This window comes from Paludibaculum fermentans, assembly GCF_051172195.1.
GTDB classification, from domain to species: Bacteria; Acidobacteriota; Terriglobia; order Bryobacterales; family Bryobacteraceae; genus Paludibaculum; species Paludibaculum fermentans_A.
Genome location: NZ_JBPJAQ010000001.1, coordinates 5,923,778 through 6,039,120 on the forward strand (window position 1 = coordinate 5,923,778; position 115,343 = coordinate 6,039,120).

A 115,343-nucleotide genomic window follows, 5' to 3' on the forward strand; every position below is an offset into this window, starting at 1 on the left:
TGTGCGAGACATAGCCGCCCAGCAAAGTCACCAGGAACAGGGAAACCCCCAGCGTGATCAGGCTGGCCAGGCCAATCCACCGCAGCCCCGGCTGCAGCGCGTCCCGGATCAGGACAGTCGAAACCAGCACCTGGATCGTGAAAATAGTGCCGGGCTCGTTCAGCAGCCCGATGGGGATCCGCAACTCGTAATCCGGTCCACGATCGAAGACTCGATCCAGGCGGTCAATTGGACCCAACGCGAGCAACTCACGCAGCGTGGGCCGTCGCGGCAGGATCCTGCCGGCGTCCGAGTGGATCGAGGAAATCAGGATGTGGTCGTCGGCGCCGGCGATCGAAATCTCCACCAGCGCTGGCGCCTGGGCCACACTGTTCTTCAGGAAAGCAGCCAGGCGCGGGTCCGTCGCAATGGCGTTGCTCCACAACGCGCGGTCCGACGCCCCGGCCTTCCACGACTCCTCCAGCCGCAGCAGCAACAGCTCTTTCGTCTGCTGCGCCGCCATCTCGGTCAGCCGCAGCGAATTCTGGAGATTCGATTCGATCAGGTTGTTCAGCAGCAGGATGGACAGCGCCGCGACCAGGGCGGAAACCAGCGCGGTGGTGAGGATCAGGATCTTGGCCTTCAGCGAGATCATTCGCCAGGCTCCTCGCCGTACTCCTTTAACTTGTTGTAAAGCGTCTTCTGATTGATGCCGAGAATCTCCGCGGCCCGTGTCCGGTTGTTCTTGGTGTGCATCAGCGTCAGTTCGATGATGTCGCGTTCGGCTCGTTCCAGGGTCGCACCCACTTGGAACGTCACCGACGGAATGGGGCCCAGCGAACGGCGTGCGACCTCGCCGCTGGAGCCCGCGATCTGGGCTGGCAGGTGCTCCAGCCGGATGTCGCCTTCGGCCGCCAGCACGCACGCCCGCTCAATCACGTTGCGGAGCTCGCGTACGTTGCCCGGCCAGTTGTAGCGCATCAGAGCCTGCATCGCGGCCGGCTGGATTCCGGCAATACGCGTCCCATGCTTCGGGTTCAGGTCGCCCAGCATCGCTTCGCTGATGTCGGGGATGTCTTCCAGGCGGTCGCGCAGGGGGGGCAGGGGAACAGGCAGCACCGTGAGGCGGTAGTAGAGATCCTCGCGGAACTTGCCTTCCTTGGCCATCGCGCCGAGGTCCCGGTTTGTGGCCGCCAGCACTCGCACGTCCAATTGGATTTCGCGCTCGGCGCCCACCCGGCGGATGCGGTGGTCTTCCAGCACGCGCAGCAGCTTCGATTGCAGCGCCAGCGGCATCTCGCCGATCTCGTCCAGCAGCAGCGTGCCGTGATTGGCCAGTTCGAAACAGCCCTGGCGGGCGGTCAGCGCTCCGGTGAACGAGCCCTTCTCGTGGCCGAACAGTTCGCTCTCAATCAGAGTCTCCGGCAGCGCGGCGCAGTTCATCGCCACAAACGGAGCGCCGGCGCGCGGGCTCAGGTCGTGCACCAGCCGCGCGACCAGCTCCTTGCCGGTGCCGCTTTCTCCTTGGATCAGGATATTGGCGCTCGAAGGGGCGGCCTGCCGCAGCAGGAAGAACACCTGCTGCATGGCGGCGCTGGACCCGATCAGCTTGCCGAAGACGCCGCGATTGCTCAACTGGCGTTCCAGCCGCTCCTTGTCCTCATACAGGCGGTGGTGCGAGACGGCCCGGTCCAGCAGGACATGGAAGGCGCGCGGGCGGATGGGCTTCTCCACGAACCAGAACGCCCCCAGTTCGTGCACCGTGGTCACCGCGGCGTCCATGCTGCCAAAGGCCGTCAACACAATCACCGGCGGAGCACCGCCGGCGTCGTTCAACCGCTTAAGGAGTTCCATCCCGTCCATGCCCGGCATCATGATGTCCGTGACAATGGTGTGCGGCTGGAACACCGGAATCTTGTCCAGTGCCTCCTGGCCGTCGGCGGCGGTCTCAATCGCGAAACCCCACCGCTCCACCATGCGGGAGACGGCGGATCGCTGATTGGCCTCGTCATCGACGATCAGGACGCGTTTGCGGCGCTCTTCATCCATAGGCTTTCTAATTATCGGGGAAGGACGGGCGATGGGGAAGCACGAATTCACAGTCGTAGGCGGCAGTGTGGCCCCGCTGGGTAGACTAAGCCTGGAGGGCTTCAATGATCGAGACGGGATTGCAGGGCAAAGTGGTGATTGTGACGGGCGCCGCCGCCGGCATTGGGCGTGCGACGGCGGAGCGCTTCACGCAGGAAGGCTGCCGCGTCGCCTGGTGGGACGTGACGGATGCGGTGCCCTCCGGGGACGGCCTCTTCCAGAAGGTGAACGTCACCGACGCCGCCGCGGTCGAACAAGCGGTGAAGATCATCGTGGAAAAGTGGGGCGGCATTCATGTACTGGTCAACAACGCAGGAATCCTGCGCGATGCCCAGTTGGTGAAATATAAGGATGGCGCGCTCACCGGCCTCATGTCGGAAGAGAGCTTCGACGCGGTGGTCGGCGTCAACCTGAAAGGCGTGTTCCTCTGCACCCGGGCCGTCGCCCCGCACATGATCGCCGGCGGCGGAGGAGTGGTGTTGAACGCCTCCTCGGTGGTCGGCCTGTATGGGAACTTCGGCCAGACCAACTACGTCGCCACGAAGGCCGGCGTCATCGGCATGACGAAGACCTGGGCCCGCGAACTCGGGAAGTACCAGATCCGTGTCAACGCCGTAGCGCCGGGCTTCATCGCCACCGAGATGGTGAAGCAGATGCCGGAGAAGATCCTGCAGGGCATGGTCGGGCGCACGCCCATCGGGCGCATGGGCCGGCCTGAAGACATCGCGAACGCCTATGTCTGGCTGGCGTCGGAGGCCGCGTCCTTTGTGACGGGGACGGTGCTTTCGGTGGATGGCGGCGTGGTGGTGGGCACGTAGCTCGTGTGTAAGTGATGGCACGGCCGGCCGTGGGCTACAATCAGGCCGGTGCCGGAATGTTCCGGCATGGGGAATGAGCCGTGATTCAGTTTCTTTCGACAGTTCTTTCATTCATCGGATTGGTGGTGGTCATCGGCGCGCTGATCATGCGCCGACAGCCTTCGAAGTATGCGCGGATCATGAGCCGCTGGACGCTGGGCCAGGCGGGCCTCCAGAAGCGGAGCGTTGACTCCGAGGCCGGCGCCCAGGTGGTCTGGCAGGCCGGCCGGGGCCAGGTGGTGGTCCTGCTGCATGGCGAAGGCGATCAGGCCGGCATCTGGGCCAAGACCCTGACGGAGTTTCCGCGGTCGCAATATCACCTGTTGGTGCCGGATCTGGCGGGGCATGGCGAAAGTGAGCCGGCAGCGGGCCCGCTGCCGATGACCACCATGCTGGCCGGGTTGAAAGCCGTGTTGGCGCCCTACAGTAGCGTGATCCTGGTGGGCCACTCGATGAGCGCCTGGATGGCGATGCTCTATGCGGGCGAGAATCCGGGGCAGGTGTCGCGCGTAGTGGCCGTGAACGGCGGACCGTTGCGCGGCCTGCGGACCGATGTCCGCCTGCTGCCGCAGGATCGCGTCGAGGCGCGCAAGCTCGTGGACGCCATGCGCGATCCAGGCAGTGAACGGATGGCCGACTACCTCCTCGACGACATGGTTCGGGCCGGCGTGAGCGGGCCGCTGGCGCGGGTGCTCACCGCGCAGCGCGATGCAAAGGAAGTGGTGCTCGAGAACCACCTGGGCGCGTTCCCGGTGGAAGTGGACCTGGTCTGGGGCGAGTCGGACCAGCTCATGCCCGTGGAGTTTGCTGAGCAACTCAAGGCCGAGCTGCCGCAGGCCCGTTTGACCCGCATCCCCAAGTGCGGCCATGTCCCGCACCAGGAGCGGCCGGAGGAGTTCGCCCGGGTGCTGGCCAAGGTGCTCGACCGCACAGCCTGAGTGCAAACCAGGCCTTCCTGGCGGGACAATGAAGGTACGCCATGAAGAAGATCTATATTGCCGCCTTTCATACATCCAAGTTCGGGAAGCTGCTGGGGCAGTCGGTCCCTGAGATCCTCACCCATGCGGTGACCGGCGCCTGCCAGTCCATCAGGATCGAGGCCGCGGCCCTGGATGTCGCCTCCGTCGGCGCGGCCTGCAACTTCTCCCTGAATGAGCAGGGTCTGCTCTCGGGATTGCTGGCGATGGTGCCCGGCCTGGAGAGCAAGCCCATGGAAGCCGTCGAGAACGCCTGCGCCTCCGGCGGCCAGGCGGTGCTCTCCGTCATCCAGAAGCTGCAACTCGGCATGGGCGAGACCGGCATCGCCGTCGGCTACGAGAAGATGCGCGACGCCGAGGGCAAGATGGACGGCAAGCTCATCGGCAAGGTGCTGGGCTACTTCTCCCACCCGGATGAGCGGGCTGGCAAGACCTTCGTCTTTCCACACATCTTCGCCGAGGTCATGCAGAGCTACATGGCCGAGCACGGCGTGGCCGAGGAGCACCTGGCCCAGATCGCCGTCGAAGAGTACGCCAACGCCAAGTACAACCCCTACGCGCAGATGAGCAAGGTCCAGATCACCTTGGCGCAGGCCATGGCGATCGAGGGCATCAACCGTTACGTGGTGGACGGCCTGCCGCTGAAGACCTATGACTGTTCGCAGATCACCGACGGCTACGCCGCGCTGATCCTCGCCACCGAGGAAGGGCTCGCCCGGTTGGGCGTGGCCAAGGCCGATTGCGTCGAGATCGCCGGCTGGGGCCAGGCGACGGATCCTCTCAAGAAAGAGGGGCGGGATGTGCTGCGGCCGGCCGGAGCCCGCCGGGCCATGAGCACGGCCTATGCCATGTCGGGCCTGACTCCAGCCGATGTGAACGTGGCTGAGGTGCACGACTGCTTCACGGTGATGGGCGCGCTGGGGACGGAAGTGATCGGCAAGGCGGAGCCGGGCAAAGGCGCTCAGTATTGGGTGGACGGCAAGGCGCGTCCGGACGGCGATTGCGGCATCAACACCTCCGGCGGGCTGATCGCCAAGGGGCACCCGATTGGGGCCACGGGCATCGCCATGATCGGTTGGAGTGCCTGGCAGTTGCTGGGGAAGGTCCCTGCGGAGTTGCAGGTGAGGAATGCGCGGGCGGCGGCCACGTTCAACATCGGCGGGCCCATCTGTGCTTCAGTCTGTACCGTCCTGAAGCCTGTCTAGGATCGATGCGGCCCCGGGGAGCAGGCTCTCCGGGGCCGCGCTGCGTTTAGAAGTTCAGCTTGAGGCCGAACTGGATCAGGCGCTGATCGAGAGCGGAAGTCCAGGCTTGGTTGGGCAGGGCCGTGATGATGCCGGCCGTATCCACCGTGGCGTTGCTGTTGATGCCGGTGACGTTGGTGTGGTTGAAGATGTTGGTCGTCTCGGCGAAGAACTCGGGCTTCCAGTGCTCGCGAATGGCGAAGGTGCGGGAGTAGCGAAGGTTGAATTCATAGGTCGCGGGCGCGTTCAGCGTGTTGCGGCCGATGAACAGCGGGCGCTGGTAAGTACCGGCGGTGGACGTGTCGCCGTTCAGCGAGCGGTTGCTGCCCATGTTGAACAGCTCGCCCTTCTGCATGACCACGGCCAGCGCAATGCGGTTGTTGTTCGCCAGGTAGTTCAGTGCCTTGTTGCTGACGCTGGTGGTGGGGGACCACAGCGCGTTCGCATTGAAGGCGTGGCGGCGATCGGTGAGCGAATTGCCGCGGTCGCGGCGGCGGTTGGTGGGATCCGACAGCAGGAAGGCGCCGCTGTCGATGTTGTTCTGCTCGGGCGCGTCGTCGATGGCATGGGACCAGGTATAGGTCCCGAAGACTTCGAGGCCGTGCGTCAGGCGGCGGTTCAGGGTGAGGTTCAGGCCGTTATAGCTGGACTGGCCCACCGACTCGGCCGAGAGGACGTTGCCATAGGCGGCATTGGGCCGGGCTCCGCCGAAGATCGGGCGGCCGTCGGCCAGGGTCTGGCCAGTGAGGCCGAGATTGATGTTGCGCCACACGGGCAGGCGGTTGCCGCGGGTGTAGAGATAGGTGGCGGTGAAGCCCAGGTTGCTGGCCAGCTCGCGGCTGATGCTCACATTGGCATTGGCCGAGTAGAGCGTGGAGAAGTCGGACGCCACAGTGGTGATGTCCTGCAGGGACAGGGTGAAGCCGGCCGGAATGCCGCTGAAGACCGTGGGGAACGACGGCGCGTAGGCGGTGCCGGGGCCGGTACTGAGGTTGAAGAAGATGGGCGTGCCGTTGTTCAGGATCGACTTGCGGTAGGTGTCGGTCTGGAAGGGGTCGTAGAAGATGCCGCCGCTGGCGCGCACCACGGTCTTGCCGAGACCCCAGGCGATGCCCAGGCGCGGCGCGAAGTTGTTGCGGTCGGTCTTGAACTTCTGCGAGGTGGGGTAAGGCGAGCTGCTGTTGGCCGAAGGCGGCGAATACACGTCGTAGCGCAGGCCGTAAATGATGGTGACATTGGCGCGCGGCTTCCAGCTGTCCTGGCCATAGACGCTGGTGAAGCTGGAGTTGTACTTGATGGACGGCTCGCCGAGGGTCTGGACGAAGGTCGTGTAGCCTTTGGGCGTGGTGCCGGCCTTGGCGGCGAGATAGGCGGCAATGTTGGGGAAGGTGTAGTTGGCGCTGGTGCTCTGCACCTGCGTGTCGCGGATGCCGCGGTAGCTGGCGCCGAACTTCAGAGAGTGGGAGCCCAGGTTGAGGCTGAAGTTGTCTGAGAACTCGGGCGTCGTCTCCTCGTAGTTGAAGCCGACGTCCAGCGAGTTACCGAAGCTGGCGACACCGGGGATGGTGATGGCGGGACCGGTGCCGGTGGCCTCGAAGCGGTTCTGCTGCTGGGCGCGGTAGGGGATCTGCATGCGGAACTCGTTCACCATCCGCGGGGAGATGATGGAGATCAACTGGACGGCGCCGCCGTGCGAGCGGTCGACGAAGTTGTAGGTGCGGTCGACCAGCACCAGCCCGCCGCCGTTGTTATACGGCGAGTCGTTGCGGTGGCCGTTGTAGCGGATAGACAGGCGATTGGAGGCGTTGAGCTGGTAGTCGACCTTGGCCATAAAGAAGGTCACGTTCTGGTTGAACGGGATGGCGTCGGCGAAGGTAGCGGGCAGGCCCAGGGCCGCGATGTCGGTGGGTGTGGCGGACACGGTGTTGGGCAGATCGCGCTTCACCTTCTCATAGGAGCCGAACCAGAAGACCTTGTCGCGCACCAGGCGGCCGCCGGCGTCGGCGAAGCCCGCGTCGACATTCACGTCGGGGGTGGGGCGGTTGTAGGCGAGCAGGGCGGGGCGGGCGCTGAAGGGCGTGCGGCGGAAGATGTAGCCGGCTTCGCCGTGCAGGTCGTTGGCTCCGGACTTGGTGATCGTATTGAAGACCGTCCCGACGGTGTTGCCGAACTCAGGCGAGAAGCCGTTGTTCACCTGTTGGATCTCCTGCACCCAGGTGTCTGAGATGGGCAACAGGCGGATGCCGGCGCGGTCGCTCTGGACGTTGTTGCTGCCGTCGAGCTGGTAGTTGATGCGGCCGGTGAAGCCGTTGGCGTTCACCTTGCGCGGGACGCCGAACTCGGTATTGCCGCGGCCGCTGACGTTGGGCTGCTGGAGGATGAAGTTGTAAGGATTGCGGGAGAGCAGCGGCAGGTTGGTGATGGCGTTGCTGCTGAGGGTGCTGCCCTGGTCGGTGCGGCTGGGGTCAACTACCGGAGCGGCATCGGTAACGACGACCTCCGAGGTGACGCCTTTAACCGCCAAGGAGACGTCGGCGGTGACCGTGGCGCCGGCGTTCAGCTCGATGCCGGTGCGCTTGACGGTGGAGAAGCCGGCGGAGTCGACCGTGACCTCGTAGAGCCCGAGCGGCAGGATGTTGAAGCGGTAGAGGCCGCTGCTGGTGGTGGTAGTGGACTGGCTGAAGCCCGTCCCGGTGTTGACCGCCTTAACGGTGGCGTTGGGGACGACGGAGCCGCCGGGGTCAGTGACCGTGCCGACGATCTGGCCGTTCATGGCGGCGGCCTGGCCGAAGCAGGAGTTGGCGCCCAATGCCAGGAGTAGAGACAATGCGAGCCAATGAAGCATCTTCATGAAGGCTTAGATGCACGAGGGGAAGAAACGATTGCACTATTTCCTATCGAGATAGTGTAAATAGTCAGGCGACCGTACGCGCGGGTCCAATAGCCTGATAAATTAGATGACTATCGGGTCAGATTCGCCAGGCAGTGTAGTGCTCCTCTGGGAAGGCAGCACGCAGCCCTGGCCGTTTCGCTGGGAGCCGCCCCGTCACGCGGCAGCAACGTCAGGCTAGTGTTCTACGACATATTGAGAGGCATTTGGATGCAACGGAAACTAACCGCTTGCGGCCCTGGGGCCGGACTCTATCTGATTTTGGGAGCAGCCGGATTGGCGCTGGCCGGGTGCTCGGCGAAGAGTGCGACACCGGTGGCGGCGGCCTCGGCTCCGGCGGCGCCGGTGCGGGTGTCGGCGGCTGTGGTGCAGAGCATGCCGGTGGAGCTGCGGACGATTGGCAGCGTGGAGGCCTTCAGCACCATCATGGTGAAGTCGCAGGTGGGCGGGGTGTTGGACAAAGTCCACTTCACTGAGGGCGATGCGGTGAGGACTGGACAGTTGCTGTTCCAGATCGACACCCGTCCCTTTGAACAGGCGATGCGGCAGGCGGAAGCGAGCCTGGCGCGGGACCGGGCCATCCTGAAGCAGACCGAGGCCACGCTGGCCAAGGACCAGGCGCAACAGAAGTACTACGAGGCGCAGGCCAAGCGTTATGAAGAGCTGGCCAAGGAAGGCGTGTTCTCGAAGGAGCAGGCGGAGCAGACGCGGACCGAAGCGTCGGCGCGGATGGAGGCGGTGCGGGCGGACGTCGCGACGCTGGAGAGCGTGAGTGCGACGCTGCGGGCGGACCAGGCGGCGCTGGAGCGCACGAAGCTCGACCTGGCGTACTGCAACATCAAGTCGCCGATTGACGGGCGGACAGGCAGCATTCTGGTCAAGCAGGGGAACCTGGTGAAGGCGACGGATGTGGAACTGGTGACGATCCGGCAGATTCAGCCGGTGTATGTGACGTTCTCCATCGCCGAGAAGCATGTGAGCAACCTGCGGTCGAAGATGGGCGCGGGCCAACTGCTGGTGAGGGTGGCGGAGCAGGGTTCGAAGGAGACTCCGGTGGAAGGCGCGCTGGCGTTCATCGAGAACACGGTCGATGAAACCACGGGCACTCTCAAGCTAAAGGCCAAGTTTGCGAACAGCGCGGCGAAGTTCTGGCCGGGGCAGATCCTGGACGTGACGCTGCGGCTGGCCGAGAAGCCGAACGCGATTGTGGTGCCTTCGAAGAGCCTGCAGACGGGGCAGTCCGGCGACTTCGTGTACGTCATGAAGGACGACGGTACGGTGGAGATGCGGACAGTGAAAGTGGGCGCGCGCAGCGGGGACCTGGTGGCGCTGGACAGCGGCGTGGAAGCTGGCGAAAAGGTGGTGACGGAAGGGCAGTTGCGGTTGACCTCGGGCTCGAAAGTGAGGCTGCTGTCATGAACTTCTCAGAGATCTTCATCCGCCGGCCTGTCGCCACGACGCTGCTGATGCTGGCCATTGCGCTGTTCGGTTCCGTGGCTTACCAGGCGCTGCCGGTGAGCGACCTGCCGAACGTGGATTTTCCCACCCTGATGGTGGGCGCCAGTTTGCCGGGTGCGAATCCGGAGACGATGGCGTCGGCCGTGGCGACTCCGCTGGAGCGGCAGTTCTCGACCATTGCCGGTTTGGATTCGATGACGTCGTCGAACTCGCTGGGCGTGACCAGCGTGACGCTGCAGTTCGACCTGAGCCGCGAATTGGACGGAGCGGCGCAGGACGTGCAGGCGGCGATTGCGCAGGCGGCTCCGCTGCTGCCGGCGGGCATGCCGACTCCGCCGACGTTCCGCAAAGTGAATCCGGCGGACCAGCCGGTGATTTTCCTGGCCTTGAGCTCGAAGTCGATGCCGTTGTACCAGATGAACGAGTTCGCCGATACGATGATGGCGCAGCGCATCTCGATGGTGAGCGGCGTGGCGCAGGTGCAGGTGTTCGGGTCGCAGAAGTACGCCGTCCGGGTGCAGGTGAGTCCGCGGGAGATGAACTCGCGCGGCATCGGGATCGACGAAGTGGAAGCCGCCATCCGGAAGCACAACGTGAACCTGCCGACGGGCACGCTGTACGGGCCGGACCGCATGTTGACGGTGCAGGCGACGGGCCAATTGACGTCGGCCGAGGCGTACAAGCCGCTGGTGGTGGCGTATAAGAATGGCGCTCCGGTGCGGCTGGAAGAGCTGGCGACGGTCTTCGACAGTGTGGAAGAGGACAAGATCGCCTCATGGTTCAACACGCACGAGAAGAGCAACCGGGCGATTGTGCTGGCGGTGCAGAGGCAGCCGGGCACGAACGCGATGGAGGTGGCGAACTCCGTGCGGGAGTTGCTGCCGTCGTTCCGTGCGCAGTTGCCGCCGGCGGCGATGCTGGACGTGCTCTACGACCGGTCCGACACGATTCGCGAGTCGTTTGTGGACATTCAGTTCACCATGGCGCTGACGCTGGCGCTGGTGGTGATGGTGATCTTCCTGTTCCTGAGAAAGCTGTCGGCCACGGTGATTCCGAGCCTGGCACTGCCGTTTTCGCTGATCGGCACGTTCTCGGTGATGTATCTGTGCGGGTATAGCCTGGACAACCTGTCGCTGATGGCCCTGATCCTGGCGATCGGGTTCGTGGTGGACGATGCGATTGTGATGCTCGAGAACATCGTGCGGCACATGGAAGAGGGTGAGGGTCCGATGGAGGCGGCGTTGAAAGGGTCGCGCGAGGTGGGCTTCACCATCGTGTCGATGACCATTTCGCTGGCGGCCGTGTTCATCCCGCTACTGTTTATGGGCGGCATCCTGGGCCGGTTGTTCCGTGAGTTCTCGGTGACGATCGTGGTGGCGATCCTGATCTCGGGCGTGGTGTCGGTGACGCTGACGCCGATGCTGTGCAGCCGTTTCCTGCGGGCGCACGGGCGGGGGGAAGAGGGCTGGTTCTACCGGACGACCGAGCGGTTTTTCGACTGGATTCTGCATGTCTATGACGTGACGCTGCAGTGGACGCTGCGGCGGCGGGCGCTGACGCTGGCGTTCTCGTTCGTGATCCTGATCGCGACGGGCTGGCTGTTCCTGCAGGTGCCGAAGGGCTTCATTCCGAGTGAAGACACGAGCCAGATTCTGGCGATCACCGAGGCGGCGCAGGGCGCTTCGCATCTGGAGATGATGGAGACGCAGAAGAAGCTGGCCGAGATCGTGCGGAACGATCCCAATGTGGAATCGTTCATGTCGAGCGTGGGCGGCGGCAGCGCCAACATCAGCCTGGGCGGACCGAACTTCGGGCGTATGTTCATGCACCTGAAGCCGCGGCACGAGCGTCCGCTGAGCGCGGATGAACTGATCGAATCGTTCCGGCCGAGGTTGAACAACATGACAGGCATGCGGGTGTTCCTGCAGAATCCGCCGGTGATCCGGGTGGGCGGCACGTTGTCGAAGAGCCTGTATCAGTTCACGCTGCTGGGCACGAATATCGATGAGCTATATAAGAGCAGCCAGGCGTTCGAGAAGGAAGTGGCGAAGCTGCCGGCGCTGATGGATGTGACGAGCGACCTGCAGATTCGCAGTCCGCAGATGACGGTGCGGATTGAGCGGGACCGGGCGGCGAAGTTTGATGTGACTCCGGAGCAGATTGAGACCGCGCTGTTCAATGCGTACGGGCCGCGGTGGATCTCGACGATCTATGCTCCGAACAATCAGTACCGGGTGCTGATGGAGGTGGACCGGGCGTATCAGTCGGATCCGTCGTTTATGTCGCGGCTGTATGTGAAGTCGGGCAAGGGCGAGTTGGTGCCGCTGGATTCGCTGGCCAGGCTGGAGCCTTCGGCGGGTCCGCAGACGATCAATCACTACGGGCAGTTGCCGGCGGTGACGGTGTCGTTCAACCTGCGGCCCGGGATGGCTTTGGGCAATGCGGTGGACCAGATTGAAGAGCTGTCGCGGACACATCTGCCGGCCACGATCACGACGGTATTCCAGGGGACGGCGCAGGCGTTTCAGAAGTCGATGAAGAACCTGGGGATCCTGTTGCTGCTGGCGGTGGTGGTGGTGTACATCGTGCTGGGCGTGCTGTATGAGAGCTTCATCCATCCGCTGACGATTCTGTCGGGGTTGCCCTCGGCGGGCTTTGGGGCGCTGCTGACGCTGTGGTTGTTCAAGCTGGACTTGAACATTTACTCGTATGTGGGGCTGATCCTGCTGATTGGCATTGTGAAGAAGAACGCGATTATGCAGATCGACTTCGCGTTGGAGGCGGAGCGGCAGCACGGGAAGGCTCCGCTGGAGGCGATTTACGAGGGCTGCCTGGTGCGGTTCCGGCCGATCATGATGACGACGATGGCGGCATTGCTGGGGGCCCTGCCGATTGCGTTTGGGTATGGGGCGGGCGGAGAGGCCCGGCGGCCGTTGGGGTTGTGCGTGGTGGGCGGCCTGGTGTTCTCGCAGGTGGTGACGTTGTATCTGACCCCGGTGGTGTATACGTACCTGGCCGGGTTGCAGACGAGGTTCCAGCGGCGGGGGTCGGTGGCTACGGGGAGTTTGGCTGGGGCGGCGGCGGACTAAATATCGCCGTTGTAGCTGAGGTCCTGGGCTCGCAGGTCCGTGAGGAGGTTCCACTGGCGGGCTTCGGTGGAGCGGGCTTCGCGGATCCACTGCCTTTCGCCTTGCGGGAGGTTGCGGCAGAGCGTGTCCTCTTTGTCGAGGCGGTATTCGAAGAGGTCCTCTTCGATGGCGGAGAGCTTCAGGAGCTTTTCGGTGTTGCCGTAGGTGGAGGCGCCCACTCGCAGGGCGAGGCTGACGATGAAGCCCAGGCGGTTCTGGGCCTGGCGCTGGCGGGCTTCGCGTTTGATCCACTCCCAATCGAGATCGTTGTAACGGAGGATGAGCCAGGGCAGCGCCTCGACCACGCGATCGTCGAGATTTTCACAGGAAAGCGCGGCAATTAGGACTACGGCCGGATCGTGTTCGAACTCGGCTTCCATTTCGGTGAAGAGGTTGACGAAGCCGGGATAGCCGAGCGCTCCGAGGGAATCCCGGAGGACTCGGGAGCGGGCCAGATCCTTCTTTGTCGCGCGAATCACTCCTCAACAATGTACAACGACTGACGGGGTGCGCTGGAGTCCTATAATAGAAAATCCCGCATGGCGATCGACTGGTTTCCTCTGTGGTTGAGTTTGCGCGTTGCCGCGTTGTCCACGATTGTCGCCCTTCTGGCTGGATTGTGGCTGGGCTGGCTGCAAACGACGAAGAATTACCGGGGGAAGGACATTCTGGACGCGATCGTGACGCTGCCCCTGGTGCTGCCTCCGACCGTATTGGGCTACTACCTTTTGATCGTGCTGGGGCGGCAGAGTCCGCTGGGCCGGTTGTACGAGTGGGTCTTCGGGCAGTCGCTCGTATTCACTTGGCAGGCGGCAGTGGTGGCGGCGCTGCTGCATTCGGCTCCGCTGCTCATTAAATTCTCTACAGCTGCGTTGGAGAGTGTGCCGCGGCGGTATGGCAAAGCTGCGCGGTCGCTGGGGGCTACGGAGTGGATGGTGTTCTGGCGGGTGTCGCTGCCTCTGGCGTGGAATCAGATTCTAGCTGCGACGGCGCTGGCCTTTGCACGGTCTCTGGGCGACTTCGGCATCACGATGATGGTGGCGGGCAATATTCCGGGCCGGACGCAGACGATCTCCGTCGCGATTTATGACGCAGTGGAGGGCGGGCGCGGCGATGTAGCGCGGGTGCTGGTGCTGGTGATCTCGGCGGCTGCGCTGGTGAGCCTGACGCTGGCGAACCGGCTGGGCAGGGTGTCGGTGGGGAAGGCGGCGCATTGATCGACGCACGGATTCGCAAGGAGTTCGCGGGCTCGGCTGAGACGGCTCCGTTCACGTTGGATGTACACGTGAAGACGCAGTCGGGGCTGGCGGTGCTGTTTGGCCCCAGCGGGGCGGGGAAGTCCCTCACCCTGGATTCGATCGCCGGGTTTGCGCGGCCGGATGAAGGCCGGATCCTGGTGGACGATGTGCTGCTGTTCGATGCGGCGGCCGGCCTGTCGTTGACTCCACAGAGACGGCGCTGCGGATATGTGATCCAGAATTCGGCTTTGTTTCCGCACATGACGCTGCGGGAGAACCTGGCGTTTGCGGCGGAGCGGTTGGACCGGTTGGAGCGGCGGCGGCAGGTGAGCGAGATGCTGGAGCGGTTCCGGCTGACGGAAGTGGCGGGCAGCCGGCCGGCGGCGTTGTCGGGTGGACAGAGGCAGCGGGGTGCGATTGCGCGGGTGCTGTTGTCGCAGCCGCGGCTGCTGTTGCTGGACGAGCCTTCGAGCGGCCTGGACTTTGTGCTGCGGGAAGAGTTCTACGGGGTGCTGGAAGAGGTGCGGAAGTCGTTCCGGATCCCGATGCTGCTGGTGACGCACGATCTGGACGAAGCGCTCCAGTTAGGCGATGAGATGTTCGTGTTCCAGGGTGGACGGGTGGTGCAGGCAGGTGCTCCGTCGGCGATTCTGGACCATCCGGCTACGGAAGAAGTGGCGGGGCTGCTGGGGCGATTCAACGTGTTTGACGCCGAGATTGTGGCGATGGATCCGGCGGCGAAGAGCAGCCGGCTGCGGTGCGGGCCGGGGTTCGAGATCGCGGGTCCTTACTTCCCCGGACACTTGCTGGGCGCGCATTTGCGGCTGGGGGTGCGGGCCGAGATGCTGCGGGTGAAGCCCTTTGGCGGAGCCGGCGTCCTGATGAAGCTGTTGCGGCAGAGCCGGCGGACGCAGACGGTGCGGCTGGAGTTTGCGGGCGGGATTGTGGCGGAGATGCCGGAACGGGCGTTCGACGGTGAGTCGCATAATGGCGAATGGGTGGTAGAGTTTCCGCCCAGTGCGCTGCGCCAACTGAAATCATGAAGACCCTAGCGGAATACGAAGAACTGGCCGCCGTGGCTCACGGCCATTTGTGCGCGGGGCAGATCCTGGGCTTGCGGATGGCGGTGCACGGGCTGGCGCTGCTGGGCATCGACGATCCGACGGGGACGCAGCGGAAGCGGCTGGTGACGTTTGTCGAGATCGACCGTTGCGCTACGGATGCCATCAGTGTGGTGACGGGTTGCCGGCTGGGCAAACGGGCGTTGAAGTTCCTGGATTTCGGCAAGATGGCGGCGACCTTCTGCGATTTGGAGACGGGACGCGCGGTGCGGCTGGCGGCGAAGGAATCGAGCAAGCAGCGGGCGGCCGAGCTTTATCCGGAGATTACTGAGAAGAATAAACAGCAGATGAAGGCCTATCGCGAGCTGAGCGAGGCGGAGCTGTTCGATGTGCAATGGGTGAAGGTGCGCGTCGGGCCGGAGGATCTGCCGGGCTTCAAGGGGCCGCCGGTTGCGTGCGCCGAGTGCGGAGAAGGCATCAGCTTCCAGAGGGAAGTATTGGTGGATGGGCGCACCTTGTGCCGGGGCTGCGCGGGGCAGCGCTACTATGAACCGCTATCAGATCACGGACCGGAAGAGCGCGGGTAGTCTCGACGCGCTGCTGGCTTCGATTGCGCGAAGTGACGCAGCGGGCGTCGGGATGATCCAGGTGCGGGAGAAAGACCTGGACACGCGGGCCTTGTGCGCACTGGTCGCGCAGGTTCTGTCGATCTGCCGGAACGCACGAGTGCTGGTGAATTCGCGGGTGGATGTGGCCTTGGCCTGTGGAGCGCACGGGGTGCATCTGCCGGGCGGATCGATGGAGCCTGCGGTGTGGCGGCCGATTCTGCCGGCCGGATTCCTGATGGGCGTATCCTGTCACGATTTGGACGAATTGGCGGCGGCGGAGGCGGGCGGCGCGGATTTCGCGGTGTTTGGCCCGGTGTTCCGGCCGCTGTCGAAGCAGGACGACCGGGCGTGCCTGGGGCTGGACGGGCTGCGGAAGGCGGCCGGTGCAGTGAAGATTCCGGTGTACGCGCTGGGTGGGATTACGTGGGAGAATGCTGCCTCGTGTGTGGAGGCGGGCGCCGCCGGCGTGGCGGGCATCACGCTATTCCAATAACTATGCAACCTACTGAGCGGTTTTCCAACAGAGTCGACAACTATGTGAAGTACCGGCCGGGGTATCCGGACGCGCTGGTGCGGAAGTTGGAGAGCGAGGGCCTGGCGGCGGGCGCGCAGGTGGTGGATGTGGCTTGCGGGACCGGGATCTCCACGGAGTTGTTCGTCCGGAATGGCTACCAGGTGATCGGGATTGAGCCGAACGAGGCGATGCGAGACGCGGCGCTGCGGCAGGGGTTCGACGTGCGGGCGGGTACGGGAGAGGCTACCGGTTTGCCCGATGCCAGTGCGGATCTGGTGGTGTGCGCGCAGGCGTTCCACTGGGTGGACCTGCCGGCGGCTCGGGCGGAGTTCCTGAGGATTGTGAAGCCGGGCGGGTTGATTGCGATTGTGTGGAACATCCGGCAGCGGACGGCCAGTGAGTTTCTGGTGGAGCTGGAGCGGCTGCTGGTGGAGAGCAGCGCGGAGTATGCGGCGAAGTTTTCGGCGGATAAGGAAGAGACGGTGAATGTGGCGGCCGTATTCGCACCGCTGCCGGTGGAGCGCTGGATGGCGCCGAACGAGCAGGTGCTGGACTGGGCGGGGTTGAAGGGGCGGTTGTTGTCGGCGTCGTATGTGCCTGTGGGCGACGAAGCCTTTGTGGAGCGGCTGCGGGCGGTGTACGACCGGCACCAGGTAGACGGACTGGTGCGGATAGTTTACGAGTGCCGGCTGTACTGGCTGCGGGCGGATTAGAGGCTGCGGTAGTAGGCGATGAGATCGAGAACCGGCGGCTTCTGGCCTAAGGTGCGCAGGAAGCCGGAGACCTGGCCGCGGTGGTGGGTGCCGTGGTTCACGAGGTGGAGGACGATCTGGTAGACGGGGGTGGACCAGGCGTTGCCCTTGAGGTCGAGGTAACTGATTGATTCCAGGATCTGTTCGTCGCTGAGGCCGGCGAGGCAATGGTTCCAGCCGTTGTAGATGGCGGGCCAGTCGTCGCGCAGGACGCTGAGTTGGAAGTCGGCGTCGCTGAGGACGAGTTTGTCGGCTGCCTGGTGCATGCGGGAAAGCCAGATTCTGTCGGCGCGGTAGAGGTGGGTGAGGGTGCCGAGGACGCTTTTATCGGCGGTACCGAAGTCGTGGTGGAGCTGGTCTTCCGGAAGCTCGGCGACGGCCGAGACGAGGCGGCGGGAGGCCCAGGCGGCGTAGTCGATGTGAGCGATCAGGGTGTCTTTGGAAACCAAGTGTCCAGCCTCCTATCGGAATGAAGGTAAAACACCTTGATAGCACGGCGGGCAGGGCCTTGCGGCATAGTGGAGGATCGGGTCCCAATTCCTCTATTTCAATTGTGATACGATTCCGCTCAGACGGACGCCTGTCCTGTTAATCGGCGCCCAATCCACTCTTGGAGTGTGCCAAGTGAAGGTATACGAAAGCACTGAAGTCCGAAACGTGGCCCTCGTCGGTCACGGGCATAGCGGCAAGACGACGTTGGCGGCTGGCATGTTGTTTGCCACCGGCGCAACGAACCGCTTGACTCGGGTTGACGAGGGCAACACGATCACAGATTTCGACGATGAGGAGATCAACAGGAAGCTGACGATTTCCACCTCTCTCGCGGTCGTGGAATGGAAGAAGAAGAAGCTGAACGTGTTCGACACGCCAGGCTTCAACCTCTTCATGTACGACACGAAGATTTCGATGGCCGCCGCGGATGCCGCACTGATTTTAGTGGATGGCGTCGCCGGCGTCGAAGTGATGACGGAGAAGGTATGGGAGTACGCGGAGCAGTATGCGCTGCCGCGCGCTTTTTTGATTAACAAGCTGGATCGCGAACGCAGCGACTTTGACCGGGCGCTGGCGAACATCCAGGAGATTTTTGGACGGTATTGCGTCCCGATCTATCTGCCGATTGGCAAGGAGCGGGATTTCAATGGCGTAGTGGATGTGATCTCGATGAAGGCCTGGACCTACACGCCGGACGGCGACGGGCAGGGCAAGGAGATCCCGATTCCGGCGTCGATGGCCGATGAGGCGAAGGCCGCGCACGATGCCCTGATCGAAATGATCGCTGAGGGCAAGGACGAGCTGATGGAGAAGTTCTTCGAGAACGGCACGCTGCCGGTCGAAGACATCATGGCCGGCCTGCACGACGCGGTGAAGGACGACAAGATTTTCCCGGTGATGTGCGGCTCGGCGCTGCGCAACATTGGGACGGACCTGGTGATGGAGTTCCTGCAGGAGTTCTGCCCGAATCCGACGGAGCATCCGGCGTTGAAGGCGATGGTGGGCGACCACGAAGAGTTCAAAGCGATCACGGACAAGGATCACGTGACGGCCTATGTGTTCAAGACAGTGGCCGATCCGTTCTCGGGCCGGTTGAGCTTCTTCAAGGTCTGCACGGGTGTGCTGAAGAACGACATGACGCTGGTGGATATGCGCAGCAAGAGCCAGGAGCGGCTGGCGCATATCAGTGTGCCGATGGGCAAGACGCTGCAGCCGGTGAACGAGCTGCATGCGGGCGACATTGGTGTGGTGGCGAAGCTGAAGGAAGTGCTGACGGCCGATACGCTGTGTGAGAAGGGCGATTCGGTGGAGTATCCGAAGGTAGAGATTCCGGAGCCATCGATTGCGTATGCGATTGCGGCGAAGTCGAGGAACGACGAAGACCGCATGGGCAACTCGGTGTCGAAGATCCTGGAAGAAGACCAGGGGCTGCGATTCTACCGGGATCCTCAGACGAAGGACTTTCTGCTGGCGGGCAGCGGCGGGCAGCACATTGAAGTGATCGTGAGCCGGTTGAAGAAGCGCTACAACGTGGAAGTGGAGTTGCGGCAGCCGAAGATTCCGTACCGCGAGACGATTCGCGGGTTTGCGGATGTGCATGGGCGGCATAAGAAGCAGACGGGCGGCCATGGCCAGTTCGGCGACTGCCGGATCAAGATGGAGCCGATGGAGCGCGGCGGCGGCTTCGAGTATGTCAACAGCATCTTTGGCGGCGCTGTGCCGAGGCAGTTCATTCCAGCGATTGAAAAGGGCATTCTGGAAGCAGCGGCGCGCGGCTACCTGGCCGGGTTCCCGGTGGTGGATTTCCGGGTGACGCTGTACGACGGGTCGTACCACGATGTGGACTCGTCGGAAATGGCGTTCAAGATTGCCGGGAGAAAGGCTTTCAAGCTGGCGATGGAGGCGGCCAAGCCGACGTTGCTGGAACCGATCATGAAGGTGGAAGTGGCCGGACCGGTGGAGTATGCCGGCGACCTGATGAGCGACATGAACGGACGGCGGGGCCGCATCAGTGGCATGGACACCAAGGGCGGGACGCAGATTATTCGCGCCGTGGTGCCGATGTCGGAGATGCTGACGTACCAGAACGACCTGACGTCGATGACGCAGGGCCGGGCGTCGTTCTCGATGGAGTTTTCGCACTACGACTACGTGCCTGCCTTGAACGCCGATAAGATTATCGCGGCGTACAAGGCTTCGGCGACGGGCGAAGTGGACGAAGACGAATAGTCCGAATTGGTTTGGTGGGACGGGCCGGACGGGCATGGGCGCCTCTCCGGCCCGTTCTGTTTTGTGGCGGCCGGGGGGATGCGCCTATCCTGTTAAAAGAATGTTGAATTCCATTGGGCGCTGGATGCGGCAATGGTCTGAGCGAACACCGGGCAAATCCGGGCAGACCCAGTTGGTGCTGAGCTTCGTGATTGGTGCGGTGGTGGGGCTGGTTGTTGTTGCCTTCATCCTGTTGACGGGGCGGTTGGCGGCGCGGATGTACCCACCGGGGGGCGCAGCCTGGCGGCGGGTGCTGGTGCCGGTGCTGGGCGCGCTGAGCACGGGCTGGCTGCTGGCGAAGTACTTCCCGGGCGCACGGGGCAGCGGCATTCCGCAGACGAAGTTCGCGATATTCATTCACGACGGCTACATCTCGCTGAAGACGGTGCTGGGCAAGTTTGTGTGCTGTTCCACGTCGCTGGCGAGTGGCATTGCGCTGGGGCGCGAGGGGCCTTCGGTCCAGATTGGGGCCGGTATTGCGTCTGTGCTGGGGCGGCGTTGCGGGCTGCAGGGCGACGATGTGAAAGCGCTGATTCCGGTGGGGTGTTCGGCTGCCTTGGCGGCGGCGTTCAATACACCGATTGCGGCGGTGCTGTTCTCGCTGGAGGAGATCCTGGGGGATTTGCACGCGCCGGTGCTGGGGTCGGTGGTGATCAGTTCGGCGACGTCGTGGATGGTGCTGCACATGATTCTGGGCGACGAGCCTTTGTTTCATGTGCCGGCGTACCAGTTGGTGAGCCCGATCGAATTCGTGGTGTACGCGGTGCTGGGTGTGGTGGGCGGGTTGGCGTCTGTGGCCTTTGTGAAGCTGCTGCTGGGTTTGCGGATCTGGTTCCGCGGCCTGCCGGCGAAGACGGTGTGGCTGCAGCCGGCGGTGGGCGGTTTGCTGGTGGGGCTGTTGGGCTGGTACTGGCCCGAAGTATTGGGTGTCGGTTACGACTATGTGGAGCGCGTATTGAACGGCGACATGGCGCTGCGGACGATTGCGCTGCTGGTGGTGCTGAAGATTGTCGCGACGGCGGTGTGTTACTCGTCGGGCAATGCGGGCGGCATCTTCGGGCCAAGCTTATTCATCGGGGCGATGGTGGGCGGGACGGTGGGGAGCGTGGCGCATGTGCTGCTGCCGGGGGTGACGGCGAATCCGGGCGCGTATGCGCTGATTGGGATGGGGACGGCGTTTGCGGGCATTGTGCGGACTCCGCTGACGTCGGTGATCATGATCTTCGAGATGACCCGGGATTACTCGATCATCGTGCCGCTGATGATTTCGAACCTGATCAGTTTCTTCGTATCGTACAGGCTGCAGCGGCAGCCCATTTACGAGGCGCTGGCGCACCAGGAGGGCGTATCGCTGCCGAGCGGCGAGGAGCGGGTGCACCAGGCGCGGTTGAGTGTGGACGATGTGATGGAGGCCGCGGCGGGGTTGACGGCTGAGGAGTTGCTGGCAGTTGGGCAGTCGCGGCTGGAGGATACGGCGGGTGGTGGTGAGTATCCGTTTGTGCATCCCGACCATCCATTGAGCCTGGCCCTGGAGAAGATGGGCGACCATCATCGGAACATGCTGCCGGTGGTGAGCCGGGCGAATATTTCGCAGTTGTTGGGGGTGGTGCGGCTGCCGGCGATCCTGAAGGCGTTCGGGGTGGCGCAGGAGGGATCGCGATGAAGCCGGGGTTCATCCTGTCTGTACTGGCGATTGTGCTGGGGCTGATCGTGGTGGATCAGTTTCTGGCGCGATTGGAGCGGAATGAAATCCTGAGCGAGGCTGGGGCTCACTACCAGGAGGGGGTGCGGCTGCTGAGCCGGGGGGATGCGGCCGGGGCGGTGAAGCTGCTGGAGCGCGCGCATGTGCTGCAGCGAGGGAATCGCGGGTATCAGTTAGCCCTGGCCGAAGCGCTGCTGGCGGCGGGCCGGCTGGTGGATGCGGAAGAGGAGCTGCGGCCGGTGCTGAGCGCCGATTCGAATGCGGGTGATGCCAACCTGACGATGGCGCGGCTGCAGGTGAAGCTGGGGAATGACCCGGAGGCGGAGGCTTATTACCATCGGGCGGTGTACGGGAAGTGGGCGAATGCGGGTCCGGCGGATGAGGTGCGGATGGAACTGGCGCAGTTCCTGGCCGAGGCCGGGCAGCCGCAGAAGCTGCTGGCGGAGGTGCTGCTGATCCAGAGTGACGCGAAGGACGATGTGGACCGGCAGAGGAAGATTGCGCATCTGCTGCTGGTGGCGGGGTCGCCGGCGCGGGCGGCGGAAGGATACCGGAAGGTGCTGCGCGGGCGGGCGGACGACGTAGAGGCGTTGTCGGGTTTGGCGGAAGCGGAGATGGCGCTGGGCGAGTACTCGAGTGCGCAGGCGAGTCTGCGGCGGGCGCAGGGGCTGCGGACAGGGGATTCGCAGATTGAGGCGCGGCTGGCGTTTGTGTCCGAATTGAGCGCTTTGGACCCGACGCCGCGGCGGCTGGCGTCGAAAGAGAAGTTCGAGCGCAGCCGGAAAGTGTTGGAACTGGCCAAGACGGATCTGAGGATTTGCGGGCAGTTGAAGGGGGCGATGGGGCAGTTGCAGCAGGCGCTGGACGATGTCGAGTTGAAAGAGAAGCAGATGCGCTCCATGGACAATGAGTCGGCTGAGGTTTTGCTGGACTTCGCGCAATCGTTATGGCGCAGCCGGCAGCAGACGTGCACGACGCCGGTGCCGGAGAACGATCCGCTGCCGCTGCTGATGAATAAAATCGGTCAATAGCGCTTGGGCGCGCGGCACGGGTGCGGTAGAGTAGCTCTCGATGAGATCCACGATTGCAGCCGCCTTGTTGTGCGCGTGCGCCTGTGTGGCGCAGGGCGGGGAATTGATGGCCAGTGCGGCCAAGCGCAGTATCACTCCTGATTTGAAGAGCGGACGGCCTGTGTACATGGCCGGGTTCGGGACGGGCCGGGCGGCGACGGGCGTCCACGACGAACTTTGGGTGCGCTGTGTCGCGCTGTCGACGGGCGAGAAGCCGCTGGCGATCTGTGCGGCGGACTCGATTGGGCTGCTGTGGGAGGACGTGCAAAAGATTCGCGCGGGGGTACCGCAGGCCACGGTGATCGTGGCGGCTACGCATGTGCACGAAGGGCCGGACACGATGGGGCTGTGGGGGCCGAAGCAGGGTGTGAGCGGGATCGATGAGGAGTATAACGCGCTGCTGGTGGCGCGTGCGGTGGAGGCCATCAAGGATTGCATTTCCACGCTGCGCCCGGCGACGGCGATGCTGGCGGGGGTGACTCCGAAGGACGTCGATGGGTACTTCGACGACAGCCGGCCGCCGGTGGTACACGATCCGCAGATTCTGGCGCTGGCGGTGAACGACATGCGGCGGGAGCGGATTGCCACGTTGGTGAACTGGACGAACCATCCGGAGACGCTGGGCAGCAAGAATACGTTGATCACGGCGGATTGGCCGGCCGGGTTGACGGCGCGCCTGGAGGGCCTGGAGGGCGGGTTGGTGGTGTATGTGAATGGCGCGGTGGGCGGGATGCAGTCGCCGCTGGGGGCGAAGGTGATGGATCCGGTGACGAAGCAACTGGCCCCGGCGGAGACGTTCCGGTTTGCCGAGGCGGTGGGTGAGTATGTGGCGGAGCACGCACATGCGGCGCTGCACGAGGCGCCGGCGGTGACGGTGGACACGATCACCTATCGGGAGAAGTTAGTACAGATTCCGGTGGCGAATGCCGGGTTCCTGATGGCTGCGCAGGCGGGTTTGTTCAAGGGACGGCAGTCGATGGAGGGCGGGAAGACGAGCGCTCCGGTGGGGTATTTGCGGTTGAGCGGGCAAGGGGCTCCGCAGTTGGAAGTGGCCCTGATTCCGGGGGAGATGTATCCGGAGTTGAGTGTAGGTGGGGTGGTGAAGGATGCGGGGGCGGATTTCCCGGACGCGGCGGTGGAGCGGCCGATGAAGAGTTTGCTGACTGCTAAGTATAAGATGTTGTTTGGGCTGGCGAATGACGAGATTGGCTACATCATCCCGAAGGTGCAGTGGGATGAGAAGGCGCCGTTCACCTTTGGAGCGTCGAAACGCTGGTATGGTGAGGTGAATTCGGTGGGGCCGGAGGCGGCTCCGATGATTGCGCAGGCCGTGGAAGAGCTGGTGAAAGCGGGCGGCAAACCCTAAAGCAGACCAGCTATACTGAAATTGGACTCATCCATCCCATTCTTTTAGATCTTTAAGACCCAGGAGAGAGAATGCCCAAGCGTATTGTGATCCTTACAGGCGGCGGCGACGTCCCCGGTTTGAATGCTGTTATTAAGCAAGTGACCTACCGTGGCGTCGGCATGGACTATGAAGTGGTTGGTGTTCGTCGCGGCTGGGAGGGTCTGACCCACCTGAACCTGGACGATGCCGACAGCAAGTCGCGCTACATCCTGCCGCTCACCCCGTTAAATACCCGTACCATTGACCGCACCGGCGGAACGTTCCTGCACTCATCGCGCACGAATCCGGCCAAGATGAAGTCGTTGCCGGAGCATTTGAAGGGCCTGACCTTCCCGACGAAGGACATTGAGAAGGCCGGCAAGGTTTCGACCGTTTTCGACGTCACGACGCAGGTTCTGAAGAACCTGGAAGGTTTGGGCGCCGACACGGTGATTGCCATTGGCGGCGACGACACGTTGAGCTATGCGCGGCGTCTGCACGACGAAGGCGTAAAGGTCATCGCGATTCCGAAAACGATGGACAACGACGTGCAGCACACCGAGTACTGCATCGGCTTTTCGACGGCGATCACGCGCGCCGAGAGCGCCATCCAGCGCCAGCGCACGACGGTGGGCTCGCACGAGCGCATCGGTATCTTTCGCATCTTCGGCCGCGATGCCGGCTACACGGCGCTCTACACCGCGTATGTGACGAACATCCGCTGCGTCATCCCCGAGTTCAAGGTGGATCTGGACAACCTGATCAACCTACTGGTGCAGGACAAGCGGAGCAACCCGTCGAACTACTCGCTGGTGCTGCTGTCGGAAGGCGCCGAGTGGGAAGGCTACCAGGTGAAGCATTACGGCGAGGCCGACGCCTACGGCCACCAGAAGAAGGCCAATGTCGGTGACGACCTGGCGGCGGAGATCAAGGCGAAGACGAAGGAAGAGACCATCGTCAGCGACCTGACCTACGACCTGCGCTCGGGCGATCCGGACTTCACGGACAAGCTGGTGGCGTGCACCTACGGCAACATGGCGATGGACGCCCTGGCCGAAGGCAACAGCGGCCTGATGACGGGTATCGTCAACGGCTGTTTCGACATGGTGGAGATCCCCGATCCCAAGCTGGGACCGCGCAAGGTGGAACTGGGCTCGATGTACAACACCGAGCGGTACCGCCCGAACTACTCCAACAAGCGGGGCCTGCCGATCTTCCTGTGCCGCGCCTAATGGGCCTCTTCGACAAGCTGTTTTCGAAAAAGAAGCCAAGTGAACTGACGCCGGATCTCGCAAACGAGATCCGGCGTTCGTTTGAGGAGTCGGCGGGCGATGAAGAGCATTTCCCGTCTACGATCGATCCGCGCATTTACCACGTGAAGCTGATCGTCGACTACTTTGGCGACCTGGGGACGGGCCGGGCGCTGGACATCGGCTGCGGCAAGGGGCGGTTCGCGCGGATCCTGAAAGAGCGCAATCCGGAGGCGGAAGTGGCAGCCATGGACTTGGCCGTGGCGATGCTGCGTTTCGCGGATACGAATCTGGAGCGCGTCGCCGGATCGATGTTGGACCTGCCTTTTCGGAGCGCGAGCTTCGACGCGGCGTATGCCACCGAGTCGCTGGAGCATGCGGTGGACATCGAACGCGCGGTGGCGGAGATGTGCCGGGTGTTGAAGCCGGGCGCTAAGCTGGTGATTATCGACAAGAACGCCGCGCACTGGGGGCGGCTGGAGACCCCGCAGTGGGAGAAGTGGTTCCACGACGAGGAGCTGAAGAAGCTGCTGCGGCGGCATTGCCGCCAGGTGGAGTCGAAGCCGATCTCCTATTGGGAAGACGTCGAGCCGGACGGCATGTTCCTGGCATGGCTGGCTGTTAAATAAGCAGGCCGGAAGGGGTGCGATGGACGGTTCGCCGATTGTCGCGGAGTATCAGAAAAAGCTTGAGGATGCGGAACGGGCACTGATGACGGTGCGCGAGCGCCAGGGTACGGCGCTGACGGCGCTGCTGGCGGTGTGTGTGCTCACGCTGGGGTTGGGCTGGATGGCCTGGCGGGAGAAGGCATTTCCAGCCTGGTATCCGCTGTTGCCGCTGCCGGTGGTGGCGTATTTCGTGCGGCGCTATACGCGCGGGCACGGCGAGGCTTCGCAGGCGGTGCGGCTGCTGGACTGGCGGGCGTGCGGTTTGTCGCGGCTGATTGGCGAGTGGGCGGGCAAGGGGTATGACGGGGCGGAGTTCGACAACGCGGAGCATGTGTTCCAACGCGATCTCGACCTGTTCGGTGAGGGTAGCCTGTTCGAACTGCTGGCCACGGCTCGCACGGCCATTGGGCGGCGGCGCCTGGCTGAGTATCTGACAGAGCATGTCCCCCTGGAAGAATCTGTAGAGCGGCAGAATGCCGTGCGCGAGCTGCGTCCGTTGGCGGAGTTGCGCGAAAAGATCGGACTGCTGGGCCGGTTTGAGGCGCAGGAGTCGAAGCGCGAGACATTTGACCGCTGGTTTGCGATGCCGGTGATGAAGGCTCCGGCGGTGGTGCGGATTGTGGCCCTGGTGTCGACCGCGGTGTGCGTGATCTCAGCCCTGCTGGGTTTGGCGATGGTGCTGCCGTGGTCGCTGGTGGTGTTGATCGTGTTGATCTGCGTGCCGGTGAACTGCGGCCTGGGATTGGCGTACCAGCCGGACGTGCGGCGCGTGGTGGATGCGCTGCAGCCGGTGGGTGTCGAGATCAGTGTGTTCCGGGAAGGACTGGAACTGCTGCAGGGGTCAGAGTTTGAGAGCGCGAAGCTGCGGCGGGTGGTGGAGACGCTGCGGCAGGCGCGTGCGGCTGGTTCGATTCACCGGATTGAGCGAATGATCCGGTGGCTGAACGAGCGCAACAAGGACTGGTTCTACGGGCCGTCGATGTTCCTGTTGTATGCGACGCAGATGACGATGGCGATTGAGGCGTGGCGTGCGAATCATCAGGAAGAGATGCGCGCCTGGCTGGACGATTGGGCGGAGTTCGAAGTGTTGAACGCGCTGGCGGGCTATGCCTATGAACATCCTGGCGATCCTTTCCCGGAGTTGGCGGGCGACGGGCCGGTGTTTGAGGGCGAGGGCCTGGGGCATCCGTTATTGGCCGAAGGCATTTGTGTCCGCAACGATGTTTCGCTGCCCGGGCCGGGTTCGTTCTACGTCGTGAGTGGCTCGAACATGGCGGGGAAGAGCACGTTTCTGCGGACGGTGGGGATCAATAGTGTGTTGGCGATGGCAGGGGCTCCGGTACGGGCGCGGCGGTTGAAGGTGTCCGGATTGCGGGTCTGCGCGTCCATTTCTGTGGGCGATTCGCTGTTGAACCGGCGGTCGAAATTCCTGGCGGAGGTCGAGCGGCTGAAGCTGACGCTGGAGCATGCGCGGGCGGGCGAGCCGGTGTTGTTCCTGATCGATGAGATCTTCAGTGGGACGAATTCGCACGATCGCGGCATCGCGGCGGCGGCGGTGGTGAAGGCGCTCACTGGGTATGGGGCGATTGGGGCATTGTCGACGCACGACCTGGCGTTGACGGCGATGGCGGACGAGACGCTGGGCAGAAATGTCCATATGGGCAGCCGCGACGGTACTGATCCGATGGACTTCGATTACCTGGTGAAGCCTGGGGTGACACAGGAGTCAAATGCGCTGGCGATTGCGCGAATGGCTGGTGTGCCGATATAGGCGACGGGCAAATTGCCGGCTTTCGGCGTGGCCGGAAATGTGAAATACTCTACGGCCAAGAGGGACTTCCTGGCCATGGTTAAGCAATCAAAGCCGCTGTGGTTGTTTTTATTCGCGGCGATTCAATTTTTGACGCCTCTCCGCGCGCAGACTCAGACGGTCTCTCTGTTGTTCGGTCCTACCAGCGGAGCCAACACGGAGAAAGCTGCGTCCAGCGCCGCAGAGCGGGTGACCACCTGGCTGGCTCAACGGGGCCAGGCGGTGGAGGTGCGCCGGGCAGGCAGCCGGGACGGCCAGGAATTATTGAAGTTCATGAAGCCGCCGGATTTGGAGAAGACGCTGCTCGCGGCCGCGAAAGAGGCGCAGGCGAACACCCAGAATGAGTATCTGAACGCGCTGGAAGTAGCCTCGTACTCACTTGCGCGGGCGCGCGGAACACGGGTCCTGGTGACCATGCTCGAACCCCCGAAGTTCAATCAGGATGGCGAGGCCAGGCTGCAGCAGATTCTCGATCAGTGCAAATCGAAGTCGATTACTGTAATTGCGGTGAACCTTGGCGGCCAGGCCGCGGGCGAAGGCGGACAGGCGCTGGAGGCACTGGCCACGGGCAGCGGCGGGTCCTGGGCGCGTAGTTTCGAGGATCTTGACAGGGCGTTGAGTGCGGTGGTGCCCACCAAGGACGAAGCGGCCAGTGTAGTGGCCAAGTCCGCGGCGGCGGCGACGCCCCGGCCGTCGGACGAACTACAGATCTTCGCCCGGCTGGTGAAGACAGCCCCGATCCAGATGGCCAAAGTCAGTGCGAAGCTTGGTCCCATGACCGGCTTGCTCATCCTCGAGGTGCCCATGCGCACCCTGGCGTTCAAAACGAATGGCGGGAGTTACGAGGCAAAAGCACGCCTTTCGGCCAGCATCAAGGACACGAATGGAACGGTTGTCTGGAATGGCACGAAGGACTATTCCGTCAAAGGCTCTGCCTCCAAATTGGAATCGCGGAAAGCAGGCGCGATGTATTTTGTCAGGGAGCTCCAATTACCGGCTGCCAAGTACGCGCTGGAGGCCAAAGTCGAAGACCTGAGCGCGGAAAAGTCGGCGGTGGCCAATGGGGAGGCGGAGGGCGCCAACAGCCTGCCCGGGCTCGGAGCCAGTGATTTGATGTTCGTCCGCAAATTTGACCGCTCGATTGATGTCATGCAGGGGGATTCGGTCATCAGCTATGACGGCGAGGGACTGGCCCCGATGTTGAGCCCGGCGTTTGCCGCGAACGAGCCGTTTCAACTGGAGCTCTTCTTTACGTTCTACCCAGACATGAACGGGAAGCAGCCTGTGCTGACACTGGACATCCTGAGCAAGGGCCAGTCCAACGGGATTACCACGCTGGCCTTTACCGACAAGCTGAGGGACGACTCGCGCTCGGGTTCTGGCTCGGCCTTCGCCGGTGAGCAGAAGGGCAGGTTTCCCTACCTGGCGAGGATCGGCAATGCCTCGTTCAACGAAGGTGAATACGAGGCTGTGGTTGAAGTGCGGCAGGACTCGGTTTCGCAGAAGCGCGCCGCCCATTTCCGGGTCTTCAAGAAGTAGGCCGGGCGTGCCGCTGATTGTCATATAGTAGACAGTCATGCAAATCAAGGGCTTCGACTTTGCCGTAGTCGGCGGGGCCTCGGTGTTCGCGCTGATTGGGATCGCGATGCTGGTGCCTGGGATCCGCAATCTCTCGCGTAGCGTGGCGAGCAGTCACTGGCCGAAGGCGCCGGCCCGGGTGGTGAAGTCCGATACGAGCGCATCGGTTTCGACCAGGCGGAATTCCAGGGACCGGAGCACGATGTACTCGGCCAGCATTCAACTGCGGTATGCGGTGGCCGGGCAGGAGTACGCGACGGATACGCTGCATTTTGGGGAGACGTTGGGCTCGGGCGACTCGTCGGAGGCGGAGCTGCGGCGGCTGCGATTTCCGATGGGCTATGAGACGACGGTGGTCTATGATCCGAAGCAGCCGTGGGTGGCGGCGGCGCGGCCGGGCTTCCACAGTGAGGCGCTGCTGTTGCCGGGCGGCGCGCTGGCCTTCATCATTCCAGCGATTATGTTCGTGGTGCTGTATTACGGGATGGACCGCGGCAACAGCATGTTCGGAGTCGGGCTGGGGCTTTTCGCGGCGATCTTCATGACGATCGGCGCGGCGCTGCTGACGCCGGGGCTGATGAATCTGTGGAACGCGCGGGAGAGTTTGAAGTGGCCTGTGGTGCCGGGCCGGATTCTGTATCACGAGGAGGGTTCGAGCACCTCTACGGAGAAGGACGAGAAGGGTTTCACCAGGACATCGACCACGTACTCGACGCGTGTGATTTACCGCTATGAGGTGAATGGCCAGACTTGGTTCAACAACGTGCGGAGGTTTGGGCAGTTAGCGGGGTCGAGTGAGGAGTGGGCCTCAGAGATCGCGGGACAGTACCCGAAGGGGAAGGACGTCGAGGTGGCGTACAAGCCGGGGGATCCGGAGACGGCGGCGCTGGAGCCGGGGATTGACAAGGAAGCGTACTACTTGCCGGGTGCGGGCGCCGCCCTCCTGTTATTCGGGATTGCCGTGATCCGTTGGGGGATTCCGGCGTTGACGGGCTTTTAGGAGCCGCGTTTGGCTGTCCACTCAATCGACTGGCCGCCATCGCCGCCGGCCCGTTCGGCCGTGAGCTTCAGGGTGTCGCCGGACAGCTTCCCTTTGTAGTTCATTTTCATCTCGTTGTCCTGGAACTTCATGGTGATGGTGAACGAGATTGCATCGCCCTCCACCTTGCCGTTCTCGATGACGGATTTGCCCATCATGGAACTGACGGTTTCGCCGGTGAGTTTGGCGCCGTCGACTTTGAATGCGAAAGTGCGCTCCATTGCGCCGTTGGGGCCTTCGGCCGTCGCTTTCCAATTGCCGCTGACATCGGCAGCGAAGGCAGCGAGCGACGTCAGGATGAGTGCTAGCACGAACCGCTTCATGGGGGATCACCTCTCTCGACAGGGATGGGCCCGGACGCGGGCCGCTGCTCCAATTTGCTGGATTTTTGGAATGGCGTCAAGCACGCAACAAGAGAATGTGACGTGGGGCTGCCGCTGGATTGTATGCTGGATGAACGAATCGCGCATTTCATCCTCGGAGGTCAGAAGTTCATGAATATTTTCCGCTTGGCATCGCTGCTGATGGTGGCGGCCGCGCCCTGGTTGGCGGCTCAATCGGCCGCTCCGCAATGGCGCGACCTGATCGGCAAGGACCTCACCGGCTGGGTGAATGTAAATACCGAGAAGGACACCTGGCGGGTGGAGAATGGCGAACTGATCTGTACCGGCCATCCGATTGGCGTGATGCGCAGCGACCGGCAGTATGAGAATTTCATCCTGGAAGTGGACTGGATGCATGTCGAGCCCGGTGGGAATTCGGGTATCTTTGCGTGGAGCAACGCCACGCCGGGGTCCAACCGGCTGCCGGATGGCGTGGAGATCCAGATGCTGGAACTCGACTGGGTGAAGATCAACAAGAAGCCGGACTTCGATCCGCCGATCGCGTATGTTCATGGCGAGTTGTTTGGTGTGGGCGGGGTGAAGACGGTGCCGGACAATCCTCGGGGTGAGCGCAGCAAGTCGATTCTGAATCTCTGCAAGCCGCGCGGGCAATGGAATCACTACACGGTGGTGGCCGTGGATGGGGTGATCAAGCTGGCGGTGAATGGCACCTTTGTGAACGGCATTGCGAAGTCGACGCACAAGAAGGGCTATCTGTGCATGGAGTCGGAAGGGGCGGAGATCCACTTTAAGAACCTGCGGATTATGGAACTGGCTCCGGGCGTGACGGATGCGAGCCAGACGGCGCCGCTGTTGCAGTAGGGGGCTAGCTGCTAGGAGCTAGCAGCTAGCTGCTGTCAGCTCTCAGCTATCGGCTTTCAGCTCTTGAGTTAGTCGATGGCCAGTTGATCGGGGATGATCGCTGACCGCTGATCGCTGATCGCTGACCGCTGAAAACTACCACGGTCAGCCCCTCGCTGAGGTGGGTGTACGGGTTATACTCTTGGAATCCACAAGGGGACACACGATGCTCACCAGGCGTACGTTTCTGGAATCCTCCGCTGCCACGGCTCTGGCTAGTCGCCTGTTTGCCGCTCCGGCGGGATCCAAGCAACCGAATGCGGAACTTGAGGCGTTGGGCGCGGTGGCGCTGAACGAAGCAAAGAAGCAGAAGGCCACCTATTGCGACATTCGCATCATCCGCTACCGGCGGCAGTTCGTGACGGTGCGGCTGAATCCAGAGCGCGGCACCGGCAAAACCCTGGAAGTCCCGAATGTCGCCGATACGGGTTCGTTCGGGTTTGGCGTCCGGGTGATCGCCGATGGCGCGTGGGGTTTTGCGGCTTCGCCGTTTGTCACCAAAGACGAGATTGCGCGGATCACGCGAGAGGCGATTACGGTGGCCCGCGCCAACGCGGTGCTGCAGTCGCGGCCGCTGGTGCTGGCGCCCGTAGGCGCTTATCGCGACCGCTGGCAGACTCCGCACGAGAGCGATCCGTTCGCCGTGCCGCTGGAACAGAAGCTGGAGCTGATCCGCTCTGCCGCGGCCGAAGTGAAGAAGGGCAAGGGTGTGTTTGCGGCGGGCTGCAACCTGTCGTTCCGCAGTGAGGACAAGTATTTCGCCTCGTCCGAAGGCTCTTCGATCCAGCAGTTGAATCTGCAGACCTATGGCCAGGTGAACGGTACGGCTGTGGACATGAAGCGCGGTATCTCGCGCACACGCCGCTTCCAACCCCCGCAGGTGACGGCCGGTTATGAGTACATCCCGATCATGAACCTGGTGGAGAACGCCCAGCGGGTGCGGGAAGAGGTGATTGAGCACCTGAACGCTCCGGCTGTGACGGCCGGAAAGAAGGACCTGGTGCTGCTGCCGAGCCACCTGTGGTTGACGATTCACGAAAGCCTGGGCCACTCGACGGAGTTGGATCGCGCGCTGGGCTACGAGGCGAACTATGCGGGCACCAGTTTCCTGACTCCGGACAAGCTGGGCAAAGAGCGTGTGGGCAGCGACATCATCAACGTGTGGGGCGACCGCACGAACGAGCGCGGCTTGGCGACCACCGCCTATGACGACGACGGTGTGAAGACGACGAAGTTCCCGATTATCGAGAAGGGTGTCTTCAAGCACTACCAGACGATTCGCGACCAGGCTGCGTTGATCGGCGAGAAGGAGTCGCGGGGGTGTTGCTATGCCGACAGCTGGTCGAGCGTGCCATTCCAGCGCATGCCCAACGTCTGGCTGGAGCCGGGCAAGCAGGGTACCTCGCTGGACGATCTCATCAGTGGCGTGGAAGACGGAATCCTGATTGACGGCGACGGCAGTTTTTCCATCGACCAGCAGCGCTACAACTTCCAGTTCGGCGGCGATGCGTTCTGGGCGATCAAGGGTGGCAAGAAGCAGGGCATGGTTTCGCAGGTGGCGTACCAGTCGCGCACGACGGATTTCTGGCAGGCGTGTGACCTGATTGCGGGGCCGAGCTACTGGCAGCAGTGGGGGGCGGCCAACGACGGCAAGGGCGAGCCGGGCCAGATCAACTCAGTGAGCCACGGCTGCTCGCCGGCGCGATTCCGGCAGATCAATGTGATTGTGACGGACTAGGGGCGAGGAGACAGGCACCATGCTGACAAAGGAACAAGCGAAGAAGCTGATCGACAAGGCACTGTCGTTCTCCACGTTTCCGGAATGCAATATCAACATCAACAGCTCAGAGAGCGCGTCGATCCGGTTTGCATTGAACGGCATTACGACCTCGGGCTACACGATTGAGCAGTCAATGACGATCTCGTCGGCGAAGGACGGCCAGACCGGCAACACGTCCATCGACGAGTTCGACGACAACTCGATTCGCGAGGCGGTGAAGCGGACCGAGGCGCTGGCGCTGATTTCACCTCCAAATCCGGAGCGCGTGCCGCCGCTGGGTCCGCAGAAGTATGCGGCTTACGAGAATTTTGCGGAGTCGACGGCGAAGGCCCGGAACGATGTGATGATTCCGCATGTGCGGGCCATCGTTGAAGGTGCCAAGGCGCAGGGGTTGGTCGCGGCGGGCTTTTTCGAGCGGGAAGCCAGCGCCGTTGCCACGGCCACCAAGCAGGGGAACTTCGGCTTTGGCCGCCAGACAGATGCCCGGCTATCGACGACGATCCGGACGGCGGACGGGTCGAGTTCAGGTTGGGCTTCGCAGCCGGCGGTGCGCATCGAGCAGATCGACGGCGCGGCTATCGGCAAGACGGCGATTGAGAAGTGTATGCGCTGGAAGGGCCCGAAGAGGCTGGATCCGGGCAAGTACACGGTGGTGCTGGAGCCGACGGCCGTGGGCGACCTGATTCAGCTGCTGGGGTTCAACTTCCAGGCACGTTCGGCGGAAGAAGGTCGCAGTTTTTTGAGCAAGCCGGGAGGCGGCACACTGGTAGGCGAGAAGCTGTTTCCCGAGTCGATCACGCTGCATTCTGATCCATTCAACAGCTTGTACTCCGGGCTGCCGTGGAGTGGCGGCGGACTGCCGGCCGCGCCGATGCCCTGGATTGAAAAGGGCGTGGTGAAGAATCTCTTCTACGACCGCTACTGGGCCGCGAAGGCGGGCAAGGCTCCCACGCCATTTCCGTTCCAGATGGTGCTGGATGGGGGCGACAAGTCGCTGGCGGAGTTGATCGCTTCGGTGGAGCGCGGGCTGCTGGTGACGCGCTTCTGGTACATCCGCAACCTGAATCCGAAGACGGTGCAGTACACGGGGTTGACGCGCGATGGGCTGTTTCTGATTGAGAACGGCAAAGTGACGTCGCCGGTGGTGAACTTCCGGTTCAATGAAAGCCCGGTGCGGTTATTGCAGAACATCATTGCGATGGGCAAGCCGGTGCGCGTGCGCGGCGGCGAAGGGCAGGGCATGATTGCGCCCGCGGTGGTGGTGAAGGAGTTCCCGTTCAACAGCATCAGCGACGCAGTGTGAAGTCTTTTGGGGTTGAATGAACCGGGCCCGGACACTTGGTTGGTGTGCGGGCCCGGTTTGTCGTTGGTTGCGGGGGTGAAGGGTTAGGGAGTCACCGCAGCCGCGGCGGGACAGCAGCGGTACTCCTGCGATTTTTCGAGCAGTTCGATCTGGCGGGCCAGCAGCTTGTTCCGCAGCTCCTGCTCTTCCAGGTCCAACTGGATCTTGCGCTGCACTTCGGGTTCGCAGATGTCGCAGTCGTCGATGCAGCCCTTGACGATGAGACCCGGGGTGGGCAGGCAGGATTCGACGACCACTTCGAACAGTTTCTTTGCTTCCGGCGAAACCTCTCCGCCTGGTGCCGCGATGAGGCCATTGGAGGCCAGATCCTTGTCCACCTGTTCCAGCGCCGCCTTGCGTGTGGCCGCCGAGAGCGGCGCCGCAGAGTTCAGCACGGCCGAGTTGACGGCCAGCGAGACTCGACTGGTGCTGAGCGTGTTGCCGGAGGCGCCGGCATCCTGGAGAGCGACACTCTGGCGTCCGATGGCTTCGACAGCCAGACGGTCCGACTGGGTGGCCAGGACGCTGGTGGGCACCACTGAGACCTGCCCGCGGGACACGGGTGGATTCAGCGAGGCGCGTGTGGGGGCGGCCGGGTCGTCTATTCTCCGTTCGATCCGCTCCAGCGTCAGTTTGACGATCTGTTTGCGGTTCAGGCGGTAGAAGAAGAAGGTGATGGCGTGGCAGTGATTGGGGTTGGAGAACGTACGCGACGACGATTCGAAGTGGTCCTCCGACTCCCCCTCGGTGTGCGTGCGCGAGTTGACTTCTCCAATCGAAAGCGACGCCGAAGCGTGGGTAGCCTGGACGGACTGGTTAGCCGAGGCCGTGGCGTGGGTGGAGAGCTGCCGCAGGAAGTCCGACGTGGACGACGCGCTGTGAGAACCATTGGCATTCGTATCCGCGCTGGCGGAGAAGAAGCCGATGGAGCCGCTGGCATCTCCATGGAAGTCCCACTTGCCGCTCTCCGAGTTCGAGGCGTGGCTCGAATCGGTTACGGACAGGTCGGACATGGAGTTCTGCATCGCCGCCATGAAATACCGGTCTTCCGATAATTGTTCATTCCGGTAACTCACTTTGGTGGTGCTGTCGAAGGTGAAACGCGACCGCCGGTCGGAGGTGAATAGTTTCACCTGCTCGCCGGGCAGCAGCGTCATGGTGTGAACGGGATCGCCCAGGAAGAGAGGTCCGGGGCAGCGCGTGAGGCGGACATGGAGGGTGACCTCCACGGTGACCGTAGCCGGCCGGCCGCCCGCTTCGTTGACTGTCACGCGGTGTGGCAGCCTGTAGCGGAAGTCCAGTACGTCACAGCAAGGATCTTTGGACAACGTAGGGCAACAATCGCTTTCCGCGGCGGGGTTGCTGACGTCTTTTACTTTGGATGCGTCTTTCATCGGTCCACTCCTCGTCTAGTACAAGCAATACGCAATAGTGCAGTCAGGAGCGGACTCGTTTCAGAGGAATTCAGACTGGCTGGGCCTGATTCCTGCCTTCGACCAGAATATGGAGGTCGGCTGCCATTTCCTGGAGTGTTTTTGCCTGGGCGGCCAATTCGTGCGCGGCAGCGGCGCTTTCTTCGGCCGCGGCACCGGTAGTGTGGCTGATGCGCTCAATCTCGCCCAACGAAACGGTTGCCTGCTGGATGGCCTTCGTCTGTTGCTGCCCGCCCTGGCTGACTTGGTCGACCAGCGGTTTGATGCGGGCGATGAAGGTCACCAGGGACCCCATCGCAGTGGAGACGTGGGCGGCTTCCTTCTGGCTGGCGTTGGATTGCTGGACGGAATCGCCGATGAGACCGGAGATTTCGCTCGCCGCGCCGGCGCAACGTTGGGCGAGGCTGCGGACTTCGTTAGCGACCACGGCAAAGCCCAGGCCGGATTCGCCCGCGCGGGCCGCTTCGACGGCGGCGTTGAGTGAGAGGATGTTGGTTTGGAAGGCAATCTCGTCGATCACTTTGATGATCTTTGAGCTCTTTTCACTGGCGGCGCGCAACTCGTGCATCACCTGCATCATGCGCCCGATGGACGCTTCGGCCTGCGTGCAGGTCTGGTCCGTGTGCTCAACGATCTCGTAGGCGGACCGGGCGTTGCCGGTGTTGGTCTCGATCATCGAACCGATGGAGCGGCAGGAAATGGAGGTCTCCTGCAAAGAGGCAACCGTGGAGACGGCACCTTCCGACAAGGACTGCGCCGAAGCGGCCAATTGGGATGACGCCTGGGTGACTTGTGCCGCGCCGCCCGCCAGATTGCCCGCTACCTCCCTGAGTGATCGGTTCATGTGGCGCAACGCCAGGAAGCAGATGACGAAGCCTAATAGGAATGAGAAGCCGATACCAGCGGACGTCCGGGTGATGACTCGGTTGACCAGGGCTTCGATCTCAAAGGTCCACGTGTGCACACCGTCAATATTGGCCTTGCTGAATTGGCCTGCATCCTGCACCATCTGCGCGCCGATCGAGGCCCAGCGCTCGAGATCCTCGCTGAATTCCTGATCTTTGTGTTTGCCTGCCTCCACCTTCGCGAGCATCGGACGCAGGCATGCGATGTACTTGGCATACCCCTCCGCCAGACGGTCTACCTTCGCGAGGTCAGCCGGACCTCCGCTTTCCATGGCGACGGAGCGCAACTGCCGCAACTCCTTCTCTGCCATGGCGAGCCGCCCCCAGGCCTTCTCCATGGCCCCCTGTTTCTGGATGGTCATGTAGTAGATCAGGTGTACACGGGCGTTCAGGATATGGCGTTCAAACTCCAGGGAGATCTTCGCCTCCGGAAGAACGCGTTCGGATAACCGCGAGAGTTGCCGGGAAGTCTCCACCATCTGCCAGATCGCCATGGCTCCAAATGGCAGTCCCAGGATCAGCGCCGCCAGGAAGGCTGTCCAGATGCGTGCTTGAATACTCCAACGTGCCGTCATGAGTTGAGCTCCCTGGTTGGTCTCTTCGACCGCCGGAGTGGATCTCATACTCTTATTCCGTCAGCAGCCGCAACCGGAGGTCCTGATAGACTGGGAAACATAACCCTTAAGATTTCTTCAGGGGGCGTAGTGTCCTTAGGGCCGGGCTGTTCCGGCGGCCACTCCATGTTCCAGTGTCTGAGGAGGCATCCATTCACGAAACAGAGCTGATTCTCACCATCACCGGAGGACTTTCCGCCGCTCTGTTGCTGGGGTATCTCACACATAAGATGGGTCTTTCGCCCATAGTGGGCTACCTGTTAGCGGGCCTCATCGTAGGGCCGCACACGCCGGGCTTCGTGGCCGACCGCCGCCTGGCCGACCAGTTGGCCGAAATCGGTGTGATCCTGCTGATGTTCGGCGTCGGCTTGCACTTTCATTTGAAAGACTTACTGGCCGTGCGCAGCGTGGCCCTGACCGGCGCGTTGTGCCAGAGCATCGCCGCTACGGCGCTGGGGTCATTCACCGCCCATGCCTTTGGTTGGAGCTGGCCTTCCGGCATCGTTTTCGGTTTGGCGCTTTCCGTAGCCAGCACGGTCGTTTTGACACGAGTGCTTTCCGACAACGGCGACCTGCACAGCCGCACTGGCCGCATTGCCGTGGGCTGGCTGGTGGTGGAGGATCTGTTCACCGTCCTGGTTCTAGTCCTTCTGCCGGCCTTGTTCGGTTCCGGAGCGAAGGAAGTTTCGGCTCTCCCCCTGGCTCTGGGGCTGGCGGTGCTGAAAATAGCCGTGCTGGGGGCTTTTACGTTTGTCGTGGGCGGACGGTTGATTCCGCGCCTGTTGTCCGGCATCGCGGCTACGCATTCTCGGGAACTCTTCACCCTGGCTGTACTGGCGATTGCGCTGGGGATTGCGGTGGCTTCCGCTTACTGGTTTGGAGCATCCATGGCGCTGGGCGCCTTCCTGGCCGGGATGGTGGTGGGCCAATCCGAGTTCAGCCAGCGGGCCGCCTCCGAGGCGTTGCCGATGCGGGACGCGTTTGCTGTCCTGTTCTTCGTTTCGGTGGGTATGTTGTTCGATCCAAGGCAGTTGCTGCATTCTCCTGGCGTGGCGGCGGCGGCTTTGGGGATCGTATTGGTGGGCAAGCCGCTGGCCGCATTTCTGATTGTGACGCTGATGCATCACGGGTCGAAGGTCGCGCTGGGGGTGGCCGTGGCTCTGGCGCAGATCGGCGAGTTTTCGTTCATCCTGGCGGCGGTGGGCAAGAGCCTCAAGATCCTTTCGGAGGACGCAGCCAACATCCTGGTGGCCGCTTCGATTGCCTCCATCGCTTTGAATCCAGTGCTTTACCGGCTGGTGGGGCCGGCCGAGGCTTACCTGCGGCGGCATCCCTCGCTGTGGCGCCTGCTGAACCGCGAGAACCTGCCCATGGAGGATCACCTGGGCAGGAAGGCGGGCCCGGCACACCGCGCGGTGGTGGTTGGTTACGGGCCGATCGGCCAGACGGTGACCAGGCTGCTGGCGCAGCGCGGGATCGAACCCACCGTGATCGAACTGAATGTGGATACGGCTCGGCGGCTGCGGCAGGAGGGTGTCCACGCGATCTATGGCGACGCCAGCCAGCGGGAGATCCTGGAAAGCGCGGGGTTGGAGCGGGCATTCAGCCTGATTCTGACGGCGCCGGCAACAGCAGAGTCGACCGAGATGATCCGGCTGGCGCGTGAGATCAACCCGACAATCCAGGTCCTGGCGCGGTCGGCCTTCCATGGCGAGACGGCGGGCATCCGCTCGGCTGGGGCAACGCATGTCTTCTCGGGCGAAGGCGAGGTCGCATTGGCGATGACAGAGTATATTTTGCAACAGCTTGGAGCTACTCCGGAGCAGTTGGACGGTGAGCGCGAGCGGGTTCGCGCGTTCCTGGCGACATAGAGCAACGGCTGTTACAGGCAGGTGTTGCTATCCTGAGAGAATTCCCCGAATTGATCCATAGACAATGACCAAGAAACACGTGAAGCCTTCGCTCCAGGAGGTTGTGGAGGCCGAAGGCCACCTGATCGACTCCCACATCATGGAGCAGATCTTCGACACCGTCGTCGAATACCACGGCCGGTTCGAAGTGGAGCATTTCCACATTGGCCGTACCAACTCCGATCCGTCGCGGCTGCGGCTGCGGGTGGAGGCGCCCACTCCGGACGATCTCGAAAAGATGCTGGGCCAGTTGATTGGCCTGGGCTGCACTCCGGCGGATGGCAGTGATGCGGACTTTGAGAGCGTGGAGCGGGACCGGTGCGCTCCGGAGGATTTCTACTCGACAACCAACCACCGCACGCTGGTGCGCCGCAATGGCGAGTGGCTGGCGGTGGAGAACCAGCGCATGGATGCGCTGATCGTCTGGTCGGAGGGCAAGCCGTGGGCGCGGCGGTTGCGCGACATCAAGGCCGGCGACGAGGTTGTGGTGGGGATGCGCGGGATCCGCGTGATCCCTGAGTCGAAGGAACGCGACCGGCTGGCGTTCGCATTCATGTCAAACGGCATCTCCAGCGAGCGGCAGGTGGATACGGCCGTGCGGCAGACCGCGGCCATGATGCGCATCGCGAAAGAGGCGGGCCAGAAGATTGTCATCGTGGCCGGGCCGGTGGTGGTCCACACGGGTGGAGCGAAGTCGATTGCCGGGTTGATCCGCAAGGGCTATGTGGGCGCGGTGCTGGCGGGCAATGCCCTGGGCGTCCATGATGCCGAGGCGGCCATGATCGGCACTTCGCTGGGTGTCCGGCTGAGTGACGGGCGGCAGGAAGAGCACGGCCACCGCAATCACATGCGGGCAATCAATGCGATTTACCATGCCGGTTCGATCGCGGGCGCGGTGCACGGCGGGCAACTGACGAAGGGCATTCTGTACGAGTGCGTAACTGGCAATGTGCCGTTTGTGCTGGCGGGCAGCTTGCGCGACGACGGTCCTTTGCCCGACACGATTACGGACATGAATGCCGCGCAGGACGCCTATGCGACCCATCTCCGCGGAGCCGGACTGGTGCTGTGCCTGGGTTCGATGTTGCATTCCATCGCGGTGGGCAATATGCTTCCGAGTTGGGTGAAGACGGTGTGTGTCGACATCAATCCTGCGGTTGCGACGAAGTTGAGCGACCGCGGTACGGGGCAGGCGCTGGGTGTGGTGACGGACGTAGGGATGTTTCTGGAACTGCTGGATAAGAATCTGGGGGAAGGGAAGTAGACGTGGCAGACAAAAAGAAGAAGGCCGCAAAGGCCGGGGCGGAGCGGGTTTACACCGACGAGCATGCCAGCAGCGGCTTGGACGCCCAACTGCCGGCCATTGAGTGCTGGCCCAACCAGTATTCTTCCAACGACTATTGGATCGAAGTGACGACGCCGGAGTTCACCAGCGTCTGCCCGCGGACCGGCCTGCCGGACCAGGGCACCATTACGATCCGCTACATCCCAGACAAGCTGTGCCTGGAACTGAAGTCGCTGAAGATGTACTGGCTTGCTTACCGCAACCTGGGGATTTTCCAGGAGAACGCGGTGAACCGGATCCTGGCGGACTGTATCAAGGCATGCGCACCCCGGGAGATGGTGGTGTCGGGCGAGTTTACGCCGCGCGGCGGCGTGTATTCGACGATCACGGCCAACTACACGCCGCGGCGGAAGTAGCGCGCGCTCCCGTTAATCCATACATTTAATTCCATTCTGGGGCTTCTAAAATAGGATTTCGACATCCTTTTTAGGAGCCTCTATGTTTTCCAAGTCTTTCTGGGCCGTCTCTCTCCTGGCGGCTGCCGGTTTGAGCTGTGGCTGCGGATCGAAAGCGCCGGTTGCGGCCAAGGAGACGGCTGTGCCCGTGCGCGTGCGCAAGCCGGCGAGCGTTGACCGCCAGACGGCCATTCGGGCAGGTGGCACGGTGGAAGCGCGCGAGTCGGCTGAAGTCGGGTTCCAGGTGGCCGGGCGCGTGACGCGCGTCTTTGTGGAAGAGGGGCAGGCGGTACAGCGGGGGCAGGTCCTGGCCGAGTTGGATGCGCGGGACTACCAGTTTGGCGTGGACATTGCGTCGGGCGAGTCGGACGCGGCAGCGGCGCTGGCGGCCAAGGCGAAGGCGGGTACGCGCAAGCAGGATCTGGAGCAGGCGAAGGCGGCCTTTGAGCAGGCCGATGACGAGTACAAGCGGATGAAGACGCTGTACGATCGGCACAGCCTGGCGCCCAACGACTTCAAGAAGATTGAGGCGCAGTGGAAGGTGGCGCAGCAGCGGCTGGACGAGGCTCGCGAAGGGGCTCGGACGGAGGACCGATCGGCGGCGGAGGGCAAGGCCCGGCAGGCGGCGGCCAATGTCGGACTGAATGCGAAGCGAGTGGCGGATACGCGCCTGACGGCTCCTTTGACGGGGGTAGTGGCGCGCCGGCTGACGGATCCGGGTGAGATGGTGGCGGCCGGGATGCCGGTGTTCGCGGTGATGGATTTGAACCCCATACGGGTGCGAGTGGGCGTGCCGGAGGCGGAGATCGCCAAGGTGCAGCCGGGACGGCCGGCGATGGTGCGGATTCCTTCCATGGGCGGGCAGGACTTTCCGGGCAAGGTGGAACTGGTCGGATACGCGGCCGAGCCGCAGTCGCGCACCTTCGCGGTGCGGATCCTGGTGCCGAACTCCAAGCTGGTGTTGCGGGCGGGCATGATCGCCGAAGCGGAAATTGAAGGCGACAGCCGGGTGAAGGTCATCACGGTGCCGGGCGAGGCGATTGTGCGCGATCCGCAGGGCGCCACGCTGGTGTACATCTACTACCCGGAGAAGCAGCGGGTCTTCGCGCGGCGGGTGCAGGTGGGGCGCGCTGTCAACGCAGAGATCGAGATTGCCAGCGGGCTGACTGCCGCCGACCTGATCGTGGTGGCGGGCCAGCAGAACGTGCGTGAGGGCGGCCTGGTGCAACTCACCGGAGCGGCGCAATGAATCCGGTCAAAGCCTCTCTCCACTACCCCCAGGTGACACTGCTATTGACGGCGGCCGTGTTCCTGAGCGGCATCTATGCGCTGTCGACGATGCCGCGGCGTGAGGATCCGAAGATCACCATCCGCACGGGCCTCGTCATCGCCCTCTACCCTGGAGCCACCGCCGAGCAGGTGGAAAAACAGGTGACGCGCAAGCTGGAAGACCGCCTGTTCCGCTATGAAGAAGTGCGCAAGGCCAAGACCTGGTCGACCAGCCGCAACGGCGTCAGTGTCATCAATGTAGAGCTGGAGGATCATGTCCGGCAGCCGGATGTCTTCTGGTCGAAGCTGCGCCACGCCATGATCGAGCTGAAGCTGACGCAACTGCCGGAGGGCGTGCAGGGCCCCATCGTGCGCGACGACTATGGCGATACGGTGGCGCTGCTGCTGGCTTTGCATGGCGGCGGCTATAACTACCAGCAGTTGAAAGACTACGCCGGGCACATTGAGGACGAGTTCCGCACCACACGCTCCGTGGCCAAGCTTTCGAGGGTGGGCGAGCAGAAGGAAGAGATCCGCATTACGAGTTCGACGGAGCGCGTCTCGCAGTACACGCTGTCGCCGCTGAAGGTGATCCAGGCGCTGCGCGGCCGCAATGTCGTGCAGTCCGGCGGGAACTTCAAGACTCCGGATAGCGACGTACCGCTGAAGGCGACGGGCTTATTTCAGACAGAGGACGAGATCCGGCGCCTGATGATCGATATGTCGCCTACGGGCCAACCGGTGTACCTGGGCGACCTGGCCAATGTGAACCGGGTCGAAGGCGATCCTCGCACACTGTGCCGGTTCGACGGCGAGCGGGCCCTGATGATCTCGGTGGAGATGCTGGAGGGCAACAACATCGTCGACTTCGGCAATGAACTGCGGGGCAAGCTGGAGCGGGTGAAAGCGACGCTGCCGCCGGATCTGAAGGTGGACATCGTGGCCGATCAGCCGCATGTGGTGGAAGAGCGCATCAGCCACTTCATCCGTGAGTTCGGCATCGCCATCGGGTCAGTAATCCTGGTGACGATTCTACTGCTGCCGTTCCGTGTGGCCCTGATCGCCTCGCTGGCGATACCGGTGACGGTGGCGGCGACGTTTGGCGTAATGGACATGATCGGCGTGGAGCTGCATCAGGTGTCGATTGCGGCCCTGATCGTGGTGCTGGGCATGGTGGTGGATGACGCGATCGTGATTGCGGATAACTATGTGGAGTTGCTGGACCGCGGAGTGGCCCGGCCGGAGGCGGCTGCGCGCTGTGCAACAGAACTGGTGGTGCCGGTGCTGACCGCGACGGCGACCATCATTGCGGCGTTCCTGCCGATGCTGATGATCAGCGGCGCGGTGGGCGAGTTTATCCGGGCGCTGCCGATCGCGGTTGCAGTCGCTCTAACGTGTTCGTTCATCGTGGCGATGCTGCTGACGCCGTGGCTGTGCCAGTTCTTCATCAAGAAGGGCCTGCACGATCCCGATGCAGAGAAGAAGCACGGCTTCCACCTGCTGGATGCGATGCAGAGGCTGTACAACAAGGGGATCGTGCTCGGCATGCGGCACAAGGCGCTGACCCTGGTGGGCGGTCTCCTGGCGTTTGTGCTGTCCATCGTGCTGCTGGGTACGGCGGTGCCGGAACGCTTTTTCCCCACAGCTGAGCGGGCCCAGTTCGTGATCCACGTCTGGCTGCCGGAGGGCGCGCGGCTGGAGGCGACCGATGCGGCCGTGCGGCGCATCGAACGTCAGTTGAAGTCCAATCCGCAGGTGGATAACTATTCGACTTTCGTGGGCGAATCGGCCCCGCGGTTCTACTACAACGTGGCGCCCGAGTTTACGGCCTCGAACTATGCGCAGGTGCTGGTGAATACGAAGACAGCCGAACAGACGCCGTCGCTGGTATTCCGGCTGCGCAAGGATCTGGCCCAGGTGGCGCCGGAAGCGCGCATCCTCGTCCGTGAATTGGAGCAGGGCACGGCGATGCAGGCTCCGGTGGAGGTGCGCATTGTCAGCTCCGACGATGGCAGCGAGGATCTGCAGAGGCTGAAGGCGATCTCAGCGAAGGCGCAGGCGATTTTGCGTGAGTCGCCCGGGGCCGAGTACGTCTATGACGATTTCCACGAGGACGCCTACGACCTGGGCGTGCATGTAGACGAGGAAGTGGCCAACCGGTTGGGCCTCAGCAACGCCAGCATCGCGATGCAACTGGCTGGTGCATTCAGCGGCATGCCGGTGACGACGTTCTGGGAGGGCGACCGGGACGTGCCGGTGGTGCTGAGACTGGATGAATCCTACCGGCGGCGGTTCGAGGACGTGTCGGATGTTTACGTGGTGAGTTCCATCACGGGGGCGCGGGTGCCGTTGCGGAGTGTGGCGAGCCTCAAGCCCGAGTGGCGCGCCAACCGCATTCTGCACCGCAATGGCGTGCGCACGTTGACTGCGATGGCGATTGCCGGCGAGCATCATCTGCCGTCGGAGATCCTGAAACAAGCCCGTCCGAAGCTGGCGGCGATGTCCATGCCGCCCGGCTACCGCATCGACTATGGCGGCGAGATCGAGGGTCAGCAGACGACTTTCGGCGAGATGAAGATGGTGATGGCGCTGAGCATCGTGGCGATCTTCCTGATCCTGCTGTTTCAGTTCCGCTCGCCGGTGCAGACACTGGTGATCATGATGTCGATTCCGCTGGCGATGCCGGGCGCGGTGCTGGGGTTGCTGCTGACTGGGAATCCTTTCAGCTTTACCGCGTTCATGGGCGTCATCAGCCTGTCGGGCGTGGTGGTGCGCAACGCGATCATCCTGGTGGAGTACATCAACGAACGGCGGCACGCCGGAGTGGAACTGGAAGCGGCCGCGCTGGAAGCAGGCGAGCGGCGATTGCGGCCCATTTTCCTGACGACCGCGGCGGCGGCGGTGGGCGTGACGCCCATGATCCTGTCAGGCTCCAGCCTGTGGTCGCCGCTGGCCAGCGTGATCGCCATCGGGTTGATCTGTTCGATGTTCTTCACGCTGGGCGTGGTGCCGGTGCTGTATGTTGTTTGCGAACGGCGGAGCGCGGGCCGGGCGCCCGTGGCTGCGCTGCTGGTGCTGTGCCTGTTGGGCGCAGGGTCGCTGCGCGCCGAACCGCGCAGGATCACTTTGGAGGAGGCGGTGTCCCTGGCGCGTACGCAAAACGCCGTTGTCAAACTGGCTCAGCTGAAGGTGAAGGAGAACTCGAAGAAGCGCGACCAGGTGCGGGCGAACTACCTGCCCGTGGTTTCGAACGAATCGAGCATCGTGTATACGAGCGGACTGCAGAATCTGGCCATTCCAGCCGGGTTCCTGGGTTCAATTCCAGGTTTGGGCGCCTTGCCGGCCACGGACCTGAAGCTGTTCCAGGGCGATAACACGCTGGGCCTGATGATGACCACCGTGGGCCAGCCGCTGACGCAGTTTGTAAAGATCCGCGCCGGTACGCGGGTCGCCGACCAGGATATTCACATCGCCGAGCAGAGGCAGCGCCAGGCTGAGAATGAGATCGCGCTGAAGGCTCGGGAGGCGTATTTCGGGATTCTGATCCTGGAGCATCGCATCGCGGCTGCCAAGTCGCGCGTCGCGGCGGCAGAGGAAGGCCGGAAGGAGGCACGGGATGCCGTGGACACCGGGGCTGTGCTGGAGGTGAAGGCTCTGGAGAGCGAGGCCCTGCTGTTGCAGCAGAAGAACGCGGTCTTGAACGCGGAGCTCCAGGTGGCCGACATACGGACGGATTTGAACGACCTGCTGGGCCTGCCCCTGAACTCGGAACTGGAACTGGTTCCACCCGAGGCGCCGTTGGTAGAACTGGCGCCCCTGGTGACACTAACGAGCCAGGCGGCTGCCGGCAATCCCGAGGTGCGCGAGGCTGAGGAGACGGTGACGAAGGCGCGTCATGCGGTGGCGGCGGCCAAGGCGGAGTTCATTCCGGACATCAGCCTTTTCGGCATGCACACCTACCAGAACGGGGTGCCATTCCTGCCGACGAACAATGCCGCGGTGGGCGCCAGGATGAGCTGGAACATCTTCGACGGCGGCAAACGCTCGGCCGTGGTGGGCGAGCGGCAGAGCCTGCTGGAACAGGCGGAGGTGAACGCGGCCCGGCTGAAGAACCGGATCGCCATCGACGTGGAGAAGGCGCGGCGCAAGGTGGAGCGGCTGCGGGACCTGGTCCAGGTGGCGGAGAAAGCAGTGGCCGTGCGGCGCGAGGCGCGGCGCATTGGCGGGGATCAGGTCGAGTTGGGCCTGACTACGGTTCTGGCCGCGAAGCAGGCCGACGCCGCACTGGCGGAAGCCGAGTCGCAGCTCATGGAAACACGGCTGGGCCTGCGCCTGGCCGTGGCTGAACTGGACCGAACCCTGGGGCGATGATCGGCGGGCTCGCGTCAAAGCAGCGACAGGTAGCCGATCTGGAGGACTGCGCCAGCACTGGCGCCGGTCTTGCCCACCATGGCGGCGGGTCCGGCGATCCAGGCGCAGGCTTTGAAAGCGCCCACGGCGAGTCCGGCGGGTACGCCGAAGATGACGCCCTGGGCTGTCGCCGCGGCTCCGAATCCGCCGCCCAAGCCGACGATGCCGCCCGCCGAGAGGGAGACCACCTGGCAGGTGCCGCTGAGCTCCTCCGGCCTCAGGGGCTCGTTCAGCGGCAGGTTGCCCTGGGTCAATTCGGTGCCGACATTGGGGAAATCCGAGGTGGAACCGGAGCCAGAAAAGCCGGGCAGCATCGCTCCGACGCCTGCGCCGTTGTAGCTGTAGACCACCATTTTCTTGCCCTTCTCGTCGTCGACCGGCTTCATATACAGCCGGCACATCACGGCGATCTCGACACCGCGTCCGCCGGCCCCGGCGGAGAGAGACTGACCGCTGGAGGAGCACAGCTCCCAGCCCAGGCCCCGGCCGTACTTGCCCAGGTTCCGCTTGAAGTTCCCCCACGTGGTAGCGGATTCCTTGAGCGGCAGGTTGGCCTGTTTGGCCAATACCTCCCACTTGCCGTTGCCGCGCCACTGGACCGTGGGCGAATTATAGTCCCGCTGGCCCGGCGTATAGATCTTCAGATCCCCTCGTGCGCCCAGAGAGGGCGGCACACCGAGGCCCAGTAGTAGCGCGAAGCAGCCGCCACCATCCTTCAACAGGATTCCGGTGGGCAGGACCACGAAGTTTCCGCCTTGCGGCAGCCGGAAATCCCGGGTATCCATGTGGGCCCACTTGCCGCCGTCGCCTTCCCCCTGCATCAGCCGTATCTTGACCACCGCCTTGAAAGCCTGGCTGCGGCCATTGGCGGCTTTCTCTGACAGCGTGATGTCGACCCTAAGATCGCAGTTGAACATTCTGACTCCTCCGAGGCTTCCGGGCCGGAGATCGCACCACACGCCCTACCCGGACATACCCAGGAAAGCGGATTCGCTGGGTGGAATGCCTCATTTGTGGTCAACGGCCAGTTGGCCGCCGGCGGCCCGCCGGTTAGGGTAACACGGTTACGGGTTCGCGGGGCGACAAACCAGCGGGATCATTGACCTGCGCTCCGTGCGGCGCGGCAACCGGACCGCGCAGCAACGGGTCGTCTGTATCCTTCATCCAGCGGTCCATGCGGCTGCTGAGTTGGGCGAGCTCGGCCGGCCGCTCACGGCGGGTGGCCAGGTTATTCGTCTCGTTGGGGTCGAAGACGAGATCATACAATTCCTCGCGCGCAATGGGCCGGTCTTTCCAGCCTTGTTCCAGCCAGTACGATTTGCTGAGGCCGTCGTCGCAGTTGGGTAGCACGGGGAGAGTGCGGTCACCGAAGTTGCGGATGTACTTGTAGCGCTCCGTCCGCAGGGCGCGCTTCGGCTCGTAGGCAGCGTGATAGGAGACTTCGGCGAAGACCTCATCGCGAATGGAACTGGCCGAGCCCTTCACCAGCGGCGCCAGCGATCGGCCTTCCAGCCAGGCCGGCTTGGGCAGTTCGAGGGTCTCACAGAGGGTGGGATAGACGTCGAGATGCGAGACCAGCGCGTCGGAGACCTTACCGCCGAGGAAGCCTCCGGGACCGCGCATCATCAGCATGACGCCAATGCCGTGGTCCGTCAGGTTGCACTTCATGGCTGGGAACGCGATGCCGTGATCGGTGGTCAGGACGACCAGCGTGTTCTCCTCCAGGCCGTTCCGGGCCAGCGCCTGCAGGATGGAACCCATGGAATCGTCAAGCACGCGCGCGGCCGCCTTGAAGTTCGCCATATCCTGACGGACGGCCGAGATGTCGGGCAGTGGAGCGGGCGGCAGTGTGTAGCGCGGATCCTCCCTGGGTCCGGACACGGGATACTCGCGGTGTGTCTCGAAGAAGCCGCAGGACAGGAAGAACGGCGCCTTGGGTTTCGAGTTCAGATACTCCACCGCGGCCGCGGCGGCATCGGGACCGCGGTTGCTGGCTGTTTTCAAGACACGCTGGTAGCCAAGGGAAGGCACCGTACCGGCCTTGGTTTCGTGCTGCACGTTGCAGAGTGTGGTGTCGTAGCCGTGGGATTGGAGGTAGTTCGCCAGGTGGCGCTCAGGGTGGCTGAGGCTGAAGCCGCGATGAGCGAGGCCCAGCATGCCGCTGCCATGGGCGGTCTGCCCGGTGAGCAGGGCGGCGCGGCTGGGACTGCAGGTGGGGGCTCCGCTGAAGGCCCGGCGGAAGAGTACCCCTTGTTCGGCGAATTTCTGCAGATTCGGGGTGGGAACGGGATGCCCGTAGGGCTGGATATAGCGGCCGGTGTCGTGCGAATGCAGGTAGAGGACGTTGGGCCGCCGTTGGGGCGCCAGGGCTTGCGCCGCGCTGGTGGACAGGAATTCCCGCCGGTTCATGGTTGTAGCCTACACGAACCGCTGCAGGCTGTGTTTACCGATGAGACAGTAAGCGCTTGCAGCCAAGCCGTCGATCAACATATGATGTGGCCACGCCGCCATGGCCCGTACAGACTCTGCTGCCCGCGCCGGCGTGCGAGTCGATATCAGGAGCGTCCGATGCGGTTGTTTGCCATCCGTCCCCTCGTCATCCTACTCACGGCTTGTGGTCTTTGGGCTCAGGCTCAGCCTGCCGCCCGTATGCCGGAGATCCGAACCAACGGCGCTGTGAAACAGCTGTTTGTCGATGGCCAGCCGTTCATCATGCTGGCCGGCGAGCTGCACAACTCCAGCGCGTCGAGTGTGACGTACATGCAGCCCATCTGGAAGAGGCTGGCCGCCCTGCATGTGAATGCGGTGATCGGCACCGTGAATTGGGAATTGCTGGAGCCCGAGGAAGGCAAATTCGACTACACGCTGGTCGACTCGCAGATCCAGGATGCCCGCCGCCACGGCATGCGCCTGGTCCTCATCTGGTTTGCATCCTGGAAGAACGCCACGTCGAGCTACGTTCCGATGTGGGTCAAGCTGGACCAGCGCCGCTTCCCCCGTATGGTGGTGAAGCCGCGGCCCGACCTGCCGCAGCACCTCGCGTCCATGATGGGGGCGACGATGCCGGCGCCGAATCTGACTCCGCTGGGCGAAGCCAGTATGGCGGCCGATGCCAAGGCCTTTGCGGCCCTCATGCGCCACATCAAGCAGGTGGACCCGCAGCACACCGTGATCATGATGCAGGTGGAAAACGAGACAGGCTTGCTGGGAGACAGCCGCGACCGTTCACCGCTGGCTGAGGCCGCGTGGGCGAAACCAGTACCGGCCGCCTTGATGGACCACCTCGTTAAGAACAAAGCCTCCCTGCTGCCGGAGACGCAGAAGGTGTGGGGGGCGAACGGCTACAAAGCGTCGGGCACCTGGAGCGAGGTGTTCGGCACGGATAATTTCGCCGAGGAAGCGTTCATGGCGTGGCATGTCGGCCGCTATATGAACCGTGTGGTGGAGGCCGGCAAGGCGGAACTGCCGCTGCCTATGTATGTGAACGCCTGGCTTGGTCCGCAACCGCAGATGGACCAACCTGGGCAATATCCCAGCGGTGGGCCGGTGGCGCGGGTGATGGACATTTACCATGCCGCGGGTCCGGCGATTGACCTGCTGGCGCCCGACATCTACGTCCAGGACTTCAAGGGGACCTGTGCGTTGTACGCCCGCTCGGGCAACCCGCTGTTCATCCCCGAAGCCCGCGCGATCACCGGGCACCTCTTCTGGTCGTTGGGCCAGCATGCCGGCATGGGTTTCTCGCCGTTCGGCATTGAGGACATGAAGGAAGACAGTCAGTTGGCCGAGGCCTATGCGTTCCTGGGCCCCATGCTGCCGGTGCTGGCCAAAGCGCAGGCGGAGGGCAAGGTGCGTGGAGTATTGTTCGAGCCTGACCAGACGGAGACCGTGAGCCTGGCCGGTTACCAGGTGCGGTTCACGTCATCGAGGACGCGCATCCAACTGGATGCGGGCCAGGCGCCGGTGGATCCGGCGGTAGTGCGCCGGCAGCAGCCCGTTTCCGATTCGCCGTTCGGTCCGCCCCCGCCGGACACGCGGCCGCAAGGCCTGCTCATCTCCACGGGGCCCGACGAATTCCTGATGGTGGGTTCCGGCCTGATGGCGACCTTCGCCGCGGCTTCGCCGGGGCCGAAGATTACGGAGATCGGGTACATCGACGAGGGCTCGTTCGAGAATGGCCACTGGGTCGCAGGCCGGCGTTTGAACGGTGACGAAGGACGTCCGGTGCTGCGCAGCGGCCGCTTTGGCGCGATCAAGGTGAAGTTGTACCGGAGGGATTGAAAGAGTCCTGGCGCGGTGGAGAAATCCAACGGGCCAAGAGGTTCAAAGACTGGTGCGGACGGGGAGGGTCGAACTCCCATGGGTTTCCCCGCTGGAACCTAAATCCAGTGCGTCTGCCAGTTCCGCCACGTCCGCACAGTGTATAAAAGTCTAGCAGGTGAAATCGACAGTGCGCCACCGCCCAGGGCGGAACGGTCAGTCGCCGGCGCTGGCCGCCATCGATTGCGTGACCTCGGCGCAGAGCAGTTCCTCCGCCGGCTCCGCCACGGAATGGGTCCAACAGACCCCGTGCCCGCAGTCGCACGGCATGCCGTCTCCACTTTCTGATCGCGGCGCCAGATGGAATCCGTTCCTGGTTTCGCACTCCTCCGCTACCAGTTGCCCGTCCAGGGTCCTGATCTGCTCATAGACTGGAAGTCCGAACCAGCGCCACAACTCCGCGTGGTCGGACTCGGTGAGGGGGCCTTGTTCGGGCGTTGAGAAGACTAGCAGGGGGAAATTGAGGTCCGCCAGGGGCAGATGGCCGGATTCGCGCAGGCGGCCCGCCTGGACCAAGTCCTGATGCCAGCCGGCCAGGGCGAAGGGGCGGGCTTTCGCGAGTGTCCGGCTGTCCCAATCGGGGAGGACGTGGATGCCCGGTTCCTGGCGCACAGTGAGCCCCAGGACGGCGATTCGGGCGGGCCTAATCAAAGGGTAGTCCAGGCTTGGCAGGCGCAAGGCGGCGCCTTCCAGGGCCTTCCCGGCCAGCGACTGGGCAAGTCGGAAGAACGATAAGCGCATGGGGCAGCGAACCTCTGGCAAAGGAGTGCATGCTGCCCGCGAATGCTCTCACTGAATCTGAGTGGAATCTAGCGGCCGCGCATCAGGCTGCGCAGGTTCCCGCCGAGGATATCCGCCGCATCGTCGCCGCGGATCCCCACCTTCCACAAGGCGTTCACCTGGTCGTCGAAAACGAGTTTGTGCCAGCCGCGGGGAAAGTAGGACGAATCGGTGCCGAACAGCAGCCTGCGCGGGCCCACGACGGACAACGCCTGGCGGAAGACCTGCTCCAGCGTCGGCGGCGGGGTAAGATAGCGCGTCCAGGCATTGCTGCTAGAGGTGTCCATGTATACGTTGGGGCACATGTCGGCCAGCATGAGAGCTTCGCGGAAGAAGCCGGCGCCGAAGTGCGGAATCACAATGTTGACGCCGGGGTACTTGAGAGCCAGTGGGTGCAGGTCGAGCGGATTCGAATACCGCATATCGAACGGGCAGGGCAGTCCCAGGCGATGCCGGAAACCGACGGAGAGCACTCCGCAATGCACGAAGATGGTGGCGCGGCAGGCGGCCGCTGTACGGAAGATCTCATCGACGCGGGCATCGCCCAGGGAGTAGTTGTGCATCGCGGGGAGCAGGCACACCGCCTTGAGCCCGTTACGGAACCCGCGCTCGCAACGGTCCCTGGCGTCGGGCGCCATGGGATTGAGAAAGAACCAGCCGAAGAATCGTCCGGGGAAGGCGGCCACGGCGGCCAGGACGGAGTCCTCCTCTCCGGGCAGGCTGGCGATGAGGGTGGCTTGGGAAACTTCGTTGCGAACCAGCTCGGCGGCCCACTGCGCGGCGCATTGCTCGGCCGTTTCCGGAGGCGGTTCCCAGCCGAGCGTGACGCACAGATCGGCGGGCGTGGCGGAGCCGCCCTTCTGGACAGCCAGCTGGCGCAGGAAGCTCCTGGAGAAAAAATGGACGTGTGCGTCAGCTACGGCAATCTGACCCCAGAGAGTCTGCATTCAGACAGTTTACCCGGCTGCGGCGCCTTGGCCAGTATTTCCATGCGAATTTGACAGGCCGTTGGCCAGCGCAACTTGGGTAAGCCCGGCCACATTGCTGACACCCAGCTTCTTCATGAGCGTCTTTCGATAGCCGCGGACCGTCTGCAGGCTCAGGTTGAGCACGACGGCGATCTCCTTGCTGGTCTGCCCTTCGGCCACCATCCGCATCACCTGTTGTTCCCGCGGCGTGAGGGCCTGCACGGCACTGCGGCCGTTCGCATCGTTGAGATTGCCTCGCTGGACACGAGCCAGGAAGGTGTCGGACACCTGCGGGCTCAAGTAGGAGCCGCCCCTGGCCACGGTGCGCAAAGCGTCCAGCAGGTCGCGATCGCTGGCCTTCTTGAGGACAAAGGCGCGGGCGCCACCGCGGATCGACCGCATCACCGAGCTCTCGTCGTCGTGCATCGAGAGTATGACAATTTTCGATTCCGGTGTATGACGCATGATTTCGCTGGTCGCTTCGATCCCGCTGATCCCCGGCAAATTGATATCCATCAGGATCAATTGGGGCTTCAAAGACCGCGCCAGCGCGATGGCATCCGAGCCGGTTTCCGCTTCCGCCACCACCTCAAATTCGCCCGAGTTCTTCAAAATCGCGCGTAGACCGTCGCGCATGATTTTGTGATCGTCCACCAGCAACAAGGTATACATCAATCATGGTTCCTTGCCGGGAGTAACGGAGAGTTCCGTTACCGAGGAATCCCGGTACTCCACCGAAAGGTTGACGCGTGCCGCTATCTGGCGCACGGATTGGAGTGCTGCTTCTCCGAGCAGTTCACCCGCCGGCGCTCGCAGTTGCACTGCGCGATGACCAAGAACGAGTTGCACGCGGCCCGGACGCTCCGACGCATCCCAAGCCAGGAGTGCATCACCAATGATACGGCATAGCGACTCGGCTTGCTCCATCGACCAGGCGGGCGTACCTTGCTCGAACGTAAAATCCACAGGCCGGCCCTGTGTGATGAGTTCGATGGACTTGCGCAATCCACATCGTGTGACGATGCCGGGGTCGGATTGATAACTCAATACCCGCACGGAATCGACGGCGGCTTCCAGCGCTTCCTGAATGGTGTCGAGCAGTTCCCGTGACTCACGATTGAGTTCGGGCCAATTGCTGCGCAGGAGCCCGATCATTAGGCCGGCCGAGCACAGCGAAGGGCCGATGTCGTCGTGCAGCCGCCGGCTGACTCGCCGCCGTTCCTGCTGGCGCATTTCGTCTGACCCGTTCCATGCCAGATCGACCGTCGAAGCGGGCTTGCCGTTCAGATCCATCGGGCTCATGATAAACGAAATCGCCCGCCAAATCTAATTGGCGGGCGATATTATGTCAGGCAAATCGGCGGAACGCCGGTTATTTCTTGCGGGCAAGGACGCGCCGGGCCGCGGCGGCGATGTTGTCCGCACGCATCCCGTACTTGTCCAGCAACTCGTCCGGAGTGCCCGATTCCGCGAATTCGGTCAGGCCCACAAACTCGATAGGCGCCGGATGGGTCTTGGCCGCGGCTTGCGCCACACGTACACCCAGGCCGCTATCGACCAGATGCTCTTCGGCCACCACCAGCGCACCGGTCTCGGCGGCCGCTCTGCCAATGGCCTCTTCGTCGATGGGTTTGATGGTGTGGATATCCAGTACGCGGGCCGAGATGCCTTCGCCTTCCAATTGCTCGGCGGCGCGGATGGCTTCGGCGACCACCAGACCGGTGGCGATCAGGGTCACGTCGGTGCCGCTGACGAGTTCCACGGCCTTACCCATCTCAAAGGCCATTCCGGCTGGATAGATCACCGGCACTTTCACGCGGCCCGTGCGGATGAAGACGGGGCCGACATGTTCGGCCGCCCAGCGAACCGCCCAGGCGGTGGCGACCTCATCGGCGGGGCACAACACGGTGAAGTTGGGCAGGGCACAGGCGAGGGCGAGGTCTTCCATGCTCATCTGGGAAGGACCGTCTTCTCCAATGGAGATGCCGCTATGCGTGCCGACCACCTTCAGGTTCACATTCGGATAGGCCACCAGGCAGCGCAACTGCTCGAAGCCCTTGGTCATGATGAAGGCGGAGAAGCTGGAAACGAACGGGATCTTGCCGGACAGGGCCAGGCCTGCGCCAATCGCCACCATGTTCGCTTCGGCGATGCCGCACTCGAACAGACGCTCAGGGAACTCCTTCGCGAAGTAGGTGGTCATCGTCGACTTTGTCAGATCGGCGTCGCCGACCACGACATTCGCATTCTCGCGGCCTAGTTCGGCCAGCGTCTTGCCAAACGCCTCGCGCGTGGCAGCGCCCATTTTGAGTTCGTATTTCACGTTGGCCGGCATGTTAGGCAAGCTCCTTCAATGCGAGTTCCAGTTCTTCCGTCTTCGGGGCAACCCCGTGCCATTTCGGATTGTTCTCCATGAAGCTGACGCCCTTACCTTTGATGGTGTGAGCCACGATGCAGGTGGGCTTACCCTTGGTTTCGGCCGCCTCGGCGAACGCCTTCTGGATGGCCGGAATGTCGTGGCCATCGATTTCGAGGGTGTGCCAGCCGAAAGCGCGCCACTTCTCAGCCAGCGGAGACAGATCGAGAATATCCTTCACGAAGCCATCCAGTTGGATGCCGTTGTTATCGACGATGGCGCAGACGTTATCCACCTTGTGGAATGAACCGAACATCGCTGCTTCCCAGATCTGGCCTTCCTGGATCTCGCCGTCGCCTAGCACCACGTAGGCGCGAGACGGGGACTTGTCCAGTTTGGCGGCCAGTCCCATTCCGAGGGCTAGGCTCAAACCTTCACCGAGGGAGCCTGTGGACGCCTCCAGGGCGGGGATGTAGCGCACATCCGGGTGGCCCTGATAGATCGAACCCAGTTTCCTGAGGGTATTCAGGGCTTCCACCGGCGTATATCCGCATTCGGCCATCACGGAGTAGAGGACCGGGGCGGCGTGGCCTTTGGAGAGGATGAATCGATCCCGTTCGGGCCATTTGGGCTGGGCCGGGTCGTGCCGGAGGACGTCCCAGTACAGGGTGACCAACAGTTCCACAGCCGATAACGAACCACCCGGGTGGCCCGACTTGGCGGCCGTGATCATAGTAAGGATGTGACGCCTGACTTGGCGCGCTATGGAGGAGAGCTCGGAGGGATTCTGCGTGCGTTGCATGGGAAAAATCCACTCTATCATAGCCAGGGGGTAGGATTGATCAGTGGAGTAGACACAAAAAAACCCCGCGACCGAAGCCCCGGGGTTTTGGTTCGAAAACCTCGAACTACTTCCGGCGGCGGAGCAGTGCGAGACCGGCGAGACCAGCGCCGATGAGGGCGTAGGTGCCGGGCTCGGGCACGCCCGAAACCTTGAAGTTGTCCAGGGTGGCATCCTGCGCGAGCGAGGTCTGCCAGAAGAAGCCGAAACCGGTAATTGCAGCGGTGTTGACGCCGCTGTTGTTGGCGGCGAGGATCTGCGCCAGGTTAGCCGAGAACGCCTGAGGCGGCGTGCCGACGACGTTGATGGTCTTCCATGCTGTGCCAGCGCCACCGGACATGATGCCGGTAACCTTGGCCAGGTTCGTCGCACCAGCATCGCTGGTCACGAAGAAGGTGAGGGTGCCATTCGGATTGTCAGCGCCGGTCCAATCGATGGAGAGAGTGGGGATCGTGCCGGTGAAATCGCCAGCCGGGATGTCGTACAGAGCACCACCGAGACCGAACACATTGTTAGCAGAGTTGAGCACGAACGAGCCGGAATCCACAAAGGACTCCATCTTGCCGAGCGGGTCGCTGCCGGCGTTGCCGACCTTCCGGCCGAAAACCGTACGGTTCACGGTCGCGATCGGCGTGTTGAGCTGGGTGGTCGCGATCGTGTAAACACCGGTCGTGCCGGTGATCGCCGAGTCGATGCTGTTCGTGCTGAAGGTATCGGTGAGCGCGATGGTCGTTGCGAACGACATCGAGCTGAGCAACACGGTACCCAGGAAAGACAATACAAACTTCTTCATTCAATCTCCTCCTCAAAACTTGGAAAAGTCCCGAAAGACTTTCTCTGAGAGAATACTACACCTAGGGAGTACCCTCACAGGCTATCTTTAGATGGGTTCAGCCGGTTGCTTTGTGCCGAAGTGTTTGCACGCCAACAGTTTGCGGAAACCGGCTAGTACCACGATCGTAAAACCAGTGTACCACTTGCGTCTTACGGACAAGACCTGACGGCTAACTTATCTTCGGCTGACCTTATCACGTACTGAACCGATGGATCCAGTTCCTTACTGTGTTGAACGAACTCCTGCCACCGTACCAGCCAGCAAACGCCGGTTGAAGCTCAAGGTGCTTGCCGGTGAGGGCACCTGTCCGCACTACATCCCCTATACATGTGTCACTCCCGCTGGATTCGGATCTCCGCTTCCAGAGCCGGCGCCGGTTCAGGCGTCCAGGGGCGGCCGATTCCTGCCGGGCGAAGCTCCCGGCAGGGCTGTGATCACCTCGCATTCCGTACAAATGAAGACGGATTAATGTTTGCTAATTTGAACATTGAATGCCCTTATTTAAGCTGCGAATGCTGGAAATGATCGCACAAGAATCACGGTAATGTAATTCTCCGTATCTTCTTCGCCTGGCCGATGGTTTGATCCTGGACTTGAGATCCTGCCGCTTTTCAACCATGCCAATCTGACCGGTGAAGTCTTGTGCCCATCATGCGATTGATTTGTGAATCAAGCTTAATATCATAGGGTCAAAATGATACCTGATAGATAGGTACAGAATCCTATGATAGCCCTCCCAGGTGACTGATAGCCTTGAACTATACGCTGTGTTGTCTTAAGGTTAGACGTGGCTACGTGTTTCAGTATGATTGCGTACTGTTAATCGGTCATAGCCACGGAGGAGATTGACTGTGAAGAAACTGCTAGCGCTACTCGTGTGTTCAGTCGCGGTATCGTCCGCCGCGACTATTAATTTGTTTCCGCCGGCCTCAACATGTGTCGGCCAGATTTGTTCCGCCAGCATGGGTTTGACAAATCTAACTTCGGGGAATGTTTACCAGCTCAACTGGGATTTCTCGAACGACGATTTTGTCACGCATCCCTGGCCTATCACCAAGATCACCTTTACCCTGGATGCACAGGGCAGCAATACAGGCCCCTTGAAATTGGTCCTCTACACGCAGGGGGGCACGACCATCGATGTCGTGGTGGCCAGCGGCTCGTTCACCCACAACGGGACAAAGGTCTTCACTCCGGCCGACTTCGACTTCCCGGCACTGTCCGCTGCAATCGCCCCGACTGGGTTGTTCGTGACGTCGCTCGACTGGCTCAGCCCGATTACCTTAGGGAAGCTGAACAGCGCAACGGTCACGGTTGAGTCGGTTGTTCCGGAACCGGCCACCTATGGACTGATGGGTGCTGGCCTGCTCGGTCTGTTGGCCTTCGCCCGCCGCCGCAAACAAGCCTAATCGCAAAGTATTGAAACGAGAAGACCCCGGCTCTCTCGGAGCCGGGGTCTTTTCGTCTTTACAGTCCGGTTAGCCCAGCAGCCGGGCGGCGGGTTTGGCAAAGTACGTGAGAATGAAGTCGGCTCCCGCGCGCCGGATCCCCACCAGCGACTCCATCATCGCCCGTTGTTCGTCGATCCAGCCATTGCGCGCCGCAGCCATGATCATGCTGAACTCGCCCGACACCTGGTAAGCCGCCAGGGGCACGTCGAATCGATCCTTGGCCATGCGGATGATGTCGAGGTAGGGCATCGCCGGTTTGACCATGATCATGTCGGCGCCCTCTTCCAGATCGAGGGCGATCTCCCGCATTGCCTCGAGTGCGTTCGGCGGGTCCATCTGGTAGCTGCGTCGATCGCCAAACTGAGGTGCGGATTCCGCTGCCTCACGGAACGGTCCATAGAATACGCTGGCGTACTTGGCGGCGTAGCTCAGGATCGGAACCTTCGGGAACCCCGCCTGGTCCAGCGCCTGCCGGATCGCACCCACCCGGCCGTCCATCATGTCCGACGGCGCCACAATGTCCGCCCCGGCCCTGGCGTGGGAGACTGCCGCCGCGGCCAACCACCCTAACGAGATGTCGTTATCGACATCACCGTCGATGATCTTGCCGCAGTGCCCGTGGCTGGTGTACTCGCAATTGCACACGTCGGTGAGCACCAGGAGGTTCGGAACGGATTGCTTGATGGCGCGTACGGTGCGCTGCACGATACCGTCGTTGTCATACGCCCCGGATGCTTCTTCATCCTTATGAGAAGGAATGCCGAAGAGGATTACCCCGCCGATGCCGAGCGCCGCGCACTCCTCGCACTCTTTGACGATCTCCTCGATCGACAACTGGTAGTTGCCCGGCATGGAGCTGATCTCTTTGCGGATGCCCTCACCTTCCACGGCGAACAAAGGCAGGATGAAATCGGCTGGCTCGAGGATGGTTTCGCGCACCAGGCGGCGCATGGATTCCGACGAACGAAGCCGGCGCGGGCGTTGAGTGGGGAAGGGCATAGGCTCAATTGCCATCTTAGCCCAGACGTGGCGCCACACTCTCTACCGCAACAGCGCGGCGGCGACACTGAAGAATGTACCGATCCAAACAAGACCAAAGAACCCGCCCAGGACTTTGCGGCCGGCCTTCCACAGTGCGAAACCGGTGAACCCCAAGGCTGCCAGGAACAGGGCGAACTTAACCAGGGCGCAAAGACAGGCAGCCAGCGCGGTGGAGTTCTCGAGCGAGCCGTTCATCAGCCGCAGCAACAGAGTGTTCTCCAAAGCATCCAGCAAGGCGGCCAGCCAGATCGCCCAGCCCAACCCAACACCGAGCGCCGGCAGGCCGGATCGCCGGGCCAGCCAGACGCAGGACATGCTGAGCGCCGCCGCGTAGGCTAGCAGGAAGACAAAGTCCAGCATAATCAGCCGCAGCGCGAGTTCGTCTTTCCCTTTGGGTACCTGCTGGACCATCTTGTCCAGGTTGTCTTCCATGGAAATCCCCGGATGATCGCCGCGCCACTCTTCCAGGATGGTTTGTGCGGTTTTGGCGGACGCCGCTAACTCTAGGGATACAATCCCTTGCGGCGCGGACTTCGACTTCAACTCGAAGCCCTGCCAGGTGAGTATCAGGGCGAGTCCGCAGGCCAGCAGGGCGGCCGGCCACATCAGTCTCGGCCGGATGTGGCGGGGCACGAGTTGGAAAGGATGGAACACGTTACGGATAATGAATGTAGCATGGCGAGCAGGATGGCAAGACAACAGGGACCGCGAATCTCCCGCCTCTACGTGGTGAAGGGCAGGGTCCAGGGGGTGGGCTACCGCTATTTTGCCCAGACGGTGGCGGCCGAAGCCGGGGTCACCGGCTGGGTGCGCAACCGCGACGACGGGGCGGTGGAGAGCTACGCCACGGGCACAGCGGAGCAGTTGGCCGAGTACAGCGGCCGGCTGCGCATGGGGCCCCGATTCGGCGAGGTGCGCAGTCTCGAGGAGATCGAAGCGCCTCTGCTACAATCGGATGGGTTTTCCATCAAACACTAGTTTCCGCACATACTTATGATCGATTTGAAGTCACTCATCCGCGAAGTGCCGGACTTTCCCAAGCCCGGGATCAATTTCTTCGACATCACCACGCTGCTGAAGGATCCCGAGGGTTGGAAGGCCACGATCGACGCGCTCAAGGCCCGTTATGAGGGCATCCAGGTGGACGTGGTGGTGGGGGTTGAAGCGCGAGGCTTCTTTTTCGCTCCAGCGATCGCTTACGCCCTGGGCGCCGGCTTCGTTCCGGTGCGCAAGCCGGGGAAACTGCCGGCCGAGACCGAGACCATCGAGTATGCGCTCGAGTACGGCACCGACAAGCTGCAGGTGCATAAAGATGCAATCAAGCCGGGTATGCGGGTGCTGGTCATTGATGACGTGCTCGCGACCGGCGGCACTGCGTCGGCGGTGGCCCAGCTGATTGAACGGCTGGGCGGACAGGTGCTGGGCCTCGGCTTCCTGATCGAACTCGATTTCCTGAACGGGAAGGCGAAGCTCGAGGGCAGGGAAGTCTACTCGGTACTGCACTACTAACGTGTCTTCCCGATCAGCCACGGTCCGGGCCTACGCCAAGGTCAACCTGAGCTTAAAGGTACTGTATAAACGCCCTGACGGCTTTCACGAGTTGCGGACCGTTTTCCAGACCATCGGCCTGCACGACACCCTTGATTTTGAATTCACGCCCGGTAAGGGCGCGGTGGTGGAACTGGACGACGCGTTGGCCATCGACAACAACCTGGTCACGCGCGCTGCTCGCCTTTTCTTCGAGCGTCGTAAGGTCCGCGGACGGTTGCGGATGCGCCTGAAGAAGCAGGTGCCCATGGGCGGCGGCCTGGGCGGCGGGTCGAGCGATGCGGCGGCGGTGCTGCTGGCGTTGCCAGCGTTGACGGGCAAGAACACCAACCTGCCTGATTTGATGGAGATGGGCGCGGAATTGGGCAGCGATGTGCCGTTCTTCCTGGTGGGCGGGGCTGCGCTGGGGCTGGGCCGCGGCGAGGAGTTGTATCCCCTGCCGGAACCGAAGCCGCTGCCGATGATCGTGCTGGCGCCACCCATTCACGTATCGACTCCAGAGGCCTTCCGGGCCCTCGGGCGCCCGTCGTTGACTTCACCGTCCGAGTCACCTAAACTAAATACTTTCCAGTCGTTTGTCTGGCAGGCGTATCTTGCGTCTGATGCGGAGAACGATTTCGAGGTAGCCGTCTTTCAGCTTCATCCGGAGTTGAAACGATGGCGGAGAAAACTCGAACGGCTTGGGGCTCATGTTGCACGGCTCTCCGGCAGCGGGGCAGCACTCTTCGGGGTGTTTCCAAACCAGGCCAAGCTTCAGGGAGCCCTTCCGCAGTTTCACACGGAGCCTCTCAAGGTTTTCTCGACGACGATGTTGACGCGCGTGCAGTATCGCGCGCGTTTGTGGCGGAGCCTGCGAGAACACGCATTAGTAAATACATGGCCTCCCCAAAGCCGGTACGCGTAATGAGATCTGAGAGACTGAAAATACTGACCGGCAATTCGAATCCGGCGCTCGCCGCCGCACTGTGCACCGAACTGGGCACCGTGCTGGGCGGCGCCAAGGTGAAGACCTTCTCCGACGGAGAGATCTGGGTCCAGATCGAGGAGAACGTGCGCGGCAACGACGTGTTTGTGGTGCAATCCACCTGTACGCCGGCCGACCGCCATCTTCTGGAGTTGATCCTGATGATCGACGCGTTGAAGCGAGCCTCGGCCGACCGGATCACGGCCGTGCTGCCTTACTATGGGTACGCCCGGCAGGACCGCAAGGACCGTTCGCGGGTACCGATCTCGGCGAAAGTCGTGGCCAGCATGCTGGAACGCGCCGGCGCGGACCGTATCCTGTCGCTCGACCTGCACGCCGCCCAAATCCAAGGATTCTTCGACATCCCGGTGGACCATCTGTTTGCCGCCCCGGTGATGATCGACCACTTCCGCGCCTATGGCGACCTGGACCGCCTGACAGTGGTGTCGCCTGACGCCGGCGGTGTGGAGCGCGCCCGGGCGATTGCCAAGCGCCTGGAAGTGCCGCTGGCCATCATCGACAAGCGCCGCGAGCAGCCGAACGAAGCCGATGTGATGCACATCATCGGTGACGTTGAGGACCGCGACTGCCTGATTATTGACGATTTAATCGATACGGCCGGGACGCTCGTGAAGGGCACGAAGGCTTTGATCGAACGCGGTGGGGCCGCCAGTGTTTCGGCCTGCGCCACTCATGCCGTGCTCTCCGGGCCGGCTGTGGAGAACATCAAGAATTCTCCGCTGAAAGAAGTCGTTTTTTCGGACTCCATTCCTCTGCGTCCGGAGGCCGCCGCGTGCGGCAAGATCCGGGTGCTTTCGGTGGCCGGCCTGTTGGCCCGCGCCATCCAGAGCATTCACGAGGAGACGTCCGTGAGTTCGTTGTTTGTCTGAATCGATAGGAGCGTAATATGCGAAAGGACATCACCATTGCCGCCGAACCCCGCTCGTCGCGGGGCAAGAACGAGGCCCGGCGGCTGCGGGTCCAGCAGCGAATCCCCGCCGTGGTGTATGGCACCGGCAAAGACGCCGTGGCCGTGACGGTCAGCCCCAAGGAAGTGAACAAAATTCTGCACTCCGGTTCGGGCGTCAACACGATTTTCAACGTCGACATCGCGGGTGCGGAAAGCACGCCGGTGATGGTGGTCGACTGGCAGCACGATCCCGTGAAGAACAACCTGCTTCACGTGGATATGCTGCGCATCGATCTCAACAAGCGGCTCCGGGTCAAAGTTCCGGTCCATCCGCTGGGCGATCCCAGGGGCGTGAAGGCCCAGGGTGGTTTGCATGAGATCGTGTCCCGTGAAATCGAGATCGAGTGCCTGCCGGACGACATTCCGGAGAAGTTCGACATCGACGTAACGCACCTGATGCTGGGTGACGCGCTGCGCGCCAGCGATCTGCCTCTCACGGGTTCGATGAAGCTGGTGAACGCGCCTGATCAGGTCGTTTCCCACGTTGTCGCGGCTCGTGGCGGCGCAGAGACCACTGAGGAAGATGCAGCCAAGACTGCTGAACCCGAAGTGATCAAGAAGGGCAAGAAGGAAGACGAAGCTGCTCCGGCAGCCGACGCGAAGAAGAAGAAGTAAACCGCCCAACCGGGTATTGATGCTCCGGCGGTTGGATTCGAAAGGATCCGGCCGCCGGGGCAGCCGCCTTGAGTCGAAAGCAGAATGCCGGATCCGGAGATTTTGGTGGTGGGGCTGGGTAACCCTGGTCCTGAGTATGAGCAGACACCCCATAATCTTGGGTTTCTGGCCCTGGACCGTCTGGCCGCGCGCCATTCGATTCGGCTCAGCCGGCTGGAATGCCGGGCGGTTGTGGGTTTTGGAACGTTGGAAGGCAAGCCGGCCCTGCTGGCCAAGCCCCAGACGTTCATGAATCTAAGCGGACAGTCGGTGAAGGGCTTGTTGGAAAAATACAGCCTGAAGCCGGACCGCCTGATTCTGGTGTTTGACGAGTTGGACCTGCCGTGGACACACGTGCGGGTCCGGCCCAAAGGCTCGGCCGGGGGACACAATGGCGTGAAAGACGTCATACGGTGTCTGGGCACGGACGAATTTACCCGCTTGCGGTTGGGTATCCGTCCGGACCATCCGGTGAGCGATGCTGCCAGGTTCGTGCTCGCTCCGTTTAAGAGCGTGCAGATGAAGGAACTGGATGAGCTGCTGGATGCCGCAAGCACGGCAGTGGAGTCCATTATCGCCCAGGGCGTCGATAAGGCCATGGCGGCTTACAACCGCCGCGCCCAGGGGCCAATAAGAGAGGAAGAATGAGGATCTACGAAGAGCTCTTCATCGTTCGTCCCGACGTGACCGAGGAAGAAATTGATGCCTACATTGAGCAGATCAAGCAGGTAATCACTTCCGCCGGCGGGACGATCGACAAGGTGGACAAGTGGGGCGTGCGCAGGCTCGCCTATCGCGTGAACAAGCGCAGCGAAGGGTTCTACACCCTGATCCAGTTCTCGGCGGAAGCCGGGACGGTGAAGGAAGTGGAGCGTCGTATGCGCGTGACCGATCTGGTGATGAAGTGGATCACCGTGCGCATTGACGAGAAGCTGAAGAAGCTGGAGAAGCGGACGAAGCAGCGCGAGAAGCGTGCGAAGCGGCGTCCGGTGGTGGAACGTCCGGCGCCCAGCGCCGTGATGCCCGCCGCGCCTGCTGCTGTGGCCACTCCGGGTGCGCCCATGCCGGGTGCTCCGGCGCCTGTCGAAGCAGCCGTTGCCGCTGCTCCGGCCGAACCCGTAGCCGCGGCGCCCGAAGCCGCAGTTGTGACCGAGACCCAGGAATAGGAACAGGAGGCATAAATCACCATGGCTGAACAAAAGGGTGGACGCCCCATCGCCGCTTCCCAGAGGCCGACCGGTACCGACAAGGCCATCGCCACGGGTAAGCGTCAGTATTTCCGCCGCAAGAAGGTCGATCGCATCTGTATTGAGAAGATCGACTACATCGACTACAAAGACACCCGGCTGCTTTCGCAGTTCATCACGGAGCGCGGCAAGATTGTACCCCGCCGCATCTCCGGCCTGAACGCCCAGAACCAGCGCCGCATCACCGAGGCCATCAAGCTGGCCCGCAACATCGCGCTGCTGCCCTTCGCGGGCGGCATCGAGAGGGAGAGATAACGCCCATGGATGTCATCCTCCGCGAAGACGTAGACAAGCTCGGCCAACGCGGCCAGGTTGTGAAAGTGGCGTCGGGTTACGCCCGCAACTTCCTGCTGCCCAAGAAACTGGCCGTGGCCGCCAACGAATCCAACAAGAAGATCGTCGCCCAGGAACGCGACGCGGCTCTCCGCCGCGAAGCCAAAGACAAGGCTTCGGCCGAGGAATTGGCCAAGCTGCTGGGCGCGCTCAAGCTCACGTCGGTCCAGAAGGCCGGCGAATCGGACGTCCTGTTCGGTTCCGTCACCGCCAAGGACATCGCCGATCTGCTTGAGAAGCAGGGCTACCAGATCGACCGCAAGAAGATCCAGCTCGACGCTCCGATCAAGACCCTGGGCGAGCACAAGATCGCCATCAAACTCCACCGCGAGGTGACCGCCGAGGTCAGCCTGTCGGTGAACAAGGAAGAAGAAGCGCAGTAGCTTCCGGTTCAGCGGGCCCGCCGCCAGCCATGCCAAGGCATGGGCAGCGGCGGGCCCTTTTTACTTTCCCCAACGTGCCTACTTTTCCCGAACAGTTCGACGCTACCCCCGTCTCGCAGCTCCTGTTGGAGGCCGAGCAGGGCCTGATCGGTTTCGATCAGCGCCTGTTGAAGTCGCTTCTCGCCCGCCGCGAGGAAACCCTGGCCGCTCTCGTCCCCTTTGCCGCCGAACCGCGTGAAGAAGTCCTGCTCGACCTCACCGAACAGTCCTTCGATCTCTTCCGCCAGTTCCGCGATCCCGCAGCCATTCCCTTCTACCTCACGCTGCTCGCCAAACGCGGTGACTCCATCCCCGACGAGCTCGTCGAGGCCTTTGCCGACCTCGGTGCTCCAGCCGTCGAGCCCCTGCTCGCCTTCCACGAGAGCAGTTCCGCCGACGACCGCCCGGATGTCGTGTTCCTACTGGTCACCCTGGGCGTGCACGATGCCCGTATCCGTGCCCTGGTCGAAGACACGCTGGCCCGCGATCCCTACGAAGGCGCCCTCTGCGCCGGCCTGTACGGCGACCCCAGCCTGCGCGACACCGTCAGTGCCTGTGCGGAGAATGCACCCGAGAAGAGCGAAGAACGCAAAGTTTTGCTGGAGTGTGTCGACGCCCTGAACAACGAGCGCGGCGCGCATGAGCCCGAAGAGTTCGACATCCTCGCCCTCTACCCGGCCGAGGCCATGCCACTGTTTGACCAGATGGACCCCGAGCATGTGGTCGACTTCTTCGCCTGCGCCGATCCCGCCTACCGTACCCGCGCCGCGGCCAGCTTCACCGACGACGACTTCCCCGACGACATCCGCGACCGCCTGCTGACCCTGGCCGCGGACGATACCGACCCGAAGGTCCGCGGGGCCGCCCTGCGCGCCCTCGGCGAGCGCGTGGCCGAGCCGGCCGTCCGCGAACTGCTGGGCAAAGCGCTTGAGACCAAACGCGAGAACAAGGACGAATGGCTGGGCGCCCTGATCGGCCTGGCCGGCGCCACGGGCGAGCCTGAGGTCCACGACGCGCTGATGGAGGCCTACGCCACCGACGACTGCCGGGCCGCCGCGCTCCACACCATGTGGCGCTCGTTCGACACCCGCTACAAGAAGTACTTCCCGTCCAACCTCAAGAGCGAGGACCTGGACGTCCGCCGCCAGGCCATCCAGGGCGTCGGTGCATTTCCGCTGCCGGACCTCTCGATGGAGCTCGTCCCCATGTTCAAGGACGATGAGGTGCGTGAAGAGGCGCTCTTCGCCTACGCGCTGAGCGTGCGCCACAACACGACGCCCAAGAGCGCAGGCAAGCTGCTCGACATGATCAGCGACCGTGCTGACGGCCTCAACGATTCCGAAGAGGAGTCCGTCTGCATGGCCATTGACCGGCGCCTGGAGCGCGAAGGCTACCAGCCGGTGTTCTTCCCCGACGATGAGGAAGAAGGCGGACACGAAGGCCACGACCACACGCATACCCACGCTCCGGCTACCACTCCCCTGGAGACTGTGCGCAGCGAAAAAGTCGGCCGCAACGATCCCTGCCCCTGCGGCAGCGGCAAGAAGTACAAGAAGTGCTGCGGCGCGCCCGCGTGAACAAACATTTACCTGTCATTCTGTTTGACTGAGAATTCATATAGGGTGCATCGGGCTGTCACGCAGCCCGGTCACTCTGGGTGCGACAGCGGAGATAACCGCCATGCCGCACTCCACTCAGATCATCGCCCGACCCACCTCTCCCCGGCTGCGCGCCTTTCGCGCCGCCGTTTCACTTCACAGCCACACCTCGCATTCCGTGGAGCGCCTCGACCACGTTCGCAGCATTGCGGGCCTGTTCCGCGGACTCTGGTGGACTCCGCCGCTCGCCGCGGGCCCGGCCTTGCAGCTGGAGCGCGCCCAGATTGAGAGCCTCGGCCTGCTGCCCCTGGTCTCGATTACCGACCACGACAACATCGACGCACCCCTGTCGCTGCGCGCCCAGCCCGGCAGTCGCGACGTGCCCGTCAGCGTGGAATGGACCGTGCCCTGGGGCCCCACGTTCTTCCATCTGGGTCTCCACAACCTGCCGCCGCGCCGCGCCGCTGAACGCATGCGGGTCCTGGCCCGCTACACGGCAAACCCTGACACGCAGGAGCTGCCCGGCATCCTCGACTGGTTGGCCGAGGATCCATCCGTTCTCATCGTCTTCAATCATCCGCTGTGGGATGAGAAGGGGCTGCCGCCCGGAGAGCACGAACAGGCCGCCCGCGAGTTCCTGCGCCAGCACCGGCCCTGGATCCACGCCCTGGAACTGAACGGACTGCGTCCCTGGAGCGACAATCGCCGCGTCCTGCGCTGGGCCCGCGAAAGCGGTCTGCCTGCCGTCGCCGGGGGCGACCGTCACGGTTGTGAGCCGAACGTGTTGCTGAATGTCACGAACGCATGTACGTTCGGTGAATTCGTCGAGGAGGTGCGGGATCACGGCATCAGCCGCGTGCTCGCCATGCCCGCCTACCGCAAACCGCGCGGCCAGCGGATTACCTCCGACGTCCTTTCGGTCTTCAGCCGCCAGCCCGATGGATCGCGCTGGATCGATCGGGTGCTGGTCCGGCGCCAGGGTGCCCTGGTCTCGCTGCGCACCCTCTGGAGCCGCCCCCGGACAGCCGCCGCGACAGCCGCCTTCCCGGCCCCGCTACAATCGAGTTAATGAGCCGGTCAGCCTTCCTCTCCATCGTTGCCTTTGCCTCCATCGCCTCGACGCTGGCGACCGCCCAACAGGAGCGAACACCAAAGGCCGCCGCCAAGGTCGTCCAGGATGCCCTCCAGGCTTTGGGCGGCGACAAGTTCCTCGCCATGCAGGACCGCGTGGAAGAGGGGCGCTTCTATGCCTTCTACCGCGAAAACCTCTCCGGCATGTCCCGCGCCAAGGTGTACACCCGCTACCTGCTTGCCCCGGAGCCGATGAAACCCAACTTCTTCGGTATCCGCGAGAGGCGCGCCTTCGGCAAGAAGAACGAGGACTACTTCGTCGTCTACAACGAACTGGGCGGCTACGAGATCACCTACAAAGGCGCCAAGCCGCTGGACAAGCCGGTCTTCGATACCTATCAGGAGACGCTGTTCCACAATGTGCTCTATACCTTCCGCATGCGCCTGAAGGAGCCCGGCCTCACCTTCGATCCCGCCGGCGTCGACATCGTCGAGAACCAGCCCTGCAATGTGGTCGACATTGTCGACAGCGACAACCGAGTGACCAAGGTCTGGTTCCACCAGTCCACCAAGCTGCCCATGAAGCAGTATTGGGACCGCCGCGACCCCAAAACCAGGGACCGCATCGAGGAGGTCACGATCTTCGACAAATATCGCGATATCGGCGGCGGCGTCATGTGGCCTTTCGTCATCCGGCGTGAACGGAATGGTGAGCGGAATTTCGAGATGTTCGCCGATTCCATCAGCATCAATCAGGGCCTCACCGATGAACTTTTCACGTTGTCCTCGGACGTGAAGATGATCGAGAGCAAGGGCAGTAACATCCGGCCCGGCAAGAAGTAAGCCGGCTTCCAGCGACCGGGCAAACATGCAGCGAACGAGCCCGGAATCGTTCGAATAGCCCCCTCGCGTATGCTGGAATCAATGAAATTTATCGCCGCGCGTTTCCTCCTCCTCTGCGCCATGCTTTGCGCTGCCTGGCCCGCTGTGGCCCAGACACGCATCCAGAAGGTCTCCGGCGACGGGCAGCTCGTCCTCCTCTTCTACTCCCCAACCCAGCCCCTGGTCGTCCAGGTGGTGGATGGCGCGGGCAAGCCCGTGGCCGGCAAACCGGTGAAATGGACCGACGTCGGGGGCATCAGCTATGCCAGCCCCAGCACGACCACGACGGACGCGAATGGCCTCGCCTCGCTGCAGTTCGTGGCCGGTGGATCTTTCTCCGCCGGTGTGGGCTTTCTTTCCTACACAGTCACGGCCACCACCGACATCGGCAGCACCAGTTTCTCGATCGTCTCCTACCCTTTCCAGACCGGCGCGGCCAACTACCAGCCACTGGTCGATTTCCTGAAGCCACTGCAAGGCGCCCCGATCACCCTGAAAGCCGGTGAACGCGTGGCCGACGCCGCGCGCATCGTCGTCTCCACCAGCGGCGCCAACGGAGGTTCGGCCGGCCTGCCCATCCCAGGGGTCGGCCTCTCGGTCCGGACCTTGAACCAGGACCCCCTCACTGGGCCAGTCGCCTCCTGCACCGGCGGCACCGTCCTCACGGGCGCTGACGGCACAGCCTCCTGCGAGATCCAGGCCAGCGGCACGCCCGGCACCACCGACCTGGTCATCGACGTCGGAGCCTACCGCACGCAGACCATCCACCTCACCATGCTGCCCGGCGATCCCACGCCCACCATCACCCAGGGCAACAATCAGTCCGGCCAGCCCGGCCAGGCGCTGCCCGTACAACTGGTGGCCCGGATCCTGGATTCCCTGAACAATCCCGTAGCCGGCAAGGCCGTACAGTGGTCTGTCGTCACACCCGGCTCCGCCTCCCTCACCAGTACGGTCTCCACCTCTGACGTTTCCGGCTATGTCTCCGCCAACGTCCTGCTGGGCACCACACCCGGCTCCTTCCAGGTCAAGCTGGCCGTCGGGACGAACACAGTCCTCTTCAATTTTGTGATCCAGGGCACCGTGCCCGCCTTCACCATCACCACCGCGAGCCTGCCGAACGGTGTGGTCGGCGGCGCCTACAACCAGATCCTCGCCGCCACCGGCGGAACCGCGCCTTATACCTGGAGCCTCGCCTCCGCCGGCCTGCCGCCCGGCCTGACCCTCAACTCCAACGGCACCATCACCGGCACAATAACCACGGCGGGTTCCTACGGCTTCACCGTGCGCGCCACCGACAGCACCGGACTCCAGGCCACGCGCAGTTTTTCCATCTCGACCTCCTCGGGGCTGGCCATCACCACCACCACCCTGCCGGCCGCCTCTCTCGGGGCTGCCTATTCGCTCACCCTCGCCGCTACCGGTGGAACCCCGCCCTATACCTGGAATCTATACTCCGGGTCCATCGTCGCCAGCGTCATGCCACCCGGCCTTTCGCTCAGCAACACCGGCGTGATCTCGGGAACCCCCACAGCCGCCGGAAACTACGGGCCCACTGTGCGCGTCGTCGATTCAGCCGGGCACGAAGCGTACCAGACCTACACGTTTACGGTCGCGGCCGGAGTGGTGATCTCCACCGCCTCGCTGCCCAACGGAGCCGTGGGCGCAGCCTACTCTCAGACACTCGCCGCCGCCGGAGGCACTTCGCCTTACCTCTGGACGCTGCTTTCCGGCACCATGCCGCCGGGCCTGGCTGTCTCGCCAGCCGGTGTCCTCAGCGGCACACCCACCGTCAATGGCGTCTTCAACTTCACGCTCCGCGTCGCCGACGCCATCTCCGCCTTCAGCACCAAGGCTTTCACGCTGGTCATCAGCGGAGCCGCGCTGAATATCACTACCGCCTCACTGCCCAACGGCACGCCAGGCATCCAGTATTCCCAGAATCTCGCGGCCTCTGGCGGCACCACACCCTACACCTGGTCGCTCGCGACCGGCACGCTCACGCCCGGCTTGCAGCTCACTGCCGCCGGAGCCATCAGCGGAGTGCCCACCACGGCCGGCACCTCTTCGTTCAGCGTCCGCGTCACGGATGCGGCGGGCGGCAGCGCCACGGCCAACTACATCATCACCGTCGGCGCGGCCCTGCAGATTACCACGGCCTCGGCCCTGCCAAATGGCGCGATCGGTACGGCCTACTCCACCCAGTTCACGGTGCAGGGCGGGACAGCTCCGTTCACCTGGGCCCTGAACTCCGGCGCCATGCCGCCCGGCCTCATGCTGACCACCGCCGGAGTTCTTTCCGGACAGCCCACCACCACCGGCAACTTCTTCTTCTCGGTGCGTGTCAGCGACAGTACAGGCGTATTCGCCACCGCCCCCATGACCCTGACCGTCGACGCGGCCGGTGTCGCGCCGCGCGCGGGCATCATTTCCCAAGTGGCGTCCGGCGGCGGTTGGAAGACCACCATCAGCCTGCTGAACGTGGGCGCCGCTACGGCTCCCGTGAAGGTCCAGTTCATGGCGGAAGACGGCACTTTGCTCGACCTGCCCATGACCATCACCCAGGCTGGCGCTTCCGTTACCCAGGCCGGCGGCCCGGTCAATACGACCCTGGCCCCCAATGCCACACTCCTCATAGAAACTGAGGCGCCCGTTTCGACGACGACGGTCGGTTGGGCCGATGTCCAGGGCACCGGCACCCTCGCGGGCTATGCCATCTTCCGCCAGCGCGGCGGCGATGGCCGGGACTCCGAGGGCACCTCACCGCTTGAAACCAAGGGCCGCACGGCAGTCCTCGTCACCTATGACAATTCGATTGGCTTCGCCACGGGCATCGCCCTGGTGAATCTGTCGACAGCCCAGGCCTCCATCACGGCCATCCAGCGTGACGACTCCGGCGCCGAACTGTCGCGCGACATCATCCTGCTGCCCGCCAACGGGCACATGTCCTTTGCCGTAACTGATCGCTATCCGGCGCTGGCCGGCCGCCGCGGTGTGGTGGAGTTTCAAAGCGACCAGGCCGCGGGCATCACGGCTTTAGGCCTGCGCTTCAGCCCCACGTTGAGTTTCACTTCGATCCCGGTCGCGGTTCGACCCTAACAGGGCGGTGCTGCCCGGCTGGACTCAAACCGGCCGGGCAATGCCCAGCTTCTTCATCCTGGACTGCAGGGTGGTGCGCTTCATCCCCAACCGGGCCGCCGCACCACCCTCGCCGCTCAGTTGCCACTTCGATTCGCGCAGCACCTGCAGGATGTGGCCGCGCTCGGCTTCCTGCAGGGTCATCAAACTCGAAGCGCCCGGCGCGACCGGAGTGCTCTCCGCCTGCGCTGCATTCTTCAGTTCACTCAGCGGGACCCGCAGCACCTCGTTGGGCGACAGGATCACCGCCCGCTCCATCAGATTCTCCAACTCGCGCACGTTGCCCGGCCAATCATAGCGTGCCAGCGCCTCCATGATTTCCCCGGGGATCCGTTCGATTTTACGGCCCATGCGCCGCGCGAACTTCTGCACGAAGTGCCGCACCAGCAGCGGGATGTCGTCCCGCCTCGACCGCAGCGGAGGCAGCAGCACCGGGAACACATTCAACCGGTAGAACAGATCCATGCGGAAACTGCCCTCGGCCACCATCTGCTGCAGATTGCGGTGTGTCGCCGCCACCAGCCGCACATTCACCTTCAACGTCTTCGTTCCGCCCAGCCGTTCAAACTCGTGCTCCTGCAGGGCGCGCAGCAGTTTTGGCTGCAACTCCAGTGGAATGTCGCCGACTTCGTCCAGGAAAAGCGTACCTTCGTGCGCCAGCTCAAAGCGGCCCAGTTTCTGCTGGATGGCGCCAGTGAACGCGCCGCGCTCGTGCCCGAACATTTCGCTCTCCAGCAGGCCGGTCGGAATCGCCGCGCAGTTCAGCTTGACGAAGGTTCGCTCCGCCCGCGGACTCATCTCGTGGATGGCCCGCGCGATCAACTCCTTGCCGGTGCCCGTTTCGCCGATGATCAGCACGCTCGCGTCCGTGGGCGCCACGGTCTGCACCTGCTGCAGCACGGCGCGGAAGTCCGCATTGTCGCCAATCATTTCGCGGAAGTTATATTCGGTGCGGATCTCTTCCTCGAGATACAGCTTCTCGTCCGAGAGCTTGTCCCGCAGCACCTGGATCTCGCGAAATGCGAACGTATTCGCCACCGCGATGGCGATCTGCGCGGCCACCTGCGACAGGAACTGCACATCCTCGTCATGAAACGCGTCTTTCTCGAAGCTGCTCAGGTTCAGGGTGCCGATCACCTTGCCACGCACGATCAGGGGCACGCTGACGGCACTTTGGAACCCCTCTTCCAACAGCCGCCGCGACACCGGGCTGTCGAACTCCATCAATTTGGCCCGGTCGGCGATCAGCGGTTTCTGTGTCTCCACGGCAATCCGGGCAGGGGATAAGTCCAGGGGGATGTGCATCCCCTCCTTCATGAACAGCTCGCCGCTGGGGTAGTCCAACGCGTAGAGCTGCATCACCTGGCCATCTGGAGAAAGCACCGCCAGGCTGGCATAATCGTGAGCCACCACGCGCCGCAGGCCGCCCACGATGCCGGAGAACAGCGTGTTCGGCTCCAGCGAGCCCATCAACGCATTGGTGATCTCCAGCAGAACGTTGAGCCGGTCCCGCTCATGCTCCAGCTTTTTCTGGAAGCAGAGGGCTTTTTCGTAGTTCAGGACATTGTCGACCGCGACCGCCACCTGTGCCGCCACATGCTGCATGAATTCGATGTCCCGCGGCAGGAAAGGCTTCCATGACGTCCGGCCAAAGCCCATGGCGCCGAGCCTGCGTTGCGCGGTCGTCAGCGGCAGGTAAGCGCACGATGCGACACCGTTCTCGCGCAGCTTGCCAATCAGCAGGGGCCACCGTTTCTCTTGGGAGAGGTCGTCGATCAGCACAGGAGCCTGGCGCCGCCACGACAGCCCGGCCGGAGATTCATCCACCTTGAGCGCATGATGCGGAACGTCCGGAATGTGGCCGTCGCTCGTCTCCAGCCAGTGCATCCGCATCTCATCCCGCTCCGCATTGTGCAGCACAATGGTGACGTAATCGAGTTCCACCACCTTGGGCAGGGTGTTGTATAAATCGCGCAGTAAAGCCTGCATATCCTGATGCCTCAGAATGGACCGCGAGACATCGAGCAGGGCGAGGAAGCTGTCGTCCACCCCTCCAGGGTAGCCCGATCGGCCTGCCCGTTCGCGAACTGCTTCCTGCTCAATCAACGTGAATCGGTCCGGTCGTCACTCCGCTCTTCTTCATGAAGAACGTCAGGGGCACCGCGACTGCGAATAGCACAGCCAGTACCCAGAAGCCATCGATGAAGGCCAGCAGCGTGGCGTTCTTCACGGTCAGTCCATACATCATCCCGAACGCCTTCTGCGCCGCATCGGCCGCGCTGGAACCGCCCAGTTGCATGACGTGTTGCGTGGACTCGAGCATCGCCCTGTAGGCGCCGTCGAATGGGGTCAGGTGATCCACCAGGCGGTTCTGGTGGAATTGCGCCCGCCGGGCCAGCAGCGTGCTCGCCATCGCGATGCCCGCGCTGCCGCCAACATTGCGCGCCAGGTTGATGATGCCCGTCGCGTAGCTCGTCTTCTCCTTCGCGATGAAGTTGAATGCCATCGCATTGATCGGCACGAACAGGAAGGCCAGGCCGAGGCTCTGCACCGCGCGCGCCGCCGCGAAGGTGCCGAAGTCGGCCTCCAGGCTCAACCGCGTCATCATCCACAATCCAATCGCCGAAATGCCGAAGCCCACCGCCACCAGGCGCCGTGCCTCGAACTTGCGCAGCAGGATGCCCACCACCGGCATCATCAGCAGGATCACCAGGCCGCCCGGTGAAAGCACCTGGCCGCTCAGCGTCGCCGTGTAGCCCATCAACTGCTGCAGGAACAGCGGGATCAGCATCGTGCTGCCATAAAGCACAAAGCCCAGGATGAACATGGCCACCGTCGAGATCGCGAAGTTCCGCTCCTTCAGAAGCCGAAAGTCCACAACCGGGTTCTTCTGGCGCAGTTCCCACCACACCACGCCCACCAGGCCGATTACCGCCAGCAACGCCGAGCGCACGATGAACTGGGAACCGAACCAGTCGTTCCGCTGGCCTTCGTCCAACACGATTTCCAGCGAAGCCAGGCCGAGGGTCAGCAGGCTCAGGCCGACGTAATCCAGCTTCGATTCCTTCATGCTGACGCGTTCCAGATAGGGCGGATCGTGGATCAGCCAGTTGGTCAAGGTCAACGACAACAGGCCCACCGGGATGTTGATGAAGAAGATCCAGCGCCACGAGAAGTTGTCTGTGATCCAGCCGCCCAGCGTCGGTCCGATCACTGGAGCCAGCACCACGCCCATGCCGTAGATCGCCATGCCCATGCCCTGCTTATCGGCCGGGAAGCTCTCGCGGACGATCGCCTGCGATACGGGCTGCAGCGCTCCGCCGCCCACGCCCTGCAACACCCGGAAGAGAATCAGCATGCCCAGGCTCAGCGCAAAGCCGCACATCAGGGAACTGATGGTGAACAGCAGCACGCAGACCATGTAGAACCGCTTGCGGCCGAACACGGCCGAAAGCCAGCCGCTCAACGGCAGAATCACCGCATTCGACACCAGGTACGACGTCAGTACCCAGGTGCTCTCATCCACCGATGCCGAAAGACTGCCGGCAATGTGCGGCAGGGCCACATTGGCCACACTGGTGTCCAGCACTTCCATGAACGTGGCCAGCATCACCACCAGCGCGATGGTCCACGGACTTGTCTTCCTCATGACGATCTCCAGATCCTTATTCGCGCAGTGCCTACTTCGTCACGATCGTGGCTTCCACGTTCAAGCCGGGGCGCAGCAGCATGCCCTGCGGCAGCTTGTCGAGGACGATCTTTACCGGCACTCGCTGCACCACTTTCACGAAGTTGCCCGTGGCATTCTCAGGCGGCAGCAGGCTCATGCGGGCGCCTGTCGCGCCTGCGACGGAGTCCACGCGGCCCGTCACCTTGCGGCCCAGCATGTCCACATCGATCTCGGCCTTCTGGCCCGGCCTCACGTCGCGCAGTTGCGTCTCCTTAAAGTTCGCCGTCACCCACGTGCCTTCCAGCGGAATCAGCATCAGCAGGCCCTGGCCGGGTTGCAGGATTTGCCCCTGCTCGACGCTCTTGCGCGTCACTACGCCCGCAACCGGCGCCTTGATCTGCGTGTAGCTCAACTGCAGTTCGGCGTACGCCAGATTTGCCTTCGCCTGCTCGATCGAAGCCAGAGCCGACTGCGCCTCCGCGGTTCGCACCGACACCTGGCGCTGCCCGGCCCGCGCCTGCGAGACCGACGCTCGAGCCTCTTCCACCCGCGCCCTGGAGGCTAAGATCGCGGCCCGCTTGTTCTCAGTGTCCTTGCCGGCCGAATCCAGTTTCTCTTTGGCTGCCTGCCACTGACTCTCCGCTACACGCGCCGCCGCCACATACGCGTCGTACTGCTGACGCGAGATTTCCTGCTTCTCAGCCAGCGGACCCATGCGCTCCAGGTCCGCCTGCGCCTTCTCGTTATTGGCCTTCATCGCCGCGACATTTGCCCGCGCGTAGGCCAGTTCCGATCCAGCCGATTGCTCCAGGTTCACCTGCGCCCGCAGCAGTTCAGCTTCGGCCGTCTGCAATTGCGCCTGGGCGCCGGCCGTATTGCTCGACGTCGTCTCCGCCGTCAGGGGCACACTCACCGCCGCCGCGGCCGACTGGCTCTCCGCCAGCGCCAGCGCGGCCCGCGCCTGCCGCACCTTCACTTCGTAGTCACGGGCGTCGATCTCCACCAGAACATCGCCGGGCTTCACCACCTGGTTGTCATTAACCGCCACGCGTGCGACGTTTCCATACACCTTCGACGCCACCGGCACCAGGTTTCCGTCCACCTGGGCATTGTCCGTCGTTTCCCGGCCCTGCAGGCTCAGGAAGGCCATCGAGCCCAGTGCGATGGCGACCACAGCGGCGCTCGCGGCGATGATTTTCCAATTCCGTTTCATGTGCGTCTTCTCCTTCATCCCAGTCGCTTAACGCGTGTACATCAGTTCCATCTGGCCCGTCGCCCGCGCCAGCTCGGCGCGCGCCTGGTTGTAGCGGTAGAGCGCCGCAATCTGTTGATCGCTGGCCCTGGCCAGTTCGTCCTGGGCCGTGATCACTTCGATGTTGTTCGCCACCCCGGCTGAGAACCGGTCCCGCGCCTGCGAAACCTCCTCTCTGGCCAGTTCCACGGTGGAGTTGGCCACATCCACCTGTGTCCGGGCGGCTTTCAACTCGGCCTGCGAAGTCTTCACCTCCTGGCCGATTTGGTTCTCCAGTTCGTGGCGCTGCTGCAGCAGTTTCTTGATTTCGATCTGGGCTTTCGCCGTCAGCGCCCCAATGCGGCCGCCCGTGTAGAGAGGCATGCTCAACTCGGCGGCATAGCTGTAGGCTGGAATCGCATTGTTCAGGTGCGTACCCTGCAGGCTGTAGCCGGCCGTGACGTTCAGTTTCGGCAGGTTCTCGGCTTTCGCGGCTTTCTCTTCCAGTTCCAGACTGCGCATCCGGGCGGCCAACGCCTTCATCTCAGGGCGCTGCAGCCAGGCCGAGGTCAGCGCGCTGTCTCCAGGGAAATCCGGGGTCTGGAAGAAGGTGCCGGTATCGTCCAAATCCACGGCCGCCACATTCAACAGCCGCGCCAAGGCATACAAAGAGGTTTCATACTGGGTCTTCGCAACGATCAGCCGCTGCTGCTCGTTCTGCATCTGCACCTGGGCCCGCAAGCTGTCGATCCTAGTCCCCGCTCCGTTCTTCTGCAGGTCCGACGCGAGATCAAACAGCGCCTTCGCCAGGTCGAATCTGGATTGCGCCGCCGTAATGTCGGCCGAGGCCCGCAGGCTGGCCAGGTACTGGGAGACCACCAGCAGCACATACTGCTCGCGGGTCGAAAGCTCCTGAGCCGTCTCGCTGTCCACCATCGCCTTCGAGGCTTTGTAGCGGTTCCAGAGGCTGAGGTCGAACACCGAGAGCGACGCCTGGGCGCCGGGCTGGAAAATGGGGAACGGACCAACATGCTGGGGGAATCCAGGGATTCGTTTGCCGAGCGTGGTCTCAATATTGCCGCGCTGGACCGACTCCTTCACCGACACGCCGACCTGGGGCAACAGCCCCGACTTGGCGATGACCGAGTCCTGCTGGCTCTCCGCGATCGATAGCTTCGCAATCTGGATCTGCGGATTCTGCCGCAAGGCCAAATCCACCGCGCCGCGCAGTGTCAGCTTCACGGCCGGCTGCTGCCCCTGCGCTACCACCAGCGCCAGGGGGAGAAGCCAAATTGCTTTGTTCATCGTCTTCATCTCCGTACATCCCTGAAAGGGCATGCCGGGTGCCAGACGATTCGCTGAATCAAATCATGAAGTTGACAGGAAGATCAGCCTCGCTGCCGATATTTCGGCGCCGATATTTCAACAAGTGCCGAATTGTCGGCAGGCTCCGTTGTTGAGAAATCGAAGGAAGCTTGCCACTTTGGTGCGTGTTCGGGCCAGCGGGCAGACAGGCTATGCTCCGCCCGCAGCTCATGCAGTATCTTTCTGATTCGCTCCGGGTAGGCGCCGCGGATCGTTGCCTGCTTGTCGAAATGGTCCCGATAGGCTCGCGCCAGGTGCGGGAATGACCGCTCGAGGAACGGAACAAACACAGCCCGAGCACTATCTCGAAGGAAGACCACCTGCGCTCCGAAGTTCTTTGCGCCGGCCTCGACTGCCGCCTTCGCAACGGCCGCCAGGCTCTCCCTGGAGTCGTTGATGCCCGGCATGATCGGGCAGGCAAAGACACTCGTTTCAATACCTTCTGAGCTCAGTGCACGCAGCGCCGCCAGCCGCAGGTCCGGCCTTGGCGCCATGGGTTCCAGAAGCCGCGCCAAGCCAGTGTCGGTTGTGGTGACCGTCATATTCACCCGCACATTGTTCCCCCTGGCGATCTTTACCAGGAGGTCAACATCACGCGCCACCAGGTCAGACTTTGTCGTAATCGCCAGGTTGAAGCTCTGCCGCCGGGCGAACACTTCCAGCACTTTGCGCGTGAGCCCATAGCGCCGCTCCGCCGGCTGATACGGGTCAGTCGCCGTTCCAATCGCAATCCATTCGTCCGGCCGCACGGTGCGCAGCTCCGCCGAGAAACTTCTGAGATCGAACTGCTTGGCGAAGATCTTCCGCTCAAAGTCCACCGGCTCGCGATATTCCATGAATCCATGGGTATAGCGCGCGTAGCAGTACTGGCAGCCGAATTCACAGCCGCGGTAGGGGTTGATGGTCCACTCAAACGGCATACGCTCGCCGCTGCAGCGGTTCAACAGATGGCGCGTGTCCAATTCCCGGTACTCCACTCGCGCCTTCTGCTCCAACTGCCCGCCTTCCCGGGCCAGTTTCGCGATGCCGGAGAACATGACTTCATATTCGCTGTTTATTCGCTTCCCGTCAATACCCATCGCTTGGTTTAAGAAATCTGGCACGGCGCCGCAAACTGAGATAATGTGGGGCGCATGCAGACCGATCGCCGCTCGTTTCTCAAGATCGCCAGTGCCACCCCCACCGCGTTATCCGCCCAGATCGCGCCGCCCGGCGCGAGCGGCGGGGTGCCCTGGCCGCGCAAGTTTGCCGGTGTTCAACTGCAACAGATTGCCTTCCCGCTAGGCGGCATCGCGGCTGGTTCCATTGCGCTGGGCGGCCGCGGCCAGTTGCGCGACTGGGAGATCTTCAATCGCCCGGACAAGGGCAACGCGCCCAACTATGCACTGCCCGCCATCTGGGCGCAGGTGGGTGACCGCAAGCCCGTCGCCAAGATAGCCGAGGCGCGCTACCTGCCGCCCTACGAAGGGTCCAGCGGCCTGGGTTCCAACAACATGCCCGGCATGCCGCGCATGGATACGGCCGTTTTCACCGGCTCCTATCCCATGGCCCGCATCGACTTCCGCGACCGCCGGTTGCCGGTCCGCCTCTCCGCGGAAGCTTTCACGCCCATCTTTCCGCTGGACGCGGACGAGTCCGGCCTGCCGGTCGCGATTCTGCGCTACAAAGTGACGAATCCGGCGAATGTGCCGGCGAAGGTTGCACTGTGTTACTCCATCGACAATGTGGTGGATAAGGGCGACGGGCGCAGCAATGCGGAGAAGTCCGCCGGCGCCCTGCGCGGTTTAGTGATGTCGAATCCAGGACTTGCGGCCGACCACGAACTGAAGGGCGACTTCACGCTGGCTGCCTTGGGTGATGGCGAGGTCAGCATCTGGCGTGGTTGGCCCAAGGGGCGCTGGTGGAACAGTCCGATGCTCTTCTGGGACGAGTTTTCCGCCAAGGGCCGCCTGGAGAAGGAGCCGGATCCGCGCAACGCTGTCGGCGCCGTGTCCATCCGGAAAGAGATCCCCGCCGGCGGCTCGGCCGATTTCACGTTCATCCTCGCGTGGCATTTCCCCAACCGGACCCCGGCCCGCTGCGGCTGGCATTCCGACAAAGGCGATGAGAAGGCCCTGATCGGCAATTACTACTCCACGCGGTTTAAGGACTCCTGGTCGGCCGCCGAGTATCTCGCCGCCAATCTGCCTGTGCTGGAGAAGAAGACCCGTGCGTTCGTAAAGGCGATGACGGAATCGACTCTGCCCGGGGCGGTGAAGGATGCCGCGATGAGCAACATTTCCACCCTGGCGACGACCACCAGTTTCCGCACTTCCGATGGTGAATTTCACGGCTTTGAGGGCGTCAACGACAAGGCCGGCTGCTGCCACGGGTCGTGCACCCACGTCTGGAACTACGAGTCGACCACCGCAATGGTCTATCCGACCCTGGCGCGTAGCCTGCGCAACGCGGTGTTTGGCCACATGATGGACGAACGCGGGGCCATCCACTTCCGGGAGACGCTGCCCACCAAGGGCGCCCGATCCGGCCTGGCGGCGGCCGATGGCCAGATGGGCCAGATCATGAAAGCTTATCTGGACTGGCGGCTCTGGGGCGACCGCGCGTGGCTGAAGAAGATATACCCGGCGGTGAAGAAGTCGATTGAATTCTGTTGGGTACCCGGCGGCTGGGACGCGGACAAGGACGGCGTCATGGAGGGGGCCCAGCACAACACCTACGACGTCGAGTTCTACGGGCCGAATCCTATGTGCGGCATCTACTATCTAGGTGCGCTGCGCGCTGGGGAGGAACTGGCCAAAGCGTCCGGGGATGCCGCCTTTGCAAAGGAGTGCCGCGGGCTGTACGAGCGCGGCCGCCAGTGGATCGAAGCCAATCTATTCAATGGCGAGTACTTCATCCAGAAGGTGCAGGGCACCAAAAAGTCGACCGTAGCCAAGGCCCTCATCTCCGATATGGGCAGTGAGGACACTGAGAACCCCGAATACCAGATGGGCAACGGGTGTCTGGTCGACCAGTTGATCGGGCAGTACCAGGCCGAAGTCTGCGGGTTAGGGCCGCTGGTCAACGAGGAGATGATTGGAAAGACTCTCAAGTCGATCTACCAGTACAACTATAAGCGGGATATGTTCGACCACGAGTGCGTCCAGCGCACCTACATCCTGAACGACGAAGCGGGGCTGGTGGTATGCGACTACGGGAAGGGAACCAGGCCCCATATTCCATTCCCCTACTACGGCGAAGTCTTTACAGGACTGGAACATGCGACGGCGTCGCACCTCATCTATGCCGGGATGGCGGCCGAGGGCATGGAGTGTTTTGTGAACGTCCGCAAACGCTACGACGGGCAGCGGCGCAATCCGTGGGACGAGGCGGAATGCGGCCACCACTATGCCCGTGCCATGTCGGCCTGGAGCGGCATTCTGGCGTTGACCGGCTTCGTGTACCATGCTCCGGAGAAGAAGCTGATTCTGAAGCCGCAGCATAAGCTGACTGAATTGAAGTGCTTCTGGTCGACGGCGAGCGGCTGGGGCACGTTCGAACTGGGTTCGTCCGGGCTAAAGATCACGGTGGAGGACGGCTTCCTGGATCTGGCTGAGGTGGAACTGGCGAAGCGATCCGTCAAGCTTCCGGAACCGGTGAGAGTGACCCCCGGCCAGCCTTACAAAATCACCTAACTTAAATGTCCCTTAATCCTGGCAAATTCCGCTAACAGTACTAGGAGCGCTGAGGCAGTCTTTTACGAGCCTGCCCGGCGTTCCCGGCACGGCTGGTTCGTCAGCGACCTCTCCCAACGCGACATTTTTCCTGCGTGCCCTGGAGATTCCGGCTGCGGCGCTTGGTCATGCGGCGCCGCGGTCCGAGACTCAGCACTGGGGGAGCCGCTGCTACCTCGGCTCCCTCGCTTTTCCCGACCCCTCCCGCCGATCATTTTTGTTCGCCCGTAACCTGTCTCGCCTGTTTGCGCATCCAATGGGGTAAGGCGTGCAATGGTGCGCCTATGCGGAGGAGGGTCGAGTTCATGCACAAGCTGCTGATAGGCTTGCTGGCGGCAGGTTGCCTATTCGCCGGCGAACCGGAAGCGCTGAAAATTGACGCTGACATCCGGGATCGGCACATGCCGTACCTGATGGTGATGGATCCAGTCTTCGAAGCGGCGGACAGCACGAACATCGTCGGGTACACGCGATGCGGCGATTCCGCCATCTGGACCGGACACTACCTTGCGGCGGAGAGTTACCGCTGGAACGTGACGCGCTCGCCCGAGGCGCTGGCCAACGTGATGGACGCACTGAACGGGATCCGCAAGCTGCTGGATGTGACGGGCGTGGATGTGCTGGCGCGTTGCGCCGTGCCGGCCGACTCGGATTGGGCGACCGGCATCATGAGTGAAGAGAGCCTGCACGGCATCCGGTCCGGCGTCGTGGATGGCCAGAGTTACCTTTGGGCGGGGAATACTTCCCGCGATCAGTACTCCGGGGTGTTCTTTGGCCTAACGGCTGCCTGGAATCTGGTTGACGACCAACTGGCGCACGATTGGGTTTCGATGCTCGCCACCCGTATGCTGAACAATCTGCTGGATCATAACTGGCTGGTGCGGATGCCGGAAGGTGACATCTCCACGACGTTCCTGGCGCGCCCTGACCAGCAGCTGAGCCTGTTGAAGCTGGGCAGGCGCTGCAATCCGAAGAGGTTCGAGTCCGCCTACAAGTCGCTGGCGAACCTGGCTGGTTACACCACGGTGCTGCCCATCGCGCTGGAAGTCGAGGATCCCTACAACTCGTACTTCAAGTTCAACCTCGACCACATCAATTTCTACAATCTACTCACCAGCGGTGACAGTTGGTGGGTGCGGCAGAACTACGTGAACGGGTTCGACGTGCTGCGCAAGACGACGGACGACCACGCCAATCCGTTCTTCGACATGATTGATACGGCGATCAATGGCCGCACGCAGCAGCGGGACGAGCACGTCACAACCTATCTGGAGCAGTGGCTGCAGCGCGGGCGCCGCGACAACTGGGTGGATCTGCGGCCGACCTACCCCAGTTGCGGCGGCGACGAGAACCGGGCCTGTGAAGTGATCCCGGTGGTCGAGCGGCCGCCGACGGACTTCCTCTGGCAGCGCAGCCCCTTCCAGCTCTATGGCGGTCTTTACGGGACCATCGAAGGGGCAGGAATCGACTACATCCTGCCCTATTGGATGGCCCGGTACTACGGTGTGCTCAGCGAGTAGTCTTGCGCGCGGGTCCGGTCAGCGGCCGGTGCCCTTTTGCAGCAGCGAGGGATTCACCATCGGGTCGCAGACGTAGCCCTGCGCCTTGAAGAACTGGCAGGCCATCTTGTAGGCCACCGGCGCGCCCGTAGTCTTGTCGAGGATGCCTTTCTTCCCCTGGTTGTGGTACTCCGGCGCCGAGGGAAAGCGCCAGTTGTTGGTGTCCACCAAGGCCTCCACCTGTCCGTAGGGATAGCTGTTGATATAGCCAATCATCTTGGCGTGATAGTAATCTTCCTCCGGCTTGAGCGCCGCCAGAAAGTCGCCGACTGAGGCGTAGGTAGTCTTCGGCGGATGGTGTTCCACGCGCACAGCGTCGAGATTTACGTTTTCCTTCTGCAACTGGTGCAGGGTCTGCACGAAGTGGGCATTGCCGGGGAAGTAGTGGCCGCTCTTGTTGGAGATCCACATCAGACGGCCGTTGGTCACTTTGAGCTCGCCGGCGCCCGCGGTACTGGCCGCCGCCAGCAGGCTGCTGTGGTGCCGGTGGCCGATGGAGTGGTTGGCGGCGTGGATGTGACCTTCTTCGCTCATGACGTAGATGACAAAGCCCAGGCCGCTGTGGAAGGTGCTGGAGGTCGAAGTGTCGAACGGCTTCATGCCGGCGTCGTCGGTGTAGAACAGGCCGTTGATGATGCGCAGCTGCGTCATCTTCTGCTCGGCCGCCGTGGCGTCATAGACCACCAGTCGGTCGGAAGCCCCCCAGTCGAGCTTCCCATCGAGGGTGGTGACGCCGCCCTGGTTCTGGAAGTGCCTCAGCTTGCCTTCATAGGTGCCTTTGGCGGCAATGAGCATCTGTTCGGTCACCGTAGTCGAGGCGGTGCCGAGGGACTGCTGGTAAGTGGCGATGCGGGCCTGGATCGTCGACCCAACGCCCTTGCCGTGGATGCCACGCGCGCTGAGGCACTGTTCGTAGTGTGTCCGGGCCTGGAGCAACTGTGTGGCCAGGGCCAGCAGCGCGTGTTTGCGAAGCGACGTCCGCATGGTGACCATGATGGCCGTGGTCGTCTCGGTTTCGTAGTGCTCTCCCACCTCTGAGAGAAACTTGTAGTGCAAGTGCGGACCTCCGGATTGTGCAGTGGTCGACGCGAGTGTGGTTGAGCGGGCGGACGGTGAGCCCCTGTCGCGCGGAATGACGTCCCAGTCCCCAGTACGACAACCGTTGTACGCTCCTGGCCCGGAGAAAGCAAATGACATTATGGCCGGTCGTGGGGCGCACGCCTCCGGAATTGCGCTAATCTGGCCCTTGAGGGGGCTAGATTATGCCGTACGTCGAGCGAGTGTCTCCACACGCTGCCCATGGCCATGGACTGCGCTGCTTCCTGGGCCTGCTGACTTGCCTCATTGCATTGCCAACGCTGGGGTTAGCGGCGGATCCGGCGGTGAAGCAGATCACGGTGGACGGCAAGCAATCCTGGGTCGATACGGGCCTCGATGTGCAACCCGGCGACATGGTCAAAATCGAAGCGTCGGGCAGCCTCAAATACTCTGATGCGGCGCAGGCCGCGGGCCCCGAAGGACTGGCGCGCGGGTGGAAGGACCTGATTCGTGTCCTGCCGGTGAATGACGCGGGCCGTGGGGCGCTGATCGGACGAATCGGGTCCGAAAACTCGGCCCGGCCGTTCTTCATTGGGGAGCGGCGGGAGAGCCGCATGCCGGTGGCGGGCCGGTTGTTCGTCGGGTTGAACTCGGGCAACTCCACGGCCGAAGGTGAGTACAAAGTGAGCATCCAACTCACCAGCAAGGCGAAGGATGCCGAGACTGAGTTCAAAGGCGTGCTGCCCCCGATCACGGAAGCCGAATTGGCCCAGATCCCGCGGCGCGTGGTGGACAAGGACGGCAACGAAGGCGACCGGGTGAACTTCCTGGTGCTGGGGACAGAGGAGCAGGTGAAGCAGTCGCTGCTGGCGGTGGGCTGGGTGACCGTGGACCGCAGTGTGAGAGACACGCTGCTGCGCGGCGCCCTGGGCACGCTGTCCAAGCAAGCGTACCTGACCATGCCGATGAGCGAATTGATGGTCTTTGGCCGCGCCCAGGATTATGGCTTCGCCATGTCTGATCCCATCAAGACCGTGATGGCGCGCCACCACTTCCGCATCTGGAAAGCGCCCTTCACCGTGGGAGGCATGACGCTGTTTGTGGGCGCCGGCACGCACGACATCGGCTTCGACAAGGACCAACGGAACGGCAACATCACCCACAAGATCGACCCCGACACGGACCTGGAACGCGAGTATATCGGCGAGACGCTGAAGCAAAGCGGCCAGGTGGTGAAGCTCGACTACGTGACGCCGAAAGACACGGTGACGAAGGCCAAGACCGCGCATGGTGAGGAATTTCACTCCGATGGCCGGATCCTGTTGGTCTACCTGAAGCCCGAGAACGGCGATGTCTCCGAGCAGTTCAGCGACTACTTCTGCTCCGTTCTGGCGCAGAACAATCCGGATGGCGAAGAGCTGGGACCGTGCAGCAAGTGGCTGCAGACGCCGGGCAAGGCCGATATGAAGCTCGGCGAGATTCCGAAAGATTACCGGATCCTGATCGTGCCCGGGATTATGAACACCTGTGTAGCGGACACTCCGGCTTATGACAAGGGGCGCAAGGCGCTGACGGACAAGTACGGGCTGACGACAGAGTTGCTGTCGGTGCCGAACGATTCCAGCGAGGCGAACGCCAAGGCGATTGCGTCGTTCATCCAGGAAAAGATGAAGGATGACAAGCGCAAGTTCATTGTCGTGGGCTACTCCAAGGGCACACCCGATCTGCAGGTGGCGCTGGCGCAGGAGCCCGGCGTGAAAGAGAATGTGGCCGCGTTCATCAGCACCGCGGGCGCTTCCGGTGGGTCGCCTGTAGCCGATTCATTGCCGATGCAGTTGGACGCCTACCTGTCGAAGGTGAAGCAGGGTAAGTGCCAGGGCAACCTCGCGGAGGGCTTCAAGAGCCTCAAGAAAGACGTCCGGCAGCGCTTCCTGGCTTCCTATCCGCACCCGCAAGTGCCCACCTATTCGCTGGCTGCGGTGACGACGGCGGAATCGGTTCCAAAGTCGGCTGCGCAGACGTTCAAGATGCTGTCGGCGTGGGACAAGTACAACGACAGTCAACTGCTGAAACTCGACCAGATTATCCCGGAGTCGAAATACCTGGGTGTGGTGAACTCCGATCACCTGAACGTCGCGTTGTCGATGGGCAGCGTGTTTCCCAGGGCGGCTCTGTTGGAAGCGACCGTACGCTTCGTCATCGACGACCTGAATAAGAGCGGCGTGGTGAAGCCGGCGGAGACGACCAAGACCGAACCCAAGAAGAAGAGTTGGGCCGATGGGTTTGGCCAGTAGTACCCTGGCTGGCCTCCTGCTTGGCGCCGCGCTACAGGTAGCGGAACCACCGCGGGGCCAGGTGATCGACCGGGTGGGCGTTGTGGGCAACGACCGGCATAGTTACGCCCTGTTCCTGCCTTCCACCTACACTCCAGACCGCAAGTGGCCGCTGCTGGTGTGCCTGGATCCGGGTGGGCGCGGCAAGGTGCCGGTGGAACGCTTTGCGGCGGCGGCCGAGAAGCACGGGTTCATCGTGGTTGGTTCGAATAACTCGCGCAACGGCCCGATGTCGGTCTCGGCCGAGGCCATCATGGTGCTGAATGAGGAGCTGCCGCGCCGCTATTCCATTGACGAGAAGAGCCGCTTTGCGTGCGGCCTCTCCGGCGGGTCGCGTGTGGCGTTATCGTGGGCGCAGGCCGCCAACCTGAATGGAGTGATTGCCAATGCGGCGGCATTCGGTCCCAGCGGCATCCCGAAGCAGAAGCCGTTCTCGATCTACGCCGTGGCCGGCGTCGACGATTTCAACTATCACGAAGTGTATGCGATGGCGCTGGAGCTGGGCCAGCGGGGCTGGCCGGTGCGGTTCGCCGAGTTTGAGGGCGGCCATGAGTGGTTGCCGGCCGCGCAGGCCGAGGAGGCGCTGCAGTTTCTGTCCGGCAAGCTGGGCCCGCAGGTTCCGCCCGACTCCAAGGAAGAGCGGAAGATGGCGGATCGCTTCGGTCGGATGACTGTGGAACTGGCGAACGCCGACGAGGGTACCCAGAAGTCGCTGGTAAACAGTTGGAAAAAGCAGGCCGCCAAACCGGATGGCCGCGTAGCCCGGCAGGCGCTGGTATGGGCGTTCATCCGTTCCGTGGAAGAGGGCCGCCAGCTGCTGGCCAGCCGTAAGTTTCTGGAAGCCGCGGCGATGGCTGATATCGCTGTGCTGGTCAGGCCGGAGGCGGCCAACGCCTGGATGGCCGTGGCCGAGTCGCAAGCCGCCTTAGGCGATAAGAAGAAGGCCCGTGCCGCGCTGGACAAGGCGGCTGAGCTGGGCTTCCGCGATCAGGAGCGGATTGCCGCCTTACGCGAACGGTTGGGCCGTTAGGGGCACATTATGGAGTACACCATCAGGCCGGTGACCGCCGGCGATCTGGAACTGGTGCTGCGTCACCGGATTGAGATGTTCCGTCACATGGGCTACGAGTCGGAGACGGAGCTGGCGCGGATCCGGGGTCTTTCCGAGCCGTTCTTCGCGGCCGGGCTCAGCAACGGAACGTATGTGGCTTGGGTGGCCGAGGATGAGAATGGTGAGGCCGCGGCCGGCACAGGGGTGCTGTTGCTGCCGTATCAGCCGGGTCCAAACGATACGCGGGCTCAGCGCGCGTTCATCATCAATGTCTACACGGAGCCCCAGCACCGCCGCCAGGGGTTGGCGAAGAAACTGATGGGCGTCGCCGTGGACTGGTGCCGCGAAGCGGGCTTCGCGATTGTCTCTCTGCATGCGAGTGCGGAGGGCCGCCCGCTGTACGAATCCCTGGGTTTCCAGGCGACGAATGAGATGAGATTGTCGCTGCGGAAAACCCGAAGCTGACGCCCCCGGGTTCAATGCCGGATGCTGCCGACCAGGCCGGCGTCGAACAGGCGCTGGTCCATACGGGTGAGGCGGCGGACCTGTTTTGGCGTGATCACTTTGGTGTGAGCCACCCAACACAGGTGTTCGGCTATATACCAGACCGGCTCCTCATCGGCCATCCACTGCCGCTTGTCGAAACGGGCGAGGTCGACGGGGCGAGTGGAGTAGGCGCGCAGTGTTCGCTCGCCTTGCAGGTTGAAGTAGTGCGGGAAGTAGGAGAGGACGAGTTCACGGAGTGTGCGGTAGACGGGCTCGCGGTAGCGCAGGCCGGAGTAGTTCGATTTGGCGACGGAACCCCAGCAGCCGTCCACCTGGAAGAGCGCCAGCACATGGTCGTCGTCGCGGATCGCTTCCAGATCCAGCAGCAGAGCGCGGTATCCGTTCACGCGCAGGGCGGCGGCGGCCAACAGGGCTCCTTCCATGCAGTGGCCGCGGCTATGGCGGAGTACCAGCCGGGGTGAGAAGCACGACGGGCCATCCGGCTCGGTGTTGTAGGCGATCTCTTCGTCGAGAAAACGCTGCAACAGCTCGGGCTTCTTGAGGCTGCGCAGGGTCCGCAGTTCCGCTGGCGTGAGTCCGCTATGTGGGATCATCTCGGGAGTAGAGTAGCGCATCGAACACTTATGGCGAAGATAGCTTTCGATCCGGGCATAACAGAGCGGTTTTCAGGCCAGATCCGGCGGATTATCAATGAAGACGGGTCGTTCAACGTCAGGCGGGTGGGTGGGCGGCTGCGCGACGCCGGCTATTTCCTGTATTTCATGAACCTGAGCTGGCCGGCGTTCCTGGTGCAGGTGCCGCTGATCTATCTCGGCATCGAATTGCTGTTCGCGGTGGCGTATTACCTGATAGGAGTCGAGAACCTGCAGGGCGCACCACGCAATTCAGCCATGCAGGGCTTCACCAGCGCATTTTTCTTCAGTATCCAGACGTTCACGACAGTGGGCTACGGCCACATCTCGCCGAACAGTTTCCTGGCCAGTTCGATAGCCGCCGTGGAGGCGATGTCGGGGATTCTCAGTCTCGCCGTGGCGACTGGCTTAATATTTGCCCGATTTTCGCGGCCTTCTGCCAGCCTTGCCTTCAGTGAGAATGCGGTGATCGCTCCGTTTCAGGATGGGCAGGCGCTGATGTTCCGCCTGGCGAACCGGCGGCCGAACGTGCTGCTGGAATTGGAAGCGCGCATCCTGATGATGACGGTCGAGAACGTGGATGGCGAGTTGAAGCGCCGTTATGCGCCACTGAGCCTGGAGCGGCCTAAGGTCTACTTCCTGCCCCTGGTGTGGACCGTCGTCCACCCCATCAATGAGGACAGCCCGCTGTGGGGCCGGACGGCGGACGACCTGCAACGGCTGCAGACTGAGTTCATGGTGCTGATCAAAGCCTTCGACGACACGTTCAGCCAGACCGTGCACGCGCGGCGCAGCTATGTGGCCGGGGAACTGAAATGGAATGCGCGATTCGTGCCGACGTTCAAAGCGGCGTCGGAGGGCGAGATGGAACTGGATCTCGCCCGCCTGAACGAACACGTTGAAATGTAGCCGGCCTTACTGGAAACGGCCGCGATAGGCCCACAGGCCCAGGGCCGGGTTGGAGATGTAGAAGATCTCCTCGCCGTCGACGTCGTTAAAGCCGTCCTGCAGGCTTTCGGGGTTGTACTTCTGCGTCATCTCGGCCAGGTTGCCGTATTGGTAGTGAACACCCTCCACCTCTTCGCGCGTGAGGTAGCCGGGACAGTAAGTGATGCGGAAGCGGCCCTCGGACGTGCCGTGAATCAGGTGTGCCGCGGCGCTGAGATTGCCGGCGAGGTCGGGGTTGTTCTTCACTGCTTCGAGCACGTCGGGTGTGTTGCGATAGCCGTACTTGCGGATGAGCTTGTCGATGGTGGGATCCTCGCCAAACTCCTTCACGCCAGGCGCAAGCACGATGAGGTCGCCGCCGTCGGCCAGGGCCATGCGAGTGCGGTAGACGCTCTTGTTGCCCAGCCAGGTGCTGCGGAACTCGCTGGGGTCGAGGAAGACCACGGCCTTCTTGATCTCGCGTTCCATCATCACGAAGTTGACCTTGAGGCTGAGGGCCGAAGCCTGCTCGAAGCACTCGACATCGTCGCCGACATATAGGCCGCGCAGGGCGAGCTGACCCGCGTTGTTCTTGCCGACCACGGTCTGCACATAAACGATGGGCAGGTGCTGGGCGAAGTGGTCGGAGGCGTAGTTCAGGACTCGGCGCACGGGCGTATCGGCGCGGCCCATAATCCGCTCCATGCCATAGACGGCGCCCAGGAAGTGGCTCTTGTTGATACCCTCGCTGCCGCCGGTGCCGACGAACACGTTCTTGTTGTAGTTCGCCATGCCGATGACTTCGTGCGGGACGACCTGGCCCAGCGACAGGATGAGGTCGAAGCCGCCCTCGGCGACGAGGTTGTCCACCTGGGCGGGCCAGGTGAAGTCGAGCGCGCCCTCCGAGACTTCGCGGATAAAGGACGCGGGCACTTCGCCCAGAGTGGTGATGCCGGTACGCCAGTCGTGCACATGGAATAACGACACCGGCATGTCGCCGAACATGTGGCCGATTTCGGCCTCGGTCATGGGCGTGTGGGTGCCGATGGCGGGCAGGACGGCGGCGAGGCTGTCGCCGTAGTATTCCCAGGCGAGCCGCGTGAGTTCACCGGCACGCGAGTGGAAGCGCGTGATATCGGGCGGCAGGCACAGGACTTTCTTGCGGGGGCCCAGGGCGTCAAGGGCCTGGAAGAGGGCGGTTTTGAGCTCGGCGGAGGTGAATTCCGTGGTCTCCGAGCCGGCGGCGAAGTACAGACTCATGCACCCTTAGTATATTCCGATTGACATTTCAGTCACGAGACCACGCCGCGCTGGCACAATGGAGGCAGGAGCACCGGCTGGCCTTGATCACCACCTCTTTGCTGTTGGCTGTGCAGTTGTCCGCCTGCGTCCCGGCCCGCTGGCCGGCGGCGGATGTCGAATCACTGTCGCTGCTGAAGCAATCGCCCATCAACTGCCTGCTGGTGGACTCCGCCGTGTGGAAGAGCGATTTCGCGGCAGCGGCGAAAGGGCAGGGCATTACTGTCCTGGCGACGAAGCAGGACGGATCCGCGCTGGTTGTGTCCGACTCGCCTGGCGGTCCCGTTCGCTTCACCCTGACGACGCGCGCGAGGATGCCCATCGAGCATCCGGGCGAAGTGCTTGGTACGACACAGGGCGTGTGGCCGGGTGTACGCGCCGAGGAGAAGGGCGCCGTGCAGGCGCGGCCCAGCAGTTCTCCGTGGGTCGATACCAACTCGGGCTTCCTGCGGTTTACCAGGGCCGTGACTCCACCGGCGACGGCACTATGGCTGGCCAACACGCCGCCGGAGAATAACATCCTGGGGCCGGAGCGCTATATCCAGGCGGTGGCCGATGCCGCCATGGCCGGGGCACGTTGGGTGGTCGCCCTGGATCCAGGCTACTGGGCGCTGCTGCGCAAGGGCGACGAAAAGGCGCTGGCGGGCTGGACGCGGATCAATTCAGTGCTGAAGTTCTATGAGGATCACAAGGAAATCGCTGCCTGGCCCGATTTCAGCGGTCTGGCGGTGCTGCAGGACGCCTCATCCGGCGCACTGATGTCCGGCAGCATCCTGGACATGATTGCGGCCAAACACATTCCGGCGCGAGTCGTGACGCCTGAGCGTTTGCCGATTTCCACGCCGAAAGACGTGCGGCTGCTGCTGAACATCGACCCATCGGCGCTGTCGCAGGAACAGAAAGACGCCGTGCGCGGCGTGGCGCGCAAGGGTGCGATGGTGTTGAGCGGACCGCCTGCGTGGAAGATGGCGATTCCCGAGGGCGATGCCATCACGTTCCCCGAGAGTTCATTGAAGCAGATGGAAGACATCTGGCGTGAGATCAACGGCGTGATCGGCCGCCGGAATTTCGCTGCCCGGCTGTTCGGTGCGCCCAGCATGCTGTCGAATTTGAAAGGCGATCCGGCCAGCGGCAGGCTGGCGCTGCACCTGGTGAACTACTCCGACTATCCGGTGGAGAACATCACGGTGCACCTGCTGGGCAAGTACAAGTCCGCCACGTTGATCACGCCCACGGGTACGAAGAAGCTCGAGATCTACGACGCGGAAGACGAGACCGGCATCGACCTGGATAAGGTGACGGACGTCGCCATCGTGATTCTGGAACTGGCGCAGGTGAACTAGTCGAGGTCGAACGGCTTCGGCGGCGGCTTGGTGGGATCTTCTTCCTTGGCCTGCTTCAGCAGTTCGTCGAACTTGCGGGACAGCACGTCCTTGTTCGACTTCATCGCCTGGAAGGACTTCTGGAACGCATCCTCACGCTGCTGCTCGGCATCTTTCAGCTTGGCGATGCCGGTGCTGATGTCGTCCAGCGTGCGGACGGCCGGTTTGGCCTTGTGGCTGAGAACAGCCTTTACTTCCGGATCGATCTTCAGCGTGGCTCCGCAGCACGGACAATCCACTTCAAACGCGACCGATTTTGACTTCGCCATGGCAATCCTATTGTAGTGCGCGATTACAGGCCTTGCAGCAGATCGTATCCATGGTCCGGGATATGCGCCCAGAGGATCTCGCTGCCGTGGCCATGCTTCTGGAAGATGCCGCGCATCTGCTCGCAGACTTCCTCGTGGCCGCGTTCATAAAACACCAGGACGCTGGGACCGGCGCCAGAGAGCGCACAGCCCAGCAGGCCTTCCACGCGCAGTTCCAGCATCTCGCTGAGGCCGGGCACCAGGCGTGCGCGATAAGGCTGATGCAGCCGGTCCATCAACGCCTCGTGGAAGGCGTCGGTGGTCTGCGTCAACATGGCCGCGATCAGCAGAGCCGAGCGCTGGATGTTGAACACGGCATCGGCGCGGGAGTAGCTCTGCGGCAGTACGGCGCGTGCTTCCGATGTCGGCAGGATGAAGTCCGGCACGATGATGGCGATGCCGTAGCGGGCCGGCAGCTGCATCCGCACGGCGCGCGTGATGCCGTCGGTGTCGATGGCGCTGGCCACGATGGAACCCAACGCCGCGGCAGCGACGTTATCCGGGTGGCCTTCGATCCGCGCCGCTTCATCGAGGATCTTGTGACGGTCCCAGCCCAGGCCCAGTACCTCGTCGGCGATCACGACACCGGCCACCAGCGCCGCCGCGGACGAGCCGAGGCCTTTGCCGATAGGAATGTCGTTGTTCACCTGCAGCTCGATCATGGGCATCGGGCGCCCGGTGTGCTCGCTCACCTGCAGCGCGGTCTGCCAGATCAGGTTCTCCGGACCCGACGAGATCATGCCCGCATCACGGCCCGAGGGTGTAATGATCAGCTTCTCGGCGCGCCGGAAACGGCACTCCAGATAGATGCTGAGCGCCATGCCCAGGGCGTCGAACCCCGGCCCCAGGTTGGCGCTCGTCGCCGGAACACGCACTTCGGTCCAACTCATGTGGCTAGAACTTCACCGGCATGCCGCTGCGGCAGCTCTGGTAGACGCCTTCCACGATCTCCAGTGCCTTCAGGCCCTCTTCGCCCGAGACCAGCGGCGTCGTGTTGTTCTTCACCGCATTGCCGAAGTCGAGGAACTGGCGTTCAAACGGCGTGAGCGGAATCGCCATGGGGTCGGACGAGCCGCTCATGACTTCCTTCTCCACGGGTGCCGGTTCGCCCGTATCGCAATCCACATCCCATGTGGTGAGCTTGTCGCCGGTAAAGATGCAGGTGCCCTTGGTGCCGTGGATTTCGATGCGTTCGGAGTAGCCGGGCCAGAAAGCGGTGGAGGCCTGGATGACGCCCGTCGCGCCGCTCTTATACTTCAGCAGCGCATTGATCACGTCTTCGCTCTCGATTCTGTGTCGAGCGGCCAGTTGCCACTGCCCGTAGAGCTCGGCCACGCCGCCCACGAGATAACCCAGCACGTCCACCTGATGGACGGCCTGGTTGATGAGAGCGCCGCCGCCTTCCACGGCCCAACTGCCCTTGATCGAGCGGGAATAGTACGCTTCGCTGCGCCACCATTTGACGTAGGCGTCGGCCTGCAGGATCTTGCCCAGGCGGCCGTCATCGATGGCCTTTTTGACGAAGATGGTGGAGTCGTCAAAGCGGTGCTGGCTCACGACACCCAGCACGACGCCGCCGGCTTTCGCCGTTTCGATCATCTTGCGGGCGGTCTCGACGTTCGTCGAAATCGGCTTCTGCACCTGGATCGCCTTGCCGTTTTTGGCCGCGACCTCGATGGGCTGCAGGCGGAAGTCGGGGAAGGTGCAGACGTCGACGTAATCGACGTCGGGATGGCTGCAGACCTCTTCGTAAGTGGGCACAAACTCGCAGCCGTACTGATCGGCGAAGCGTTGACCTGCCTCCGGAAACACGTCCGTGCAGACAGTGATCCGGTAACCGATGTTCTTATAGGCCTGCGCGTGTTTGTGGGAAATCGCGCCCGTGCCGATCATGCCGACTCGCAAAGGAAGTACCTCCAGAAACGCTGAATTTTCTAGCATATCAGAGGCGCTTCTACGAGGGCATCGCGAACGCCGGCAGCCACAACAAAAACGCGCCGGTGCGGGATCCGGCGCGTTCGAAGTTGACGAATTGGAATGGGCGCTATTCGCCCAGGCCGTGGTTGGTGCCGCACACGTGGACATCAATGCCCAGGTCGCGGAACATGGCCGCTTTTACGGCCAGGGCCTTGTTTGCATCCTCGGCCGTGGGCGCATAGGCCACGTTGATGTGGTTGGACTTGTGCCGCCCCATGAACTGGTCGCGCGACACTCCGTGCAGCACGGCGTGCATGATGGGCCATGGCGGGGTCGTGAGGTTCCAGCGGCGGTCGGTCTCTTCCGCCGGCAGGTCGATTGCCTTGGCGCGGCCGATGTCGGCTTTGAGGATGCCCGAGTCGATGAAGATGCGGCTCCAGACCAGTTCGCCGGCCTTGGAGATGCCCTTCACGGTCCCGCCGCCCTTCTTGAAGTACATCGCTGGCTGGCGTTCGCTGGTGGTGCCGGCGTAGCCGCCCTGATTGTGGGCCGGAGGCACGGCGCCGGAGATGAGGTACACCCAGACGTACTCGCCGTTGTACTGCTCGCCGTAGCGCACGTCGTGCAGCGTCGTCTCCGGATCGTAGCCGAGCTTCGTCCAGACGCGATTGGTGATCAGCGCGTCCAGGCCGCAGCACTCGTCCACTTCGTTGAAGTGGGGCAGGGCTTTGCCTTCAAACAGGACACGCGAGCCATCACGCGAATTCACGGGCGGGCGGTCGACGTTGTTCAGCAGGCCTTCCACCAGGTCCGAGGCGGGTACCAGGTCCTTGAGTCCCTGCTGATACTGGATGCCGATGGTGGCGCAGCCGAAATCGTCGGCGATGCGCAGTGCGGCGATGTACATCTTGCACTGGTCCAGAATCTGGCCATCTGTGAGGTCGGTGTCCGGATTCGGGCCGGTCATGAACTTCATGCCCTTGGCATCGAGCCAGTCGCGGACAGTCTGGGCTTCCGCGTCGCCCACCGTCAGCAACTCGGCGTAGAGCGCGCTCTGGCTGAGCCGCTCTTTGAAGACGCCCGTGCGGTGCAGCAGTTCGTCGGGGATGATGGCGTTGTACATGCCCATGCAGCCCTCGTCGAAAATGCCCATGATGGCCTTGTCCCGGTACAGTTCGCGCGCCATGGCGGAGCCGGTCTCTTCGGCCTGTTTCGGCAAACGCAAGGCGCCCAGGGGCCGGACGTGGCTGTTGTCGTGGGTGACTTTCTCGCCGTTCAGCCAGCGCTTCAGGCCGCCGAGGAAGGCTTCGTCCTTGAAGTCTTCTGACCACAACGTAGAGTAGGGTATACCGGCCTTGGTGAGGCTGGCGTTGAGATTCAGCATGCCGACGAGTCCGGGCCATTGCCCGCTCCAGTTGGCGATAGTCAGGATGGGGCCCTGGTGGGTATAAAGCCCGTGGAGCACGTGGTGGCTGTACTGCCAGACCGCCTCGACAACAATCAGCGGCGCGGCGGGAGGAATCTGCCGGAACACCTCCATGCCATGCTTCTGGCTGTCAATGAAGCCGTGCTGTTTGGTCTCATCATAAGGATGGCCGCGTTCGATTTCATGACCGAAGGCACGCACCGCCTCGATGACCATCTGCTCTACTTCTGCCTGCGCCGCCCAACACGTCTGGTTGGCTGATAGGCGCAGATCCCCATTAGCGATTAAGATGACCGGGTCTGCCATGCCCCTATTCAATCACAATCAAAGGCGCGATTGTGGGCCACTTTAGCGGTAAATGTGAAAGGGGAAGGATCCAAGGGTACTGATTGTACGATCTTTGATTGTACACCCATGGGGTACCCTTGGTATCCTAGTCAAAGGTGCCCGCCCGCCGGGTATCCCAGAGTGGGCCGGTAGCTCAGTGGTAGAGCATCTGACTTTTAATCAGGTGGTCGCGGGTTCGACCCCCGCCCGGCTCACCAAACTTCCTCAAATCAGGCTTGGCGCTTGTGATTCTATGGGTTTAGCGCCACTGACGCCTGTTTCACCGTCACACCCTGCGTCGCTGTGATCGTCGCCGTAGTCGCTGCGGCGATACTGCCCGCCTTCACCACGTAACTGATCAGGCTGCTACCGGCGGGAAACGTCACACTCGCGGGCATCGTCAGCAGGCCCCCGCTCGAATCCGACAGACTCACCACGACACCGCCTGCCGTGGCCGGCCCGGTCAGGCTGAGGGTCCCGTTGGCCGATTGACCCGATTTCAGTGCGGCCGGGGCTGTGACGGCCTTCAACACCGGCGGCAGCACCTGCAGCGCCGAGGATTTCGTAATTCCACCCAGGGTCACTGTGATCTGAATGCTGGTGGGCGCCGCGGTCGTCGCTGGTTTGAAAGAGAATGTGCCCAGCGTCCCCCCGGCGGGGATCGTCACGCTGGACGGCAGCGTCTGAAACACGCCCGTGCCTGTGAGCACGGCCGAGAGTCCACCGGCCGGCGCCGGACCCGTCAAGCCGATCAACCCATTCACCTGCACGCCCCCGGTCACCGGAGCTGTCCCGATGCTGAGCGAACTCAGCGCGGCCGCCTGGATCGTCACATCGATCGATCGGGATGCACCGCCATAGTTGGCGGTGATGGTCACACTGAACGGCGTAGTCACGGCTGGCGGACTGATGGAGAAGGTGGCCGAGGACGCGCCGGCCGGAATCGTGACAGACAACGGTACGGGCACCGCCGCCGGGTTCGAACTGGTCAAACCAATAACCGCGCCCGCTGCCGGAGCCGGTCCCGTAATCGCCACCGTATTGGCCGTACTCGTCCGCCCGCCGATGCTGGCCAGCGGCATGGTCAGACTCTTCAATGCCGGAGCCAGCACGCTGAGCGCTGCCTGTTTGGTGATTCCGCCATAGCTGGCGGATAGGGTGACAGACACTGGAGCCAGCACCACGCCCGGAGTGTAGTTGAAGGTGGCTGAGCTCGTTCCTCCGGCAATGAGAACACTCGCCGGCAAGGGCGCCACCGCGGTGTTCGAGGATTGCAGCGCAACCGTCACTCCAGCGGCCGGCGCCGGCCCGCCCAGCGTGATCGTGCCCTTCAAGGGCAGGCCGCCTGTTGAGCTGGCGGCTCCCGCACTAAATGCAGTCAGCGTCACTGAAGTGAGTTGCAGTGTGCCGGTCCGCGAAACGCCGTTCGCCGAAGCGGTAATCGTGACTCCGGGCGATGAGACCCCCGCCACCGTTGTGATGTTGAAGGCAGCGGTCGAGGCTCCAGCCGGAACAGTGACGGATGCAGGGACAGCGGCGGCTGCCGGGTCTGAGGAACTCAGCGCCACGACAATTCCACCCGTGGGTGCCGGTCCCGATAAAGTCACGGAACTCGTCTTGATCAAGGTGCCGGACACCGCCGTAGCAGGCACGGTGATACTCTTCAGCGTCACCGCGATGATCTGCGCGGTGGCCGTCTTGACGACGCCCAGGTAACTCGCCGTGAGTGCGACACTCTGCCCGGCGGCCGCCGCGGACACGATCATGGAGAATGTCCCGGAGGCCTTGCCAGCCGGTATCAGTACATTCGCGGGCACGTTCAGGACGAGGGGATCCGCGCTGCTTAACGCCACGCTCGCTCCGCCAGGACCCGCCGGGCCGTTGAGCGAAACCACGCCGGTGGCTGTTACGCCGGCCACCAGCGGCGCATAACCTGGCACCAGGGCGTTCAGGGCGGCCGGTTGAATCGTGCCGGCAACCGTTCTGGTCACGCCGTCCAGTTCCGCTGTCAGGTTCACGTTGATTGGGGAGGAGACCGCTGTCGAGGTGATGGGGAATACAGCCGACGATGCGCCGGCCGGCACCACCACGGAGGCCGGCACGCTGGCCGCCGACGGACTGGAGGACGCTAGATTTACGGTTACGGGCGCCGCGGCCAGGCTGGTCAGGGTCACCCGGTTGTTCGTGAGCGCGGTGCCGCCGACCGTGGGTGTCTGCAGCGTCAGGCTGCTGAGCTGCCCGGCGACCACCAGCACATTCGCTGTCTGCTGCGTACCCGGAGCCTGCGCCGTCAGTACAACGGGCGCCTGCGCGCCAGGCCAGGCCGAAGTCGCTTTGAACTGCGCCGTGGTGCTGCCCGTCGCAATGCTGACACTGGCGGGCACGGGCAGCGCAGCGGGATTGGAACTGGTCAGGTTCACAGCGATGCCGCCCGGAGGGGCCGGCGTATCAATCGTCACCATGCCCGTGAATTGCACCTTGGCCGCGGCCAGGGCCGGCACAGCCAGGCTGGCCAGTTTCACCGGCAACACGGTCAGGTCGGCGGTAGTCGTCACTCCGCCCGCTGTAGCCGAGATCTGGATTACCGTTTGAGCGGCGACCCCGCGCGAGGCTACCGTGAACGAGGCGCTGGTCATGCCGGCGGGCACAGTAATAGCCAGTGGCACCGCTGCTACCACGGCGTTCGAGCTGTGCAGCGCCACGAAGGCACCGTTGGCCGGCGCCGGTGCGGACAGTGTCACCGTATTGGTGATGCTGGTGACGCCGCCCTGCAGCGTCGCGGGATTCAACGCCACCTGCTGCACCGGAATCGTGGAGGGATTGGCACTTGAGACCAGGTCGCCGAATTCGGCCAGGCGGCTGTAGTCCCGCGCCCAGGTCGTGTACATGATGCCGTCGGCGCCGGGCGTTGCATACAGATCAGACAGCCAGTCGAGTGTACTGGCCATGCTGCCGGTGTCGTAATAGGAGGCCGCCATCGTCCGGAATCCTCGGCTGTCAAAGTAGGGCAGCGTCTGCTTCCGGCGCGTCGGCTCCCACGCGATGATCTTGAGATCCTTCGGCAGCAGATCGGCCACGCCGGTCAGGTCGCCATCCAACAGGTAATACAGCGGACGGGCATTGTGGTACGGATCGAACATGTCCGACCACGTGATGAACTCCGCATCCGGACGCACCGCCCGGACAATCGCCTGCTGCCGCAACATGGAATCGGCCAGCATCTGCGAAATGGAGATGCCCCGTCGCCGGCAGGCATCGCAGGTCCCGCCCGCGCGCAGCTCGTCCATGAACAGCAGCCAGCGCTTCGGCGCCAACCAGTCGTTGATGTTGCGGGCCGTCACGGCCATCAGGTCGTACACCGCCTCTTCACTCATGCAGGTGGAGACCTGGGAGTTGAATGCCGCCATCCCGTGGTAGTAGCTCACCCTCAGCCGTTCGCCTTCCTGGATCCGGCTGCCCGCGGGAATCGTAATCACCGGGCCTTCATGCTGAAACTGGAAATCCAACTGCGGATCGACGATGCGCCCGAAATCCACATTCTCCGTATAAACGGCGCCGGTCTGCTCCGATTTCACCGTCAACGGCGCGCCCGGGCGGCGCAGCACATTCGTCAACCCCACCTCTTCCAATTGGAAATCGTCCAGCCACAACTGCCCCGCCGTGCCCAACCAGACTCCTGCCTGAATCTCCACCTCGGTGTTGTTCCAGCTGTTGAACCCCATGGTGAACTTCGTCCAGCCGCGAGTCAGGGTCAGGTCTTCCCGGGGAGAAAGGGAGCGCCCGTCCTGCCCCATGATCTGGACCAGTCGCTCCTCGTCCGATTTCAGTCCGCTGCTCTTGGTCCAGTACGTGAGCCGGTACACCCGGTTGGGCCGCACCTGGACCCACTGCCGGATCAGGACCGTCCGATCCGGTGCCGCGCCGAAATTCTCTAACCGCACCGAAGCTCCGCCCGCGTGAAACTCCGTACGATCCACGAACGACGAGACCCCAGGCATTACTTGCGCCCATGGAGCCAGGCTATCCGTCCCGGGGGCTGGATCCACTCCAGGATTCTGCAGCACCGGAGCCGGATCGGGCACCAGCCGCCCCACCCCGCCATTCACGACAAACAACTGGTCGTTCACCGGCAGGCCTTCCATCAGATTGGGGTCGTAGCCTTTGCCCGCGCCATACCCCAGCGCAAACACGGCCGGGATGATCTCCAGCCCCTTCACCGCCGCAACCTGCCGCATCTGCGCGCAGGCAGCCTTGAATGCCGGGCTGTTCCAGACGTTGCCGTCAAAGCTCCCATTCAACACGATGCCGGTCAACCCGTGGCCGGCCGCCGTATCCACAATCGACTGGAACTTGGCCACCGCATCGGCTTCGCCAGGATTCAGCGCGACATACACCCAGCGCTCCGGGAAGATTCTGGGTTGTTGGGCATGGGCCGGCGTGCAGGCCATCGCCAGGCAGAACAGGACCGGCCAGCCTGCTGCAATTCGCATGAGCAGATGCTAGCAGTCCGGCGGCTGCGGAACAACCTTAGGATAGGAGTACGATCCGTACCTGCCCCATGCCGCCGGCCCCCTGTCTACTCCTTGGGCGATTCGATCCGGCTGGCGAAACAAACAGCGAATCCGCCGGGCTCGCGCACCACGATCTCCCTCATCCCGTAGAACGCTGTTCTTTCCGGCATCACCACCTCCAGACCCGTCACGCGGGTCAGCAGGTCGTCAAAATCCGGCACTTCGATAAAGAGGCCCACCCCTTGGCCAGTCAGGCCCGGGATCATTTGCGGTACGTCCTTGGCGACACTCTCCCGCGTTTGGAACATCAGCTCCGCACCGTCCTTCTGCAGGATCGCAAAGCCGAGCCCCTCGCCTTCCGGCACCTCTACGGTCTTCTCAAACCCGAGCCGGTCCACCCAGAACGTCAGGCACGGCTCAATCGCTTCCACAATCAGAACGGCTGTAATCTTCATGGGGATTAGATTAGCCGCGACGCGGCTGTCCCGTCTTGGAAAAAACGGTCACGGCCTGGCGACGAAAGCCGTGGGCGTCAAACCGCTGAGCTCGCGGAACTCGTTCACCAGGTGGCTCTGGTCGTAGTACCCGTAGTCCAGCGCAAGGTCGGCCCAGTTCGCCTCATTCTTCTGCGCCAACCGGCTCACCAGGCTGCGGAAACGCACCACCCGGCAGAACAGTTTCGGCGACACGCCTGTCTGTTCCAGGAAGATCCGTCGCAAATGCCGCTGGCTCAAGCCCGCAAACCGCGCCAGATCGTCCAACCGCACCCTGCCGCCCTGCTCCGCCACCCACAGCACCATCCTCTGCGCCGGAGTCTCCTCCACCGGCCGCAACTCGCCCGCCAGCAGCGCCACCGCCTCGGCCCCACTCTCCGCTGCGCTCATCCGGCCGCGCAGTTGCTCGCCGCGAACACCCCACAGGCCGCCCAAATCCACCATTTCATCCGCCAGTTCACTCCCGGCTACTACCAGGAACGGCCGCGCCATGGAGGGATGAAACCTAACGCCCACCACGGTTTGCGAGTGAGCGTGGGAATAGACCTGCGCCTTCGTCATGGTCCCCACTGCCGCCAGCAGGCCGGAGTCCGGCAGGAAGACGATGTCCTCGCATGCGTCGGGCAGCACACGTTGCTCCGGCTGCGCAGGATCGGCGTCGTACGTCCAGAAACACTCCACGGAAGCGGCCAGATGAGCGGGTGGGGCGTGTTCCCGGTAGCGCACCTTGCCAGCTTACCCCGAATCCGCTCCACCGGCCAGAGCCCTACCCAAGCGCCGCCGTAAACAACGTATGTACGAAATCGAATCACGCCCGGATTGGGATTTTTCAACTTTCTTCCGGATTATTTTATTCCGCCCGAAAACCACGAAAATCTTGCCTGAACGAAATCCGTTGCCCCCTGCGTTGCCGTACCCACACATGAACATCGGCTTCACAATTCCGCGAGGAAACACTGATGATACTCAGATCAAAAACACTACGAACCACGCTCGCCATGCTCATGGCGACCCTCACCATCCAGCAGCCGGCGGTGTTCGCCGCCAGCCACCGCGAGGCGCCCATCACCGCCCTCGACCAGAAAGCCGATATCACGGACTGGTACACCTTCGTCAGCCCCGAACGGGCCGACAAGGTGGTCATGATCCTCAATGTCGACCCCTTCCTCGAGCCCTCCAACGGCCCCAACTACTTCCCCTTCGACCCCGGCATCCTTTACGAGATGAAGGTCGACAATAATCACGACGGCGTGCCCGACGTCACCTTCCAGATCCGCTTCAAAACCGAAATCCGCGCCCCTGGCGTATTCACCGGCTTTGTCGGAAACCTGGCGGGCATTCCGGCCATCACCGCCCTCGACGGCGCTGGTTCGGAAGGCTTCAATCTCCGCCAGAGCTACACCGTCACGATGGTCACCAAGTCCGGCTCCCAGGAACTCACCGCCGGTATGAACACCTATGCCGTACCCGCCAATGTCGGCCCCAAAACCATGCCCGACTACAACGGCCTCCGCGCCCAGGGCGTCTACAGCCTCAGCCAGGGCGTACGCGCCTTCGCCGGCACCGTCGCCGATCCCTTCTACATCGACCTCGGCGGCTTCTTCGACTCAGTTAACCTGCGCAAAGCGGCCGGCGGCGGCGTTCTCCCCGCCATGGCCGAAGGCGACGATCAGCACAACTACGCACCCAACGCCCTGGCCGGCTTCGACGTGAATACCATCGCCCTGGAAATACCCATCAGCCTGCTTACCAGTGACGGCAAAGCCCATCCCGCCGGGGACAAGGAAGCCGTCATCGGCACCTACGGCACCACCTCCCGCCACAAGACCACGGTGATGGGTGATCCGGGCACCGAAACCTGGGCCCAGGTTCAGCGCCTCGGCAATCCGCTCATCAACGAAGCCATCATCGGCACCGGCTCGAAGGACAAGTTCAGCATGGACGATCCCATCAACGACGCCCAGTTCGCCAGCTTCGTCCTCGATCCCCTGGCCGCCAAGATCCTCGGCAGCATTGGTGTTCCGGTGGCGCCCGCTCCGCGCACAGACCTGCTGCTGCTCGTGCAGTACGCCGCGCCCATCTGCCCCGGCTGCGCCGCTTCCGACGCCGGCCCCGTGGCCGATCTGCTGCGCCTCAACACCGGCATCCGCCCCACAGCGGTCACCCAGCAGAAGCGGCTCGGCTTCCTGGCCGGCGATCTCTCGGGCTTCCCCAATGGGCGCCGCCTGGGTGACGACGTGCTCGACATCGCGCTGCGGGCCGTCGCTGGCATTCTCGTCGATGGCAAGAAGTACGGCACCCCGCTGGGCGATGGCGTGAACACCGGCACCGCGCCGCTGCAGCCGTCGTTCCCCTTCATGGCCCCCGCCTACAGCGGCCGCGACAGCGTGCATGCCGGCCCCGGCCAGCCCGGCTGCGCCTACTACGAGAGCGGCATCTGTCCCAGCCTCTAGCACTTGAATCGGGGCGGGCTCAACCGGGCCCGTCCCATCCCATGACCCTGATCGCCAGTTCGATAGTTGGACGCCTCCATGAATAAAACACTCTTCGCTTCCCTCGCCCTCATTGCCACGCTGGCGCTCGCGGGCACTCCGGCGGAAAACGCCATCCAGAAGGCGCAGGCCGGTCTCAAGGCCCACCCGAACCACGTGCCCTACTTGAACAGTCTCGCCATGGCCTACGCCCGCCGGGCCCGCGAAACCTCGGACGTCGACTACTACGCGAAGGCCGAAGCGACCCTCAAGCAGTCACTGGCGGTGTCGCCCGCCAACTTCGAGGCATTGAAGGTCGAAGCCTGGCTCCAACTCGGCCGGCACGACTTTGCACAGGCTCTGGAAACCGCTACGCGGCTGAACAAGCAAATGCCCGACGACGTGACCGTCTACGGCTATCTGGTGGACGCCAACGTCGAACTCGGCAACTACGCCGACGCCATCAAGGCGGCCCAGTGGATGCTCAACCTGAAACCTGGCAATGTCGCCGGCCTGACTCGCGCTGCCTACTTGCGCGAACTTCACGGACGCCTGCCCGGCGCCATGCAGTTGATGCAGTCCGCTTACGACTCCACACCCTTCTCGGAGACAGAGGACCGCGCCTGGCTGCTCACCCAGATGTCCCATCTCAGCTTTATCAACGGCGATCTGGCCCAGGCGGAGATGTTCTCGATCGGCGCCCTCGGCATCTTCCCCAACTACCACTACGCGCAGGCCGCACTCGCCCGCGTCCGCGGAGCGCAGAACCGTCACGAGGAAGCGGCCGCCCTCCTGCAGAAGCGCTACGAAGCCGCGCCCCATGCCGAGAATCAGTACGCCTGGGCTGAGGAACTCGCCCTTGCCGGCCGCAACGACGAAGCGGCTAAAGCGTTTGCCGAATTTGAGCGCAAGTCCCTGGCGGAATCCATGCTCGGCGACAACTCCAACCACGAGCTGATCAGCTACTACATCGACCACGCCAAACAGCCGGCCAAAGCACTGGAAATTGCGAAGCGCGAGATCGTCCGCCGCCAGGATGTGTTCACCCGCGACTGCTATGCCTGGGCCCTGGCCGCCAATGGCGAATATGAGAAAGCCGAGGCCGAAATCCAAAAGACCCTGCAGATTGGCGTGAAGGACCCCAGGGTTCTCTATCACGCCGGCGCCATCGCCCATCACCTGAACAGGCCTGAGCAGGCCGCGTTCTACCTGAAGGACGCGGCGGCCCGGAACTCCTCGGAGGCCGCCGCGCTGCTTCGGGTCCAGTCCCAAACCGCCGCTCGTTAGGTCTGGACGCAAATCGGGCCGGCTCTGCCAGTTGGACTCTCGTACATTGCGAGTCTCCAGCCAGCGGGCCGGCCCGATCTGCGTTTACTGCTGTTCCGCTGCGCCGCTCATCATTGGCGCGCCAAACCCACGGCCCGCCGCCGGAGGATGCAGTTCATACTCCTTGGGCGGTTCGGCCCCCATCAGCCACTTCACAAAGTAATCCCACCGCCGGCGGATCATGTACGGCTCCGACGCAAAGCCATGTCCGCGATTCGGCAACATCAGCAGGTCGAAGTCCTTGTTCGCCTTGATCAGCGCGTCCACCACCAACAACGTATTGTTCGGCGGAACATTGCTGTCCATCGTGCCGTGAGCCAGCAGCAGCTTGCCCTTCAGGTTCTTCGCGTGATTCTGGTTCGCCTGGTCGTCGTAGTTGGTCGTGCCGTCGGCATTCTTTACCAACAGCCCGTGCCACTTCTCGGCCCAGTCGTCTTCATACACCCGGTTGTCGTGGTTGCCCGCTTCCGAGATGCCCACCTTAAAGAAATCGGGATAGCGGAACATCGCATCGGCCGTCGCGAAACCGCCGCCCGAATGGCCCCAGATGCCGGCCTTGTCGATGTCGATCCACGGGTACTTCGCGGCCAGTTCCTTCATCCCCGCGATCTGGTCGGGCAGCGTGTTGTCGCCCATGTTCGCGTAGTAAAACTCATGGAACTTCTTCGACCGTCCGGGATTCCCCATACCGTCAATCTGCACCACCACGAAGCCCAGTTCCGCCAGCGCCTGCGTGTCGCCGCGCGTCGGCTGGAACGACCGGCCGCCGACACTGCCGCCCTGTGGTCCCGGGTAGATCTGGTTGATGATCGGATACTTCTTCTTCGCATCGAAGTTCAGCGGCCGGAACATCAGGCCGTACAGGTCCGTCACTCCATCGCGCGCCTTCACCGTGATCGGGATCGCCGGCTTCCAGCCCGTTTCCACCAGTTTCGAGATGTCCGCCTTCTCCAACGTGCTAATCAACTTGCCATCGGAGTCCCGCAGCACGGCCACCGGCGCCACATCCGGCTTCGAATAACTGTCCACGAAATACGCGCCATCCGGCGACAACGTGATCTCGTGGTTCGCATCCTCAGGCGTCAACAGCTTCATGCCCTTGCCATCAAACCCGATGCGGTAGAAGTGCGTGAAATACGGGTCGCGCCCCTTCTCCTTGCCGACGCCCAGGAAATACAGCAGCCGGTTCTTCTCATCCACGCGCAGCAATTGCGTGACGTTACCTTCGCCCTTTGTAATCTGATGCTTCAGCTTGCCCGTGGCCATGTCGTGCAGGTACAACTGACCCCAGTTGTCTCGTTCCGAGAACCAGATCATCTCGTTTGACCCGCGCAGGAAGCGCCAGTTCACGCGGCCCGCGCCGGACTCGAAGAACGTGTCGACCTTCTCTTCCAACACCTCGCCGATCTCGCCGCTGGCCGCATCCGCCAGCCGCAGGTTCTCCTGCTTGTGGTCGCGCGAAGTCGAGACGAACGCCACCTGCCGGCTGTCCGGACTCCACTCCACATCGGCCCATTCGCCGCCCCGGCACGAAATGTCGTCGCACAGCGTCGAGCGGTGCTGGTCGGCCGCCATCTTCAGCCGCACCACTTTGGGTGGATCCACCTCAATCACCACGCGGTGAATCATCGCCACCGTCGTGTCGCCCGGCAACGGATACTTCCACGCCTGGAGCGTCGGATGGCCCACCTTGGTATCGACCAGGTACATCTCCCCCACTCCGCGCTGATCCTGCTGGAATGTGGCAATGCGCTTCGAATCCGGCGACCACAGCAGGATCGGCCGGTCGCTCTTGGTCCAACCCGCATTGTCCGTGGCGTAGCCGAAATCCTTTACGCCGTCAGTCGTCAGTGGCGTCTCTTTGCCCGTGGCCACGTCGCGCATCCACAGGTTGTAATCGCGGATAAACGCGGTCTTCATCTTGTCCGGCGAAATCACGTCGTTGCGAGCTCCGCGCATCCCACGTGGTCCGCCGCCGCCTGCCGCCGCTCCGGCTTCCGCAGTACACGCCGTGCCCTGCACATCACACCGGAACCGGCGGGGCCGCGCCGCATTGGGACGCCCGCCTTCCGCCCCGGCGCCACCCGGCATGACGGTGAAGCTCAGGCTCTTGCCGTCAGACGAAAGCTCGAAATCAGTGAACGGCAGATGTAGCGCGTCATACTTTGTACCCGCGGCGTCAGACAGCGTGGCCGCCAGTTTCTCATGGTCGAACGCCGGCGCCTTTGTACCTGTGGCCGCTGTCACCATCACAAACTGGCTGCCGTCCGGGCGCACGTCCCGATACCAGAACTTGTCGTTGCCGGCCCACGTTGCCCGCACATTCGCATGAAACACCAGCGGAGTGGTGTTGTAGTTCATCATCTTCTCGGCCCGCGCATAGTCGGCGGCCGTCAGTGCAGGCACCTGTGCCGGTGCCGGAGCCATCGCGGCACAGGCCGCGGCAGCGAAAACTCGTAGTGTGATCAAGTGAAGACGCCCTGGCATTCCATTCCTTCCCGAAGTGAGCGGCAATCATTCCATTCTAGTGCGCCCAGCTGGACTTTCTTCTTGGCGTATGCGGCCTTGCCCGTAGTTACAACCTGCTCTCAATCGGGCATCGCGCCCTGCCGCGTCAGTCCTCGAATCACGCCCCACCCTGGAACAACTATCGAACGACTTGATTTTTGTTAACCCAACTCAAATAATTGTTCCAGTCCCATCGTCCGGGACTCTAGAAAGTAGGAGCCTACCGATGGTTTGTCCGGCGTGCCGGAGTGGCCGAATGATCCGGCAACGGAGAACGCTTTCCGAGAGATTCAGGTTCGCGGCAATCTACATTTGCCTCGACTGCAAGCAGACTCACAAGGTGGCGCTCCGGCGGCGCTATCCCATGCTCTCTCTTCACGTCTGCTGCCCCCGCTGCGGTACTCGAGACCTGCGGGTGTTCTCCAAAATCGACCGCATCGAAGGCCTGTACAACAACCCCTTGAGTCGCATTCAGCAGCTCTTCGGAGCCACTCTCTGGTACTGCCCGTGGTGCCGTCTGCAGTTCTTCGACTGCCGCAAACTGCGGCGCTGACCCTGCCGCGGGATGCGATACCATGAATGCCTCGGAGGAGGTTCCCGTCCATGCGGCCACTGCTTTTTGTGCTCGCGTCCGTCCTGATTGCGTCCGCTGCCGACCGTCGGAATCTGGAGTGTCCCAATACTGACACTCACGTCACCTTTCAGGCGCCGGCCAGCCTCGAAAAATGGGAACAGCGGAAACAGCAACTCCGCCTCCAGATCCTCTCCGCCGCCGGCCTGCTGCCCCTGCCCGCGAAAACCCCTCTCCAACCCCTCGTCTACGATCGCCTCGATCGGGACGGCTATTCCATCGAGAAGGTGGCCATCGAGACCCGGCCCGGCTACTGGTTGGGCGGAAATCTCTACCGGCCCAAGGGAAAAGCGGGAAAATTCCCCGCCGTTTTGCATCCCCACGGCCACTGGAATTATGGCCGCCTGGAAAATCAGCAGCTCTGTTCCACCCCAACCCTGGCGATTAATCTCGCCCGCCATGGGTTCGTTGTCTTTGCGTACGACATGGTCGGCTATAACGACACCGCCCAGACCACGCACGACTTCAGTTCACCCGAGTACCAGCTCTGGGGCTTCACACCGCTCGGCCTGCAACTCTGGAACTCCATCCGGGCGCTCGACTTTGTCGCCTCGCTGCCCGACGTGGATGCCGCCAAACTCGCCGTCACCGGTGCTTCCGGCGGAGGCACCCAGGATTTCCTCCTGACCGCCGTCGACCCCCGCGTCGCCGTCTCGGCCCCCGTCAACATGGTCTCCGGCATCATGCAGGGCGGCTGTGTCTGTGAAAACGCGCCCGGCCTGCGTGTCGGTACAAACAATATCGAGATTGCGGCCATGACCGCTCCGCGCCCCATGCTCATGGTAGCCGCCACCGGCGACTGGACCCGCAACGTGCCCCGCGAAGAGTTTCCCGCCGTCCGGAAACTATACGAGCTGTACGGTAAAGCGAATCTGGTAGAAAACGTCCAGTTCGACGCGCCCCACAATTACAACAAGGACAGCCGCCAGGCCGTTTACAGCTTCCTGCGCAAACACTTACGGCCCGAAGAGCCCGAGTTCCAGGAGAAAGGCGTCAACGTCGAATCCCTCCAGGATATGCTCGTCTTCTACGGACGTAGCAGGCCGGATCATGCCCGTTCCTTCAGCCAGCTCTTCGACGAATGGAAAGCCGAGGCGGCCAAAATGCAGCAGTCCGCCACGCCGGCCGAATTGAAGCAGCGCCTGGCTCTCCTCTTCGAAGCGGCCGGACCGTCGCCGGCTCTGGGCGATCCCATTCCGTACAAGTTCGTCGATGGCAAGGGACCCGCTGTTCTCTATCTCCATCCGGACGGCATCGCCGCCGCGGAAGCCAGCCCCCACTTTCAAAAACTGAAGGCGGATGGGCGCGCCATCCTGCTCATCGACGCGTTCCAGACCGGCTCTGCCAAGGCTGCGCGCGACCGCTCGCACCGCCATTTCCTCACCTTCAACCGCAGTGACTCCGCCGCCCGCGTCCAGGACGTCCAGGCTGCCCTGCACTGGCTGGGGGCCAAACGGCCAGCCGAAACACTGGAAGTCGCGGCCGAACGCGACGCCCAGTGGTGGGCTCTGTTCGGGGCGGCCACCACGACGGTTCCGGTGCGCTTCAACGTCGCTCCGATCGCCTTTAAGGTGTCTGACGAAGATCTCGCTAAGGTCTTCTTCGTACCCGGCTTACAGCGCGCCGGCGGGGTCGAAGCTGCGGCGAAAATTTTGAAAGTCAGCGGCCGCTGACGGCATTCCCTGCTTTGAGGTGCCAATTCCGTGGAATGGGTATTCATCTTTGGGCTGGCGTTCGTGCTCTGGATGAGCCGCCGCCGTGTATCCCGCCTGGAAGAACTGATCGCCGAACTGACCTCCCGGGTCTATCTGCTGGAGCAGCGGCCCGCACCACAGCCGGAGCCCGTTGCCGCTCCTGTCCCGCCGCCCGTACCGGCCGCGCCGCCGCCGGCTCCCGTCTTCGAGCCGGAAGTATCTGTAGCAGAAGAGGTTGCAGCTAAAACAACACCTGTCGTTCAGGCCCCAGCGCCCGAGCCGCCGTTCATTCCACCCGCACCGCAACCGGTCTTCGTACTGGAGCCGCAACCCACGCTTTCCGACCGCCTGCGTGAGCTGGTCGGCGACGACGAATGGGAGTCGCTGGTCGGCGGTAGCCTGCTGAACAAACTGGGCGCTTTCGTCCTGGTCATCGGCTTGGTGCTGTTTCTCGGTTACTCGTTCACCCAGATGGGTCCAGCCGCCCGCGTCGCAGTCTCCCTCGCCGTCAGCGGCGGACTGCTCGCCGCCGGCTTCTTTGTCGAGCGCAACCAGCGCTACCGCGTCTTTGCCTGGGGCTTGTTAGGCGCCGGGTGGGCCAGTTTATATGCCACCACTTACGCGATGTTTGCGGTCGACGCCGCGCGGGTCATCTACAACGACACCCTCGGCGCCATGCTGCTGATGGCCGTCGCCGGCGCCATGATCGCGCATTCCCTGCGCTATCAAAGCCAGACGGTCACCGCCATCGCCGCCGCCAGCGCCTATGGAGCCCTGGCCCTCTCGCCCTCGAAACAGTTCGGCGTCGGCGCGCTGATCCCGCTCTCCGCCGCACTGCTTTATCTGGCCGACCGCCTGCGCTGGCATGCCATCGGCGTCCTCGGCGTTGCAGCCACTTACGGCATCATCATCGCCCACGGTGACCAGGGCTCGCCTCTCTTCACCACCCAGGCGTTCCTGTTCAGCCTGTGGTTGATTTTCGAAGCCTTCGATATGGTGCAGTTGCGGTCTGAGGATCCGCGCCCCGCCTACGCTTCTTTTATCTTTCCCATCAATGCGTTAGGTTTCCTGCTTCTCTCCGCCGCCAAGTGGGAGAAGGTCGATCCGGTGCATCTGCCGCACTTTCTGGCGGCCGCCGCGCTGCTCTATCTCGGTGACTCACTGCTGCGCGGGCGGATGCGGTCGAATGCCTATCAGTACTCCATCGTCCTGGCTTCCGCGCTGGCCGCATTAGCGGTCGTCCGTTACGCCGGCGGAGCCTGGGGCAGCGTGATGCTGGCGGTGGAAGCCGAACTCCTCTTCCTGGCCGCCTGGCGCTGGCGCCTGCGGTTCCTGGAATGGCTGGCCGCCATCGTCTTTGGCGGCGCGCTGCTTCGTATGCTTTGGGCCGCCGCCGACTCTTCCGCGCTCATTACCTGGGCCGGTCTCACTTTCCATAACTGGACCCCCGCCGCGATCCTCATGGCGGTCATCGCCTACACCAACCGGGACCTGCGAACTGTCCCGATTCCTTACGGTTACGCCGGTTCCGCCCTGGTTCAACTGGTCCTCGGGGCCGAGACCCCGAAACGCTGGCTCGGCTTGGTGTGGACCACCTGGACCGCCATCCTGCTGGAACTCAGCTTCTGGCGCAAAGCCTCCGATTTCCGCCGCCAGGCCTACTTCGCCTGGATCCTGGCCGTACTCGCCGTCGCGTTCAGCCTCTTCGACCACTTCAGCCGCCCGGCCGCCGTCAGCGAATGGGTTTCCCTCGCCGGCGCCTCCGCGCTGGGCTATTGGATGGCGCTCCGGCTGTGGACGAGGGAAGGGAAGCTCTGGCTCAGCAGCCAGGCCGCTCTCGCCGCCACCACTTTCGCCTTAACGGTTTCGTGGCTCCAGTTGCCCGATGTGGCGGTCGCGCTGGCCTGGTCGGCGCTCGCCGTACTGCTGGTCGAGGCCGGGTTCCGCTTTGACCACAATCAGTTACGGATGATCGGACACGCCGTGGGCGTGGCCGCCTTCACGCGCCTCTTCTTCGCGAATTTCACCAATACCGGGTCCACTGGCGGCCTGTCGCATCGACTGATCAGCGTGCTGCCGGTTTCCGGCTCGTTCCTCTATCTGTACCGGCGGAGCAGGGAAGACGGCTGGCCCTGGCTGCGAGCCCATTTGTGGATGGCCACCGCCGCCATCGCGATCCTCATGCGGTTTGAAATGGGGCACGTCTTCACGGTGGTCGGCTGGTCTCTGTTCGGCCTGATTCTGCTGGTGTTAGGCCGGAAGTTCGAGTCAGAGGACTGGTGCTGGCAGAGCTACACCTTGGCCCTGATGGCCGCGGTCCGCTGCATGGCATCGAACTTTGACGATCCGCAAAGCTTCGCCGGCCTGCCAGGCAGGTTGCTGACCGCCGGCATTGTCATCGCGGCGCTGTATGCCCAGGAGTTTCTGGCGCCGCGCGAAGAGCGTCCCCGGACCTACTACAGCCTGTTGGGCAGCCTGCTGCTGGCGGCGCTGCTCTATCGCGAAGTCTCGGGCAGCGGGCTCACCGTCGCCTGGGGCTTACAGGGCGTCCTGCTTCTGGCGGCCGGCTTCCCGGCCAGCGAGCGCATCCTGCGCCTGACCGGCCTTGTCCTGCTGCTGAGCTGCATCCTGAAGCTATTTATCTATGACTTACGGAATCTGGAGACGTTGCCCAGGATTCTCTCCTTCATCGCCTTGGGCGTCATCCTCCTCGGAGTTTCGTGGGTCTATACCCGCTTCCGTGAGCGGCTGAGGAATCTGCTATGAGCGACCGCATTCTGCTGCTGATCACCATGGGCGCCCTGGCGCTGTCCGGCATTCTGGTCCGCGCCGGCAAGATTGATGACAAACAGGACTTGGAGTCGGTCGCCACTCTTTGGAGCGACCTGTTCTCCGACGCCGCCCGGACCAGCGGTGCCCTCGTCCACGTTTCGATCGCTGAAGAGACCGCATTGGGGAACCGCCTGGCGGCCGGCGCCTATAGCGTTTGGGGCGAAGAAAGCACAGGCCTTCCGCGCGTCGCGGGCATCACCGCCAACTTGAGCCAGCACGTCCGGCGGCCCATGACGTATACGGCGCATATCGTTTCCGGCTCCGCGATCAATGCCTTCTCGCTGCCGGGCGGGCACATCTACGTCACTTCCGGGCTGCTCGGTTTCGTTCAGACCGACGACGAACTGGCCGGCGTGCTCGGCCACGAGATGGCGCATGTTGATCTGAAGCACTGCCTGGATCAACACCGCTACGAGGCCGCCCTGTCCGGGCACCGCATTCCAGATGCAGGAGTACTGCTCGACTTGGTGCGGCAGGCCGCAGCCGTCACGTACAGCCAGCAGCAGGAGTTCGACGCCGATACACGTGGCGCCTATCTCGCTGCCTTGGCCGGTTACAACGCCAAACAGATGCCTGGTGTCTTCCGCCGACTTGATCAGTTAACGCGCACCAATCCCAGGCGAGGGTTCATTCGCCCTTATTTCGAGTCGCACCCCAGTTCCGCTGTGCGGGCCGCCCGCTTGGCGGAGGCGGTCGCACAACCGGTAGGCCGCTAGATTCATTCGCACCTCGTCCGGATTCGGACTCAGATGTAATTCTTTCCGGCCCTTTCCGACAGGTCCTACTCATCTGGTAAATCTTACTTGACCTTCGCCCTAGTCTACCCGTCGTAAGCTGTTGAAAAAAAACACGCGTTGGATTTGGCCAGGCAGATGCATTGTTAAGCGTGAAGGCAAGCACCACATGAGCAGTGAAAACGTGACTACGAATGTGACCGGTGAAGGCAACGACGAATCGAAAGGCCGCAGCTTCCCTTGGGCCATCGCCGTTTTGGGCGTGGGTCTGGCTGCCAGCCTGGGTGTCGGGGCCTACCAGCACATGAATCTGGTGAACACGCGAATGCAGACCGCCGCGCTGGAGCGCGAGGTGGCAACGCTACGCCAGACGTTGAACTCGTCGGACCTGAACATGACGCAGACGCTGAGCGCACTGCGGACCGAACTGGATTCCACGCGGAAAGAAACCGCGTCGAGCACGGAAAAGGCCAAAGAGTTGGCTCGCCGGCAGGCAGAGGCCATCGCGGCCCGCGTGACGAACAAACTGTCACAACGGCAGGATGAGCACCAGAAAGTGCTGGCCGAGGAATTGGATCAGATCAAGTCGCGGGCTGATCAAGCGACCGCCCGGCTGACGGATATCACCACCGAAGTGGGCTCCGTTCGCACGGATGTGGCTTCTACCCGCTCTGACTTGGACCGTACTGTAGCTGAACTCCACCGCACCACCGGTGACATGGGTGTGATGAGTGGATTGATCGCCACGAACGGCAAAGAGCTCTCGGCGCTACGCGAACTGGGCGAGCGCGAGTACTTCGAGTTTACGTTGACGAAGACGTCGGCCCCCCAACGGGTAGGCGACATCCTGGTGCAGCTCAAGAAGGCTGATTTCAAGCGCAACCGCTTCACCATGGAGATCGTGGCTGACGACAAGAAGGTTGAAAAGAAAGACAAGAATATCAACGAACCAGTCCAATTCTATGTGGTCTCGAAGGCACGCCAGCCGTACGAGCTGGTGGTGAACGAGGTCCGGAAAGATCAGGTTATCGGCTATCTGGCCACCCCAAAAGTAAAAGTGGCGGGCCGGAAGCTGTAAGGGTGCATCGATGACGAGGCGATCAAAAGTGTGTCAGGTTCTGTCACTCAGCCTGGCACTGGCTCCCGGGCTCGGCGCGGCCACCGCGCGGAGGGGATGGAGCCTGACGCCTGCCATCAAGGTGCGGGGCGCGCTATCGGAGGGCTGCCCGAGGAGCCAGGCAATGGTACCCCGGGCAGCACGCGCCACGCGGCTGCTGTCATCCAAACGATATTTGACGACCTTCCCCGCAGCGAAGGATTTATCGAATCATCC

The 115,343-nt window shown here is 62.9% G+C and carries 91 protein-coding genes and 2 tRNA genes (1 of these 93 cut by a window edge); 57 read left to right on the forward strand and 36 right to left on the reverse strand.

What is annotated here, in order from left to right:
- Together ACR9Y2_RS23715 and ACR9Y2_RS23720 are read right to left on the reverse strand one after the other, a co-directional pair.
- A protein-coding gene (locus ACR9Y2_RS23715; RefSeq protein WP_435044142.1) for a sensor histidine kinase crosses the window boundary here: on the reverse strand, positions 1 to 634 show its 5' portion. It extends 1,160 nt beyond the left edge of the window; only the first 634 of its 1,794 coding nucleotides appear in the window; its start codon is at positions 632 to 634; its stop codon lies off the left edge, out of view.
- Positions 631 to 2,028, reverse strand: a complete 1,398-nt coding sequence (locus ACR9Y2_RS23720) for a sigma-54-dependent transcriptional regulator (protein WP_435044143.1) — start codon at positions 2,026 to 2,028, stop codon at positions 631 to 633. The genes ACR9Y2_RS23715 and ACR9Y2_RS23720 overlap by 4 nt, the downstream gene beginning before the upstream one ends.
- 104 nt (positions 2,029 to 2,132) lie before the next feature.
- Between ACR9Y2_RS23720 and ACR9Y2_RS23725 the strand changes: the two genes are divergently transcribed.
- The 3 genes from ACR9Y2_RS23725 (at position 2,133) to ACR9Y2_RS23735 (ending at position 5,106) form a co-directional block, all read left to right on the forward strand.
- The gene (locus ACR9Y2_RS23725; protein ID WP_435044145.1) at positions 2,133 to 2,885 is read left to right on the forward strand and encodes an SDR family oxidoreductase; all 753 of its coding nucleotides are present in this window, start codon (positions 2,133 to 2,135) and stop codon (positions 2,883 to 2,885) included.
- An 80-nt stretch (positions 2,886 to 2,965) separates the two neighbouring features.
- A complete protein-coding gene (locus ACR9Y2_RS23730) occupies positions 2,966 to 3,862 on the forward strand; it encodes an alpha/beta fold hydrolase (RefSeq protein WP_435044147.1) in 897 nt (298 codons plus the stop codon).
- Positions 3,863 to 3,903: 41 nt separating this feature from the next.
- The gene (locus ACR9Y2_RS23735) at positions 3,904 to 5,106 is read left to right on the forward strand and encodes a thiolase family protein (RefSeq protein ID WP_435044148.1); all 1,203 of its coding nucleotides are present in this window, start codon (positions 3,904 to 3,906) and stop codon (positions 5,104 to 5,106) included.
- A 46-nt stretch (positions 5,107 to 5,152) separates the two neighbouring features.
- On the opposite strand, the gene ACR9Y2_RS23740 is transcribed toward ACR9Y2_RS23735, so the two are convergent.
- On the reverse strand, positions 5,153 to 7,996 hold the full coding sequence (locus tag ACR9Y2_RS23740) for a carboxypeptidase regulatory-like domain-containing protein (RefSeq protein ID WP_435044149.1): 2,844 nt from the start codon (positions 7,994 to 7,996) through the stop codon (positions 5,153 to 5,155).
- 249 nt (positions 7,997 to 8,245) lie between these two features.
- Here ACR9Y2_RS23740 and ACR9Y2_RS23745 point away from each other — a divergent pair, with 249 nt between their 5' ends.
- Together ACR9Y2_RS23745 and ACR9Y2_RS23750 are read left to right on the forward strand one after the other, a co-directional pair.
- Positions 8,246 to 9,454 (forward strand): efflux RND transporter periplasmic adaptor subunit, encoded by a 1,209-nt coding sequence (locus ACR9Y2_RS23745; protein ID WP_435044150.1) that lies wholly within the window; start codon positions 8,246 to 8,248, stop codon positions 9,452 to 9,454.
- Positions 9,451 to 12,582 carry an efflux RND transporter permease subunit gene (locus ACR9Y2_RS23750; RefSeq protein ID WP_435044151.1) on the forward strand — a complete coding sequence of 1,044 codons (3,132 nt, stop codon included), beginning with the start codon at positions 9,451 to 9,453 and terminating at the stop codon, positions 12,580 to 12,582. Before ACR9Y2_RS23745 ends, ACR9Y2_RS23750 begins: the two co-directional genes overlap by 4 nt.
- Here ACR9Y2_RS23750 and ACR9Y2_RS23755 read toward each other — a convergent pair.
- Positions 12,579 to 13,100, reverse strand: a complete 522-nt coding sequence (locus tag ACR9Y2_RS23755) for a hypothetical protein (RefSeq protein WP_435044152.1) — start codon at positions 13,098 to 13,100, stop codon at positions 12,579 to 12,581. The genes ACR9Y2_RS23750 and ACR9Y2_RS23755 overlap by 4 nt on opposite strands.
- Before the next feature lie 60 nt (positions 13,101 to 13,160).
- Between ACR9Y2_RS23755 and modB the strand changes: the two genes are divergently transcribed.
- From modB to ACR9Y2_RS23780, 5 genes are read left to right on the forward strand one after another with little or no spacing between them, the layout of a single operon-like run.
- The gene (gene modB / locus ACR9Y2_RS23760) at positions 13,161 to 13,838 is read left to right on the forward strand and encodes a molybdate ABC transporter permease subunit (RefSeq protein WP_435044153.1); all 678 of its coding nucleotides are present in this window, start codon (positions 13,161 to 13,163) and stop codon (positions 13,836 to 13,838) included.
- Positions 13,835 to 14,902: an ABC transporter ATP-binding protein gene (locus ACR9Y2_RS23765; protein ID WP_435044154.1), complete on the forward strand. Its 1,068-nt coding sequence runs from the start codon at positions 13,835 to 13,837 to the stop codon at positions 14,900 to 14,902. Before modB ends, ACR9Y2_RS23765 begins: the two co-directional genes overlap by 4 nt.
- Positions 14,899 to 15,507 carry an FmdE family protein gene (locus ACR9Y2_RS23770; RefSeq protein ID WP_435044155.1) on the forward strand — a complete coding sequence of 203 codons (609 nt, stop codon included), beginning with the start codon at positions 14,899 to 14,901 and terminating at the stop codon, positions 15,505 to 15,507. The genes ACR9Y2_RS23765 and ACR9Y2_RS23770 overlap by 4 nt, the downstream gene beginning before the upstream one ends.
- On the forward strand, positions 15,467 to 16,021 hold the full coding sequence (locus ACR9Y2_RS23775; RefSeq protein ID WP_435044157.1) for a thiamine phosphate synthase: 555 nt from the start codon (positions 15,467 to 15,469) through the stop codon (positions 16,019 to 16,021). The genes ACR9Y2_RS23770 and ACR9Y2_RS23775 overlap by 41 nt, the downstream gene beginning before the upstream one ends.
- Before the next feature lie 2 nt (positions 16,022 to 16,023).
- The gene (locus ACR9Y2_RS23780) at positions 16,024 to 16,755 is read left to right on the forward strand and encodes a class I SAM-dependent methyltransferase (RefSeq protein ID WP_435044158.1); all 732 of its coding nucleotides are present in this window, start codon (positions 16,024 to 16,026) and stop codon (positions 16,753 to 16,755) included.
- Here ACR9Y2_RS23780 and ACR9Y2_RS23785 read toward each other — a convergent pair.
- The gene (locus ACR9Y2_RS23785; RefSeq protein ID WP_435044160.1) at positions 16,752 to 17,243 is read right to left on the reverse strand and encodes a DinB family protein; all 492 of its coding nucleotides are present in this window, start codon (positions 17,241 to 17,243) and stop codon (positions 16,752 to 16,754) included. The two genes, ACR9Y2_RS23780 and ACR9Y2_RS23785, sit on opposite strands and share 4 nt — an antisense overlap.
- A 175-nt stretch (positions 17,244 to 17,418) precedes the next feature.
- On the opposite strand from ACR9Y2_RS23785, the gene fusA reads away from it, so the two are divergent.
- The 9 genes from fusA (at position 17,419) to ACR9Y2_RS23830 (ending at position 30,019) form a co-directional block, all read left to right on the forward strand.
- Entirely contained in the window at positions 17,419 to 19,515 is a 2,097-nt protein-coding gene (gene fusA, locus ACR9Y2_RS23790; RefSeq protein ID WP_435044161.1) for an elongation factor G, read from the forward strand.
- A gap of 100 nt (positions 19,516 to 19,615) precedes the next feature.
- Positions 19,616 to 21,217 carry a chloride channel protein gene (locus tag ACR9Y2_RS23795; RefSeq protein WP_435044162.1) on the forward strand — a complete coding sequence of 534 codons (1,602 nt, stop codon included), beginning with the start codon at positions 19,616 to 19,618 and terminating at the stop codon, positions 21,215 to 21,217.
- Positions 21,214 to 22,287 (forward strand): tetratricopeptide repeat protein, encoded by a 1,074-nt coding sequence (locus ACR9Y2_RS23800; protein WP_435044164.1) that lies wholly within the window; start codon positions 21,214 to 21,216, stop codon positions 22,285 to 22,287. Before ACR9Y2_RS23795 ends, ACR9Y2_RS23800 begins: the two co-directional genes overlap by 4 nt.
- A gap of 40 nt (positions 22,288 to 22,327) precedes the next feature.
- Positions 22,328 to 23,692 (forward strand): hypothetical protein, encoded by a 1,365-nt coding sequence (locus tag ACR9Y2_RS23805; protein ID WP_435044165.1) that lies wholly within the window; start codon positions 22,328 to 22,330, stop codon positions 23,690 to 23,692.
- A gap of 71 nt (positions 23,693 to 23,763) precedes the next feature.
- A complete protein-coding gene (locus tag ACR9Y2_RS23810) occupies positions 23,764 to 24,945 on the forward strand; it encodes a 6-phosphofructokinase (protein WP_435044166.1) in 1,182 nt (393 codons plus the stop codon).
- Positions 24,933 to 25,592, forward strand: a complete 660-nt coding sequence (locus tag ACR9Y2_RS23815) for a class I SAM-dependent methyltransferase (RefSeq protein WP_435044167.1) — start codon at positions 24,933 to 24,935, stop codon at positions 25,590 to 25,592. Before ACR9Y2_RS23810 ends, ACR9Y2_RS23815 begins: the two co-directional genes overlap by 13 nt.
- 19 nt (positions 25,593 to 25,611) lie before the next feature.
- A complete protein-coding gene (locus tag ACR9Y2_RS23820) occupies positions 25,612 to 27,402 on the forward strand; it encodes a MutS-related protein (RefSeq protein ID WP_435044168.1) in 1,791 nt (596 codons plus the stop codon).
- 75 nt (positions 27,403 to 27,477) lie between these two features.
- Positions 27,478 to 28,980, forward strand: coding sequence for a hypothetical protein (locus tag ACR9Y2_RS23825; protein WP_435044169.1), 1,503 nt, complete (start codon positions 27,478 to 27,480; stop codon positions 28,978 to 28,980).
- A 37-nt stretch (positions 28,981 to 29,017) separates the two neighbouring features.
- Entirely contained in the window at positions 29,018 to 30,019 is a 1,002-nt protein-coding gene (locus ACR9Y2_RS23830; protein WP_435044170.1) for a DUF3592 domain-containing protein, read from the forward strand.
- Here the strand turns inward: ACR9Y2_RS23830 and ACR9Y2_RS23835 are convergent.
- Entirely contained in the window at positions 30,016 to 30,381 is a 366-nt protein-coding gene (locus tag ACR9Y2_RS23835) for a hypothetical protein (RefSeq protein ID WP_435044171.1), read from the reverse strand. The genes ACR9Y2_RS23830 and ACR9Y2_RS23835 overlap by 4 nt on opposite strands.
- Before the next feature lie 123 nt (positions 30,382 to 30,504).
- On the opposite strand from ACR9Y2_RS23835, the gene ACR9Y2_RS23840 reads away from it, so the two are divergent.
- The 3 genes from ACR9Y2_RS23840 to ACR9Y2_RS23850 all read left to right on the forward strand — a co-directional run bounded on the left by ACR9Y2_RS23840 (position 30,505) and on the right by ACR9Y2_RS23850 (position 34,385).
- Entirely contained in the window at positions 30,505 to 31,263 is a 759-nt protein-coding gene (locus ACR9Y2_RS23840) for a 3-keto-disaccharide hydrolase (RefSeq protein ID WP_435044172.1), read from the forward strand.
- Positions 31,264 to 31,468: 205 nt separating this feature from the next.
- Positions 31,469 to 33,040, forward strand: coding sequence for a TldD/PmbA family protein (locus tag ACR9Y2_RS23845; protein WP_435044173.1), 1,572 nt, complete (start codon positions 31,469 to 31,471; stop codon positions 33,038 to 33,040).
- 19 nt (positions 33,041 to 33,059) lie between these two features.
- Complete coding sequence (locus tag ACR9Y2_RS23850; RefSeq protein WP_435044174.1) at positions 33,060 to 34,385, forward strand: TldD/PmbA family protein; 1,326 nt, start codon at positions 33,060 to 33,062, stop codon at positions 34,383 to 34,385.
- 83 nt (positions 34,386 to 34,468) lie between these two features.
- On the opposite strand, the gene ACR9Y2_RS23855 is transcribed toward ACR9Y2_RS23850, so the two are convergent.
- Both ACR9Y2_RS23855 and ACR9Y2_RS23860 read right to left on the reverse strand, forming a co-directional pair.
- Positions 34,469 to 35,818 (reverse strand): hypothetical protein, encoded by a 1,350-nt coding sequence (locus ACR9Y2_RS23855; protein ID WP_435044175.1) that lies wholly within the window; start codon positions 35,816 to 35,818, stop codon positions 34,469 to 34,471.
- 70 nt (positions 35,819 to 35,888) lie between these two features.
- Entirely contained in the window at positions 35,889 to 37,385 is a 1,497-nt protein-coding gene (locus ACR9Y2_RS23860; protein ID WP_435044176.1) for a methyl-accepting chemotaxis protein, read from the reverse strand.
- Positions 37,386 to 37,528: 143 nt separating this feature from the next.
- Between ACR9Y2_RS23860 and ACR9Y2_RS23865 the strand changes: the two genes are divergently transcribed.
- The 5 genes from ACR9Y2_RS23865 to ACR9Y2_RS23885 all read left to right on the forward strand — a co-directional run bounded on the left by ACR9Y2_RS23865 (position 37,529) and on the right by ACR9Y2_RS23885 (position 46,666).
- Positions 37,529 to 39,247 carry a cation:proton antiporter gene (locus ACR9Y2_RS23865; protein WP_435044897.1) on the forward strand — a complete coding sequence of 573 codons (1,719 nt, stop codon included), beginning with the start codon at positions 37,529 to 37,531 and terminating at the stop codon, positions 39,245 to 39,247.
- Positions 39,248 to 39,311: 64 nt separating this feature from the next.
- Positions 39,312 to 40,550 carry a TIGR00300 family protein gene (locus ACR9Y2_RS23870; RefSeq protein WP_435044177.1) on the forward strand — a complete coding sequence of 413 codons (1,239 nt, stop codon included), beginning with the start codon at positions 39,312 to 39,314 and terminating at the stop codon, positions 40,548 to 40,550.
- A 2-nt stretch (positions 40,551 to 40,552) separates the two neighbouring features.
- Positions 40,553 to 40,987: a preQ(1) synthase gene (gene queF, locus ACR9Y2_RS23875; RefSeq protein WP_435044178.1), complete on the forward strand. Its 435-nt coding sequence runs from the start codon at positions 40,553 to 40,555 to the stop codon at positions 40,985 to 40,987.
- Between the two features lie 82 nt (positions 40,988 to 41,069).
- Positions 41,070 to 42,275, forward strand: a complete 1,206-nt coding sequence (locus ACR9Y2_RS23880) for an efflux RND transporter periplasmic adaptor subunit (protein WP_435044179.1) — start codon at positions 41,070 to 41,072, stop codon at positions 42,273 to 42,275.
- Positions 42,272 to 46,666: an efflux RND transporter permease subunit gene (locus tag ACR9Y2_RS23885; RefSeq protein WP_435044180.1), complete on the forward strand. Its 4,395-nt coding sequence runs from the start codon at positions 42,272 to 42,274 to the stop codon at positions 46,664 to 46,666. The genes ACR9Y2_RS23880 and ACR9Y2_RS23885 overlap by 4 nt, the downstream gene beginning before the upstream one ends.
- A 14-nt stretch (positions 46,667 to 46,680) precedes the next feature.
- Here the strand turns inward: ACR9Y2_RS23885 and ACR9Y2_RS23890 are convergent, their stop codons facing one another.
- Both ACR9Y2_RS23890 and ACR9Y2_RS23895 read right to left on the reverse strand, forming a co-directional pair.
- Complete coding sequence (locus tag ACR9Y2_RS23890) at positions 46,681 to 47,622, reverse strand: hypothetical protein (protein ID WP_435044181.1); 942 nt, start codon at positions 47,620 to 47,622, stop codon at positions 46,681 to 46,683.
- Between the two features lie 133 nt (positions 47,623 to 47,755).
- Positions 47,756 to 49,114 carry a sulfatase family protein gene (locus ACR9Y2_RS23895; protein WP_435044182.1) on the reverse strand — a complete coding sequence of 453 codons (1,359 nt, stop codon included), beginning with the start codon at positions 49,112 to 49,114 and terminating at the stop codon, positions 47,756 to 47,758.
- A gap of 159 nt (positions 49,115 to 49,273) precedes the next feature.
- Here ACR9Y2_RS23895 and ACR9Y2_RS23900 point away from each other — a divergent pair, with 159 nt between their 5' ends.
- Positions 49,274 to 50,986: a DUF5597 domain-containing protein gene (locus ACR9Y2_RS23900; RefSeq protein WP_435044183.1), complete on the forward strand. Its 1,713-nt coding sequence runs from the start codon at positions 49,274 to 49,276 to the stop codon at positions 50,984 to 50,986.
- Positions 50,987 to 51,036: 50 nt separating this feature from the next.
- Here the strand turns inward: ACR9Y2_RS23900 and ACR9Y2_RS23905 are convergent.
- The 8 genes from ACR9Y2_RS23905 to ACR9Y2_RS23940 all read right to left on the reverse strand — a co-directional run bounded on the left by ACR9Y2_RS23905 (position 51,037) and on the right by ACR9Y2_RS23940 (position 56,763).
- Positions 51,037 to 51,121 (reverse strand) — tRNA-Leu (locus ACR9Y2_RS23905).
- A 60-nt stretch (positions 51,122 to 51,181) separates the two neighbouring features.
- Positions 51,182 to 51,766: a hypothetical protein gene (locus tag ACR9Y2_RS23910; protein ID WP_435044184.1), complete on the reverse strand. Its 585-nt coding sequence runs from the start codon at positions 51,764 to 51,766 to the stop codon at positions 51,182 to 51,184.
- Between the two features lie 68 nt (positions 51,767 to 51,834).
- Positions 51,835 to 52,752 (reverse strand): amidohydrolase family protein, encoded by a 918-nt coding sequence (locus ACR9Y2_RS23915; RefSeq protein WP_435044185.1) that lies wholly within the window; start codon positions 52,750 to 52,752, stop codon positions 51,835 to 51,837.
- 9 nt (positions 52,753 to 52,761) lie between these two features.
- On the reverse strand, positions 52,762 to 53,445 hold the full coding sequence (locus ACR9Y2_RS23920) for a response regulator (RefSeq protein ID WP_435044186.1): 684 nt from the start codon (positions 53,443 to 53,445) through the stop codon (positions 52,762 to 52,764).
- 3 nt (positions 53,446 to 53,448) lie between these two features.
- Entirely contained in the window at positions 53,449 to 54,075 is a 627-nt protein-coding gene (locus tag ACR9Y2_RS23925) for a histidine kinase (protein WP_435044187.1), read from the reverse strand.
- Positions 54,076 to 54,145: 70 nt separating this feature from the next.
- Positions 54,146 to 55,078 (reverse strand): transketolase family protein, encoded by a 933-nt coding sequence (locus ACR9Y2_RS23930; protein ID WP_435044899.1) that lies wholly within the window; start codon positions 55,076 to 55,078, stop codon positions 54,146 to 54,148.
- Positions 55,079 to 55,109: 31 nt separating this feature from the next.
- Positions 55,110 to 55,931 carry a transketolase gene (locus ACR9Y2_RS23935; protein ID WP_435044188.1) on the reverse strand — a complete coding sequence of 274 codons (822 nt, stop codon included), beginning with the start codon at positions 55,929 to 55,931 and terminating at the stop codon, positions 55,110 to 55,112.
- Positions 55,932 to 56,037: 106 nt separating this feature from the next.
- A complete protein-coding gene (locus ACR9Y2_RS23940) occupies positions 56,038 to 56,763 on the reverse strand; it encodes a PEP-CTERM sorting domain-containing protein (RefSeq protein ID WP_435044189.1) in 726 nt (241 codons plus the stop codon).
- Positions 56,764 to 57,656: 893 nt separating this feature from the next.
- Between ACR9Y2_RS23940 and ACR9Y2_RS23945 the strand changes: the two genes are divergently transcribed.
- Positions 57,657 to 58,214, forward strand: coding sequence for a PEP-CTERM sorting domain-containing protein (locus ACR9Y2_RS23945; RefSeq protein WP_435044190.1), 558 nt, complete (start codon positions 57,657 to 57,659; stop codon positions 58,212 to 58,214).
- A gap of 69 nt (positions 58,215 to 58,283) precedes the next feature.
- Here ACR9Y2_RS23945 and hemB read toward each other — a convergent pair whose 3' ends face one another.
- Positions 58,284 to 59,255, reverse strand: coding sequence for a porphobilinogen synthase (gene hemB, locus ACR9Y2_RS23950; RefSeq protein WP_435044191.1), 972 nt, complete (start codon positions 59,253 to 59,255; stop codon positions 58,284 to 58,286).
- Between the two features lie 42 nt (positions 59,256 to 59,297).
- On the reverse strand, positions 59,298 to 59,951 hold the full coding sequence (locus ACR9Y2_RS23955; RefSeq protein ID WP_435044192.1) for a hypothetical protein: 654 nt from the start codon (positions 59,949 to 59,951) through the stop codon (positions 59,298 to 59,300).
- 33 nt (positions 59,952 to 59,984) lie between these two features.
- On the opposite strand from ACR9Y2_RS23955, the gene ACR9Y2_RS23960 reads away from it, so the two are divergent.
- The 13 genes from ACR9Y2_RS23960 to ACR9Y2_RS24020 all read left to right on the forward strand — a co-directional run bounded on the left by ACR9Y2_RS23960 (position 59,985) and on the right by ACR9Y2_RS24020 (position 72,085).
- The gene (locus ACR9Y2_RS23960; RefSeq protein ID WP_435044194.1) at positions 59,985 to 60,275 is read left to right on the forward strand and encodes an acylphosphatase; all 291 of its coding nucleotides are present in this window, start codon (positions 59,985 to 59,987) and stop codon (positions 60,273 to 60,275) included.
- 15 nt (positions 60,276 to 60,290) lie between these two features.
- Positions 60,291 to 60,806: an adenine phosphoribosyltransferase gene (locus ACR9Y2_RS23965; RefSeq protein WP_435044195.1), complete on the forward strand. Its 516-nt coding sequence runs from the start codon at positions 60,291 to 60,293 to the stop codon at positions 60,804 to 60,806.
- A 1-nt stretch (position 60,807) separates the two neighbouring features.
- Positions 60,808 to 61,749: a 4-(cytidine 5'-diphospho)-2-C-methyl-D-erythritol kinase gene (gene ispE, locus ACR9Y2_RS23970; RefSeq protein WP_435044196.1), complete on the forward strand. Its 942-nt coding sequence runs from the start codon at positions 60,808 to 60,810 to the stop codon at positions 61,747 to 61,749.
- On the forward strand, positions 61,749 to 62,699 hold the full coding sequence (locus tag ACR9Y2_RS23975) for a ribose-phosphate pyrophosphokinase (protein WP_435044197.1): 951 nt from the start codon (positions 61,749 to 61,751) through the stop codon (positions 62,697 to 62,699). Before ispE ends, ACR9Y2_RS23975 begins: the two co-directional genes overlap by 1 nt.
- A 17-nt stretch (positions 62,700 to 62,716) precedes the next feature.
- Positions 62,717 to 63,394 (forward strand): 50S ribosomal protein L25, encoded by a 678-nt coding sequence (locus ACR9Y2_RS23980; RefSeq protein WP_435044198.1) that lies wholly within the window; start codon positions 62,717 to 62,719, stop codon positions 63,392 to 63,394.
- A gap of 84 nt (positions 63,395 to 63,478) precedes the next feature.
- Positions 63,479 to 64,081, forward strand: a complete 603-nt coding sequence (pth, locus tag ACR9Y2_RS23985) for an aminoacyl-tRNA hydrolase (RefSeq protein WP_435044199.1) — start codon at positions 63,479 to 63,481, stop codon at positions 64,079 to 64,081.
- Positions 64,078 to 64,599 (forward strand): 30S ribosomal protein S6, encoded by a 522-nt coding sequence (rpsF, locus tag ACR9Y2_RS23990; protein WP_435044200.1) that lies wholly within the window; start codon positions 64,078 to 64,080, stop codon positions 64,597 to 64,599. Before pth ends, rpsF begins: the two co-directional genes overlap by 4 nt.
- Before the next feature lie 21 nt (positions 64,600 to 64,620).
- Positions 64,621 to 64,935: a 30S ribosomal protein S18 gene (rpsR, locus tag ACR9Y2_RS23995; protein WP_435044201.1), complete on the forward strand. Its 315-nt coding sequence runs from the start codon at positions 64,621 to 64,623 to the stop codon at positions 64,933 to 64,935.
- Positions 64,936 to 64,940: 5 nt separating this feature from the next.
- On the forward strand, positions 64,941 to 65,396 hold the full coding sequence (rplI, locus tag ACR9Y2_RS24000) for a 50S ribosomal protein L9 (RefSeq protein ID WP_435044202.1): 456 nt from the start codon (positions 64,941 to 64,943) through the stop codon (positions 65,394 to 65,396).
- Positions 65,397 to 65,470: 74 nt separating this feature from the next.
- On the forward strand, positions 65,471 to 67,012 hold the full coding sequence (locus ACR9Y2_RS24005; RefSeq protein WP_435044203.1) for a HEAT repeat domain-containing protein: 1,542 nt from the start codon (positions 65,471 to 65,473) through the stop codon (positions 67,010 to 67,012).
- Positions 67,013 to 67,115: 103 nt separating this feature from the next.
- Positions 67,116 to 68,102 carry a PHP domain-containing protein gene (locus ACR9Y2_RS24010; protein ID WP_435044204.1) on the forward strand — a complete coding sequence of 329 codons (987 nt, stop codon included), beginning with the start codon at positions 67,116 to 67,118 and terminating at the stop codon, positions 68,100 to 68,102.
- Positions 68,102 to 68,947: a hypothetical protein gene (locus ACR9Y2_RS24015; protein WP_435044205.1), complete on the forward strand. Its 846-nt coding sequence runs from the start codon at positions 68,102 to 68,104 to the stop codon at positions 68,945 to 68,947. The genes ACR9Y2_RS24010 and ACR9Y2_RS24015 overlap by 1 nt, the downstream gene beginning before the upstream one ends.
- 81 nt (positions 68,948 to 69,028) lie before the next feature.
- Complete coding sequence (locus ACR9Y2_RS24020) at positions 69,029 to 72,085, forward strand: putative Ig domain-containing protein (protein ID WP_435044206.1); 3,057 nt, start codon at positions 69,029 to 69,031, stop codon at positions 72,083 to 72,085.
- Positions 72,086 to 72,109: 24 nt separating this feature from the next.
- Here the strand turns inward: ACR9Y2_RS24020 and ACR9Y2_RS24025 are convergent, their stop codons facing one another.
- From ACR9Y2_RS24025 to ACR9Y2_RS24045, 5 genes are all read right to left on the reverse strand, one after another.
- Entirely contained in the window at positions 72,110 to 74,173 is a 2,064-nt protein-coding gene (locus ACR9Y2_RS24025) for a sigma 54-interacting transcriptional regulator (RefSeq protein ID WP_435044207.1), read from the reverse strand.
- 49 nt (positions 74,174 to 74,222) lie between these two features.
- Positions 74,223 to 75,773, reverse strand: a complete 1,551-nt coding sequence (locus ACR9Y2_RS24030; protein WP_435044208.1) for a DHA2 family efflux MFS transporter permease subunit — start codon at positions 75,771 to 75,773, stop codon at positions 74,223 to 74,225.
- A 31-nt stretch (positions 75,774 to 75,804) separates the two neighbouring features.
- The gene (locus tag ACR9Y2_RS24035; RefSeq protein WP_435044209.1) at positions 75,805 to 77,007 is read right to left on the reverse strand and encodes an HlyD family secretion protein; all 1,203 of its coding nucleotides are present in this window, start codon (positions 77,005 to 77,007) and stop codon (positions 75,805 to 75,807) included.
- Between the two features lie 27 nt (positions 77,008 to 77,034).
- The gene (locus ACR9Y2_RS24040; RefSeq protein WP_435044211.1) at positions 77,035 to 78,330 is read right to left on the reverse strand and encodes a TolC family protein; all 1,296 of its coding nucleotides are present in this window, start codon (positions 78,328 to 78,330) and stop codon (positions 77,035 to 77,037) included.
- Between the two features lie 83 nt (positions 78,331 to 78,413).
- A complete protein-coding gene (locus tag ACR9Y2_RS24045) occupies positions 78,414 to 79,427 on the reverse strand; it encodes a radical SAM protein (protein WP_435044212.1) in 1,014 nt (337 codons plus the stop codon).
- Positions 79,428 to 79,523: 96 nt separating this feature from the next.
- On the opposite strand from ACR9Y2_RS24045, the gene ACR9Y2_RS24050 reads away from it, so the two are divergent.
- Both ACR9Y2_RS24050 and ACR9Y2_RS24055 read left to right on the forward strand, forming a co-directional pair.
- A complete protein-coding gene (locus ACR9Y2_RS24050) occupies positions 79,524 to 82,064 on the forward strand; it encodes a GH116 family glycosyl-hydrolase (RefSeq protein ID WP_435044213.1) in 2,541 nt (846 codons plus the stop codon).
- 344 nt (positions 82,065 to 82,408) lie between these two features.
- Positions 82,409 to 83,623, forward strand: a complete 1,215-nt coding sequence (locus tag ACR9Y2_RS24055) for a hypothetical protein (RefSeq protein ID WP_435044214.1) — start codon at positions 82,409 to 82,411, stop codon at positions 83,621 to 83,623.
- Between the two features lie 18 nt (positions 83,624 to 83,641).
- Here the strand turns inward: ACR9Y2_RS24055 and ACR9Y2_RS24060 are convergent, their stop codons facing one another.
- Positions 83,642 to 84,718, reverse strand: coding sequence for a hypothetical protein (locus ACR9Y2_RS24060; protein WP_435044215.1), 1,077 nt, complete (start codon positions 84,716 to 84,718; stop codon positions 83,642 to 83,644).
- A gap of 206 nt (positions 84,719 to 84,924) precedes the next feature.
- On the opposite strand from ACR9Y2_RS24060, the gene ACR9Y2_RS24065 reads away from it, so the two are divergent.
- The 3 genes from ACR9Y2_RS24065 to ACR9Y2_RS24075 are packed head-to-tail and all read left to right on the forward strand — an operon-like array spanning position 84,925 to position 88,549.
- On the forward strand, positions 84,925 to 86,994 hold the full coding sequence (locus ACR9Y2_RS24065; protein ID WP_435044216.1) for an LssY C-terminal domain-containing protein: 2,070 nt from the start codon (positions 84,925 to 84,927) through the stop codon (positions 86,992 to 86,994).
- Complete coding sequence (locus ACR9Y2_RS24070) at positions 86,978 to 88,063, forward strand: hypothetical protein (protein ID WP_435044217.1); 1,086 nt, start codon at positions 86,978 to 86,980, stop codon at positions 88,061 to 88,063. Before ACR9Y2_RS24065 ends, ACR9Y2_RS24070 begins: the two co-directional genes overlap by 17 nt.
- 9 nt (positions 88,064 to 88,072) lie before the next feature.
- Complete coding sequence (locus tag ACR9Y2_RS24075; RefSeq protein ID WP_435044219.1) at positions 88,073 to 88,549, forward strand: GNAT family N-acetyltransferase; 477 nt, start codon at positions 88,073 to 88,075, stop codon at positions 88,547 to 88,549.
- Between the two features lie 11 nt (positions 88,550 to 88,560).
- Here the strand turns inward: ACR9Y2_RS24075 and ACR9Y2_RS24080 are convergent, their stop codons facing one another.
- The gene (locus tag ACR9Y2_RS24080; protein ID WP_435044220.1) at positions 88,561 to 89,205 is read right to left on the reverse strand and encodes a hypothetical protein; all 645 of its coding nucleotides are present in this window, start codon (positions 89,203 to 89,205) and stop codon (positions 88,561 to 88,563) included.
- A gap of 9 nt (positions 89,206 to 89,214) precedes the next feature.
- On the opposite strand from ACR9Y2_RS24080, the gene ACR9Y2_RS24085 reads away from it, so the two are divergent.
- Positions 89,215 to 90,132 (forward strand): ion channel, encoded by a 918-nt coding sequence (locus tag ACR9Y2_RS24085; RefSeq protein WP_435044221.1) that lies wholly within the window; start codon positions 89,215 to 89,217, stop codon positions 90,130 to 90,132.
- Positions 90,133 to 90,138: 6 nt separating this feature from the next.
- On the opposite strand, the gene ACR9Y2_RS24090 is transcribed toward ACR9Y2_RS24085, so the two are convergent.
- Positions 90,139 to 91,410, reverse strand: a complete 1,272-nt coding sequence (locus ACR9Y2_RS24090) for a lactate racemase domain-containing protein (protein WP_435044223.1) — start codon at positions 91,408 to 91,410, stop codon at positions 90,139 to 90,141.
- A gap of 20 nt (positions 91,411 to 91,430) precedes the next feature.
- Between ACR9Y2_RS24090 and ACR9Y2_RS24095 the strand changes: the two genes are divergently transcribed.
- A complete protein-coding gene (locus ACR9Y2_RS24095; RefSeq protein ID WP_435044224.1) occupies positions 91,431 to 92,792 on the forward strand; it encodes a hypothetical protein in 1,362 nt (453 codons plus the stop codon).
- On the opposite strand, the gene ACR9Y2_RS24100 is transcribed toward ACR9Y2_RS24095, so the two are convergent.
- From ACR9Y2_RS24100 to ACR9Y2_RS24115, 4 genes are all read right to left on the reverse strand, one after another.
- A complete protein-coding gene (locus ACR9Y2_RS24100; RefSeq protein ID WP_435044225.1) occupies positions 92,789 to 93,100 on the reverse strand; it encodes a hypothetical protein in 312 nt (103 codons plus the stop codon). The two genes, ACR9Y2_RS24095 and ACR9Y2_RS24100, sit on opposite strands and share 4 nt — an antisense overlap.
- Positions 93,101 to 93,123: 23 nt before the next feature.
- A complete protein-coding gene (gene thrB, locus ACR9Y2_RS24105; RefSeq protein WP_435044226.1) occupies positions 93,124 to 94,029 on the reverse strand; it encodes a homoserine kinase in 906 nt (301 codons plus the stop codon).
- A gap of 4 nt (positions 94,030 to 94,033) precedes the next feature.
- Positions 94,034 to 95,080 (reverse strand): Gfo/Idh/MocA family protein, encoded by a 1,047-nt coding sequence (locus tag ACR9Y2_RS24110; protein WP_435044227.1) that lies wholly within the window; start codon positions 95,078 to 95,080, stop codon positions 94,034 to 94,036.
- A gap of 103 nt (positions 95,081 to 95,183) precedes the next feature.
- Positions 95,184 to 96,788 (reverse strand): fucose isomerase, encoded by a 1,605-nt coding sequence (locus ACR9Y2_RS24115; RefSeq protein WP_435044228.1) that lies wholly within the window; start codon positions 96,786 to 96,788, stop codon positions 95,184 to 95,186.
- 164 nt (positions 96,789 to 96,952) lie between these two features.
- Here ACR9Y2_RS24115 and ACR9Y2_RS24120 point away from each other — a divergent pair.
- A tRNA-Lys gene (locus ACR9Y2_RS24120) sits at positions 96,953 to 97,027 on the forward strand.
- 33 nt (positions 97,028 to 97,060) lie between these two features.
- Here the strand turns inward: ACR9Y2_RS24120 and ACR9Y2_RS24125 are convergent.
- From ACR9Y2_RS24125 to ACR9Y2_RS24135, 3 genes are all read right to left on the reverse strand, one after another.
- Positions 97,061 to 101,299 (reverse strand): beta strand repeat-containing protein, encoded by a 4,239-nt coding sequence (locus tag ACR9Y2_RS24125; protein WP_435044229.1) that lies wholly within the window; start codon positions 101,297 to 101,299, stop codon positions 97,061 to 97,063.
- Between the two features lie 86 nt (positions 101,300 to 101,385).
- Positions 101,386 to 101,775 carry a VOC family protein gene (locus ACR9Y2_RS24130; protein WP_435044230.1) on the reverse strand — a complete coding sequence of 130 codons (390 nt, stop codon included), beginning with the start codon at positions 101,773 to 101,775 and terminating at the stop codon, positions 101,386 to 101,388.
- 48 nt (positions 101,776 to 101,823) lie between these two features.
- Complete coding sequence (locus ACR9Y2_RS24135) at positions 101,824 to 102,540, reverse strand: DUF6597 domain-containing transcriptional factor (protein ID WP_435044231.1); 717 nt, start codon at positions 102,538 to 102,540, stop codon at positions 101,824 to 101,826.
- A 233-nt stretch (positions 102,541 to 102,773) separates the two neighbouring features.
- On the opposite strand from ACR9Y2_RS24135, the gene ACR9Y2_RS24140 reads away from it, so the two are divergent.
- Both ACR9Y2_RS24140 and ACR9Y2_RS24145 read left to right on the forward strand, forming a co-directional pair.
- Entirely contained in the window at positions 102,774 to 104,267 is a 1,494-nt protein-coding gene (locus ACR9Y2_RS24140; RefSeq protein ID WP_435044232.1) for a DUF4331 domain-containing protein, read from the forward strand.
- Positions 104,268 to 104,345: 78 nt separating this feature from the next.
- Positions 104,346 to 105,572, forward strand: a complete 1,227-nt coding sequence (locus ACR9Y2_RS24145) for a tetratricopeptide repeat protein (RefSeq protein ID WP_435044233.1) — start codon at positions 104,346 to 104,348, stop codon at positions 105,570 to 105,572.
- An 84-nt stretch (positions 105,573 to 105,656) separates the two neighbouring features.
- Here the strand turns inward: ACR9Y2_RS24145 and ACR9Y2_RS24150 are convergent, their stop codons facing one another.
- A complete protein-coding gene (locus ACR9Y2_RS24150; protein WP_435044900.1) occupies positions 105,657 to 108,038 on the reverse strand; it encodes a DPP IV N-terminal domain-containing protein in 2,382 nt (793 codons plus the stop codon).
- Positions 108,039 to 108,459: 421 nt separating this feature from the next.
- On the opposite strand from ACR9Y2_RS24150, the gene ACR9Y2_RS24155 reads away from it, so the two are divergent.
- From ACR9Y2_RS24155 to ACR9Y2_RS24175, 5 genes are all read left to right on the forward strand, one after another.
- Positions 108,460 to 108,672: a hypothetical protein gene (locus tag ACR9Y2_RS24155; RefSeq protein ID WP_435044235.1), complete on the forward strand. Its 213-nt coding sequence runs from the start codon at positions 108,460 to 108,462 to the stop codon at positions 108,670 to 108,672.
- Positions 108,673 to 108,722: 50 nt separating this feature from the next.
- Positions 108,723 to 110,423, forward strand: a complete 1,701-nt coding sequence (locus ACR9Y2_RS24160) for an alpha/beta hydrolase family protein (RefSeq protein WP_435044236.1) — start codon at positions 108,723 to 108,725, stop codon at positions 110,421 to 110,423.
- A 30-nt stretch (positions 110,424 to 110,453) separates the two neighbouring features.
- Complete coding sequence (locus ACR9Y2_RS24165; protein ID WP_435044237.1) at positions 110,454 to 113,210, forward strand: DUF2339 domain-containing protein; 2,757 nt, start codon at positions 110,454 to 110,456, stop codon at positions 113,208 to 113,210.
- Positions 113,207 to 113,992, forward strand: coding sequence for a M48 family metallopeptidase (locus ACR9Y2_RS24170; RefSeq protein WP_435044239.1), 786 nt, complete (start codon positions 113,207 to 113,209; stop codon positions 113,990 to 113,992). Before ACR9Y2_RS24165 ends, ACR9Y2_RS24170 begins: the two co-directional genes overlap by 4 nt.
- A 187-nt stretch (positions 113,993 to 114,179) precedes the next feature.
- Positions 114,180 to 115,088, forward strand: a complete 909-nt coding sequence (locus tag ACR9Y2_RS24175; RefSeq protein ID WP_435044240.1) for a hypothetical protein — start codon at positions 114,180 to 114,182, stop codon at positions 115,086 to 115,088.
- The last annotated feature ends 255 nt before the right edge of the window (positions 115,089 to 115,343 follow it).

What these genes read in the sequence shown, in the direction of transcription:
- ACR9Y2_RS23720 (WP_435044143.1), bottom strand. Translation starts at nt 2,028, where the DNA reads ATGGATGAAGAGCGCCGCAAACGCGTCCTGATCGTCGATGACGAGGCC.
- ACR9Y2_RS23725 (WP_435044145.1), top strand. Translation starts at nt 2,133, where the DNA reads ATGATCGAGACGGGATTGCAGGGCAAAGTGGTGATTGTGACGGGCGCC.
- ACR9Y2_RS23735 (WP_435044148.1), top strand. Translation starts at nt 3,904, where the DNA reads ATGAAGAAGATCTATATTGCCGCCTTTCATACATCCAAGTTCGGGAAG.
- ACR9Y2_RS23740 (WP_435044149.1), bottom strand. Translation starts at nt 7,996, where the DNA reads ATGAAGATGCTTCATTGGCTCGCATTGTCTCTACTCCTGGCATTGGGC.
- ACR9Y2_RS23745 (WP_435044150.1), top strand. Translation starts at nt 8,246, where the DNA reads ATGCAACGGAAACTAACCGCTTGCGGCCCTGGGGCCGGACTCTATCTG.
- ACR9Y2_RS23750 (WP_435044151.1), top strand. Translation starts at nt 9,451, where the DNA reads ATGAACTTCTCAGAGATCTTCATCCGCCGGCCTGTCGCCACGACGCTG.
- modB (WP_435044153.1), top strand. Translation starts at nt 13,161, where the DNA reads ATGGCGATCGACTGGTTTCCTCTGTGGTTGAGTTTGCGCGTTGCCGCG.
- ACR9Y2_RS23770 (WP_435044155.1), top strand. Translation starts at nt 14,899, where the DNA reads ATGAAGACCCTAGCGGAATACGAAGAACTGGCCGCCGTGGCTCACGGC.
- ACR9Y2_RS23775 (WP_435044157.1), top strand. Translation starts at nt 15,467, where the DNA reads ATGAACCGCTATCAGATCACGGACCGGAAGAGCGCGGGTAGTCTCGAC.
- ACR9Y2_RS23780 (WP_435044158.1), top strand. Translation starts at nt 16,024, where the DNA reads ATGCAACCTACTGAGCGGTTTTCCAACAGAGTCGACAACTATGTGAAG.
- ACR9Y2_RS23795 (WP_435044162.1), top strand. Translation starts at nt 19,616, where the DNA reads ATGTTGAATTCCATTGGGCGCTGGATGCGGCAATGGTCTGAGCGAACA.
- ACR9Y2_RS23800 (WP_435044164.1), top strand. Translation starts at nt 21,214, where the DNA reads ATGAAGCCGGGGTTCATCCTGTCTGTACTGGCGATTGTGCTGGGGCTG.
- ACR9Y2_RS23805 (WP_435044165.1), top strand. Translation starts at nt 22,328, where the DNA reads ATGAGATCCACGATTGCAGCCGCCTTGTTGTGCGCGTGCGCCTGTGTG.
- ACR9Y2_RS23810 (WP_435044166.1), top strand. Translation starts at nt 23,764, where the DNA reads ATGCCCAAGCGTATTGTGATCCTTACAGGCGGCGGCGACGTCCCCGGT.
- ACR9Y2_RS23820 (WP_435044168.1), top strand. Translation starts at nt 25,612, where the DNA reads ATGGACGGTTCGCCGATTGTCGCGGAGTATCAGAAAAAGCTTGAGGAT.
- ACR9Y2_RS23825 (WP_435044169.1), top strand. Translation starts at nt 27,478, where the DNA reads ATGGTTAAGCAATCAAAGCCGCTGTGGTTGTTTTTATTCGCGGCGATT.
- ACR9Y2_RS23830 (WP_435044170.1), top strand. Translation starts at nt 29,018, where the DNA reads ATGCAAATCAAGGGCTTCGACTTTGCCGTAGTCGGCGGGGCCTCGGTG.
- ACR9Y2_RS23835 (WP_435044171.1), bottom strand. Translation starts at nt 30,381, where the DNA reads ATGAAGCGGTTCGTGCTAGCACTCATCCTGACGTCGCTCGCTGCCTTC.
- ACR9Y2_RS23840 (WP_435044172.1), top strand. Translation starts at nt 30,505, where the DNA reads ATGCTGGATGAACGAATCGCGCATTTCATCCTCGGAGGTCAGAAGTTC.
- ACR9Y2_RS23845 (WP_435044173.1), top strand. Translation starts at nt 31,469, where the DNA reads ATGCTCACCAGGCGTACGTTTCTGGAATCCTCCGCTGCCACGGCTCTG.
- ACR9Y2_RS23850 (WP_435044174.1), top strand. Translation starts at nt 33,060, where the DNA reads ATGCTGACAAAGGAACAAGCGAAGAAGCTGATCGACAAGGCACTGTCG.
- ACR9Y2_RS23855 (WP_435044175.1), bottom strand. Translation starts at nt 35,818, where the DNA reads ATGAAAGACGCATCCAAAGTAAAAGACGTCAGCAACCCCGCCGCGGAA.
- ACR9Y2_RS23860 (WP_435044176.1), bottom strand. Translation starts at nt 37,385, where the DNA reads ATGAGATCCACTCCGGCGGTCGAAGAGACCAACCAGGGAGCTCAACTC.
- ACR9Y2_RS23870 (WP_435044177.1), top strand. Translation starts at nt 39,312, where the DNA reads ATGACCAAGAAACACGTGAAGCCTTCGCTCCAGGAGGTTGTGGAGGCC.
- ACR9Y2_RS23880 (WP_435044179.1), top strand. Translation starts at nt 41,070, where the DNA reads ATGTTTTCCAAGTCTTTCTGGGCCGTCTCTCTCCTGGCGGCTGCCGGT.
- ACR9Y2_RS23885 (WP_435044180.1), top strand. Translation starts at nt 42,272, where the DNA reads ATGAATCCGGTCAAAGCCTCTCTCCACTACCCCCAGGTGACACTGCTA.
- ACR9Y2_RS23890 (WP_435044181.1), bottom strand. Translation starts at nt 47,622, where the DNA reads ATGTTCAACTGCGATCTTAGGGTCGACATCACGCTGTCAGAGAAAGCC.
- ACR9Y2_RS23895 (WP_435044182.1), bottom strand. Translation starts at nt 49,114, where the DNA reads ATGAACCGGCGGGAATTCCTGTCCACCAGCGCGGCGCAAGCCCTGGCG.
- ACR9Y2_RS23900 (WP_435044183.1), top strand. Translation starts at nt 49,274, where the DNA reads ATGCGGTTGTTTGCCATCCGTCCCCTCGTCATCCTACTCACGGCTTGT.
- ACR9Y2_RS23910 (WP_435044184.1), bottom strand. Translation starts at nt 51,766, where the DNA reads ATGCGCTTATCGTTCTTCCGACTTGCCCAGTCGCTGGCCGGGAAGGCC.
- ACR9Y2_RS23915 (WP_435044185.1), bottom strand. Translation starts at nt 52,752, where the DNA reads ATGCAGACTCTCTGGGGTCAGATTGCCGTAGCTGACGCACACGTCCAT.
- ACR9Y2_RS23920 (WP_435044186.1), bottom strand. Translation starts at nt 53,445, where the DNA reads ATGTATACCTTGTTGCTGGTGGACGATCACAAAATCATGCGCGACGGT.
- ACR9Y2_RS23925 (WP_435044187.1), bottom strand. Translation starts at nt 54,075, where the DNA reads ATGAGCCCGATGGATCTGAACGGCAAGCCCGCTTCGACGGTCGATCTG.
- ACR9Y2_RS23930 (WP_435044899.1), bottom strand. Translation starts at nt 55,078, where the DNA reads ATGGGCGCTGCCACGCGCGAGGCGTTTGGCAAGACGCTGGCCGAACTA.
- ACR9Y2_RS23935 (WP_435044188.1), bottom strand. Translation starts at nt 55,931, where the DNA reads ATGCAACGCACGCAGAATCCCTCCGAGCTCTCCTCCATAGCGCGCCAA.
- ACR9Y2_RS23940 (WP_435044189.1), bottom strand. Translation starts at nt 56,763, where the DNA reads ATGAAGAAGTTTGTATTGTCTTTCCTGGGTACCGTGTTGCTCAGCTCG.
- hemB (WP_435044191.1), bottom strand. Translation starts at nt 59,255, where the DNA reads ATGCCCTTCCCCACTCAACGCCCGCGCCGGCTTCGTTCGTCGGAATCC.
- ACR9Y2_RS23960 (WP_435044194.1), top strand. Translation starts at nt 59,985, where the DNA reads ATGGCAAGACAACAGGGACCGCGAATCTCCCGCCTCTACGTGGTGAAG.
- ACR9Y2_RS23965 (WP_435044195.1), top strand. Translation starts at nt 60,291, where the DNA reads ATGATCGATTTGAAGTCACTCATCCGCGAAGTGCCGGACTTTCCCAAG.
- ACR9Y2_RS23975 (WP_435044197.1), top strand. Translation starts at nt 61,749, where the DNA reads ATGAGATCTGAGAGACTGAAAATACTGACCGGCAATTCGAATCCGGCG.
- ACR9Y2_RS23980 (WP_435044198.1), top strand. Translation starts at nt 62,717, where the DNA reads ATGCGAAAGGACATCACCATTGCCGCCGAACCCCGCTCGTCGCGGGGC.
- pth (WP_435044199.1), top strand. Translation starts at nt 63,479, where the DNA reads ATGCCGGATCCGGAGATTTTGGTGGTGGGGCTGGGTAACCCTGGTCCT.
- rpsF (WP_435044200.1), top strand. Translation starts at nt 64,078, where the DNA reads ATGAGGATCTACGAAGAGCTCTTCATCGTTCGTCCCGACGTGACCGAG.
- rpsR (WP_435044201.1), top strand. Translation starts at nt 64,621, where the DNA reads ATGGCTGAACAAAAGGGTGGACGCCCCATCGCCGCTTCCCAGAGGCCG.
- rplI (WP_435044202.1), top strand. Translation starts at nt 64,941, where the DNA reads ATGGATGTCATCCTCCGCGAAGACGTAGACAAGCTCGGCCAACGCGGC.
- ACR9Y2_RS24010 (WP_435044204.1), top strand. Translation starts at nt 67,116, where the DNA reads ATGCCGCACTCCACTCAGATCATCGCCCGACCCACCTCTCCCCGGCTG.
- ACR9Y2_RS24015 (WP_435044205.1), top strand. Translation starts at nt 68,102, where the DNA reads ATGAGCCGGTCAGCCTTCCTCTCCATCGTTGCCTTTGCCTCCATCGCC.
- ACR9Y2_RS24020 (WP_435044206.1), top strand. Translation starts at nt 69,029, where the DNA reads ATGAAATTTATCGCCGCGCGTTTCCTCCTCCTCTGCGCCATGCTTTGC.
- ACR9Y2_RS24030 (WP_435044208.1), bottom strand. Translation starts at nt 75,773, where the DNA reads ATGAGGAAGACAAGTCCGTGGACCATCGCGCTGGTGGTGATGCTGGCC.
- ACR9Y2_RS24035 (WP_435044209.1), bottom strand. Translation starts at nt 77,007, where the DNA reads ATGAAACGGAATTGGAAAATCATCGCCGCGAGCGCCGCTGTGGTCGCC.
- ACR9Y2_RS24040 (WP_435044211.1), bottom strand. Translation starts at nt 78,330, where the DNA reads ATGAACAAAGCAATTTGGCTTCTCCCCCTGGCGCTGGTGGTAGCGCAG.
- ACR9Y2_RS24045 (WP_435044212.1), bottom strand. Translation starts at nt 79,427, where the DNA reads ATGTTCTCCGGCATCGCGAAACTGGCCCGGGAAGGCGGGCAGTTGGAG.
- ACR9Y2_RS24050 (WP_435044213.1), top strand. Translation starts at nt 79,524, where the DNA reads ATGCAGACCGATCGCCGCTCGTTTCTCAAGATCGCCAGTGCCACCCCC.
- ACR9Y2_RS24055 (WP_435044214.1), top strand. Translation starts at nt 82,409, where the DNA reads ATGCACAAGCTGCTGATAGGCTTGCTGGCGGCAGGTTGCCTATTCGCC.
- ACR9Y2_RS24065 (WP_435044216.1), top strand. Translation starts at nt 84,925, where the DNA reads ATGCCGTACGTCGAGCGAGTGTCTCCACACGCTGCCCATGGCCATGGA.
- ACR9Y2_RS24070 (WP_435044217.1), top strand. Translation starts at nt 86,978, where the DNA reads ATGGGTTTGGCCAGTAGTACCCTGGCTGGCCTCCTGCTTGGCGCCGCG.
- ACR9Y2_RS24075 (WP_435044219.1), top strand. Translation starts at nt 88,073, where the DNA reads ATGGAGTACACCATCAGGCCGGTGACCGCCGGCGATCTGGAACTGGTG.
- ACR9Y2_RS24080 (WP_435044220.1), bottom strand. Translation starts at nt 89,205, where the DNA reads ATGCGCTACTCTACTCCCGAGATGATCCCACATAGCGGACTCACGCCA.
- ACR9Y2_RS24085 (WP_435044221.1), top strand. Translation starts at nt 89,215, where the DNA reads ATGGCGAAGATAGCTTTCGATCCGGGCATAACAGAGCGGTTTTCAGGC.
- ACR9Y2_RS24090 (WP_435044223.1), bottom strand. Translation starts at nt 91,410, where the DNA reads ATGAGTCTGTACTTCGCCGCCGGCTCGGAGACCACGGAATTCACCTCC.
- ACR9Y2_RS24100 (WP_435044225.1), bottom strand. Translation starts at nt 93,100, where the DNA reads ATGGCGAAGTCAAAATCGGTCGCGTTTGAAGTGGATTGTCCGTGCTGC.
- thrB (WP_435044226.1), bottom strand. Translation starts at nt 94,029, where the DNA reads ATGAGTTGGACCGAAGTGCGTGTTCCGGCGACGAGCGCCAACCTGGGG.
- ACR9Y2_RS24110 (WP_435044227.1), bottom strand. Translation starts at nt 95,080, where the DNA reads ATGCTAGAAAATTCAGCGTTTCTGGAGGTACTTCCTTTGCGAGTCGGC.
- ACR9Y2_RS24115 (WP_435044228.1), bottom strand. Translation starts at nt 96,788, where the DNA reads ATGGCAGACCCGGTCATCTTAATCGCTAATGGGGATCTGCGCCTATCA.
- ACR9Y2_RS24125 (WP_435044229.1), bottom strand. Translation starts at nt 101,299, where the DNA reads ATGCGAATTGCAGCAGGCTGGCCGGTCCTGTTCTGCCTGGCGATGGCC.
- ACR9Y2_RS24130 (WP_435044230.1), bottom strand. Translation starts at nt 101,775, where the DNA reads ATGAAGATTACAGCCGTTCTGATTGTGGAAGCGATTGAGCCGTGCCTG.
- ACR9Y2_RS24140 (WP_435044232.1), top strand. Translation starts at nt 102,774, where the DNA reads ATGATACTCAGATCAAAAACACTACGAACCACGCTCGCCATGCTCATG.
- ACR9Y2_RS24145 (WP_435044233.1), top strand. Translation starts at nt 104,346, where the DNA reads ATGAATAAAACACTCTTCGCTTCCCTCGCCCTCATTGCCACGCTGGCG.
- ACR9Y2_RS24150 (WP_435044900.1), bottom strand. Translation starts at nt 108,038, where the DNA reads ATGGCTCCGGCACCGGCACAGGTGCCTGCACTGACGGCCGCCGACTAT.
- ACR9Y2_RS24160 (WP_435044236.1), top strand. Translation starts at nt 108,723, where the DNA reads ATGCGGCCACTGCTTTTTGTGCTCGCGTCCGTCCTGATTGCGTCCGCT.
- ACR9Y2_RS24170 (WP_435044239.1), top strand. Translation starts at nt 113,207, where the DNA reads ATGAGCGACCGCATTCTGCTGCTGATCACCATGGGCGCCCTGGCGCTG.
- ACR9Y2_RS24175 (WP_435044240.1), top strand. Translation starts at nt 114,180, where the DNA reads ATGAGCAGTGAAAACGTGACTACGAATGTGACCGGTGAAGGCAACGAC.